This window comes from Mesocryomonas lacus, assembly GCF_055730135.2.
This window is the reverse complement of the sequence record NZ_JBUZWE020000007.1, coordinates 53946-167218: the sequence shown is the minus strand read 5'-3', so window position 1 is coordinate 167218 and position 113273 is coordinate 53946. Positions and strand designations below refer to the sequence as shown.

Below are 113273 nucleotides of genomic sequence, written 5' to 3'. Positions count from 1 at the left end.
CAAGGGCGCGCTGCCGGGCGGCAACAACCAGATCGACCGGATCGAGGCGAGCGGCAAGGTCTACATCAAGTCGACCGACCAGGTGGCGACGGCCGAGACCGCCAATTTCGACATGAAGACGCAGCTCGCTATCCTGACGGGCAACGTGGTGCTGTCGCAAGGCGAGAACGTCGCCCGGGGGCCCAAGCTCACCATCCACATGGACACCGGCATCGCCCAGTTCAGCGGCGGCGGCAAGAGCGGTGGCCGCATCAAGATGCTGATGGCGCCCGACCAGAAGCCCGCCGGCCAGTAGGCCGCGCTGCTGGCGGCCCGCAAGGGCCGCCGTTCCAGCGCCTTGCGAGGGGCCGCTTACCGCAACAGGACGCCCGCCGGTTGCGCATTGCCCGCGCCGCGCGGGCCGAACCCAATCCAGTGGGCCTAGCCATATGACCGATACCCCGATGCACCGCGACACCCGCGCCCCGGCCCCCGGCCCGCAGCGGATCATCGGCGCCGCGCCCGGCTCGCGCGATGCGCTGATGGGGGACGCCGCGCGCACCGATACGGCCGGCACGCTGGTGGCGAGCGGCATCACCAAGTCCTATCGCGGGCGCCGCGTCGTCGACAATGTCGACGTCTTCGTGCGCCGCGGCGAGGCCGTCGGCCTCCTCGGCCCGAACGGCGCCGGCAAGACGACGTGCTTCTACATGATCACCGGCCTGGTGCCGGTCGATGGCGGCCGGATCGAGCTCGACGGGCACGACATCACGCAGATCCCGATGTACCGCCGGGCGCGCCTCGGCATCGGCTACCTCCCGCAGGAGGCCTCGATCTTTCGCGGCCTGTCGGTCGAGGACAACATCCGCGCCGTGCTGGAAGTGGTCGAGAAGGACAAGTCGGCCCGCGAGGACCAGCTGACCGCCTTGCTTGAGGAGTTCCACATCGAGCACCTGCGCAAGTCCCCGGCGACGGCGCTTTCCGGCGGCGAGCGTCGGCGCTGCGAGATCGCCCGGGCACTCGCCTCACGGCCGACCTTCATGCTGCTCGACGAGCCCTTCGCGGGTGTCGATCCGATCGCCGTCTCCGACATCCAGGACCTTGTGCGCCACCTCACCCAGCGCGGCATCGGCGTCCTCATCACCGACCACAACGTCCGCGAGACGCTCGGCCTCATCGACCGCGCCTACATCATGCATGCCGGCGCCGTCCTGACGCATGGTGACCCGCAGGAAATCGTCGACAATGTCGACGTCCGGCGCTTCTATCTCGGCGACCAGTTTACCTTCTGACCCGGCAGTCTTGACCGAGCGGCAGTTTCGCTCGGCGAAAGCCGGGGGCGCATTGACAAGCAAGATGCGGACCAGCTTTGATGCCGGTCGGCCCGGACGGGGTTTTTGTCCGGCCATCCTGTCCGGGATGTGTTCGCAAGGCGTGTTCGATGCTCTCCGCTAAGCTCCAGATGCGTCAAAGCCAGAGCCTGGTGATGACCCCTCAACTGCTGCAGTCGATCCGGCTGCTGCAGTTCTCGCACCGCGAGCTGCAAACCTTCATCGACCAGGAAATGGAGAAGAACCCGCTGCTCGCGACCGACGCCGGCGCCGATTCCGGCAGCGCGGAGGGAAACGAGGGCGCTGCGGAGGCAGGCGTTCCTGCCGAGGCCAGCAGCGGCGAGACCGCTCTGTCCGGCGCGCGCGAGGACGGCGACGCCTATGACGACGGCTTCGACGCGGTCGAGCCCGCCGCCGGCACGCCGGCGGACGAGCGCAGCCCGCTGCAGCCGAGCGGCCATGACGGTGCCGGCGGCGGTGGCGGCTCGGGCGCCTCGTTCATCGAGGCGCTGGCCGAGGCGAGGCCCTCGCTCTACGCCCACGCCTTGCAGGAGATCCAGGAGGCGATCCGCGATCCGCTGGAGCGCAAGATCGCCGAGAGCCTGATCGAGCAGCTCGACGAGGTCGGCTATCTCCGCCTCGATGTCGGGCAGACCGCCGAAACGCTTGGCATCGAGCCGGCCCGGCTGGCCGACATTATCGCCCGGCTGCAGCGCGAGGCGGAGCCGGCCGGACTGTTCGCGCTGGACCTTTCCGATTGCCTCGCCATCCAGCTGCGCCGGCAGGACCGTCTCGACCCGGTGATGGAAAGCGTCCTCGCGCATCTCGACCTCCTCGGCCGCCGCGACTTTGCCGCGCTCCGCCGGATCACCGGCGAGGACGAGAGCGGCTTGATGGACATCCTGGCGGAGATCCGCCGGCTGGACCCCAAGCCCGGCCAGGGATTCGAGGCCTCGGCGGTGGACGTCGTCGTGCCCGACGTCGTGGTCGAGGCGGCGTCCGACGGCAGCTGGCGGATCGAGCTGAACCCGGACGCGCTGCCGAAGGTCCTCGTCCAGTCCGACTATGTCCAGCGCATCGCCACCGGGCGGCTCGACAAGGCGGAGCAGACCTTCATCTCGGACTGCCACGCCTCCGCCAACTGGCTGGTCCGCTCGCTCGACCAGCGCGCCCGCACCATCCTGAAGGTCGCGAGCGAGATCGTCCGCCGCCAGGACGGCTTCCTGATGGAAGGCATTACCGGGCTGAAGCCGCTGACGCTGATGAGCGTCGCCGAGGCCGTCGGCATGCATGAATCGACAATCAGCCGGGTCACCGCCAACAAGTACATGGCGACGCCCCGCGGCACGTTCGAACTGAAATTCTTCTTCACCGTGGCGATCGCCTCCTCCTCCGGCGGCGACGCGCATTCGGCCGAGAGCGTCAAGCACCGCATCAAGACCATGGTCGGCGCCGAGGGGCCGGGCTCGGTGCTCTCCGACGACGATATCGCCGAGAAACTGAAGCGCGAAGGCGTGGATCTGGCACGGCGCACGGTCGCAAAATATCGGGAAGGGCTGGGTATTCCGTCCTCGATACAACGCCGCCGAGAATTTAACGCCCGGCGGCTCGCGTCCTGACCGCCCGTCAAGCATCTGATCGCGTTCGTTCTTCTGAATGCAGAGGAGAAGACGGCCGGAACCGAGCCCGATCACGCGATGTGTCAGGGGATCGCAGAGCCGTGCTTCGCGTTGACAGAAGGTTCGATCGTTCTTAGAAGGCCGACCCTAAAACCGTCGGTCGGACCCATGGCGATCGAGAAGGCCGCGCCGGCCGGATTGGCGCGGGCCCTTCGCGAAAAGATCCGGCCAGAACCAGCTGGCCGGTGTATCAAGGGGACGGATCCACTTCGTGTCGAAGCGGGATCGATTGTCCGGAGGAGCTAGCAATATGAGTGTTCGGGTATCCGGCAAACATATGGACGTGGGCGAAGCGTTTCGCACACGGATCGAGGACAAGCTCGGCCAGCTGGTCGGGAAATATTACGACGGCAATTTCAGCGCCACGGTCGTGGTGTCGAAGGACGGGCCGCGGTTTTCCAGCGACTGCAGCCTTCACCTCGATACCGGCGTGATCTTCCAGGCCGCCGGCGAGGCGCATGATCCGGAGGTCGCCTTCGCCGATTCCGCCGAACGCATCGAGAAGCGCCTGCGCCGCTACAAGCGCCGCCTGAAGGACCATTATGCCGGCGGCAACGGCCAGCAGCGCGACGTCGCCTACACCGTCATGCAGGCGCCCTTGCCGGAGGAAGACGACATCGACGAGGTGCCGGAGGACTACGCACCGGCGATCGTCGCCGAGACCTCGCTGCAGGTCCGCTACATGTCGGTGGCGAGCGCGGTGATGGAACTCGACCGGCGGGACAGCCCGGTGGTGGTGTTCCGCAATGCCGGCAGCGGCGAGGTGAACATCGTCTACCGCCGCGCCGACGGCAATTTCGGCTGGGTCGACCCCTCGACCTACAAGACCGAGGCGTAAAGCCTCGGGCATGGCTCCGCGTTCATGGTGACGCGAGCCATGCCCGTCCGACGATGTGCTGCGGGGACCGCCTATCCGGTCTCACCGGCAGCCCGCCTCAGATACGGATTTCCAGCCTCATGACGTCGCATTCCCCTGCCAAGATCATCGCGATGGACCTCGGCGACCTCATTGTGCCGGAGGCGATCCTGCCGGCGCTGAAGGCCACTTCCAAGAAGCAGGTGCTGCAGGAACTGTCCGAGCGCGCCGCCGAGCAGACGGGCCTGTCCGAGCGCGAGATCTTCGAGACCGTGCTGCAGCGCGAGCGTCTGGGCTCGACAGGGGTCGGCAATGGCATCGCTATCCCGCACGGCAAACTGTCCAACCTGACGCGGCTGGTTGGCGTCTTCGGCCGGCTCAGCCGCCCGATCGAGTTCGATGCGCTCGACGACCAGCCGGTCGATCTCGTCTTCCTGTTGCTGGCGCCCGAAGGCGCCGGCGCCGATCATCTGAAGGCGCTGTCGAAGATCGCCCGGCTCCTGCGCAACCCGGAAACCGTCGCCCGGCTGCGCTCGTCCCGCGATTCCGAGACGATCTATTCGCTGATGACCGAGTCACGGTCCCCGCACGCCGCCTGACATCGATTTCTGGCCCATCCCGCGATCCTCCATCACGGTACAAAAAAGGGTGGCTTTCGCCACCCTCTCTACTCTCGAATATTGACTACAGCGGCAACCCACGTCGCCTAATTGCTGAGCTGCCTCATACGCCGCTTAGTGGATGCTGACGGTGGTCAGAGAGTTGTCCGAAGCGCTGGCGAGAATGCTGCCGCGGTCATCGGAAACCGCGAGCGGCGTACCGTCAGCACCGAACAAGGCCCAAAGGCTGATGCCAGGCGCGATCGACTGCGCGGACGGGAATTTGGCGCGGATGTCGTCCGACGACATGCGGCGGAGGTAAGCGACGTGGCCTTCGCCGATGGCGGCGAGATCGGTCTCGGAAATGGTCGACGGCATGGTGTTCGTCATATTATCGTCTCCTGAAAGGCAAACGTAGCGCGGTCATAATCGATCCACCGGACCGGTCTTCACGCGGTGACATTAATCTCGATGCGCTTTACGATGCGCTCCGGTTCGGGTCTTGCGAGATCGATCAGCAGCAGGCCGTTCTTCAGCGTTGCCCCGATAATCTTCATCCCGTCGGCGAACAGGAAGTTCTTCTGGAACTGTCTCGCGGCAATCCCCCGGTGGAGATAGTCGCGGTCCTTCTCGTCGCCCTGTCGGCCGCGAATGGTCAGCTGGTTCTCCTCCGTGGTCACCTCGAGATCCTCCGGACGGAAGCCGGCGACCGCCAGCGTGATCCGCAGGAAATGCGACCCGGTCGGGCCGTCCTCGCCCTCCTCGCCAATGCGCTCGATGTTGTAGGGAGGATAGCCTTCCCCGCCTTTCCCGATGCGCTCGAGGGTTCGCTCGACGGTATCGAAGCCCAGCAGAAAGGGACTGGAAAACGGTGTCATCCGGCTCATCAAGCCAAGTCCTTGTGAAAGCGACTTTGGATGGAGACCCAAGGGAAGCGGCGTCTCCGGCACTGTTCACCTCATATGGCGTCGGCTTTCTCCGAGTTCAATCAGGTCGCGGCCTCGAATCCCCGCCTCCTTATGCTCCGCCTCATCGGTAAAGAAACCGTCTCCCTTTACTGCAAGACCGACACCAGGCGCTGTACCGTCAGGATGCGGTGCCGTTTTCGCGGAAGTTCAGGACGACGCCGTTGATGCAGTGGCGCTTGCCGGTCGGGGCGGGGCCGTCGTCGAAGACATGGCCGAGATGGCCGCCGCAGGTGGCGCAATGCTCCTCGGTGCGGGGATAGACCAGCTTGTAGTCCGTGGTATTGCCGACATTGCCGGCGATCGCCGCATAGAAGCTCGGCCAGCCGGTGCCGGAGTCAAACTTGGTGTCGGAGGTGTAGACCGGCGTGTCGCAGCCGGCGCAGCTGTAGGTGCCTTGCTTCTCGTTGTGGTTCAGCTGGCTGGAGAAGGGCCGCTCGGTGCCTTCCTGGCGCAGCACGGTGTACTGGTCGGGCGTCAGCTTCTTGCGCCATTCCTCGTCGGTCAGCTTGAAGCGAAAATCACCCTCGGCGCTTTCTGCGGGCCGGCCGAAACCGAAAAGCGCGACGCCGCTGAGAAGGGTCACGGAAAGCGCTGCGCTGGTCTGAAGAAACTGCCGACGCTGCATGGCGCCCTCCAAATATAGAGTGATGGTTTCCCATTATGTAGCCGCTGGGCGCGCTGGCACCAGAGCCGAGTCCCGTGCCCGGACCGCAAGCACGCGGACGTGTTGAGCGCGTGCATTCGTTCACGGCGAACAGACGGGGGATTGGTGCGCGGTGGGCAAGGCGGATGGTTTTTGGGTCCGGAGCCTACGTCAGTCGTCGACGCGGCCACGGCCCTTCTTGACGTCGGCGCGCACGCGCTTGCCGGTCAGCCGCCGCTCGACCGAGCCCTTCGACGGCCGCGTCTTCTTGCGCGGCGGCGGCGGCGGGACGAGCGCTTCCTGGATCAAGGCGATCAGGCGGTCGCGCGCGTCCTGGCGGTTGCGCTCCTGGGTGCGGTGGCGCGAGGCCTCGATCAGGATCTCGCCGGCCTTCGTCGTGCGGCTGCCGGCCAGCTTCATCAGCCGCACCGCCACCTCGTCGGACAGCACCCGGGCGCCGCGCGCGTCGAAGCGCAACTGCACGGCGGTCGCGACCTTGTTGACGTTCTGCCCGCCGGGGCCGCTCGAGCGGATGAAGCTTTCCTCGAGAAAGGCGCCGGGGATCAGCAGCCGGGCATTGACGCGCAGCCCGTCCTCTTCCTCGCTCATCGCCGTTTCTCCCTAAGGCCCCGCTGCGGCCCGCTGCGGCCCCGCCCCATGTGCCCGCGGCGCCTGCGCCTGGCAAGCGCCAGGCCGGAAAACAAAAAGGCCCGCGACCGCCGCTCTCCCGAACGGTGATCGCGGGCCTGCCCTCCCAGAGCAGGGGGTGGCGCGCCTATTCGGCGGCGAGCGCCGAGATCGGCGAGGCCTCGAGCACGTCGCTGCCGACATGCGCCTCGAACTTCCCGAAATTGGCGCGGAACATCTCGACGAGCTTGGCGGCCTGCCGGTCGTAGGCGGCCTTGTCGGCCCAGGTCGAGCGCGGGTCGAGAATGCCGGCGTCGACGCCCTCGACGGCCACCGGCACCTGGAAGCCGAAGGAGGGGTCGGTACGGAACTCGGCATCCTTCAACGAGCCATCGAGCGCGGCGGCGAGCAGCGCCCGCGTGACCTTGATCGGCATGCGGTTGCCGGTGCCGTAGGCGCCGCCGGTCCAGCCGGTGTTGACCAGCCAGCAGTCGACGCCATGCTTGCCGATGAGGTCGCGCAGGAGGTTGCCGTATTCCGACGGGTGACGCGGCATGAAGGGCGCGCCGAAGCAGGTCGAGAACGTCGCTTCCGGCTCGGTGACGCCCTTCTCGGTACCGGCGACCTTCGCGGTATAGCCGGACAGGAAGTGGTACATCGCCTCGGCGGAGGTCAGCTTGGCGATCGGCGGCAGCACGCCGAAGGCATCCGCCGTCAGCATGATGATGTTCTTCGGATGGCCCGCCCGGCCGCTCTCGCTGGCGTTCGGAATGAAGTGCAAGGGATAGGCGGCGCGGGTGTTCTCGGTCAGCGACTTGTCGTCGAAATCGGGCACGCGGTCGGCGTCGAGCACGACGTTCTCCAGCACCGTGCCGAACTTGCGCGTCGTCGCAAAGATCTCCGGCTCCGCCTCGGCCGAGAGCTTGATCGTCTTGGCGTAGCAGCCGCCCTCGAAGTTGAAGACCCCATGCTCGCCCCAGCCATGCTCGTCATCGCCGATTAGCGTGCGCTTCGGATCGGCCGAGAGCGTCGTCTTGCCGGTGCCGGACAGGCCGAAGAACACCGCGACGTCGTCGCCCTCGCCGGAATTGGCCGAGCAGTGCATCGGCATCACGCCCTTGGCGGGGAGGAGATAGTTGAGGACGGTGAACACCGACTTCTTCATCTCGCCGCCATAGGAGGTGCCGCCGATCAGGATGATCTTGCGGGTCAGGTCGCAGGCGATGATCGTCTCGGTCCGCGCGCCGTGCCGCTCGGGGTCGGCGCGGAAGGACGGCAGGTCGATGATCGTCAGCTCGGGATCGAAGCTCTGCAGCGCCTCGCGCGTCGGGCGGATCAGGAGGTTGCGGATGAACAAGGCGTGCCAGGCATATTCCGTCACGACGCGGGTCGAGATCGCATAGTCGGGGTCGGCGCCGCCGACGAGATCCTGCACGAAGAGGTCGCGGCCCTTGGCATGCGCCTTGAAGTCGTCGTAGAGGCGCTCGAAGGCCTCGGGCTCCATCGGCTTGTTGTTATCCCACCAGATCACCGGATCGGTGTGTTCGTCGCGGACGACGAACTTGTCCTTGGCGGACCGGCCGGTGTGCTGGCCGGTGGTGACCACCAGCGCGCCATGGGCGGTGAACTCGCCTTCGCCGCGACGGATCGCGGTCTCGGTCAGCTCGACCTCCGTCAGATTCCACCGCACCGAGGCGAGGTCGGTCAGTCCCGTGGTGTCCAGCCCTTTGGCGCGGTTGCGCAGCCCGATCTCGTCCATGCCGTCACTCCTTCGTCTGCGCTCCCCGCCCCGGCAGGTCACGATCAAGTGCTCCAGTCAATACTGCGCTGCATCATGTTGAGCAAGCCGCCTTTCTCTGATTGTCCAATGAACTCAGAGTATTAATCGATTTAATGTTGGGCCGCCAAAATCTAATCGGTTCATTGACTGCCGTGCCGGCAATGTTCTCTTGCCTGACCGTGGAAGCTACGGAGTTGAGCGGTCGACGGCACCTTTTGCTCTTTCCGGCATTTGAGTGGGGAAGCGGCCCGGCAGGGAGGCTGCCCGCAAGGGCCAGCAGCCGGCCAGGACGCCGCCGGCATTTTTACAGAGTGAAAAAGGATCCGATATGACCACGAACACCACCGACGCTTTCTGGGACATGGTCGACGACTTCGATACCTGCATGGTCGTCACCCGCAATGGCGGCCAGCTCCGGGCGCGCCCGATGGCGCCGCGGGTCTCGCAAGAGCGCCGTGAGATCCTCTTCCTGACCGACCGCGAGTCGCACAAGGTCGAGGAGATCGAGGCCGACAACGGCGTGGCGCTGACCTTCTCGAAGCATGGCAAGTATGTCTCGGTCTCCGGCACCGCGCGCATCTCCTCCGACCGCGCACTGGTGGAGAAGATCTGGGACTCCGAGGCCGAGGCCTGGATGCCGCAGGGCAAGGAGGATCCGAGCGTCGTGGTACTGGTGATCGACCCCGACCAGGCCGAACTCTGGGACGTGAAGGCCAGCAAGGTCGAGCAGGCCTGGGAGTTCGCGAAAGCCTATCTCGGCTCGAAGGACCGGCCGGACACCACCGAGTACAAGAAGGTCGACCTCTAAACCCGGACCTGCGCGCCTGCGCACATATTCTGCGGCGGCTCCCCGGAGCCGCCGTTTGTCGTTTTAAGCCGTGCCACTTCCCGCCGGAAAGCCGCTTTCGACGGCTGAAAGCCCCAGAAACTGGCAATTTCAGCCGGCCGCCACATTTAAGAGCGAATGATGTCGCGTGAAGGCAAGTCGGCCGCCGCGGCAACAGCCCCTGGGCTAGCGCGGGGTGACCAAGGTTTGTTTCCGCTGCGGCCTGGCCGCGCGCTTTTGCCGTCGCGGACCATCGGCCCGCCGGCACACGACGACGAGGAGAGTTTTTCGATGCCGACAATCGCTCTGGTGGACGACGACAGGAACATCCTGACGTCCGTGTCGATCGCCCTGGAGAACGAGGGATACCGCGTCGAGACCTATACCGACGGCGCCTCAGCGCTGGAGGGGCTTACCTCGCGCCCGCCCAACCTTGCGATCTTCGATATCAAGATGCCGCGCATGGACGGCATGGAGCTGCTCCGCCGCCTGCGCATGAAGTCCGACTTGCCGGTGATCTTCCTGACCTCGAAGGACGAGGAGATCGACGAGCTCTTCGGGCTGAAAATGGGCGCCGACGACTACATCCGCAAACCCTTCTCCCAGCGCCTTCTGGTCGAGCGGGTGCGGGCGATCCTGCGCCGCGGCGTGGCGCGCGAGACCGCCAAGACCGGCCCGGTGCCGGAGGCCTCGCTGGAGCGCGGCCAGCTGGTCATGGACCAGGAGCGGCACACCTCGACCTGGATGGGCCAGCCGGTGACGCTGACCGTCACCGAGTTCCTCATCCTGCATTCGCTCGCCCAGCGCCCGGGCGTGGTCAAGAGCCGCGACGCGCTGATGGACGCGGCCTATGACGAGCAGGTCTATGTCGACGACCGCACCATCGACAGCCACATCAAGCGGCTGCGCAAGAAGTTCAAGGCGATCGACGACGACTTCGACATGATCGAAACGCTCTATGGTGTGGGCTACAGGTTCCGCGAGGTCTGATAGAGCTGGCGTCGGGAATCACCGTGACGGTGGCTCCTTGACGCATGACCGGGGCACGGCGGCGCGGTCGGCGCGAATCGACCCGGCATGGCCTCGACGGCCCCGAACGGATGAGCTGAACTCGAATGGTCGCAGACGCTGAGGGCGATGGCGGAAGCAACAATGCCGGGCGGGACAACGGGGCGACGCGGCGGCGGCGTTTCGGCGCGCTCGGCCGCACGCGGCTGCGCCGGTTGCCGATGGTGCGGCGGGGCCTGACGCGGGCCCGCTGGCTGCTCGGCCACTCCATCTTCTCCTCGCTGACCCGGCGCATCGTCTTCCTCAACCTTGTCGCGCTGATCGTCCAGGTCTCGGGCATCCTCTACCTCAACCAGTTCCGCGCCGGGCTGATCGATGCCCGCGTCGAGAGCCTTTTGACGCAAGGCGAGATCATCGCCAGCGCCATTGCTTCTTCGGCGACGGTCGAGACCAATTCGATCACCCTCGACCCCGAAAAGCTTCTGGAGCTGCAGGCCGGCTCCACCTTGCAGCCGGGGATGGATTCGGCCGACAGCCTCGACTTTCCGATCAACCCGGAGCGTGTCGCGCCGCTCCTGCGCCGGCTGATCTCGCCGACCCGGACCCGCGCCCGTCTCTACGACCGCGACGCCAACCTGATCCTCGATTCGCGCCACCTTTATTCCCGCGGCCAGATCCTGCGCTACGACCTGCCGCCCGTCGCCGACGAGGAGCCGAGCGTGCCCGAGCGAATGGTCAGCTGGCTGCAGGACCTTTTCCAGCGCAGCGACCTGCCGCTCTATTCCGAGACGCCCGGCGGTTCCGGCACGACCTATCCCGAGGTGATGAACGCCCTGACCGGTGGCCCCGCCACCGTCGTCAGGGTCACCGACAAGGGCGAGCTCATCGTCTCCGTCGCCGTGCCGATCCAGCGTTTTCGCGCGGTGCTCGGCGTGCTCCTCCTCTCGACGCAAGGCGGCGACATCGACAAGATCGTCCAGGCCGAGCGCATGGCGATCATCCGCGTCTTCGCCGTCGCCGCCCTTGTCACCGTGGTGCTGTCGATCCTCCTCGCCTCGACCATCGCGACGCCGCTCAGGCGCCTTGCTGCGGCGGCACTCCGCGTCAAGCGCGGCGTCCAGTCGCGCGAGGAGATCCCGGACTTCGGCGACCGCGCCGACGAGGTCGGCAATCTCGCCAGCGCGCTGCGCGACATGACCAATGCGCTCTACAAGCGGATGGACGCGATCGAGAGCTTTGCCGCCGACGTCAGCCACGAGCTGAAGAACCCGCTGACCTCGCTCAGATCGGCGGTCGAGACCTTGCCGCTCGCCCGCAACGAGGTGTCGAAGCAGCGCCTGCTCGCGGTCATCGAGCACGACGTTCGCCGCCTCGACCGGCTGATCACCGACATTTCCGACGCATCCCGCCTCGATGCCGAGCTGGCGCGCGAAGTGGTCGGCCGGGTCGAGCTGTCGAGCCTCATCGGCTCGGTGGTCGACGGCGCCCGCGCCCACACCAAGGAGGGCTGGGACACCCAGATCACCCTCAAGGTGGCGCCGCCGGTGCAGGGACGAGGCTACGCCGTCGCCGGCCACGACCTGCGGCTCGGCCAGGTCTTCACCAACCTCATCGACAATGCCCGCTCCTTCGTGCCGCCCGAGGGGGGCCGCATCCTCGTCTCGATCGAACGGCGCGGCCTGCAGGTCGTCGTCACCATCGAGGACAACGGGCCGGGCATCCAGGCCGAGAAGATCGAGCGGATCTTCGAGCGCTTCTACACCGACCGTCCCTCAAGCGAGGCTTTCGGCCAGAATTCCGGGCTCGGCCTGTCGATCTCGCTGCAGATCGTCGAGGCGCATGGCGGCTCACTCCAGGCGGAGAACATTCCCGACCCCCGCGCCGAAGGCCAGCTCCTCGGCGCCCGCTTCACCGTCCGGCTGCCGGCCGCATGAGCCCGCCGGTCAACCTCCACGCCACCGTCGTCGCCATCTCGGGCCAGGGCATCTTGATCCGCGGCGCATCGCGCAGCGGCAAGTCTTCGCTGGCGCTCTCGCTGCTGCGGCGGGCGGAACTCCTCGGGCGCGAGGCTGCTCTGGTCTCGGACGACCAGGTCTTCATCGAGACCGCCGGCGGCGGGGTGGAAGCGGTCGCGCCACCGTCGATCCGCGGGCTGATCGAGATTTCCGGCGTCGGCATCGTCGAGACCGCATCGATCGAGCGGGTCCGGCTCCACCTTGTCGTCGAGCTCGCGGCACCCGAGGCGATCGAGCGGATGCCGGAAACGAAGACCACCGAGATTGCCGGCATCGCCCTCTGGCGCATCACGCTATCGGCCCGGCAAGCCGCGCTCGGCGCCGACATCCTGCACAGCCTGCTCTGGTGCGCGGGTGGACAGCGCCAGAACAGCATTCCGGGTTAAGGATAGGGCGCTATTCTTCGAGATGCTTGGCTGACCTCCGGTGAATCTTGGGCAGCAAGGCCAGAACCGCCGTTTTTGAGACACAGTCCAGACTGGTTCATGGAGATGTGTGCCGTGCAGCATTGCGAGCCACCCCGTTCCTGGTGCATGGTCACTCGACGTTTTGGCCGGGTCCACGCCGTGTGGCCCGTCACGGAACCGATGCCGGATGGCATCGTCCGTGGATACCGTCGCAAGCAGTGCGGAGTGCGTCCCTTGTTCCCCTTCCCAACCGCGATGGCGCGATGCTGCCGAGTTTGACCTTGCGGGCCGGCACGGCCACAGGCTCCGGCGGTCGCCGCCGCTGTACCACGGAAGCGACCGGCCTGACCGGCGGAGTCGTACCGGCATGATCGGACTGGTACTCGTGACCCATGGGCAGCTCGCCCGGGAGTTCAAGCTGGCGGTCGAACACGTCGTCGGCCCGCAGGAGGCTTTCGAGACCATCTCGATCGGCCCCGAGGACGACATGGAGCAGCGGCGCAACGACATCGTCGAAGCCGTCGCCCGCGCCGACCGCGGCGCCGGCGTGATCATCGTCACCGACATGTTCGGCGGCACGCCCTCGAATCTTGCGATCTCGGTCATGGACGGCACGAATGTCGACGTCCTCGCCGGCATGAACCTGCCGATGCTGATCAAGCTCGCGAGCGTCCGGCAGGACCAGTCGATCACCGACGCCCTGCGCATCGCGCAGGAGGCAGGCCGGAAATACATCAACGTCGCCAGCCGCATTCTCAGCGGCAAATGAGGCCAGCCATGACGGGTGAGGACAATCGCGCGGTCGACAGCGAAGACGCAAACGCCCTTCTAAGCGAGCCGCTGCACCGCCAGCTCGCGATCGTCAACAAGCGCGGCCTGCACGCCAGGGCCTCGGCGCGCTTCGTGCAACTCGCCGAAACTTTCGACGCCGAACTCAAGGTCAGCCGCGACGGCCTCAGCGTCGGTGGCCAGTCGATCATGGGCCTGATGATGCTCGCCGCCGGCCTCGGCTCCACCATCGAAGTCGAGGCCAGCGGCCGCGAGGCGGAAGCCGCCCTCAACGCCATCGCCCGCCTCGTCGCCGACAAGTTCGGCGAAGAGGCGTAAGCCGCGAGAGCGAAGAGACGGATAGCTCGCAGATCGGCATCCTCACCAGCAGCGCAGGATGCGAAAACCTCCGGGACTGGTCACCGCAAGGCTCGGCGGTCGCCCGCCGGTGAACGGCGCAAACCTAAGGCGGTCGTCATCCTCGCGCATCGCGCGGGGACCCATGCCTCTCCGCATCCATAACCGCCACGGCTACAAACCAGCGCCCCTCCTGCGACGAACCTGTCTCCGCCGCCTCGGCATGGGTCCCCGCGCTGACGCGCGAGGATGACGAACGTTAGGCGCTTACGGCTTTCAGCTTGGAGACGGCTCGTGGGAGCTGAGCCTTCTGGGCCCCGGAACAAGCGCATTCTTCAACTAAGCGACTTGGCCCCGCGAAGGCGCGGCGGTCGCCCGCTCGTGAACGGCGCAAAGCTAAGGCGGTCGTCATCCTCGCGCATCGCGCGGGGACCCATGCCTCTCCGCATCCATAACCGCTACGGCTACAAACCGGCGCCCGCCTCTTTAGACGAAACCGGCTCCGCCGCCTCGGCATGGGTCCCCGCGCTGACGCGCGAGGATGACGAAACGTCAGCGCTTACGGCCTTCGGCTTGGCGACAGCGCGCGGCACTCAAGCCTTCTCAGCCTCGGAACCTGCGCCCCTTACTGCGCCGGCTTCGCCGTCCCGCCGGCGGCAAGGATCGCCTGCCACATCGCGTCGGCATCGCTGCGCGCGGCGGTGGGGGAGAAGGCCAGGCGCTTGTCTCGCAAGCCGGTGAGCAAGTCGTTGCGCAGCGTCGTGGCGAGCCGGTCGCCGCCGGCCGCCGCCACGCTGGCGAAGGCGTAGGCGCGCGTCAGGTTGCGCGGCACGCCGGCGCCCTCGTAATAGTCGAAGGCGAGGTTGCGCAGCCCGCTCCAGTCGCGTGCCGCGATCACCGACTTCTCCTCCGTCACCTGGTCGGCGCCGGCGCCGGCCTGCCATTGCGACAGCGCCGCCTGCTCGCCGGCGGCGACCTGTTCCGGCGTCAGCTGGGCGCGGACGGCGCCGAGGATCGCGTCCGGCACGGCCTCGCCTTGCGCCTTGGCCAAGAGCAGCAGCACGTAGGACGAGGCGGCGCTGTCGGGCGTCACCGCAGAATCCGGGTCGAGCACGATGCCGCGCACGACGATGGCCGAGGCTTCCGGCTTGCCGGCGGCGATGTCGGACAGCGCCAGCGCGACGCCGCGGCGGACGTCCTGCGGAAGGCCGACGCCCTCGACCAGCCGCCGCGCCAGCGGCATGTCGACAAGGCCGGCGGCGGTGCCGGCCGCCTGGCCCGATGCCGGATCGACCAGCGCCGTCCGCTCGCTCGCCTCGGCTGAAACCGACGGGTTGAGGGCGAGGATCATCGGCTCGTCGAGCTGCACGCCCGGCTTGATCCGTCCGAGGTCGAAAGGCGCTTCCGGCTGGAAGCGGATCTCGATGTGCTCGGGCTTGGCGAGATAGGTCTGCAGCGCGCCGGACCAGCCGACCGCCCGCTCCATCAGCGCCGGGCTGGCGCCGCCCGGCATGTCCTGGAACAGGCTGGAGATCATCGGCGTCAGCATGGTGGCGATCGCCCCTTGCAGCTGGCCGGCCGTGAGGTTCTGCGCCTCGGCGGCGATCCCGAAGCCGACGGCGGTGAGGCCCGCATCGTCGTAGCGCAGCGTCGCGCTGTGCAGCTTGCCGACGACCACCGGCGCATCGCTCGCCGGCACCGGCTCGGCGGGCATCTCGCCATCTGTCATCGGCGGGCCCTCGAGATCGGCAGCGACCTCGTCCAGCGGCACCAGGACGTGGAACCCCTCGACCTTGGCGGCAAGGCTCAAGGCACCGATGTTGCGGAACGTCGCCTCAACGTCGACATCGTAGGTGGCGGAGCCGACATCGGCATCGACGGACGCGACGATGTCGCCGCGGATGACCTCGGAATCCAGCTTTTCCAGCGTATCGCGCGCCTCGGCATCCATAGGGATCGCGCGGGTGTCGACCGAGATGCCCTCGTAAAGCTGGTTCTCGGCGTTGATCCGGATGCGGTCGACGGCGACGTCGACGCCCGCCCGCCCGATCTTCAGGCCCGACACGACGAAGTCGCGGGTGACGGGATCGTAGCCGCGCGACTGGTAGGTGATCACCGCGGCGCTGCGGCCGAAAGTGACGACCACGTCGAAGATCATCGGGGCATAGGGCAGCAGCCATTGCGAGAAGCTGAGATCCGGCGCGCCCGCAAGGCCGGCCAGCGGCGCCATCGCGCCGAGCGCCTCGGCACCCGCCCCTTGGGCACGCGCCGGCGCCTGCCCGACGACGAGCGCTGCAGCGCAGCAGCCGGAGAGCGCCAGATGGCGAAGGGCGCGATGGGTCGGACGGGACATTCGGGGATCTCCAGGCAGCGGTGACGGCGACGATAGCCGGTTTTTCCGGTGGCGTGAAAGGGATTGGTTCAGGATGCCATATAAAGAAATGCTTATATCCGCTTGTGTCGATCTGGGCCGGCTGGTACACCATGGCGGACGCCACGGCCCTCGACGGCCGCGCATTGGAGGCCCCGCGCCCCTCCCCGCATTCGCTGGACGCAGAGGGCCGAGGCCCTCCCTCATTCTCTTCAGGAAGGACTTTCCCATGGCATTCGCCCAGGACTACGTCATCAGGGATCCCGAGCTCGCCTCGTGGGGCCGCAAGGAAATCGAGATCGCCGAGACCGAGATGCCCGGCCTCATGTCCTGCCGCGAGGAGTTCGGTTCGGACAAGCCGCTGACGGGTGCCCGCATCACCGGCTCGCTGCACATGACCATCCAGACCGCCGTGCTGATCGAGACGCTGCAGGCGCTCGGCGCCGAGGTCCGCTGGGCCTCCTGCAACATCTTCTCCACCCAGGACCACGCCGCCGCCGCGATCGCCGCGACCGGCACCCCGGTCTTCGCCGTCAAGGGCGAGAGCCTCACCGAATACTGGGACTACACCGACAGGATCTTCCAGTGGACCGATGGCGGTCTCACCAACATGATCCTCGACGATGGCGGCGACGCGACGATGTACATCCTCACCGGCGCCCGCGCCGAGGCCGGCGAGGATGTCCTGTCCAGCCCCGGCAATGAGGAAGAAGAGATCTTCGTCGCGCAGATCAAGAAGCGTATGGCCGCCAGCCCCGGCTTCTTCACCAAGCAGCGCGACGCCATCAAGGGCGTCACCGAAGAGACCACGACCGGCGTCAACCGGCTGTACCAGCTGCAGAAGAAGGGCCTGCTGCCGTTCCCGGCGATCAACGTCAACGACAGCGTCACCAAGTCGAAGTTCGACAACAAGTACGGCTGCAAAGAGAGCCTGGTCGACGGCATCCGCCGCGCCACCGACGTGATGATGGCCGGCAAGGTCGCGATCGTCTGCGGCTATGGCGACGTCGGCAAGGGCTCGGCCGCTTCGCTCCAGGGCGCCGGCGCCCGCGTCAAGGTGACCGAGGTCGATCCGATCTGCGCGCTGCAGGCGGCGATGGACGGCTTCGAGGTCGTCCGCCTCGAGGATGCGGCGCCGACCGCCGACATCATCATCACCACCACCGGCAACAAGGACGTGGTGACGCTCGCCACCATGCGCCTGATGAAGGACATGGTGATCCTCGGCAATATCGGCCATTTCGACAACGAGATCGAAGTGCTCTCGCTGCGCAACATGAAGTGGACGAACATCAAGCCGCAGGTGGACATGATCCACTTCCCCGACGGCAAGCGCATCCTGCTCTTGTCGGAAGGTCGCCTCTTGAACCTCGGCAACGCCACCGGCCACCCGTCCTTCGTGATGTCGGCCTCGTTCACCAACCAGACGCTGGCGCAGATCGAGCTGTTCACCAAGGGTGAGAAGTACGGCAACGAGGTCTACGTGCTGCCGAAGCACCTCGACGAGAAGGTCGCCCGCCTCCACCTCGCCAAGCTCGGCGCCAATCTCACCGAGCTCAGCGAAGAGCAGGCCGCCTACATCGGCGTGACGCCGCAGGGCCCGTTCAAGGCCGAGCACTACCGCTACTAGGGTCCAGCAGAGACCATCAGGGTCTCTTCGGATTTCCCGATTCAGAAAGGCCGCCGGCGAGCAACCCTCCCGGCGGCCTTTCTTTTTGCGTGTCAGCGCCTTCGCATGCTTTGCCCAGATTCGCGTTGGGGTTAGGTTGCTCGAATCGCGCGGGACCGGAAGGGACGCCGTCCGCAGCGACGGGGCCACGGCCCCTCCCATTCCAATGCGACTGCGAAGGACGAGGGTATGCCTTCGATCATGCGATTGACCGGCTCGAGACATGCCGCGGACGCCGGACGACCGACGCCCCGAACGGCTAGGGCTGCGGCCCGTTGGGCGCGGCTGCCGCTTTCCCGCAGAGGCTGCGCGCTGGGTGCTGCCATCGGCCTCGCGCTGACCGCGACCGCCGCCCGGGCGCAGAGCATGGAGGAGAGCCTCGGCATCGCGGTGGCGCCGAACGACATGCTCTACCTCGCGCTGTTCGCGCTCTCGGTCGGGGCCGCCATGCTGATCGCCGTCTGGCTGATCCGGCAGCGCTCCCTCGTCATCGCCGAGAACGGCACGCTCCGCGCCGCGCTGGCCGAACGGAGCTTCGAGGCGGACAAGCGGGCGGCATTGCTCGCCGGCGACGACCAGCGCGTCGTCATCTATGCCGGCAACGGCCAGCCCGAAGTGCTCGGCACTCTGCCCGCCGCCACCGGCGCCCCCGCCGACAACCGCCGCTTCCTCGCCTTCACCGACTGGCTGCCGCGCGAGACCGCGGTGCGGCTCGACGCGGCGATCGAGCGGCTGAAGGGCAAGGCGGAAGCCTTCAAGATGACGCTTGCCGACAGCGAAGGCCAGCCGGTCGAGGCGGTGGGCCGTACCCATGGCGCGCTCGCGGTCGTCCGCTTCACGCCGCTGTTCGGGGTGCGCGAGGAGCTGACGCGGCTGCAGGTCGAGCATGCGCGGGTGATCGCCACGATCGAGACCATGCAGCGGCTCTGCGATGCGCTGGACATGCCGGTCTGGCTGCGCGACCGCGAGCGGCGGCTGGTCTGGGTGAACCGCGCCTATGCCGGCGCGGTCGATGCCACCGGCGTCGCCGACGCGGTGGACCGCCAGATCGAGTTCCTGACCGAGACCGACCGGGGCGCCATCGCCGCGGCGGTCGAGACCAAGGGCGTCTTTGCCGACCGCATCTCGACCGTCGTCGACGCCGACCGGCGCAATTTCAGCGTGGTGGACGCCGCGGGGCCGCTCGGCTCGGCGGGTGTCGCCACCGACATCTCCGAGACCGAGGCGGTCCGGATGGAATTGAAGCAGACGATCAAGAGCCATTCCGAGACGCTCGACCACCTGACGACGGCCGTCGCCCGCTTCGACGACAAGACCCAGCTGATCTACTACAACTCCGCCTTCCAGCGGCTGTTCGACCTTGCCGGCACCTATCTCGACACCGCGCCCGACCATGTCGCCATGATGGACCAGCTGCGCTCGCGCGGCACGCTGCCGGAAGACCGGCCGCTGCGCGACGTCAAGGCCGAGATCATGGCCGCCTACCGCGCGACCGAGCCGACCGAACTGCTCTGGCACCTCGCCGATGGCCGCACGCTGCGCATCTTCGCCAGCCCCCAGCCGCAAGGCGGCGCCACCTGGGTGTTCGAGGACCTCACCGAAAAGCTCGAGCTGGAGAGCCGGCTCAACGCGCTGGTCCGCCTGCAGGGCGAGACGCTCGACTTCCTCAACGAGGCGGTGGCGGTGTTCGGCCAGGACGGCAAGCTGCGTCTGTCGAACCCGGCTTTCGGCGAGCTCTGGGGCCTTTCCGACGAGTTCCTGTCCGCCAAGCCGCACATCAAGACGCTGTCGAAGACCACCTCGACGCCGATCCGCCGCGCCGAGGACGGCGAGGACGGCGTCGGCTGGCCGGAATTCTGCCAGGCGGTCACCGCCTTCGACGAGGGCGCGCGCACGGCGACGGCGGGCGAGTTCGTCTTCGCCGACGGCCGCGTCGCCAGCTACGGCATCGTGCCGCTGCCGAACGGCCAGACCATGCTGACCTTCGCCGACATCTCCGACGCCCGCCGGGCCGAGCTGATGCTGCGCGAGCGCAACGACGCGCTGGAGGTCGCCGACCGCATCAAGACCGACTTCGTCAAGCACGTGAACTACGAGCTGCGCTCGCCGCTGACCAACATCATCGGCTTCTCCGCGCTGTTGCGCTCGACCGAGACCGGCCCGCTGACGGCGCGCCAGAGCGAATATCTCGACTACATCTCGGTCTCGACGGCCTCGCTAATGACCATCGTCAACGACATCCTCGACCTCGCCTCGATCGACGCGGGGACGATGGACCTCGAGATGACCGACGTCGACATCGCCGAGACCGCGGAGAAGGCCGCCGAAGCGATCCGCGACCGGCTGAAGGAGAACGACATCAAGATCGCGGTGGACGTCGCCGGCGCCGGGGCGACGCTGCGCGCCGACGAGCACCGGGTCACCCAGATCCTCTTCAACCTCCTGTCCAACGCCGCCAACTTCGCGCCAGCCGGCTCGACCATCGGCCTCAAAGCCGTGCGCGAGCCCGGCGCCGTCGCGTTCCTGGTGCGCGACGAGGGCCCGGGCATCGCCCCCGACCAGATCGCCCGGATCTTCGAGCGCTTCGAGTCCGACCCCGTCGGCGGCCGCAGCTCCGGCGCGGGCCTCGGCCTGTCGATCGTCAAGAGCTTCCTCGAGCTGCACAAGGGCTCGATCGACATCGAATCCTCTGAGAACGGCGGCACCACCGTGATCTGCCGCTTCCCCGTCGCCGACCGGGCCATCGATCTGGCGGCCGAATGATGGATGCTGCGACCGACACCCTCGTGACCCTGTCACTGGCCGACGAGGCCGCCACGAAAAGGCTCGGCGAGGACCTGATCTTGGCGCTCCGCGCCGGCGACGTCGTGGCGCTGTCCGGCGATCTCGGCGCCGGCAAGTCGACGCTGGCGCGCGCGATGATCCGCGTGGCTGCCGACGATCCCGACTTCGAGGTGCCCTCGCCCACCTACACGCTGGTGCAGGTCTACGAGACGGACCCGCCGATCGCGCATATCGATCTCTACCGTCTCGGCGACGGCTCGGAGCTCGCCGAGCTCGGCTTCGACGAAGCGGCCGAGACCGGCATCGTCGTCTGCGAATGGCCCGAGCGCGCCGCCGAGGTTCTGGCGCGGGCGACGCTGGAGGTGCGGCTCGAGACCGACGGCGACGGGCGCACCGCGCAGCTTTCCGGCGCGCCCGCGACCATGGCGCGGGTCCGGCGCAGCTTAGCCTTGCGTGCCTTCCTCAATGCGCAGGTGCCGACAGCCGACAGCCGCCGCCGCTTCTTCGGCGACGCCTCGGCACGCCGCTACGAGACCGTGCAGCGCGCCGGCACGACCGCCATCCTGATGGACGCGCCGCGCGTGAGCCAAGGGCTGCCGGTGCGGAACGGCCTGACCTATGCGCGGATCGCCCACATCTCCGAGGACGTCACGCCCTTCGTCGCGATCGCCCGCGCCTTGAGGGCCAACGGCTTCACCGCGCCCGAGGTTTACGCTTGCGACCTCGACGCCGGCTTCGTGCTCCTGGAGCATCTCGGCGACGACACCCCGCTCGACGGCGAGGGCCGGCCGATCGCCGAGCGCTACGAGGCGACCGCGCTGACGCTGGCCGCGCTCCACGCCCGGACCTGGGATCCCGCCATGCCGGCGGCGGACGGCATCGTCCACCACGTCCCCGACTTCGACCGCAGCGCGATGGCCATCGAGACCGAGCTGCTGCTCGACTGGTACGTGAAGCGTAGCCGCGGCACGCCGCCGACCGAGGCCGAGCGGGCCGATTATGTCGCGGTCTGGCGCGACCTCTTCGACCTGCTGCGCGATGCCGAGCCGAGCCTTCTGTTGCGCGACGTCCACTCGCCCAACATCATCTGGCGCGGCGACAGGACCGGGACCGACCGGATCGGCCTCATCGACTTCCAGGATGCGATGATCGGCCCCGCCGCCTACGACCTCGCCTCGCTGGCACAGGATGCGCGCGTCGACATCCCCGCCGAACTCGAGATGCGGCTGACGGCGGCCTATGTCGCCGCGCGCAAGGCGCAAGGACCGTTCGACCAGGAAGGCTTCGAGCGCGCCTATGCCATCATGGCGGCGCAGCGGGCGTCGAAAATCCTCGGCATTTTCGTGCGTCTCGACGAACGCGACGGAAAACCGCAATATCTGCGTCACATACCGCGGCTTAAGACCTATCTAGACAGGACGCTCGGGCATCCCTCGCTCGCCGCGCTCCGCCATCTCTACCAGGAATGGGGCATCGTCGGCCGTCCGCCGGGGTCCCGCTGACCGACAAAGGCCAGACCATGACGCCACGCGAAAAATTCCGCCCGAAGACCGCCATGGTGCTCGCCGCCGGCCTCGGCAAACGCATGCGGCCGATCACCTCGACCATTCCGAAGCCGCTGGTCGAGATCCGCGGCCGGGCCCTCATCGACTACGGGCTCGATGCGCTCGCCCGCAACGGCGTCGAGAAGGTCGTCGTCAACGTCCACTACCTCGCCGACCTCATGCGCGCGCATCTGCGCCGCCGCAAGGACATGGAGATCGTCATCTCCGACGAGACCGACACGCTGCTGGAATCGGGCGGCGGCATCGTGCGCGCGCTGCCGCTGATCGGCGAGGACCCGTTCTTCGTGGTCAATTCCGACACGTTCTGGATCGATGGCTACCGCGACAATCTCGACCTGATGACCGACCTCTGGGACCCCGCCCGCATGGACGTGTCGCTCCTCATCGCCGACATGCGCCAGGCCACCGGCTACGACGGCAAGGGCGACTTCACCATGGACGTCGAGGGCCGCCTCGCCCGCGTCGGCGAGCGGGACATGTCGCCCTTCATCTATGCCGGCGCGGCGATCCTGAAGCCCTCGTCCTTTGCCGGCATGAAGGAGGAGAAGTTCTCGCTCAACCGCATCTTCGACCAGGCGATCGAGGCCGACCGCCTGTTCGGCACCCGCCTCGACGGCCTCTGGCTGACCGTCGGCACCCCCGGCGCCATCGCCGAGGCCGAGGCGACCTTCACCGCCAGTGCCAGCGCCAGCGCGGCTTAGGCGGCACGCTGTGCGAACGGGCGCGGCTTAGCAACATGCTGATCTCCCCCCTAGAGGGGGAGATGCCGGCAGGCAGAGGGGGGCGCCATAAGGTGTCACGCTTGGACTGTCGTGGCAGCTGGGCCGGTGGATGCCGCGGCAGCGTGCCCCCCTCTGCCCTGCCGGGCATCTCCCCCTCAAGTGGGGAGATCGGCTAGCCTCAAACCTCCCCGTCGCCCCCTGCTGCGAATCGCACGGCAAGGCTGTAGGCTCAGGCCATGTCAGCCAATCTCCTGTCGATCGCCCCGGGCCTGCCCTTCCTGAAGACGCTGGCGGAGGCGGTGCTGGATGGGCGCGTGCTCCGCGGCGCGGCGCCGCCGGACGATCCGCTGGCGCTGGCCGGCATCACCATCTACGTGCCGACGCGCCGCGCCGCGCGCACCCTCGCCACCGAATTCGTGCGCGCGCTCGGCGGCCGCGCGGCGATCCTGCCGGCGATCCGGCTGATCGGCGAGGAAGGCCCCGGCGCGCTGTTCGAGACCCCGGAAGCGGTGGGCCTTCTGCCCACCATCGGCGCCCTGGAGCGGCGCATGCTGGTCGCGCGCTTCGTCCGGCAGTGGAAGGCGAGCCTCAATGCCGACGCGCTGCGGGTGCTCGACGGCGAGGACGTCGTGCTGCCGGCCTCGGCCTCGGATGCGCTCTGGCTCGCCGCCGATCTCTGCAGCCTGCTCGACGAGGCCGAGAACGAAAGCACCAGCCTTGCCGGCCTTTCGGCGCTCGCGCCGGACCGGCTGGCGCACTGGTGGCAGCTGACGCTGACCTTCCTTAACATCCTCACCGAGCACTGGCCGGAAATCCTGCGCCAGCGCGGCGTCGTCGACGAGGCCGGCGCGCGCAACGACTGGCTGCGGCGCGAGGCCGAGCGGCTCGCCCGCGAGGGCTCCGCCGGCCCGGTGATCCTCGCCGGCTCGACCGCCGCCGCGCCCGCAACCATCGCGCTGATGCGCGCCATCGTCAACCTGTCGAACGGCGCCGTGGTCCTCCCCGGCCTCGACCGGCACCTGGAGGACCGCGGCTTCGACGCGATCCGGCTCGGCGCCGCGCCCGGCACGTCGGGCACCGCACCCGGCCATCCGCAATACGGCCTGAAACGCATCCTGACCGGGCTCCTCGTGCCGCGCGAGGCGGTCGACCACATCGCCCCCGCCGACGGCGACAAGCTGGCGCTGCGCGAGGCCTTCGTCTCCAACGCGCTGCGCCCTGCCGAGACCACGGACCTCTGGTCGGTGGCAGAGAACACAGACCTCTTCGGCGAGGAGACCGCCCGCCATCCCGCAGAAGCCCTCGACGACATCGCGCTGGTCGAGGCGGTCGACGAGCGCGAGGAGGCGCTGGCGATCGCCTGCGCCATGCGCGACGCGCTGTCGGCGGAGAACAGCACCGTCGCGCTGACGACGCCCGACCGGAGCCTTGCCCGCCGCGTCGTCGCCGAGCTGCGCCGCTTCGGCATCGAGGCCAATGATTCTGCCGGCCGCCCGCTCGGCGCGACGCCGCCGGGCACGCTGCTCTCGCTGGCCGTCGCGGTGGCGTTGCAGCCGGGCGATCCGATCGCCCTCGTCGGCCTCCTGAAGCACCCGCTGCTGCGGCTCGGGCAGAAGCCGGGTGCCGCCCGGCGTGCCGCCCGCGCGATCGAGCTGATCGCGCTCCGCGGCACCGTCGGCTTCGCCGATGCCGCCACCATGGCAAAACTGTTCACCGATGCCCGCACGGCGATCGAGACCGAAAACGCCCGCGTCGCGCGGCCCGTACGGTTGGTGCCGGACGAGGACCGGGACCTCGCCGAGGCCGTCGCGCTCCGGCTCGAGGCGGCGCTGAAACCGCTCACCGACCTGCGCGGCAAGGCGCCGGCCGAGATCGGCGTCTTCGCGCGGGCGCTGACCGAGGCGCTGGAGGCGCTCGCCGCCGATGCCGAGGGCGATGCCTCCGAGCTCTACCGCGAGGAGGCGGGCGCCAGCCTCGTCGCCTTCCTGTCGGGCCTCGTCGCGTGCCCCGCCACCGGCTTCGACTTCGCGCCCTCGGAACTGCCCGACGTGATGGCGGCGCTGATGGCGGGTGAATCGGTGCGGCCGCGCGGCGGCCTGTCGGCGCGCGCCTTCGTCTGGGGCACGCTGGAGGCGCGGCTGCAGCATGTCGACACCATGGTGCTCGGCGGCCTCAACGAGGGCACCTGGCCGTCGCGCGCGACATCCGACGCCTTTCTCTCGCGGCTGATGCGGGCGGAGATCGCGCTCGACCCGCCGGAGCGGCGGATCGGCCTTGCCGCGCACGACTTCACCATGGCGATGGGCGCGCGGCGCGTCGTGCTGACCCGCGCGCAGCGGGCCGGCGGCGCGCCCGCCATCGCCTCGCGCTGGGTGCAGCGCCTCCTGACGCTGGCGGGCCCGGACGGCGCAGCCCGGCTGCGCGCCGAGGGCACGGCCTATCTCCAGCACGCCCGCCGCCTCGACGGCGTCACCGAGGTGGAACGGGTGCAGCGCCCCGAGCCGAAGCCGCCGCTCGCCGCCCGGCCGCGCCGCTACTCGATCACCGAGGTCGAGACGCTGATCCGCGACCCCTATGCGATCCACGCCCGCAAGATCCTGCGGCTGGAGCCGATGCCCGAGCTGATGCGCGATCCCGGCGCGGCCGACCGCGGCAATCTCTACCACGCGATCCTCGCCGAGTTCGTCTTCCGGCAGATCGACCCCGCCGACGAGCATGCCGAGGCCGAGCTGATCGCGATCGCTGAGGAAAAATTCCTGGCGGAATCGTTGCCGCCCGAGACCGAGGCGATCTGGTGGCCGCGCATGCTGGCGCTGGCTGCGAACTATATCGTCTGGGAACGGGGCCGCGCGCCGCGCGTCGTGCGTCGGTTCGAGGAAGCGCGCGGGCGGGTGACCTTCGAGGACATCGACACCACGCTGTCGGGCTTTGCCGACCGGATTGACGTGATGGAGGACGGCTCGATCGAGATCATCGACTTCAAGACCGGCACCAGCCCCTCGGTGAAGCAAGCGCGCACGCTGCTCGCCCCGCAGCTGCCGCTGGAAGGCGCGATGGCGCGGCTCGGCGCCTTCGAGGCGACGCAAGGCCCGGTGACATCGGTCTCCGACCTTCTCTATGTCCGCCTGCGCGAGCGCGAGCTCTACCAGGAGAGTCTGCGCCACACCGACCGCGCCACGGGCACCGAGACCACCGGCGACAGCCTGTCGGACGAGGCGCTGCTGCGCTTTCGCGGGCTGGTCGCCGCCTATCAGGACCCCGACCGCGGCTTCGTCTCGCGGCCGCGGCCCTTCCTCGCCGGCGATTTCTCCGGCCCCTACGACCATCTCGCCCGCGCGCGCGAATGGTCGATTGGCGCCGATGGCGGCTCCGAGCTTGCAGAGGATGCCGAATGACCGCCTTCCAGGTCTCGCCGCGCACCGAGGAGGCGCAGCGCCACGCCTCCGATCCCGTCAGCTCGGTCTTCGTCGCCGCCAATGCCGGCTCCGGCAAGACGCATGTGCTGACCGAGCGGGTCGTCCGGCTGCTGCTGGCCAAGGCGCCGCCGTCGAAGATCCTGTGCCTGACCTACACCAAGGCGGCGGCCGCCGAGATGTCGAACCGCGTCTTCCAGCGCCTGTCCGGCTGGGCAACGGCGCCGCGCGATGCGCTCGCCCGCGAGCTGACGCGCCTCGTCGGCCGCCCGCCCTCGGACGCCGAAATCGCCGACGCGCGAAAACTCTTCGCCGAGGCGTTGGAGACGCCGGGCGGGCTGAAGATCCAGACCATCCACGCCTTCTGCGAGGCGATCCTGCACCAGTTTCCGCTGGAGGCGAACGTCCCCGGCCATTTCGAGGTGATGGACGGGCCGACCAGCGCGCTGCTGCTCGCAGAGGCGCGCCGGCTCCTGATCACCGGCGCCGGAGATCACACCGCAGAGGAGCGCCGACGGCTCGGCGAGGCTTTCGCGACCGCGCTGTCGGTCGGCGGCGAGTTCGGGCTGGACCAGCTGATCTCGGAGATCGTCTCGAAGCGCGACGGCATCCGCCGGCACATCACCGAGGCTGGCGGCGTCGATGCGGCGATCGACCGGCTCTATGCCGCCCTCGGCACCCGGCGCGACGAGAATGCCGACAGCCTCCTCGCCGCCGCCGGAGACGCGCCGGGCTTCGACCCGTCTTTTCGCGAGGAGCTGTTGGCGCTGGGAATGGCGAGCAGCAAGGCGACCGACCATAAGCTCGTCCAGAAGCTCACCGATCTCGAGGCCGCCGAGACGCCGGTGGCGCATCTCGCCGCGCTGAAGGCGCTCTGCCTGAAGAAGGACGGCGACCCGCTGAAGCCCTCGAGCGTCGCCACCAAGGCGGTAACGGACAAGATCCCGGATTTCGCCGAGCGCCTGGCCCTCCTTGTCGAGCACATCCTCGACCTCGACGACCGGCTGACCACGCTGCGGCTGGCCGAGGCGAGCGCCGCCGCGCTCACCATCGCCGACCGGCTGGAGGCGGACTATGCGAGCCTCAAGCGCCGGCGTGGCCGGCTCGACTTCGAGGACCTCATCGTGCGCACCGCCGACCTCCTGTCGCGCTCGGAAGCCTCGGACTGGGTGCATTTCAAGCTTGACCAGGGCATCGACCACGTGCTGATCGACGAGGCGCAGGACACCAGCCCGCGGCAATGGCAGGTGATGCGCTCGCTGGTCGAGGAGTTCTTCACCGGCCCCTCCGCCCGCAACGTGCTGCGCACGGTGTTCGCCGTCGGCGACGAGAAGCAGTCGATCTACTCGTTCCAGGGCGCGTCGCCGGAGATGTTCGCCGATGAGCGGCGGCGGCTCGGCGCGCGGGCGATGGCGGCGCAGCAGGCCTTCGCCGAGGTGCAGTTGCACCAGTCCTTCCGCTCGGCCGCAGCGGTTCTGGCCGCCGTCGACCGGGTCTTCGCCGACCCCGCCAACCGCGTCGGCCTCTCCTCCGGCGACGAGGCGCCGGTGCACGCCTCGGCGCGCGGCGAGGAGCCGGGCCTCGTCGAGGTCTGGCCGGTGGTGCAGGCCGAGCCGAGCCCGGAGCCGGACGACTGGCTGCGGGCCGTCGACGTGCAGCCGCAATCCTCGCCGTCGAACCGCCTCGCCCGCCGCATCGCCGCAACCATTGCCGACTGGCTGGGCGACCCCGTCACGGTGAAGGGCGTCACCCGGCCGATCGGGGCCGGCGACGTGCTGGTGCTGGTGCGCAAGCGTTCGGGCTTCGTCGAGGCGATGGGCAAGGCGCTGAGGGACGCCGGCATTCCCGTCGCCGGCGCCGACCGGCTGGTGATCACCGACCACATCGCCATCCAGGACCTGATGGCGCTCGGGCGCACCGTCGCCAATGCCGAGGACGAGCTGTCGCTCGCCGCCGTCCTGAAGAGCCCGCTTTTCGGCTTTTCCGACGACGAGCTGATGGGGCTGGCCCTGTCGCGCGACTCGGCCGAGCCGCTCTATCTCGGCCTTCGCCGTCTCGCCGGGCCGGACGACCTTGCCCGCGTGCCCGACGTCATCGCCGACACCGAGACCGAGGCTTTCCTCGCCAAGGCGCGCGCGGCCTTCACCCGGCTGGAGACGCTGCGCGACCGCGCCGGCTTCGAGAGCGTCTTCGCCTTCTACGCCCGCCTGCTCGGCCCCGAGGGCGGCCGCGCGGCGCTGACCGCCCGGCTGGGGCGCGATGCCGGCGAGGTGATCGACGCCTTCCTCGACCTCGCGCTCGCCGAGGAGGAGGCCGGCCAGCCCGGCCTCGACGCCTTCCTCGCCGATCTCGCGGCCTCGCCGCCAGAGATCAAGCGCGAGATGGAGCACGGCAAGAGCGAGGTGCGGATCATGACCACGCACGCCTCCAAGGGGCTTGAGGCGCCCGTGGTCTTCCTGGTCGATCCTGGCTCGGCGCCGTTCAGCCACGCGCACGGCGCCCGGCTGATCGCCTGGCCGGACATGCCCGGCCTCTTCCCCGGACAGGCGCCGGGTTTTCTCTGGCGCGCCGACAAGTCGCTCGAGAACGGCCACGTGCTGGCGCTGAAGGAAGAGGAGAAGCGGCTGGCCGGCGAGGAATACCGGCGCCTTCTCTATGTCGGCCTGACCCGCGCCGCCGACCGCCTGGTCGTCTGCGGCACCGCTGGCACCCGCGGCCCGCACGAGGAAAGCTGGCTGCAGCGCGTCGAGGCGGCGCTGCGGCCGGGGTCGGAGGAAGTCCGCGATGCCGGCGGCACGATCCTCGCCTGGCGCCATGGCGGGATCGCGCCGGGTGGCAAGCGCGCGGCTGATATCGCCGAGACCTTGGCGCCGCGGCCGATCGACCTCTCGCCGCTGCCGCCGGAGGCGCTGGCGCCGCGCCCGCTCTCGCCCTCCTCCGCCGGCGAGGCGCACCGGCTGGAGACCGACGACACCCCTGCCTTGGCGCCTGCTACCGGCTACGTCTCGCCGGTCCTGTCGGGCGGCGCGCTGCCGTCCTTCGCCATCCGTCGCGGCCTCGTCATCCACCGGCTGCTGCAGGTCCTGCCGGATCTGCCGGCCGGCGACCACGCCGCGGCCGCGCACCGCTACCTCGTCCAGGCCGCCCCGGACTTCTCCCCGCGCGAGCGCGATGCGATCGTCCAGTCGGTGCTCGCCGTCCTCATGGATCCCGCCTTCGCGCCGCTCTTCGCCGCGGGCAGCCGCGCCGAGGTCGCGGTCTCCGGCACGCTGGTGCTCGGCGTGCCCGGTGAGCTTAGCTCGCCCAGCTCGCCCGGCGAGCCTGATGAGCTCAGCTCGTCTGGCTCATCCGGTCAACGCCGCTATGCCGTCACCGGCACGATCGACCGGCTGGCGGTCGCGGACGGCGTCGTCCACATCATCGACTACAAGACCAACCGGCCACCGCCGGCCTCGCTCGCCGAGGTGCCGCCGGCCTATGTGCTGCAGCTCGCGCTCTACCGCAGCCTGCTCGCGCCGCTCTATCCCGGCGCCGAGATCCGCGCCGGCCTGCTGTTCACCGAGGCCCCCGTCCTTATCGACGTTCCCGCGGAAGCGATGGCGGCGGCAATGCAGCGCCGCGCCGCCGTTGCGGGAACGGGAACGGACCGTCAAGCATTGCCCGACGTCGCTTGATTTACCCGATCCGGCCCCATAGCTATCAGTTCTGACACCACCGTGAGGAGCCTTCCATGGCCACCAAGAAGATCGACAGCAGCAACTTCAAGTCCGACGTCCTGGAGGCCTCGCGCCCAGTGGTCGTCGACTTCTGGGCCGAGTGGTGCGGCCCCTGCAAGATGATCGGCCCGAGCCTCGAGGAAATCTCGGATGAGCTCGATTCGGTCGACATCGTGAAGCTGAACATCGACGAGAACCCGGACATTGCCGCCCAGTTCGGCGTGCGCTCGATCCCGACGCTGATGCTTTTTAAGAACGGCGAACCCGCCTCCGTCCAGGTCGGCGCCGCCGCCAAGTCGAAGCTCCTCGACTGGATCAAGACCGCCTCCGCGGCCTGATCCGCGCACACTGTTTCACGTGAATCAAACCCGGGTGATGAGCCCGGGTTTTTTGTTGCGCAGATGGTGCGTGCCCGTTTGCCACAGCACGCTGGTATGGTTTGCAGGCGCTGCCCTCGAAGGTCGTCATCCTCGGCCGCAGGCCGGGGACCCATGCCTTCCGCGGTGTTGCCGCAGGGCGGTTCAGGTTGGGAATGTCGAACGAATCGCGTTCTTAAAGCGCGTCGGCATGGGTCCCCGGGGCTCGCGCCCCGAGGATGACGAACCTGCGAGGTTTCCGCCCGTAACAGCACGCGTCAAGCCCGCGCGACCGTAGCTGATGCAGCGCCTCACGCTTGACGTCTGACGCAGCCACTCGCGCCTCTTACGTCGGCGCGAGCCCGCTCAGCGCCAGCACTTCCCCCACCAGATACAGCGAGCCGCAGATCAGAAACCGCGGCGCGGGGGCGCTGGACCAGCCGGTGCAGACGAGGCGGATCGCTTCCTCGACGCTGTTGCAGGGTTCGGCGTCGAGGCCGGCCTCGATGGCGGCGTCGGCCAGCGTGTCGGGGTCGATCGCGGCGTCGGAATGGGCGACGGGCACGGTGAAGACGTGCCGGGCCATGCCGGAGAAGGCCGCGAAGAAGCCGAGCGGGTCCTTGGTATTGATCATGCCGACAATCAGGAAGAGCGGCCGCTGCGTCTTGTCCTCCATGTCGGCGATGGCCTCGGCGATGACGAGGCCGGCGCCCGGATTATGCCCGCCGTCGAGCCAGATCTCGGTGCCCGGAAACGCCGCCTCGGCGAGCGGCCCGGTGGTGATGCGCTGCAGCCTGCCGGGCCATTCGGCCGACAGGATGCCCTTCTCGATCGCCTGTTCGCTCGGGTCGAAGCCGGCGCGGCGCACGGCGGCGATGGCGGTCGCCGCGTTCGACAGCTGGTGCCGGCCGGAGAGGCGCGGCATCGGCAGGTCGAGAAGGCCCCGCTCGTCCTGGTAGACCAGCCTTCCATGCTCTTCGAAGGCGAAGAAATCCTCGCCGTAGAGCCAGACCGGCGCACCGGCGCGCGCGGCGACCGACTTGATGACGTCGACCGCCACCGCCTCGCTCTGCTGGCCGATGATCACCGGGACGCCGCGCTTGATGATGCCGGCCTTCTCGGCGGCGATCAGCTCGACGCGGTCGCCGAGAAACGCCTGGTGGTCGAGCGAGATCGAGCTGATGACGGTGGCGACCGGGCTGTCGATGACGTTGGTCGCATCGAACCGTCCGCCGAGGCCGACCTCGAGCAGCACGGCATCCGCAGGATGCTCGGCAAAGAGCAGGAAGGTGACGGCGGTGAGGATCTCGAAGACGGTGATCGGCTGGTCGTCGTTCGCCTTCGCCACCCGCGCGATGGCGTCGGCGAGCACGGCGTCTTCGACCAGCCGCCCGCGGCCGCCGGCGACGCCGAGACGATAGCGCTCGTGCCAGTTCACGAGATGCGGCGAGGTGTGGGCGTGGACGGCGAGGTTTGACGCCTCGAGGATAGCGCGCGAGAAGGCGACGACCGAACCCTTGCCGTTGGTGCCGGCGACGTGGATCGTCTTCGGCATCCGCTGCTGCGGGTCGCCCAGCGCCGACAAGAGGCGGCGAATGCGCTCCAGCGCGAGGTCGAAGCCTTTCGGATGCTTCAGCATCAGGCGTTCGATCTCGGCATTGGCGAGGTTTTCGAAGGTCATGGTCGCCTGCTTGTTCCGGCGCGGAGGGTGAGCGGCGGCGACGGCCGCCGTCTGGCGGATGGGCCGTCGGCTGTTGCGTCTCCGCCTGATCCGGTCAGGCGGCCTCTCCGCCTGCACCGGTCAGGCGGCTTCGACGTTCATTTCGCTCGGCGCCGTGTCGACAGGCACATCCTGCGCGGCGGGGGCCTTGGTCAGCACCTTCAGGAGCGTCGCGATGGTCTTCTTCAGCTCGTGCCGGTGCACGACCATGTCGACCATGCCGTGGTCCATCAGATACTCCGCGCGCTGGAACCCTTCCGGCAGCTTCTCGCGGATGGTCTGCTCGATCACCCGCTGTCCGGCAAAGCCAATCAGTGCGCCGGGCTCGGCGATGTGGACGTCGCCGAGCATGGCATAGGAGGCGGTGACGCCGCCGGTGGTCGGGTTGGTGAGGACGACGATGTAGGGAAGCCCTGCCTCCTTCACCATCTCGACCGCGACCGTGGTGCGCGGCAGCTGCATCAGGGACAGGATGCCCTCCTGCATGCGCGCGCCGCCCGAGGCTGCGAACAGCACCAGCGGCCGGTGCTGGGCGACCGCGGTCTCGGCGGCGGTGACGATCGCCTCGCCGGCGGCAAGACCGAGCGAGCCGCCCATGAAGGCGAAATCCTGGACCGCAACGACGATCGGCAGCGTCTCGATCGCGCCGGTGGCGACGAGGATGGAATCCTCGAGGCCGGTCTTCGTGCGGCTGTCCTTCAGCCGGTCGGTATAGCGCCGCTCGTCGCGGAACTTCAGCGGGTCGACCGCGACCTTCTTCAAGTCGATCGCCTCGAAGGCGCCGCCGTCGAAGAAGGATTTCAGCCGCTCTTTCGCGGAAATGCGCATGTGGTGGCCGGAGGCGGGGATAACCCACTGGTTGGCCTCGAGGTCCTTGTGGAAGACCATCTCGCCGGTCTCGGGACACTTGATCCAGAGGTTTTCCGGCACTTCCGAGCGGGTCAGAAGGCTGGTGATCTTCGGGCGGACGTAGTTGGTGATCCAGTTCAAGGTCTTATCCCGTTCGGATGGGCAAGGTCGCGACCACCACGCAGAGGCTCTTGCTGCGGCGATCCGACAAGTCGTCGGCCTCACATGGCCTTAAATTCAGGCCTCGGCAAGGCTTGGGCTACGAACGCCCCCGGCAAGCGCCCGCACCAGCTGCAGCACCGCCTCCTTGGTCGCGGGCGTCGCGAGCCCGTTCTCCAGCGAATTCTCGAGCGCGGCGACTAGCGCAGAGCCGACCACCGCACCGTCCGCGCTGTGGCCGATCGCGTGCGCCTGCTCGGGCGTGCGGATGCCGAAGCCGACGCAGACCGGCAGGTCGGTATGGCGCTTGATCCGCGCCACGGCGGCGCCGACCTTGCCCGCATCGGGCGCGGCGGCACCGGTGATGCCGTTGATCGAGACGTAGTAGACGAAGCCCGACGTGTTCTTCAGCACCGCCGGCAGGCGCTTGTCGTCGGTGGTGGGGGTGGCGAGGCGCACGAAGGCGAGGCCCTTGGCGAGCGCCGGCAGGCAAAGCTCGTCGTCCATCTCCGGCGGCAGGTCGACGACGATGAGGCCGTCGACGCCGGCCTTGAGGGCAGCGTCGACGAAGGCCTCGACGCCGTAGATGTAGATCGGGTTGAAATAGCCCATCAGGATGACCGGCGTCGCCTGGTCGCCTTGCCTAAAGCGGGCGACGGTCGCCAGCGTCTTGCGCAGCGTCTCGCCGCCCTGCAGCGCGCGAAGCCCGGCCTTCTGGATCGCCGGCCCGTCGGCCATCGGATCGGAGAAGGGCATGCCGAGCTCGATCAGGTCGGCGCCGGCGGCCGGCAGCCCCTGCATGATCTCGAACGCCGTCTCGCCATCCGGGTCACCCGCCATCAGGAAGGTCACCAGCGCCGGACGGCCTTCGGCGGCGAGGGATTGGAACCGGTCGGCGATGCGTTGGGTCATGACGGGCTTTCGGTCGGGAGCGGCAGGCAGGTCTATTGGCATTTTCGCACGGGCTCCGTCAAAGCCTGGCGCGTTCCGCGCTCACCTTCAAGACACATCGGTCCAGCGCCCAACAGCGCCATCGCCCTCAGACGTGCTGGCCGCCGTTGATGTGGATTTCCGAGCCGGTGACGTAGCTCGCCTGGTTGGAGCAGAGGAAGTAGATGATGTCGGCGACCTCGGACGTCTGGCCGAGGCGGCGGAGCGGGATGTTCTCGATCATCTTCTCGGTGCCGGGCGAGAGGATGGCGGTGTCGATCTCGCCGGGGGCGATGGCGTTGACGCGGATGCCGGCCGGGCCGAAGTCGGCGGCCATCTCGCGGGTCAGCGAGGCCAGCGCCGCCTTCGACGTCGCATAGGCGGTGCCAGCGAAGGGATGGACGCGGCCGCCGGCGATCGACGTGACCGAGACGATCGAGCCTTGCGCCTTCGACAGCTCCTTGAACAGGCCGCGCGCCAGCATGATCGGCGCGAAGAAGTTCACCTGGAAGACGTCGCGCCACATGTGCATCGGCGTCTGGATGGAATCCAGCCGCGAGCCGCTGTCGCCCTTTGGCGAGATCGCGGCGTTGTTGACCAGCGCCGAGAGGCTGGAGCCGTTGGCCTCGAGACGGCGGCGGATTTCGGAAATGGCAAAGCCGATGTCCTCGGGATCGGACAGGTCGACCTGGATGTGGTCCTCGGCGCCGGCGGGCCAGGGGCAATCCTCGGCGAAGGGCTGGCGCGAGCAGGTGATCACCCGCCATCCCTCGCGCGAGAAGCGCTTCACCGTGGCATGGCCAATGCCGCGCGAGGCGCCGGTGAGGACGATGGTCTTGCGGGTGTCGGTGGCGTCGCTCATCAGATCCTCGTCCGCGGCCCCGGGGCCGCTGTCACCGCGCATGTCCGTTCACATCGTCCGGCGCGGACGCCGGCGACGATTGCTTTCGCCGGGCCTGTTCGTTCATCTAGCCTGTCCGTTCATCTAGGACGTCACGGCGGCAATGTCGCGGCCGGAATGGCGCGAAACAGTCGCAGGAAGACAGATCATGCAAATGCCCCGCCGGCTATGGCCTTTTTGCACTGCACTCGTCCTCGCGACTAGCCTCTCGCTGGTGCCGGTGCGGGCCGAGGAGGCGCCGGGCTGGGACAAGGTGCTGAACGACGCCCGGGGCGAGACAGTCTATTTCAACGCCTGGGGCGGGTCGGAGCCGATCAACACCTATCTCGCCTGGGCCGGCGAGCGGCTGAAAGCCGAGTTCGGCGTGACGCTGACGCAGGTGAAGCTCGACGATACCGCCAACGGCGTCGCCAAGATCGTCGCCGAAAAGGCGGCGGGCAAGGCGACGGGCGGCTCGGTCGACCTGATCTGGATCAACGGCGAGAACTTCGCTGCCCTGCAAGGCCAGGGCCTCCTCTCGGAAGGCTTTGCGACGGGCCTGCCGAACTGGCGCTATGTCGACACAGAGAACAAGCCGACCGTCACCACCGACTTCACCTTGCCGACGAAGGGTCAGGAATCGCCCTGGGGCATGGCCAAGCTCGTCTTCTTCGCCGACACCGCCCGCACCGGCCCGGTCGAGGCGATGCCGAAGTCCGCCGCCGAGCTCCTCGCCTGGGCAAAAGCCAATCCCGGACGCTTCGCCTACCCCGCCCCGCCGGACTTCATCGGGTCGACCTTCCTGAAGCAGGTGCTCTCGGAAACCGTGGCCGATCCCGCCGTGCTGCAGAAGCCCGTCGACGAGGCGCGCTTTGCCGAGGTGACGGCCCCGCTCTGGGCCTATCTCGACGCGCTGACGCCGGTCCTCTGGCGGCAAGGCAAGGCGTTTCCGGAAAACTACCCTGCGATGAAGCAGATGCTGGCCGATGGCGAACTCGGCGTGATCTTCGCCTTCAACCCGGCCGAGGCGTCTGGCGCGATCGCCACCGGCGAACTGCCGGACACAGTCCGCTCCTTCACCTTTGCCAAGGGCACGCTCGGCAACACGCATTTCGTCGCCATCCCCTTCAACTCGGACGCCAAGGCTGGCGCCAAGGTGGTGGCGAACTTCCTCCTCTCGCCAGAAGCGCAGGCCCGCAAGGAGGACCCTGCGATCTGGGGCGACCCGACGGTGCTGGCCATGGACAAGCTCCCGCCGGAAAACCGCGCCGCCTTCGCCGCCATCGACCGCGGCGTCGCGACGCTCCCCCCCGAAGCGCTCGGCCCGGTGCTCCCCGAGCCGCACCCAAGCTGGACGGTGCGGATCGCGGCGGAATGGCTGAAGCGGTACGGGGTGTAGCGCTCCGGCCAGGGGCATGACGGAAGGCGGGCTATTTCTGAGTTTCGAGCGATTGCTGTCGGACTTCTGGGACGACGTCGAAAGGGAGCGCGGTCATGGATGAAGTAAAGCTGTGGTTGGAAAGCCGGGAAGCGTTCCGTGAGAGAACGATGGCAATAGCCCGGAGGATCGATGCAGCGGTGGTCGTGAGCCCTGGTCCGAACTTTGCGCTCATTTCCCGATTGTCCATTTCCGGTGCCCGTCCCGCCGCGCTTCCGGAGCTCGATCCGGGAAAGTGGCTCCTTCCTTGGCGAACACATGGAACGCAGCCCCGATGTTCGTGCTGCTGACGCTCTTTTCACTTGGTGGCGTGCTTGCGCTCGTCGCGACTCTCGTCCGCAAGGGGAGTGCCCGTGCGTTCGCGGGTACTCCGTTTCTCCTGCTGATGACCTTGGGCGCCTGCTACGTCGCGGGCTTCCTCGCGATCTCGGCCGATCCGTTCTTCGACGACAACGGCTCGCCCGAGTTCATCGAACTGAGGTTCCGCTGGGTCTGGGCCGCGGTCTTTGGCGGCATGTTCTCGTTCGTCGCCGTTCCGCTGGCCCTTACGGGGAAAGCCGCGTGGCAGTGGTGGCGGCGGCGAGACGTAGGCTCCCGGTAGTCCCCTGGAGTGCATTTGAGGAAGCTTCTGGCGCAGGACATTTTAGTGGCTTTTGCTACCGAATGACGAAGATTTCCGCTGAGATGGATGTGGGCGAGACCGTCTGATCCGGGCAGCCGGCGCGATCGGAGCGGCCGCCGAACAGGGACATCCATCTGGATGCCACCGACTTGAGGAAACGACGCGTGATCTGTACTTAATGACGTACAGATCAGGAGGAGATGCATGCGGCCGGTCAGTCTCACGGAGCTTGGCGCCAACATGGCCGCGCATTTCGATCGGATCGAAGCCGACCGCACCGAGCTCGTGGTGACGCGGCAGAACCGCGAGCCGATGGTGATCATGGCTCTCTCGGAATGGGAGGGCATGCGTGAAACGCTGCACCTCCTCAGCTCCCCCGCCAATGCCGAGCGCCTGCGCCGCTCCATCGCCGCGCTGGATGCCGGGCAAGGCGAGGTCGCCGATCTCGCCCGGGAGTGAAGCTCGTCTTTTCCCCTGACGCCCGGGCCGACTATCAGGTGTGGGTGGCCAAAGGCGGTGCCGAGCTTGCCCGGGTCAACGAACTGATCGAGCAGAGCCTGCGCATGCCGTGCAAGGGCATCGGCAAGCCGGAGCCGCTGATGGGGGACCTCAAGGGCTGGTGGTCACGCCGGATCACCCAGGAGCACCGGCTGGTCTACCGGGTCAGTGGCACGGGCGACAGCCAGAGCCTGGAGATCGCCACATGCCGCTTTCACGACACCCGCTGACGTCCGCATCCTGGGCAGTGCTTCCCCGGAGGTCACCGTGGTGAGCGTCGGCCAGCCCGCAAGGCCCGACCGCTGGCGGCTTGGGGGTTCGGCCCCTCCGCTGCTGGCGGCCATTCTCGCGCTGCCCGTGCTGGTGGGCCTTGCTGGTGCCGTGCTGCCGGCCTTCGGCTATTTGCCGGCGCTCGGCGGCACCATGCTGTCGCTGCAGCCTTTCCGCGACCTCCTCGCCGTGCCTGGTCTCTGGACCTCCGCCGGCCTCAGCCTCGCCAGCGGCCTCCTCACCACCTTGATCTCGGTCGGCGCGGCGCTGCTCTTCGTCGCGGGGTTTGCCGGCACGCCGGCCTTCCGCCGGGCGCGGCAGGCGATGGGGCCGCTGATGGCGGTGCCGCATGCGGCGGCCGCCCTCGGCGTCGCGCTGCTGATCGCGCCGTCCGGCCTGCTCGTCCGCCTCGCCGCCGGCCCGCTTGGCCTCAATGCACCGCCGGACCTGCCGGTGCCCGGCGATCCGCTGGGCCTCGCCATGATGGCGGGCCTCGTCGTCAAGGAACTGCCCTTCCTGCTCCTCGTCATCTTTGCCGCCTTGCCGCAGGCCGATCCGGAACGCCGGCTGCGGCTGGCGCGCGCGCTCGGCTATGGCCGGATGGCGGGCTTCACGCTGGCGGTCTGGCCGGCGGTCTACCGCCAGATCCGCCTGCCGGTGCTGGCGGTCGCGGCCTACGCTTCCTCGGTGGTGGATGTGGCGGTGATCCTCGGGCCCTCGACGCCGGCGCCGCTCGCGGTGCGGCTGGTTGACTGGATCGGCGATCCCGACCTGTCGCTGCGCTTCATGGCCTCGGCCGGCACGCTGTTGCAATGCGCGGTGACGCTCGCGGTGCTCGGGCTCTGGCTCGGCCTTGAGCTGGCCGGCGCCCGCCTCTGCCGAAGAATGGCCGCCAGGGGGTGGCGGGGACAGGCTGATGGTGGGCTCAGACGCGTGTCGATCGCGCCGGTGCTGCTGGCGGGCGGGCTAACTCTGTTCGGCCTCGCGGCGCTGGCGCTCTGGTCCTTCGCCGGTCCCTGGGGCTTTCCATCTATCCTCCCGACGACGCTTACCGCGCGCGCCTGGACCTCGGCGCTCGCCGGCGCGGCCGGTCCGCTCGGCACCAGTGCGCTCGTCGCGGGAGCGTCGGCAGGCCTGGCGCTCGTCCTCGTCGTCGGTCTGCTCGAAGCGCGACGCCGGAACCGCGCCCGCCCCCGGGCGCCGGGCGACGCGACAGGCGAGACGCCGGGCGCGCTTCCGCGAAAGGCGCCGGCGCTCCTGACGCCGACGGTCGCCGGGTTGCTCTATCTGCCGCTGATCGTGCCGCAGGTCGCCTTCGTCTTCGGCCTGCAATGGCTGGTGCTCGTGGCCGGCCTCTCGCCCAGCCTGCCGCTCCTCGTCGGCGTCCACCTCGTCTTCGTCGTGCCCTATGTGGCGCTGGCGCTGGCGGCACCTTTCGAGGCGCTGGACCCGCGCTACGAGCGGATGGCGGCATCGCTCGGCCGCCCGCGCTGGAATGTCCTCGTCCGGATCCGGCTGCCGCTGCTGCTAGCGCCGCTCGCCACCGCCTTCGCCATCGGCTTCGCCGTCTCGGTCGGTCAATACCTGCCGACGCTGCTGATCGGCGCCGGACGGCTGCCGACCATCACCACCGAGGCCGTGGCGCTGGCGAGCGGCGGCAACCGGCGGCTGATCGGCGTCTACGCGCTGCTGCAGACGGCGCTGCCTTGCTTGGTGCTGGCCGCCGCAACGCTCCTGCCGGCCTTGCTTCACCGCCAGAGGCGCGGCATGAGGGCGTGATGCTCGTCCTCGACGCCCTCACGATCGCCCTAGAGGGCCGCCGCTTGCTGACGCTCGACCGCAGCATCGCGCCCGGCGAGATTTTTAGCGTCATGGGCCCGTCGGGCGCCGGTAAGTCGAGCCTCCTCGCCTTCGTCGGCGGCTTCCTCGACCCGGCCTTCACCGGGTCGGGCCGAGTGCTCCTCGGCGGCTGCGACATCACCGCCCTGGCCCCGGAAGCGCGCGGCATCGGCCTCCTCTTCCAGGATGCGCTGCTGTTTCCGCATTTCTCCGTCGGCGAGAACCTCGTCTTCGGCCTCAGCCCCGCGGTCAAGGGACGCGCCCGCCGGCGGGCGGAGGCCGAGGCCATGCTGGCGAGGATCGGCCTTGCCGGCGCCTTCGACCGCGATCCCGCGACGCTCTCCGGCGGCGAGGCGGCCCGGGTGGCGCTCGGCCGCACGCTGCTCGCCGCCCCGAAAGCCCTGCTCCTCGACGAGGCGTTCTCGCGGCTCGACACGGCGCTCCGGCAGAGCGTGCGCGGCCTCGTCTTCGCGATGATCCGCGAGACCGGCATTCCCGCCATCCTCGTCACCCACGACCGCGCCGACACCGAGGCCGCAGGAGGCGCCGTGTTCGACCTCGGCACCGGAGAGATCACCGGTGAATCTTCGGCCTCGCGCTCCAACACGCCGGTCACAGGGGCGGCACGATGAAGCCCGCGATGCCCCACCTGCCGGTCGCCGACGTCCTGCCGCAGCTCGGCCAGGCGCTTCAGGGCGGGCGCAACGCGGTGCTGGTCGCCCCGCCGGGCGCCGGCAAGACGACGCTGGTGCCGCTCGAGCTCCTCGGCGCCGGCTTTCTCGCGGGGCGCAAAATCGTGCTGATCGAGCCGCGGCGGCTGGCGGCGCGGGCGGCGGCGCGGCGCATGGCCGAGCTCCTTGGCGAGGAAGTCGGTGGCACCGTCGGCTGGCGGATGCGGATGGACACCAAAGTCTCCGCCCGCACCCGCATCGAGGTGGTGACCGAGGGCGTCTTCACCCGCATGATCCTTGGCTCGCCCGATCTCGATGGGGTCGGCCTCGTCGTCTTCGACGAGTTCCACGAGCGTTCGCTCGACGGCGACTTCGCGCTGGCGCTGGCGCTCGACGTGCAAGGCGCGCTGCGCGACGACCTGCGCCTCCTCGTGATGTCGGCGACGCTCGACGGCGCGCGCGTCGCAAGCCTTCTCGGCGCGGCGCCGGTGATCGAGAGCCTCGGGCGCGCCTTTCCCGTCACCGTCCGCCACCGCGACCGCCCGGCGGCGCAGCCGATCGAGGACGTTGTGGCCGAGGCGGTGCGGGCGGCGCTGGTGGAGGAGACCGGCAGCCTCCTCGTCTTCCTGCCGGGCCAGCGCGAGATCGAGCGCGTCGCCGAGCGCCTCGCGCCGCTGGCCTCGCCGACGCTCGCCGTCGCGCCGCTGTTCGGGGCGATGGAGGGCGCCGCGCAAGACATCGCCGTGCGGCCGGCGCCGGCGGGGTCGCGCAAGATCGTGCTGGCCACCTCGATCGCCGAGACCTCGCTCACCATCGACGGGATCGGCGTCGTCATCGATTCAGGCTTGCGCCGCCAGCCGCGGTTCGAGCCGGCGACCGGGCTGTCGCTGCTGGAGACGGTGCGGGTGTCGAAGGCTTCCGCCGACCAGCGCGCTGGCCGCGCCGGCCGCACCGGGCCGGGCACGGCGATCCGGCTGTGGCGCGAGGAGCAGGCGCTGGAGCCGTTCGACCGGCCGGAAATCCTGTCCTCGGACCTTTCCGGCCTCGTCCTCGACGCCGCCGCCTGGGGGGTCGCCGACCTGCGGACGCTTGCCTTCCTCGATCCGCCGCCGATCCCGGCGCTGACCGAGGCGAAGCTCCTGCTGCAGGACCTCGGGGCGCTGGATGGTGACGGCCGGCTGACCGCGGATGGTGCCGCGATGCGCATCCTGCCGCTGCCGCCGCGGCTGGCGCGCATGGTGGTCGGCGCCGGGCCGGCGCGTCGGCTGGCGGCGGAGATCGCCGTGCTCCTCACCGAGCGCGGCCTCGGCGGCACCGAGGTGGACATCACCGAGCGGCTGCGGCGTTTTCGCGCCGACCGCGGCCCGCGCGGCCGAACGGCGATGCAGCTGGTGCGCCGCATCCTCGACCAGTCCGGACCGGCGGGGGATGACGACAGCGCCGACGCCCTCGACGCGGGCGGCCTCCTGGCGCTGGCCTTTCCCGACAGGGTGGCGGTGGCGCGCGGGGCACGGGGCAGCTTCGTCCTCGCCAATGGGCGCGGCGGCATGGTCGACGGCGCGTCTGGCCTTGCGGCGGCGCCGCTGCTGGTGGTGGCCGAACTTCAGGGGCAAGCGAAGGCCGGGCGGATCTTCTCGGCCGCCGGCGTTTCACGTGAAACACTGGAGACGCTGTTCGCCGGGCGGATCACCGACGAGATCAGCGTCGTCTTCGATGCCCCGAGCGGCCAGGTTCGGGCGAAGCGCCTCAGGCGGCTCGGCCGCGCGACGCTGTCGGAGGCGCAGGTGCCGGTGCCGGACGGGGCGGCCGCCACGGCGGCGCTCACCGGCGGCATTCGCGAGCGTGGGCTTGCCTGCCTGCCTTTCGGGACCGAGGGTGAACGCCTGCTGCGGCGCCTGCGCTTTCTCGCCGCTGCCATCGGCCCGCCTTGGCCGGACATGGCCGAAGCCGGACTGCTGGCGACGCTGGAGAACTGGCTGATGCCCTTCCTGCCGGGGGTGACGAAGCTGTCGGCGATCCCACCCGGGGTGCTCGCCGAGGCGCTGAAGGCACGCGTGCCATACGATCTGCAGCGGCGGATCGACGCGCTGGCGCCCTCCCACTTCGACGCGCCGACCGGCTCGCATCTGCCGATCCGCTACGAGGAGGAAGGGCCGGTGCTGGCGGTGCGGGTGCAGGAGCTTTTCGGCCTGACGACGCACCCCGCGATCGCCGACGGGCGGTTGCCCCTGACGCTGGAACTCCTGTCGCCGGCGCACCGGCCGATCCAGATCACGCGCGACTTGCCCGGTTTCTGGGCTGGCTCCTGGCGCGACGTCCGGGCCGACCTGCGCGGCCGCTATCCCCGCCATTCCTGGCCGGAGAACCCGGCCGAGGCGCCGCCGACCGCCAGGGCGAAGCCACGCGGCACTTAAGAGCGTGGCCAGCGCCCGCAGGGCGGCTTGCCGCGCGCCGGGTCTGGTCGCCGGGCAGCGGCGGGAGTATGGCTGGGGCATGCTGGAAGATACCGCCCGATCGAGCTTCACCATCGGCCTGCCGCGCTACGTGACGGGCATGCACGAAAGCCAGCGCCTTCGGCTGGCGACGCTGACCAAGCTGCGCTGGCTGTCGGTCGCCGGTCAGACCGCCGCTTGCGCCTTCGTCGCCTGGGGGCTGTGGTATCCCTTCCCGGTCGAGCTGTGCTTCATCCTGATCGGGCTGTCGGCCGCGTTGAACATCGTGTTGACGCTGCGCTATCCGCTCAGCCGGCGGCTGTCGCCCTGGGCGGCGGTGGCGATCCTTACCTTCGACGTGCTGCAGCCGACCGGGCTCCTCTACATCACCGGCGGCATCCAGAACCCGTTCTCGGTCTTCCTCATCGTGCCGGTGGTGATGGCATCGGCGACGCAGCCGCCGCTGACGACGGTGGGCCTTGCCATCCTGTCGATCTTGGCGGCGACGGTGCTCGCCTTCTCGCACCTGCCGGTGCCTTGGCCGCACGGCGCCGAGCTGACGCTGCCGCCCTCCTATGTCGGCGGCCTCTGGTTCGCGATCGTCTCTACGCTGATTTTTTCCGGCCTCTACGTCTACCGCGTCGCGGCCGAGGCGCGCTCGCTGTCCGAGGCGCTCGCGGCGACCGAGCTGGTGCTGCAGCGCGAGCAGCATCTCTCGGCGCTCGACGGCCTGGCCGCCGCCGCCGCGCACGAGCTCGGCTCGCCGCTCGCGACGATCAGCCTCGTCGCCAAGGAGATGGGCCGGCTGACGCGTGCCGGCGATCCGCAGCGCGAGGACGTCGACCTCCTGATCGCGCAGTCCGACCGCTGCCGCGCCATCCTGCGGCAGCTGACGACGCTGTCGTCGGAAGAGCACATGGCGCGGCTGCCGCTGCTCTCGCTGGTCGAGGAAGTGTCGGAGCCGCACCGTGATTTCGGCGTCGCCATCCACGTCGCGGCAGGCGACCAGGGCGACAGCGAGCCGGTGATGCACCGCAATGCCGGCGTCGTCTACGGGCTCGGCAACATCGTCGAGAACGCCGTCGACTTCGCCGAGACCGAGGTGACCATCCACGTCGCCTGGTCGGAGAGAAACGTCCGGCTGCTGGTGCTCGACGACGGGCCGGGCTTCTCGTCGGAGACGCTGGCGCGGATCGGCGATCCCTACATGTCGCACCGCGAACGCAGCGATCGCAAGGCCGGCGGCGGGCTCGGCCTCGGCCTGTTCATCGCCAAGACGCTGCTGGAGCGCTCGGGTGCGAGCATCACTTTCGGCAACCGCCGGGATGCCCGCGGCGCCTCGGTCGAAATCGTCTGGCCGATCGCGACCTTCACCGAGAGACAGCGCAGGCCGCGGGACTGAGGGTCACGGTGACGTCACAAGCCTTGCCGCCACAGGCCTGCCGCGCCACTTGCCCTTGATCTGCCACAGTTCGATATCGCTGAAAATTCATCGCAGGCCGGGCGCCGATGGTCCGGTAGAGGGAGAACGGGAATGCCCATGGACGAAGAAATTGGCGGGCTCGCCCAGGTTCATTTTCCCGGTGGCGATCACTCGCTGCTGGTCGTCGACGACGACCGGCCGTTCCTGCAGCGGATGAGCCGCGCGCTCGAACAGCACGGCTTCAGCGTACGCACCGCCGACAGCGTAGCCCAGGGGATCGCCGAGATCACCGCGGCCGCGCCGGCCTTCGCCGTCGTCGACATGCGGCTGGGCGACGGCAACGGGCTCGACGTCATCGAGGCCCTGCAGAAGCTGCGTGCCGACGCCCGCGTCGTGGTGCTCACCGGTTACGGCAACATCGCGACGGCCGTGACGGCGGTGAAGCTTGGTGCGATCGACTATCTCGCCAAGCCCGCGGATGCCGACGAGGTCATCGCCGCACTGATGCGCCTGCCGGGCGACCGCGCCGAACCACCGGCGAACCCGATGTCTGCGGACCGCGTGCGCTGGGAGCATATTCAGCGGGTGTATGAACTCTGCGAGCGCAACGTCTCGGAGACGGCGCGGCGCCTGTCGATGCACCGGCGCACGCTTCAGCGGATACTTGCCAAGCGCGCGCCGCGCTGACCTCAGGCACTGGCCAGATCCAACTGGCCAGTGCTGGCGGAAAGGCTCAGGCCTTCATCTGGTCGCCGACGAACTTCCAGTTGACGAGCTTGTCGAGGACCGCCTGGACGTGGGCCGGGCGGCGGTTCTCGTAGTCGAGATAATAGGCGTGTTCCCAGACGTCGATGCCGGCCAGCGGCGTCTTGCCCTCGGCGATCGGGTTGCCGGCATCCTGCAGGCCGAGGATCTCGAGCTTGCCGCCATCGGAGACCAGCCAGACCCAGCCAGTGCCGAACACCTTGCCGGCCTGCGCGACCATCGCCTTCTTCAAGCCGTCGACGCTCTCGAAATCGCGGTTCACCGCCTCGAGGAAGGCGCCTTCCGGGGCAGCAGCGCCGCCTTCGAACTGGTTCCAATAGAAGATGTGGTTCCAGGCCTGGCCGGCATTGTCGAAGATCGCCTGGTCGCCCTTGGCCTTCGACTCGGTGATCATCTTCTCGAGCGTCATGTCGGCGTAGGGCGTGCCGGGGGCAAGTTCCGCCAGCTTGTCGAAATAGGACTTGTGGTGCTTGTTGTAATGAAGGGCGACGGTGCGGGCGGAAATCGTCGGCGCCAGCGCGTCTTCGGCATAGGGGAGCTTGGGCTGCTGCAGGGCAGCGTTCGCAGCGCCAGTCGCCGCGGCGGCCGGGCGAAGCGGTGTGACGAGGCTTGCGGCCGCGGCGGCGCCCGTGAGCGTCAAGAGGGTCCTGCGGTCGATCGGCATGGTGTTCTCCCTGGTTCAGGCTGCCCATTGCAACCTGTCGAGGGCGCTGCGCTCGGCGCATACACCCTTGCCGGAATGCGGTGGACCAGCCGGGGTTTCATTGCTCACGCAGGTGTCAGGCACGGTCGGGGCACAGACAGCGAAGCAGGCGGGCGCGATCGAATTGCTAAGTCAGCCTTTGAAAAATGACCCCGTCCGCCACGGAACATGACAGCTGGGCAACGTCATCAGAAGCATTCCAGACTGCACTAAGCCCCTGATCTGATAATTGTTTTACGCTCCAGCGCGGGGGACCACACGTGTAGAAAGCTGACCGTCAGTTCGACCTGCCATGGCTGGACAAAGGCGAGAAGAGGATGATTGATGGCCCAAAGACGGCAGCCGCCGTCGCCAACGGCAACCGGTTTGCCCAGCTGAGAGGTCGACGATGACGCTTTTTCAGAGGTCCTTCACCCGCACGGCCAGTGTCTTCGCTCTGGCGACGGTCCTTGGCCTTAGCGCAGCGCAGGCCAACCAGCTGAACCTCCACAATGGCGGCGACGTCACGTCGCTCGATCCGCAGAAGCTCTCGGGCGACTGGGAAGACCGCGTGTCCGGCGACATCTTCGAAGGCCTGATGACCGAGGACGCCAAGGCCGAGCCGATCCTCGGCCAGGCGGAAAGCTACACCCTCTCCGACGACAAGCTGACCTACACGTTCAAGCTTCGCGCCGACGACAAGTGGTCGGATGGCCAGCCGGTGAAGGCGTCGGACTTCGTGTTCTCGTTCAAGCGGCTGATGGACCCGAAGAACGCGGCCGAATACGCCTACCTGCAATACCCCATCAAGAATGCCGAAGGCATCAACACCGGCAAGATCACCGACATCGACCAGCTCGGCGTCAAGGCGATCGACGACAAGACGCTGGAGATCACCCTGGAGCGGCCGACGCCCTATTTCCTCGGCGCGCTGACCCATTACACCGCCTATCCGCTGCCGGAGCACCTGATCAAGGAAAAGGGCGACGCCTGGGTCCAGGTCGCCAACATCGTCACCAACGGCCCGTACAAGCCGGTCGAGTGGATCCCGGGCAGCCACGTGCTGACGGCGAAGAACCCGGAATGGCGCGGCGCCAAGGACCTGAAGATCGACGGCGTGAAGTTCTTCACGCTGGAGGACCAGGCCGCCGCGCTCCGCCGCTACCGCGCCGGCGAGTTCGACGTGATCACCGCCTTCCCGACCGACCAGTACCAGTGGCTGCAGGAGAGCATGCCGGGCCAGGCGCATGTCGCCCCCTTCGCCGGCCTCTACTACTACGTCGTCAACTCCTCGAAGCCGCCCTTTAACGATGTCCGCGTGCGCCAGGCGCTGTCGATGGCGATCAACCGCGAGGTGATCGGCCCGCAGATTCTGGGCACCGGCGAGCTGCCGGCCTATGGCTGGGTGCCGCCGGGCATGGCGAACTACGAGGGCGCCGACCAGCGCGTCGACTGGGCGGACCTCTCCTATGGCGAGAAGCTGGAGAAGGCGAAGGCGCTGCTGACCGAAGCCGGCTTCGGCGCCGACAAGCCGCTGACCTTGCAGCTGCGCTACAACACCGACGAGAACCACAAGCGCCTGGCGGTCGCCATCGCCTCGATGTGGAAGCCGCTCGGCGTCAATGTCGAGCTGACCAATACCGAGGTGAAGGTGCACTATGCAGACCTCCGCCAAGGCTCCTTCGACGTCGGCCGCGCCGGCTGGCTCGCCGACTACAACGATGCCGACAACTTCCTGAACCTCCTGAAGTCCGGCGTCGAGATGAACTACGGCAAGTGGTCGAACCCCGACTTCGACAAGCTGCTCGACGAGGCCAACGCCACCACCGACATGGCGGCGCGGGCGAAGCTCATGAAGCAGGCCGAGAAGATCGCCCTCGACCAGTCCGCCGCGATCCCGATCTACTTCTACGCCTCGCGCAGCGTCGTCTCTCCGAAGATCACCGGCTACGAGGACAACGCCTTCGACAAGCACCGCACGCGCTGGCTGACCAAGGCGGAGTAGGACAGACGGACCTGTCCGGCAGACCGATCTCCCCCCTTGAGGGGGAGATGCCCGTCAGGGCAGAGGGGGGTGCGCACCGCGCACTCTGCCTCCTGACCGGCTTGCCGCAGTTCGACCCGATCGCATCCCCGCGCTTTGCGAACCTCGGCGGCAGGCACCCCCCTCTGTCGCCTGGCGGCGACATCTCCCCCTCAAGGGGGAGATCGGGCGCCCGCCTATCCAAGGTTCGTCGTCACCGCGCTGTCCAACCGAGGAGCGCGCATGCTGCGTTTCGCCTTCCACCGTCTGCTGACCGCGATCCCCGTGGTGCTGATCGCGGTGACCGTTTGTTTCTTCGTGCTGCGCCTCGCGCCGGGCGGGCCGTTCGACATGGAGCGGGCGTTGCCGCCGCAGATTCTCGAGAACCTGCGCGCGCACTATCATCTCGACCAGCCGCTGATCGGCCAGTATCTAAGCTACCTCGCCGGCCTCCTGCGCGGCGACCTCGGGCCCTCCTTCACCACCGACGACTTCACCGTCTCCGAGCAGATCATGATCGGCCTGCCCTACACGCTGATCCTCGGCGGCGGGGCGATGGTGCTGGCCGTGGTCGTCGGGCTCGCCGCCGGCATCTACGGGGCGCTTTACCAGAACAAATCAGCCGACTTCCTGATCGCCGGGGTGATCATGGCGGGCCTCGTGGTGCCGAGCTTCCTCGTCGCGCCGATCCTGCAGCTGGTGTTCGGGCTCAAACTCGGCTGGCTGCCGGTCGGCGGCTGGGGCGACGGCTCGCCGCGCTTTCTGGTGCTGCCGATGGCGGTGCTGGCGCTGCCGCACGCCGCGCGCATCTCGCGGCTGATGCGCGGCTCGATGATCGAGGTGCTGAACGCCAACTTCATCCGCACCGCGCGGGCGAAGGGCATCGGCGTGCGCCGCATGGTGCTCGGCCACGCGCTGCGGCCGGCGCTGACGCCGGTGGTCTCCTATCTCGGCCCGGCGGCGGGCTATCTCCTCACCGGCTCGATCGTCGTCGAGGAAATCTTCGGCATTCCCGGCATCGGGCGGTACTTTATCCAGGCGGCGCTGAACCGCGACTACGGCATGGTGCTCGGCACGGTGGTCTTCTACATGATCCTGATCGTCGTCCTGAACCTCCTGGTCGACCTCGCCTATGCCTTCCTCGATCCGAAGGTCAGGACCCGATGAGCCTCTTCGTCGACAAGCGCGAGGCGCTGGCGCCGTTCGCCGAGAACCAGAGCGCGGCGCTCGCCGGCAAGCCGCGGTCGCTGACGCGCGATGCCATGCGCCGTCTTGCCGCCAACAAGGCGGCGATGGTGTCGCTGTTCGTTCTCGCCTTCATCATCCTCGCCGCCATCATTGGCCCCTGGCTGATCCCCTTCGACTACGAGACGCCGGACTGGGCTGCCTTCCGCGCCCCGCCCTCTTGGGAGAGCGGGCACTATTTCGGCACCGACCAGAACGGCCGCGACCTCCTTGCCCGGACGCTCTATGGCACCCGCGTCTCGCTGATGGTCGGGCTGATCGCAACGCTCGTCTCGGTCGTCGTCGGCGTTCTCTACGGCGCCGTCGCGGGTTTTCTCGGCGGGCGGATCGACGGCGCGATGATGCGCTTCGTCGACGTCATGTACGCGCTGCCGTACATCCTCTTCGTCATCCTCCTGATGGTGATGTTCGGCCGTAACGTCTACCTGCTGTTCGCCGCCATCGGCCTTCTGGAATGGCTGACCATGGCGCGCATCGTGCGCGGCCAGACGCTGTCCCTGAAGGAGCGCGAGTTTATCGAGGCGGCGCGCGCCTCGGGCGTCTCGACCTTCACCATCATCCGCCGCCACATCGTTCCCAATCTCGTCGGCCCGGTGGTGATCTTCGCGACGCTGACCGTCCCCGAGATCATCGCCACCGAGAGCTTCCTCTCCTATCTCGGCTTCGGCGTGCAGGAGCCGCTGACCTCGCTCGGCACGCTGATCTCAGAGGGCGCCGACACGATGGAGACGATGCCCTGGCTGCTCGGTTTCCCCGGCGCCACCCTCGTCGCTCTGCTGCTCGCCTTCGCCTTCGTCGGCGACGGCCTGCGCGACGCCTTCGACCCGAAGGACCGGTGAGGATGACGATGACGATGACGCTTTCGACTGCCGGAAACGCGCGCCAACCCATCAGCTTCGTCATCCCGGACTTGATCCGGGATCCACTCCAAATCGTTGAACGCAATCGAGGACGGGGGACCGGCGCATTGCAGCGATTTGGCAGGGGAAGCGCGAAGGAATGGATCCCGGGTCAAGTCCGGGATGACGAAGCGGGCGCGTTTGTGCCGCGTTCTGAACCGGCGAGGACGGCATGTCCGTCTGCCGCACGCGCTGCCTCTGATGCCGAGACGCTGATATGACCGCCCCCCTCCTCCACCTGAAAAACTACTCCGTCCGCTTCGCGACCCCCGAGGGCGAGGTGGCGGCCGTGTCCGATCTCGATCTCGCCGTCCTGCCGGGCGAGACGCTGGCGATCGTCGGCGAGTCCGGTTCGGGCAAGAGCCAGACCTTCAACGGCGTCTTCGGCCTCCTCGCCCGCAACGGCGCGAGCAGCGGCAGCGCGGTGATGGACGGCACCGACCTTCTCGCGCTGAAGCCGCGCCAGCTCGACAAGATCCGCGGCAAGGACATGGGCATGGTGTTCCAGGACCCGATGACCGCGCTGAACCCTTCGATGAAGATCAAGCGGCAGCTGTCGGAACTCCTCGAGGTGCACCAGGGGATGGGCCGGCGCGAGGCCGAGGCGGCGGGGCTCGCCATGCTGAAGCGCGTCGGCATTCCCGAGGCCGAGCGGCGCTTCCAGCAGTATCCGCACGAGCTCTCCGGCGGCATGCGCCAGCGCGTGGTGATCGCCATGGCGCTGCTCTGCCGGCCAAAGCTGATCGTCGCCGACGAGCCGACGACGGCGCTCGACGTCACCATCCAGGCGCAGATCCTCGACCTCTTCCGCGACCTCACCGCCGATTTCGGCACGGCGCTGGTGCTGATCACGCACGATCTCGGCGTCGTCGCGGGCATCGCGACGCGCGTCGCGGTGATGTATGCGGGCCGCGTGGTCGAGGAGGCCGGCGTCAACGATCTGTTCGAAGCGCCCGCCCATCCCTATACCGCCGCGCTCCTGCGCTCGATCCCGCGCGTCGACCGCGACATCGCCGGCGTCGACCCGATCCCCGGCCGGCCGCCGAGCCTGCAGCACCTGCCGACGGGCTGCGCCTTCCATCCCCGCTGCCGGCACGCCACCCAGCGCTGCGCCGACGAGCGGCCTCCGCTGGCTGAGGTCGGCCCCGGCCGGCGCGCCGCCTGCTGGCACCCCTTCGCCGACGCCGCCGTGAACGCCGTCCCCGCCGGAGGCCTCCATGCCTGACCTGTCACACGTGAAACAACCGATCCTCAGCGTCGAAAGCCTGTCGACCAGCTTCGCCATCCGCAGCCGCACGCTGTTCGGCCGCGGCGCCACGCTGAAGGCGGTGAACGACGTCTCGTTCAGCCTCGGCCAGGGCGAGACGCTCGGCATCGTCGGGGAATCGGGCTGCGGCAAGTCCACCCTCGGCCGCTCAATCCTGCGCCTGATCCAGCCGACCGCCGGCCGCGTCGTCTGGCAAGGCCGCGACCTCACCGCGCTCTCCGAGGCCGAGATGCGCAAGGCGCGGCGCGACCTCACCATCATCTTCCAGGACCCGATCGCCTCGCTCGACCCGCGCATGACGGTCGGCGACATCATCGCCGAGCCGCTGGAGGTCGCAGAGCCCGGCTTGCGCAAGGCCGATCGGCGCGAGCGGGTGCTGCAGGCGATGGACGAGGTCGGCCTCGCGCCGGAGATGATCGGGCGCTACCCGCACGAGTTCTCCGGCGGCCAGGCGCAGCGCATCGGCATTGCCCGGGCGATCATCACCCGGCCGAAGCTGATCGTCTGCGACGAGCCGGTCTCGGCGCTCGACGTCTCGATCCAGGCGCAGATCATCAACCTCCTGACCGGCCTCCGCGACCGGCACGGGCTGAGCCTCATCTTCATCAGCCACGACCTCTCGGTCGTCCGGCTGATCTCGGACCGGATCATGGTGCTCTACCTCGGCCGCATCGTCGAGATCGGGGCGCGAAGCGATGTGTTCGAGAGCCCGGCGCACCCCTATGCCCGCGCGCTTCTCTCCGCCGCACCGATCCCCGACCCGGCGATCGCCCGGCAGCGCGGCCGCACCCTCCTCCTCGGCGACCCGCCCTCGCCGATCAACCCGCCCTCCGGCTGCGCCTTCCGCACCCGCTGCCCGATCGCCGAGCCGGTCTGCGCCGAGGTCCTGCCGCCGCTGGTCGAGGTGTCGCCGGGGCATTCTGGCGCCTGCCATTTTGCGGGAGACGAGGCGGCGCGGCGGATGGCGGCGAAGGCGGGAGGAGCATTGGTACCAGCTCAGCAATGACCCTGCCGGCTCCGCTTGAGATGGACAGCGCCCGGGGTTATGTCTTGGTTTCGTCAGGAGCCAGAGACCATGTCAAAGACAACCCCGGTCGTTCTCGATGATCACTTCTCCGCCTTTGTCGCCGCCTCGATAAACCAGGGCCGCTACGCGTCGGTCAGCGAGGTCGTGCAGGCCGGGCTGGAACTCCTGGAGCGGGAGAACAAGCGGCAGGCCCTGCGGGAGGCGCTGATCGAAGCGGAGGAGAGCGGACCGGCGATGCCGTTCGACAGCCAGGCTTTCCTCGCCGATATGCATGCCAAATACGGGCTCTGAGCTTCTTCTAAACCCGAAGGCGAGTGCCGACCTTGACGGCATCTTCCTCTACTCGGCCGAGCGGTGGTCTACCGACCAAGCCGATCGCTATATCCTCGAAATCGACAGTGCCATGCAGCGACTGGCCCGCTCTCCCGAACTTGGCCGGAGGGTCGACGAGATCAGCCTCGGCTACTACCGCTACCCCGTGAGGTCGCATCTCATCTTCTACCGCCGTGTTGATGCCGGCATTGAGATTATGCGCGTTCTTCACCAGCGTATGGACGTCGACACTTACCTTTGATGACCACGATGGCGGGGCCTTACGCCGCCATCATCGTCGCTTCCGGTGCCTTCGCCCCCGTCATCAGCGCCACCGCGTCGGACATCGACGCGCTCTTAGGGTCGATGACGCAGAGGCGGCGGCCGAGGCGGTGGATGTGGATGCGGTCGGCGATCTCGAAGACATGCGGCATGTTGTGCGAGATGAGGACGATCGGCAGGCCGCGCGAGCGCACCTCGAGGATGAGGTCGAGGACGCGGCGGGACTCTTTCACGCCGAGGGCCGCGGTCGGTTCGTCGAGGATCAGCACCTTGGAGCCGAAGGCTGCGGCTCTCGCCACGGCGACGCCCTGGCGCTGGCCGCCCGACAGCGTCTCCACCGGCTGGTCGATGTTCTGGATGGTCATCAGCCCAAGCTCGGAGAGCTTTTCGCGGGCGATGCGGCGCATGGTCGGCTTGTCCAGCATGCGCAGGAACTCGCCGAGGAAACCCTTGCGGCGGATTTCGCGGCCCAAGAACATGTTGTCGGCAATCGAGAGCGCGGGCGAGAGCGCCAGCTGCTGGTAGACGGTCTCGATGCCGGCGTCGCGCGCGCCTTGCGGGTTGGTGAAGGTGATCGGCGCGCCGTCGAGCAGGATCTCACCGCCGTCGGGAATGACGGCGCCGGAGACGGCCTTGATCAGCGTCGACTTGCCGGCGCCGTTGTCGCCGATGACGGCGAGGATCTCGCCGGCCCGGAGATCGAAGTCGGCATGGTCGATGGCGACGACGCGGCCATATTTCTTGACGAGGCCGCGGGCGGAGAGAACGAGCTGCGGGGTCATGCGGAAGCCTTTCTGATCCACTGGTCGGCGGCGACGGAGAGGATGATCAGCGCGCCGACGGTGAGCTGCGTCCATTGCGGGTCGGTGCCCCAGATCCGGAGGCCCATGGCGAAGACGCCGACGATGAGGGCGCCGATCAGCGTGCCGAACACCGAGCCGCGGCCACCGAAGAGCGAGGTGCCGCCGATCACCACCGCGGTGATCGACTGGATGTTCGCCTCCTGGCCGGAGGTCGGGCTGACCGAGCCGATGCGCCCGATCAGTGCCCAACCGGCGAGGCCGCAGATGAAGCCAGCGACGACGTAGACCGAGATCAGCGTCTTCGTCGTCGAGATGCCGGACAGGCGGGCGGCGTCCGGATCGTCGCCGAGGGCGTAGACGTGGCGTCCCCAGGCGGTGTTGTTGAGGATGTAGAAGAACAGGACGACCAGCAGCACCATGAACACGGCGCCATAGCTGAAGGTGGCGCCGAAGATCTTGAAGGTCTGGCCGAGGAACTGCAGCAGCGGCGCGGCGCTGGCGATGTCCTGGGCGCGGATGGTCTCGTTGGCGGAATAGATGAAGTTCGTCGCCAGGAACACCGACCAGGTGCCGAGGGTGACGATGAAGGGCGGCAGCTTCAGCCGAGCGATGAGGAAGCCGTTGATGAAGCCGCAGAAGGTGCCGACGGCGAGGCCGCAGGCGATGGCAAGCGGCGCCGGCAAGCCGTAGCGGGTGGCGAACTGGCCCATCACCACCGAGGACAGCACCATGATCGCGCCGACCGAGAGGTCGATGCCGGCGGTGACGATCACGAGGGTCTGCGCGACGCCGATGATGCCGACAAGCGTCACCTGCTGCAGGATGAAGTTCAGCGTCTGCGGGCTAAAGAACCGGCTGCCGAGCAGCACGCCGAACACCGCCACGCTGACCAGCAGCACCAAGACAGGCACCATGGTGGGGTTGGCGTGCAGGAAGTGCTGGAAGCGGGCAAGGCCGCCGCCATTGTTCGTCTCGAACTCGGCAACCCGCGTATCGCTCTTTGCCGCGGCCGCCTCGAAGTCGCTGGGGCTGCGCTGCGGGGTCGCCGGGCGGGGGGTGTCGCTCATCGCCTCACCTTTCGAAGTCTGTCCGGGAATATCGGGAAAAGAGAGCCGCCGGCCCGATGGGCGCGGCCCCCGCATCGGCGGGAAGGCGCGAACACCCCCTCCCGCCCGCAGTCTCGCGGAACGTGCGGATCGACGCCGGCAAGCCAAGTCATGCCGGCCGGGCCGATGACGTCAGCCAAGCAGGCAAGTACCGGGCCAGCAGAGCTGACCGGGCGATCAATCAGCCCCAGCAGGCCTTCAGCGCGTCGGCCGAGGTCATCGACTTCTGGCCGTCGACCGGCTTGTCGGTGACGAGGTCGGCGCCGGTATCGGTGAAGTTCAGGCCTTCTGTGACTTTCGGCTTCTCGCCGGTGTCGGCGAACTTCTTGATCGCCTCGACGCCGAAAGCGGCCATCTTCAGCGGATACTGCATCGAGGTCGCGCCGATGATGCCGTCCTTGACGTTGTTGACGCCCGGGCAGCCGCCGTCGATCGAGACGAGCAGCACATTGCTCTCGGCACCGACCGCCTTCAGCGCCTCGTAGGCACCAGCCGCCGCCGGCTCGTTGATGGTGTAGACGACGTTGATCGTCGGATCCTTCTGGAGAAGGTTCTCCATCGCGGTCCGGCCGCCTTCCTCGTTGCCATTGGTGATGTCGTGGCCGACGATGCGCTTGTCATCCTCGTCGCCGATGACATTGGCATCCTTGGTGTCGATGCCGAAACCCTTCATGAAGCCCTGGTCGCGCAGCACGTCGACGGAGGGCTGGGAGGGGATCAGGTCGAGGAAGGCGATGCGGGCATCGGCGGCCTTGTCGCCGAGCGTCGACTTGGCCCACTGGCCGATCAGCTCGCCGGCGGTGAAGTTGTTGGTGGCAAAGGTCGCGTCGGCGGAGTCGATCGGCTCGAGCGAGGTGTCGAGCGCGATCACCATGATGCCGGCATCGCGCGCCTGCTTGACCGAGGGGACGATGCCCTTGGTGTCGGACGCGGTGATAAGGATGCCCTTGGCGCCGCCGGCGATGCAGCTCTCGATGGCCGCGACCTGGCTCTCGGTGTCGCCGTCGATCTTGCCGGCATAGGTCTGCAGCGTGACGCCGAGTTCCTTGGCTTTCGCGAGCGCGCCTTCCTTCATCTTGACGAAGAACGGGTTGGTGTCGGTCTTGGTGATCAGGCAGACCAGCGGGCTGGTCTGGGCGCTGGCCGGGGTGGCGAGCACGCCGAGTGCGGCGAAGGCGGCAATGGCGGTGGTGGCGAGAAGCGAGCGAAGCGTCACGGATATCCTCCCAGATATGATCCGATGCCGCCGCGCTCCCGCACGGCGACGGTTGACCGCGTCACGGCGCGCCGCCGCGACAGGTTGGCGGCAAGGAAAGCGGCAAAGTGACGCCCTGTCAACTTAAATAAATCAAGTGGATTTAAATATTGACACCCCGAAGGCGCTGGACCAACTTCCGGATGAAGCTGGTCAAGGTCTTGCGTCCTTGCCCGGGTGCCGCTGAACTGTCTGCCGACAGGCCCCCACAACGATGGTCAGCAAGGATGACCTGAAGCAGACGGGCTGGCAAGTCGGGATGGCATGTCACGACAGCACCGGGCAGCGCGATTCATCGGGCTTGTGCGCACTTCAAGAGACGTCCGGCGGCGGAGGTGGGGCGGCCGGGAAAGAACCCGGCTGCGCCGTAGGGGGGGGAGAGATGAGCGACGTGACCGAGCCATTCGCGGAGGAAGGGGCGGGAGAGCGCATGCGCGGCTCCAACCAGTCCGGGCTGCGGGCCCACAACGAGCGGGCCGTGCTGTCGCTGATCCGGCGTAACGGCGTGCTGGCCAAGGCCGACATCGCCCGGCGCACCGGCCTGTCCCCGCAGACGGCCTCGGTGATCATGCGCGAGCTCGAGCGCCAGAAGCTGGTGCTGCGCGACGCGCCGCGACGCGGCCGGGTCGGCCAGCCCTCGATCCCGATGCGGCTCAATCCCGATGGCGCCTTCTCGCTCGGCCTGAAGCTCGGCCGGCGCTCGGTCGAACTGGTGCTGATGGATTTCGTCGGGGTGATCCGCGAACGGCGGCGGGCGAGCTATCCCCTGCCGGTGCTCGGCGCGATCAAGCAGTTCGTCGTTGCGGCGGTGGCGGAGCTGCGCCAGACGCTGGATGCCGACGGCCGCGCCCGCATCGCCGGCGTCGGCGTCGCCATGCCCTCGGCGATCTGGGAATGGGGCGAGGAGATCGGCGCGCCGGCCGGCGAGATGGACGAGTGGCGCGGGCTCGACATCACCGCCGAGCTGGCGAGCCTCACCGGCTATTCCGTCGACCTGGCCAATGACGCGACGGCCGCCTGCGCCGCCGAGCATGTCTTCGGCACGACGCGCAGCACCGATTACGTCTATTTCTACGTCGGCACCTTCGTCGGCGGCGGCATCGTCATCGACGGCAATCTGGTGGTCGGCCGCAACGGCAATGCCGGCGCGCTGGGCTCGATGCCCGTGCCGCGGCCGGCCGGGCCGGATGGCGCCCCCGCCGGCCACCGCCAGCTGATCCACTCCGCCTCGATCCATCTTCTGGAGCAGGAGATGCGCGCCGCCGGCATGAACCCGCGCGATCTCTGGAACGATGACGGCCAATGGCCCGAGCTCGGTCCGCTGCTCGACCGCTGGCTGGAGACGGCGGCTTTCGGCCTCGCCCACGCCATCGTCTCGGCAATGTCGGTCTACGATTTCGAATGCGCAGTGATCGACGGCTCGATCCCGCTCGAGGTGCGCGACCGCCTGGTTGCGGCGACGCAGGCAAAGCTTGCCGAGATCCGCCGCGAGGGCCTGTCGCCGATCCGCGTCCAGCCTGGCACGATCGGCGCCAGCGCCCGCGAGATCGGCGCGGCGAGCCTGCCGTTCTTCGCAAAGTTCCTGCTCGACCACCGCGTGCTCTTCACCGAGCGGGGCTGACCCCGCGGCTTACGGCACCAGCCGGATCCGCACGCCCGCCGGCGGCGCGAACGGGCCCTTGCCGAGATAGTCGGCGAGGACGCTGTCGAGCGTCGGGCCGAAGTCGTAAGTGTCGCGGCCCGCCGAGGCGAAGACGGCATAGCCGTCGCCGCCATTGCGCATGAAGTTGTTGGTGACCACCCGGTAGTCCGCCGCCGGGTCGATCGGCGTCGCGCGGCCGTCCTTGACCACCCGCACCGCCTTGATCCGGCTCTCGCCCGCCGTGCCGGCAAGCGACCAGTCGAATTCGAGGCCCGCGACCTGCGGGAAGCGGCCGCCACCGGTCTCGACCTGCGAGACGCCGTTCTCCAGCGCCGCGACGATGTCGGCGCCCTTCAAGGTGAAGGTCGCCAGGGTGTTCTGGAACGGCAGCACGGTCAGCACCTCGCCCATGGTGATCTCGCCGCCGTCGATCGAGGCGCGCAGGCCCCCGCCATTGGTGATGGCGATCTCGATGCCTTGGTCCTTCACCTTGGCGAGCATCGCGTCGGTGACGAGGTCGCCCATGGTGCATTCCTGCGTCCGGCAATAGGCGGCGCTGCCCTCTATCGGCGCCGCCGTCTTTCCGACCACGGTGTTGCGGACGGCGTCGAGCGGTTTGGCGAGCTCGGCGATCCGGGCCTTGATCGCCGGGTCCTCCGGGATCGCCTGGTCGAGAAGGATCGGCTCGCCGACCGCCTCGGTGACGACGCCCTTGTCGTCGAAGACGAGGTCGACCTTGCCGAGATAGCGGCCATAGGCGCCGGTCTGGACGATCGGCACTTTCGTGCCGCCGGGGGCGGCGACGAAGGTCGGCGACGGGCCGCCGGCGGTCGGCACGCTGTTCGACAGCAATGTGTGCGAGTGGCCGCCGACGATGAGGTCGATGCCGTCGACCTCCGCGGCGATCCGCTGGTCGACGGCGTAGCCGGAATGGCTGAGGAGGATGATCTTGGTCACCCCCTCGGCGGTGAGGGCCGCGACCTCGCGCCGGGCGGTGTCGACCGGGTCCTGGAAGGCGATAGTCGTGCCGGCGCTGGTCAGTTCCTGGTTGTTTTGGGGCGTCAGGCCGATCACGCCGATCTTCTCGCCGGCGACGGTGAGGACCGCGTGCGGCTTGATGCGGGCGGCAAGGCCGGGTTCCTTCGAGAGATCGGCATTGGCCATCAGCAAGGGAAAGCCGATGGCTTCGGCGAAGCGCTGCAGCACCGGCACGCCATTGTCGAACTCGTGGTTGCCGACCGCCATGGCGTCGTAGCCGAGGCGGCCCATCAGCTCGGCGACCTCCTGCCCGAGATAGTGGGTGTAGAACAGCGAGCCCTGGAACTGGTCGCCGGCATCGAGGAGCAGCGAGGCGGGCAGGCGTTCGCGGCCGATCGCCGTGGCGAGCCGCGCGGTGCCGCCGAAGCAGGCGCCGGCGGCCTGGTCCTTCGCGCCGCAGGTGGAATCCTGCTTGTTGATCGGCTCCAGCCGCGAGTGGATGTCGTTGGTGTGGAGGACGCGCAGCCGGAACTCGGCGCTGGCGGGGCCGGCGAGGCAGACTGCGGCCAGCAGGGCCGCAAGACCGGCGGGCAGGCGGGCGGAACGGCGGGCGAAGGGCTTCGTCATGGCGGTCTCCGGGAAGGACGCGATGCGGGCCAGCCTATACGCCCCGCGTGACGGTTCAACGCCCGCGCCGCCGCTCTCCCCGAAACTTGCCGCCCTCCACCGGTTGATTGATCAGTCAATCAACAATACGCTTGCTCCGAAAAGACAGGCGACGGGACGGCCGCGATGACGAGACGCAGCATGGAGGACGAGCGGCGCGGCGCGCTGATCCGCGCGGCGATCGACGCGATCGACGGCGAGGGCTCGCTCGGCGTGACCATGGCCGAGATCGCCCGGCGCGCCGCGGTTTCCCCGGCGCTGGCGCATCATTATTTCGGCGGCAAGGACGACCTCCTGATCGCCGCCATGCGCCATCTTCTCGGTGGCTACCGCGCCGGCGTGACGCAGCGCCTGCGGACCGCCGAGACGCCGCGGGCCCGCATCTCGGCGATCGTCGAGGGCTGCTTCGATCCCGACCAGTTCTCCGTCGAGGCGATCTCCGCCTGGCTGGTCTTCTACCTCCACGCCCGGCGCAACGCCGAGGCGGCGCGGCTGCTCGCGGTCTACTTCCGGCGGCTGGAGTCGAACCTCGTCGATGCGCTGGCGCCGCTGACCGGACGCGACCGCGCCCGGCCGATCGCCCAGGCGGCGGGCTCGATGATCGACGGCGTCTGGCTGCGCCATGCGCTGGTCTCGCCCCGCCGCGGCGCGCCGCTGCACGGGCCCGACCGGCTGGCGGCGATCGCCGTGATCGAGCGCTTCATCGATGCCGAGACCGCCCGCTCCGCGTCCCGGGCGGCCGGCGCATGAGCCGCCGCGCGACAACAGCCTTGTCCTTCCGTTCCACCGCGCCGGCGCGCGCCCTTCCCGCTGGAGTTCTGCATGCGTGAGATCGACGAAGCCGACTACGTCGTCATCGGCTCCGGCTCGGCCGGGGCGGCGATGGCCTATCGCCTGTCCGAGGGCGGCCAGTACGACGTTCTGGTGATCGAGGCCGGCGGCACCGATGCCGGGCCCTTCATCCAGATGCCGGGCGCCCTCTCCTATCCCATGAACATGAAGCGCTACGACTGGGGCTACCGGGCCGAGCCGGAGCCGGCGCTCGGCAACCGGAGCCTCGCCACGCCCCGCGGCAAGGTGATCGGCGGCTCGTCGTCGATCAACGGCATGGTCTATGTCCGCGGCCACGCCCGCGACTTCGACCACTGGGCGGAGGTGGGCGCCGCCGGCTGGGCCTATGGCGACGTGCTTCCCTACTTCCAGCGGATGGAGGCGATGGAGGGCGGCGACGCCCGCTGGCGCGGCCTCGACGGCCCGCTGCACATGAAGCGCGGCGCGATGCAGAACCCGCTCTATCCCGCCTTCATCGAGGCCGGGCGGCAGGCGGGCTTCCCGGTGACCGACGACTACAATGGCGAGCAGCAGGAAGGCTTTGGCCCGATGCAGCACACCATCTGGCGCGGCCGGCGCTGGTCGACGGCCAACGCCTATCTCCGCCCCGCCATGCGCCGCGGCAATTGCCGGCTGCTGGCGGGCGAGGCGGTGCGGCTGGTCTTCGAGGGCGACAAGGCGGTAGGCGTCGCGGTGCGCCGCCCACGAAGCCTGCCCGGCATCGTGCGGGCGCGGCGCGAGGTGGTGGTCGCCGCCGGCGCGATCAACTCGCCGCTGCTGCTGCTGCGCTCCGGCATCGGCGATGCGGCCGAGCTTGCCGCCGTCGGCGTCGAGCCGAAACTCCATCGGCCGGGCGTCGGGCGGAACCTGCAGGACCATCTCGAGGTCTATGTGCAGCAGGAATGCACCCAGCCGATCACCCTCAACGGCTATCTCAACCTCTTCGCCAAGGGCCGCGTCGGCTTGGAATGGATGCTGCTGCACACCGGCCACGGCGCCACCAACCATTTCGAATCCTGCGCCTTCGTGCGCTCGGCCGCCGGCGTCGACTATCCCGACATCCAGTACCACTTCCTCCCCGCCGCCGTGCGCTACGACGGCACCTCGGCGTCCAAGGGCCACGGCTTCCAGGCGCATGTCGGGCCGATGCGCTCGAAGTCGCGCGGCGCGATCCGGCTCACCGGCAGCGGCGCGTCGGACAAGCCGTCGATCCGCTTCAACTATATGAGCCATGCCGACGACTGGCGCGACTTCCGCACCGCTGTCCGGCTGACGCGCGAGATTTTCGGCCAGGCGGCGTTCGCGCCCTTCCGCGGCGCCGAGATCCAGCCGGGCGCGTCGCTCCGGAGCGACGACGAGCTCGACGGCTTCATCCGCGACCACGCCGAGAGCGCCTACCACCCTTGCGGCGCCTGCCGCATGGGCGACGCCGACGACATCGACGCCGTGGTCGACCCGGAATGCCGGGTGATCGGCATCGAGAACCTGCGCGTTGCCGATTCGTCGATCTTTCCGCGCGTCACCAACGGCAACCTCAACGGCCCCTCGATCATGGTCGGCGAGAAGGCCGCCGACCATATCCTTGGCCGGACCATGCTGCCGGCCTCGCCGCTGAAACCCTGGATCAATCCGAACTGGCAGGAGAGCCAGCGGTAGGCTAGTCCTCGCCGGCATTGCGGGGTGGCGAAGAGATCCGATGGCAGCTGAACTTCCTGAGGCGCTGACGGCGGCGATCACGGCGCTGATGGAAGGCCGCTCGCGAAAAGATCTGTCGGAGCGCTCCGGGAAGATCTCGAAGCGTTACCGCGAGGGCGGCTCGTCGACCGGCGTCGTCGAGGGCGAGGCGGACGCCATGGCCTATGCCGTGGCGCGCATGCCGGCGACGTTCGCCGCCGCGAGCGAGGTGTTCGAGCGCCTCCTGGAACGCTGCCCCGATTTTGCGCCAGCGCGCGTGCTCGACGTCGGTGCGGGACCCGGCACGGCGAGCTGGGCGATGGCCGATTTCTGGCCGGCGGTCGCGGAGATCGTCCAGGTCGACCGCAACACCGCCTTCCTCGACCTTGCCCGGACGCTGGCCGAGGACGCCGAGAGCACCGCTCTCCAGACCCCGCGCCAGATCACCGCCGATCTCGTCACCTGGGCGGGCCCGGCCGAGCCCTTCGACCTCGTCGTCCTCGGCTACGCGCTGACCGAGCTGCCGCCCGCCCGCCTGCCCGTGCTGATGCAGAAGCTCTGGGAAAGCTGCACCGGCGCGGTGGTGATCGTCGAGCCCGGCACGCCCGCCGGCTATGCCCGCATTCTCGGCGTCCGCGACGGGCTGATGGCCGCCGGTGCGCGGATCGTCGCACCCTGTCCGCACGAGGCGCCTTGCCCGCTGACACCGCCGGACTGGTGCCATTTCGCCGTGCGCCTGCAGCGCAGCCGCGACCACATGAGCGCCAAGGCGGCGACGCTGTCCTACGAGGACGAGAAGTTCAGCTATCTCGTCGCCGTCCGGCCGGCGCTGTATGAGGCGCCCGAGGAGGCCCGAATCCTCGACCGGCCGGAGACCAGCAAGATCGGCGTCGCGGTCAAACTCTGCGGCACCGATGGCGGCGTGCACCTCGCCACCGTGCCGAAGCGCGACCGCGACGCCTTCGCCCGCGCCCGCAAACGCAAATGGGGTGATCTCCTCTAGATCCGAGAAGATCCGGTCTTGTTTTCTGCGTCTTTTCCAGCGCCCACCGCTCCCGCTTTGCACCCGCGTTCCCACAGTCCCGCGGCCTGGCCCGAGGCGGGCCCAAAGCCCTCTTGGGCTTTCGCATGATTGACAGGACGGGGTGTAAGGTCGATTTGCGGGGCAACACGGGAAAGGAAGCCGCTACATGTCCGATACGATCGACGTCCATGGCCTGACAGTCGCCGACGAGCTGAAGACCTTCATCGACACGGAGGCGCTGCCAGGCACCGGGATCGAGCCCGACCAGTTCTGGAAGGGTTTTGCCGGAATCCTCGACGATCTCGCGCCGAAGAACCGCGAACTCCTCGCTGTGCGCGACCGCCTGCAGGGCGAGATCGACGCCTGGCACCAGGCCCGCCGCGGCCAGCCGCTCGACGCGCCCGGTTACCGCGCCTTCCTGCAGGAGATCGGCTACCTCAAGCCCGAGGGCCCCGACTTCCAGATCGACACGGCCAACGTCGACCCCGAGATCGCCGAGATCCCCGGCCCGCAGCTCGTCGTTCCCCTGATGAACGCGCGCTACACGCTGAATGCCGCCAATGCGCGCTGGGCCTCGCTCTACGATGCCCTCTACGGCACCGACGCGATGGGCGACGCCCCGCCGTCCGGCCCCTATGACCGGGCCCGCGGCGCCCGCGTCGTGTCCTGGGCCAAGGGTTTCCTCGATGGCGTCGCGCCGCTCGACCGCATCAGCCATATCGACGTCACCGCCTATGCCGTCGAGGGCGGCTCGCTGGTCGCAGATTTCGGCGGCCCGAAGAAGGCGATGCTGAAGACCCCCGACGCCTTCGCCGGCTATGTCGGCGATCCCGCAGCGCCGACCGCGGTGCTGTTCAAGCAGAACGGCCTGCACATCGAGGTGCAGATCGACGCCGCCAACCGCATTGGCTCGCGCGACCGCGCCCATGTCGCCGATATGCTGATGGAGTCGGCGGTCTCGACGATCTGCGATTGCGAGGATTCGATCGCCGCCGTCGATGCCGAGGACAAGACCGCCGTCTACCGCAACTGGCTCGGCCTGATGAAGGGCGACCTCGAGGATTCCTTCGAGAAGGCCGGCAAGACGGTGACCCGCCGCCTCAACCCCGACCGCAGCTATACAGCGCCCGACGGCTCGCCGCTGACGCTGCCGGGTCGCTCGCTGCTGCTGATCCGCAATGTCGGCCACCTCATGACCAATCCGGCGATCCACCTGAAGGACGGGTCCGAGGTGCCGGAGGGCATCATGGACGCCATGGTGACCGGGATGATCGCCTTGCACGACCTGAAGAAGACCCAAGGCATCCGCAACTCGCGCGCCGGCTCGGTTTACATCGTCAAGCCGAAGATGCACGGGCCGGACGAGGTCGCCTTCTCCGCCGAGATTTTCGGCCGCGTCGAGGCGGTGCTGGGGCTGCCCGAGAACACCATCAAGATGGGCATCATGGACGAGGAGCGCCGCACGACGGTGAACCTCAAGGAGTGCATCCGCGCCGCCAAGCACCGGGTCTTCTTCATCAATACCGGCTTCCTCGACCGCACCGGCGACGAGATCCACACCTCGATGGAAGCCGGCCCGATGGTGCGCAAGACGGTGATGAAGGACCGCACCTGGATCGGCGCCTACGAGGACTGGAACGTCGATGTCGGCCTCCTCTGCGGCCTCAAGGGCCGGGCGCAGATCGGCAAGGGCATGTGGGCGATGCCGGCGAAGATGCACGACATGCTGGCGGTCAAGATCGGCCATCCGCAGGCCGGCGCCAACTGCGCCTGGGTGCCGAGCCCGACGGCGGCGACGCTGCACGCCACGCACTACCACCGCGTCGACGTGCTGGCCTGGCAGGACAACATCGCCGCCAAGGGCCGCCGCGCGATCCTCGCCGACATCCTGACCATCCCGCTCGCCGGCCGCGCCAACTGGCCGAACGAGCAGATCGTCGCCGAGGTCGAGAACAATGCGCAAGGCATTCTCGGCTACGTCGTGCGCTGGGTCGACCAGGGCGTCGGCTGCTCGACGGTGCCTGACATCAACGACGTCGGCCTGATGGAGGACCGCGCCACCTGCCGCATCTCCTCCCAGCACATCGCCAACTGGCTGCGCCACGGCGTCGTTTCCAAGGACGAGGTGATGGCGGCGATGCAGAAGATGGCGGCCAAGGTCGACGCGCAGAACGCCGGCGACGCGAAGTACGAGCCGATGGCGCCGGACTTCGACGCCTCGATCGCCTTCCAGGCCGCCTGCGACCTCGTCTTCCAGGGCGCCGTTCAGCCGAACGGCTATACCGAGCCGGTGCTGCACCGGCGCCGGCTGGAGAAGAAGGCGCGGGGCTGACAAAAAAGACCGGAGGGTGGGAGCAGGCCTTGCAGGCTCCCACCCTCTGAGCCGAGACTTCCTGGTCAGTGGGTGGGTGAGGAGCGGCAGGTGACGATCGTCCACAATGAGCAGACAAAACTCACGGCGGCAGCGTTCGACCGCGCTTCGACCGCCTGCGTCACGGTGGGCGTGCTCGCCCCGGTCGCGGCAACCTTCTACAGCGTTGGCACGAGTCCCGTCGGCCTCGGAACGCTCGTCATCGGCACGGCGATTTGGCTTGGTGCGGCGATTGCCCTACATTGGAGCGCAAGACGCCTGCTGCGGGGATTGCGCCCATGACCGGTACCGAGCTTTTCGCCTTCGTCATCCTGCCGATTTCCCTTGCCTCCGCAGCATGGGCCTACGTGCTGCTGAACGAGCGGACCCAGCGGAACAAGACGCCGCGCTGACCGGCTCCGTCGGCCGACGGGAAACCGGACTGCGCTGCGATCCGTTGCCGGGCATGCTTCCTGGGGTGTTCAACCCGCCCCGTGGCGGCCGATGATCGGCAGCCCTGAGGGAGTTCCGCGCCATGGCATGGACCGATCCGATCGATGCCTATTGCGAGCGGCTCGGCCCGGGATTTTGGGCGGAGCCAGTCAATGCCGTCTCCAACCTCGCCTTCATCCTGGTGGCGGCGGCCGCCTTCGTCGCCTGGCGGCGGCGCGATGCGCTGGCGAAGCGTCGACGGCGCGACGTCGCGAGCCTTGCGCTGATCAGCCTCGTCGGGATCATCGGCGTCGGCTCGTTCCTGTTCCACACCTTCGCCAACCGCTGGTCGAGCCTTGCCGACGTTCTGCCGATCACGCTGTTCATCGCGGCCTATCTCGGCCTCGCGCTGCACCGCTTCCTCGGCTTCGCCCGCTGGGCGGCAGCGCTCTGCGTCGCCGGCTTCTTCGGCGCAACGTTTTTGACGCGCGACGCTCTGGGGCACATTTTCGGAAGTTCTGCCGGCTACATCCCGCCGGCGGTGGCGCTCTATGCCATCGGCCTCGCGCTCGCCTTCCCCAGGCGATCGCCGGCGCGGCGGCTGCTGGCGGCGGCCGGCGTATTCACCGGCTCGATCGCGCTGCGCATGGCGGACATGCCGGTCTGCGCCAGCTATCCGCTGGGCACGCATTTCCTCTGGCACATCCTCAACGCCACGACGCTCGGCCTGCTGCTCTCGGCCGCGATCCGCCACGGCGCGCGTCCCCGCCGCCACCGCATCACCGCCTGAGCAAAGCCTGCCGCCCGGCTTCCCGGTCGTGGCCGGACAAAAAAAGACCGGATGCTTCCCCCGAAGCACCCGGTCATGACGGTCCCCCGCCTTTCAAACTGTCGCCGGCGGAAGTCTCCGCCGGGGTATCTTGTCGGCGCGAACGCCGGTTGCCTGCCTCAGCTGGCCTTCGCCTTCGCCTTGGTGCGGGCGGGCTTGGCCGGGGTCTGGTCGACCAGACGTTCCTTGCCCTGCAGGACGACGACGCGGGCGCCGAGCGGGATGCGCTCGTAGAGGTCGATGATGTCCTGGTTCATCAGGCGGATGCAGCCGGACGAGGCCGCGGTGCCGATGGAGCGCCACTCCGGCGAGCCGTGCAGGCGGTACAGCGTGTCCTTGTTGCCCTGGTAGAGGTAGAGCGCGCGGGCGCCGAGCGGGTTCATGACGCCGGGATCCATGCCCTTGCCGTCCTTGAACTTCTCGAGGTCGCTGCGGCGCTCGATCATCTCCTTCGGCGGGAACCAGCGCGGCCAATGCTGCTTGTCGCCGATCTTGGCTTCGCCGGCCCAAGAGAAGCCGGCCTTGCCGACGCCGATGCCGTAGCGCATGGCGGTGCCGCCGCGCTCGATGACGTAGAGGAAGCGGTTGCCGGTATCGACGACGACCGTGCCTTCCTCATAGCCGCCGGCATCGTAGACGACGCGCTGGCGCAGGAACTTCGGGTCGATCTTGTCCGACGGAATGGACGGCAGCGAGAAGCCGTCGTCGACCGTTGCGGCATAGGCGGTCGCGGGGGCGACGCCGAAGCTGCGGTCCTCGTTCGGGGTCGGCGAGGCATAGGCGGTGATCCGCGCCACGGCCGCCGAGGTGTTGTCCGCCATCTTCTGAGGCGTCGTCGTCGTCGCGCAGCCCGAAAGGACCGCCAACGATGCGAAAACAGCACCGAGGGATACGAGGTTCAGTCTGTTGGTCATGGGAGCCGGGTCCGCAGCGTCGGAGTAAGTGTTCGTTCGTGGCGCCACACTCGTTCGACGGGGCAAGCTATCCAGCGAAGACGCTCTCTGGATATGCCCTGCGGCAAGCCGTGACAACGCGAACAATAGACAGCGTTATGGTTAATAAAGTCTTTGTTGCCGCGCAGTCACAGTTGACGGCGGCCAGCCCCGCGACATCTTTCGGAGACTGGGATGATGCGTCGGACGCAGCGAGGACTTCTCATGAATATAGGGGAAGCAGCACGGCTTTCGGGCCTGCCGCCGAAGACCATCCGCTACTATGAGGAAGTCGGGCTGGTGCGGCCCGCGCGGGCGCAGAACGGCTACCGCGACTACCGCGAGCGCGACGTCCACATGCTGCGCTTCCTGCAGCGCTCCCGCTCCCTCGGCTTCACCATCGAGGAAGCGCGCAAGCTCCTCGCCCTCTACGCCGACGACCAGCGCCACAGCGAGGACGTCCGCCGGATGGCGAGCGGGCGGATGGCCGAGATCGATCGCAAGATCGAGGAACTGCAGTCGCTGAAGCGGGCGCTGTCGATCCTCGCCGAGCAGTGCCCGGGAGATGCCGGGCCGGACTGCCCGATCCTCGAGGAAATCGCCGGCGAGCGCCCCGGGCAGATTCTAAGGCCGTCGCACGGCGAGGCCTGAGCGCCGGCGGACGCTGCGCTCACCCTTGGCTCCGGCGCGGAAGCGATGCCGAACTGGGCCAGCGTTTATGGTTTGTTCGGTTTTTCACTTGCGACGCAGGCGCGCGCCGGCCTAGTTTGCGGACATGCCGATCGTCTCGCCCAACCGCACCGAACCGCTCGTCGACGGGCGCCAGTCCGAGCGCGCCATGCTGGTGCGCCGCGGTGTCCAGCGGCTGATGGTGGAGCGGCGGGTCTCGCTGCTCCCCGAAATGCCGCTCGCCTCCGGCCGTCGTGCCGACCTCGCCGGCATTACCGAGAAAGGCGAGGTGTGGATCGTCGAGATCAAGACCTCGATCGAGGACTTTCGCGTCGACCGCAAATGGCCGGAATACCGCCTTCACTGCGACCGCCTGTATTTCGCCACCCATCCCGGCGTGCCGACGGCGATCTTCCCGGAGGACTGCGGGCTGATCCTGACCGACGGGTACAGTGCCGAACTGCTGCGGGAGGCCCCGGAGCATCGCCTCGCCCCCGCTGCCCGCAAGGCGATGACGCTGCGCTTTGCAAGGCTCTCGGCCGACCGGCTGCAGCAGGCGGAATGGCGCGCCAACCCCTATATGACCGTCCTGCCGGACGAGGCCTGAGCTTCCATGAAAAAAGCCGCGCCCTTATCGGACGCGGCTTTGGCTCTGGTCGTCCGGACCGCGCGCTTTGGCCTCAAGCCCTTGCGCTGCGGCAGATGCGCTTAGCGCAGGCCGAAGAACGAGAGGACGGCGATGACCACGACCACGAGGCCGACGAGATAGATGATACCGTTCATGGCAGTTCTCCTTGAAAAGCCGAGAGCGGTGCGGTGCACGCCCGGCCTGATGGGGATGGAAAGGCCTGAAACCGCTAACGGTTCCGTGATACCCGCGATGGTTTCATCGCATTTCCTGGCGCGCGGCAGTTTTTTCGTCCGGTGGAGAGCCCGTCTTGCGCGTCTCACGAGCCCTTCATATATACCCTCCAGCCCCGACGGGATCGGTCATTGACCGGTAGAGACCGTCGATAACGTCAGCATATCGGGGGCTGCCCCTCTGGAACGCCTCATCGAGGGTCCGGGCAGTTCGCTCAACAAGGAGAAGAACATGGCGAAGGTGATCGGTATCGACCTTGGCACCACCAATTCCTGTGTGTCCGTCATGGACGGCAAGACTGCGAAGGTAATCGAGAACGCTGAAGGCGCGCGCACCACGCCTTCGATCGTCGCGTTCGCAGATGGCGGCGAGCGTCTGGTCGGACAGCCGGCCAAGCGCCAGGCCGTGACCAATCCCGAGGACACGCTGTTCGCCGTGAAGCGCCTGATCGGCCGTCGCTACGACGACCCGACCGTCGCCAAGGACAAGGACCTCGTCCCCTACAAGATCGTGCGCGCCGACAATGGCGATGCCTGGGTCGAGGCCGAGGGCGACAAGTACTCGCCGTCGCAGATCTCCGCGATGATCCTGCAGAAGATGAAGGAGACGGCGGAAGCCTATCTCGGCGAGAAGGTCGAGAAGGCCGTCATCACCGTTCCCGCCTACTTCAACGACGCCCAGCGCCAGGCGACCAAGGATGCCGGCCGCATCGCCGGCCTCGACGTGCTGCGCATCATCAACGAGCCGACTGCGGCAGCGCTTGCCTACGGCCTCGACAAGAACGACGGCAAGACCATCGCGGTCTACGATCTCGGCGGCGGCACCTTCGACGTCTCGGTGCTGGAGATCGGCGACGGCGTGTTCGAGGTGAAGTCGACCAATGGCGACACCTTCCTCGGCGGCGAAGACTTCGACATGCGCCTCGTCGACTACCTCGCCTCCGAGTTCAAAAAGGACCAGGGCATCGACCTGAAGACCGACAAGCTCGCGCTTCAGCGTCTGAAGGAAGCGGCCGAGAAGGCGAAGATCGAGCTGTCCTCGTCGAGCCAGACCGAGATCAACCTGCCCTTCATCACCGCCGATGCCTCGGGTCCGAAGCATCTCGCGATCAAGCTGACGCGCTCGAAGTTCGAGGCGCTGGTCGATGATCTCGTGCAGCGCACCGTCGGCCCGTGCAAGTCGGCGCTGAAGGATGCCGGCCTCACCGCCGCCGACATCGACGAGGTCGTGCTCGTCGGCGGCATGAGCCGGATGCCGAAGGTCCAGGAGATCGTCAAGCAGCTGTTCGGCAAGGAGCCGCACAAGGGCGTCAATCCGGACGAAGTCGTCGCCATGGGCGCGGCGATCCAGGCCGGCGTGCTGCAGGGCGACGTCAAGGACGTTCTGCTGCTCGACGTCACCCCGCTGTCGCTCGGCATCGAGACGCTCGGCGGCGTGTTCACCCGCCTGATCGACCGCAACACGACGATCCCGACCAAGAAGAGCCAGGTGTTCTCGACCGCCGAGGACAGCCAGAACGCCGTCACCATCCAGGTCTTCCAGGGTGAGCGCGAGATGGCACAGGACAATAAGAGCCTCGGCCGCTTCAACCTCGAGGGCATCCCGCCGGCACCGCGCGGCATGCCGCAGATCGAAGTTACCTTCGACATCGACGCCAACGGCATCGTCAACGTCTCGGCCAAGGACAAGGGCACCAACAAGGAGCAGCGGATCACCATCCAGGCTTCCGGTGGCCTGTCGGATGCCGACATCGAGGCGATGGTGAAGGAAGCCGAAGCCAATGCCGAGGGCGACAAGAAGCGTCGTGCCGGCGTCGAGGCGAAGAACCAGGGCGAGTCGCTGATGCACTCGGCCGAGAAGTCGCTGAAGGACTATGGCGACAAGGTCACCGAGGCCGACCGTTCGGCCATCGAGGTCGCGATCGCTGCGCTGCGCACCGAGCTCGACGCGCCTGAGCCGGATGCCGATGCGATCAAGGCCAAGAGCGAAATCCTCGCCGAAGCCTCGATGAAGCTCGGCCAGGCGATGTACGAGGCCTCGCAGAACGACCAGGCCGATGCCGCGGCGCAGCCGACCGGCAACGAAGCGCACGACGACGTCGTCGATGCCGACTTCGAAGAGGTGAACGACGACGAGCGCAAGAAGTCGGCCTAACCGGTCGTCTTCGACAGTTCGAGAAGCCCCGGCAGGCAACTGCCGGGGCTTTTGCTTGGTGGACAACCCTTCCGGCGGTCGTGAACCGCGGGGATGTTGATCTTGGCAAGATTGCGCTGACGCTGTGGCCGCAGGACGCTTTCCGAGAGGCAGCCGGCTATGGTAACGCGCCGGAAACGTCCCCACATGCTCGGCATTGGTGGGCCTTCCGCAAGAACAGCCGAACCTCTCCCATGATCTCGCGACAACCGATGGACCAGTCTCGATGAAAGTCGATTATTACGAGATGCTCGGCGTCACCAAAGGGTGCGACGAGAAGACCCTCAAGAGCGCGTTTCGCAAGCTCGCCATGCAGTTCCACCCGGACAAGAATCCGGGCGACGCGGCGGCGGAGGCGAAGTTCAAGGAGCTCGGCGAGGCCTACGAGGTCCTGAAGGATCCGCAGAAGCGCTCGGCCTACGACCGCTATGGGCATGCCGCGTTCCAGAACGGCGGCCAGGGCGGCGGCGGCTTCCGCGGCGACTTCGGCTCGTCGATGGCCGACGTCTTCGACGACATTTTCGGCGAGATGATGGGCCAGCGGCGGGGCCGTGCGGCCGGCGGCGGCGGCGGCGGCCGGGAGCGCGGCTCGGACCTCCGCTACAACATGGAGATCTCGCTTGAGGAGGCGTTTGCTGGAAAGACCGCCGAGATCGGCGTGCCGACGACCATCCAGTGCGACGAGTGCACCGGCACCGGCGCCCGGCCGGGCTCGGCGCCAAAGCTGTGCCCGACCTGCGGCGGCGTCGGCCGCGTGCGCGCCGCGCAAGGCTTTTTCTCCATCGAGCGGACCTGCCCGACCTGCCAGGGACGCGGACAGATGATCTCCGACCCTTGCGGCAAGTGCGGCGGCGATGGACGCCTCGCCGAAGAGCGCCAGCTGTCGGTCAACATCCCCGCCGGCATCGAGGACGGCACCCGCATCCGGCTTGCCGGCGAGGGTGAGGCGGGCCTGCGCGGCGGGCCGGCCGGTGATCTCTACATCTTCCTGACGGTGCGCCCGCACGAGTTCTTCCAGCGCGACGGCGCCGACCTCTACTGCAGCGTGCCGGTGTCGATGACGACGGCGGCGCTCGGCGGCAGTTTCGAGGTGACGACGCTCGACGGGGCGATGACCCGCGTCAAGGTTCCCGAGGGCACGCAGAGCGGCAAGCAGTTCCGCGTCAAGGCCAAGGGCATGACGGTGCTGCGCTCGCCGCAGACCGGCGACCTGTTCATCCAGGTGCAGATCGAGACGCCGCAGAACTTGAATCGCCGCCAGCGCGAGCTGCTGGAGGAGTTCAACGCCATCTCGTCGTCCGACAATTCGCCGGAGTCGACGGGCTTCTTTGCGCGAATGAAGGACTTCTTCGAAGGGCTCAGCGAGAAGTAGCTGGCGGCCGACCGCAAGCCTGCCATCGCGCGGCCGCCCTGCGGTCAACGGGTCGGCCGCCCTGTGGTCACGTCCGAGCATCCTGCGGTCCCTCGACCGCAGCGCGGCAAAAGCGCATCCTGCCGCGAAAGGAACAAGAGTGGGCGCCATGACCGCGGCCGACGATGGTTCCCACAGGCCTTGCCGCCTCCACGCCGCCAAGGGCGGGCGGATGCGGCGAAGAGATCGGCAGGACGCATGACAGTCTCGACGCCGCTGAAAGCCAGCGACCCGCGCAACCGCTCGGAGGACGATGCCCGCTTCTTCAAGGGCTGGCTCCGGCGCCCGCTGCAGATGGGCGCGGTGTCCCCCTCGTCGAAGGCGCTCGGGCGAACCATGGCGGCGGCGGTCCCGGTCGAGGCGGTCCTCAACGGCGGCATGACGGTGCTGGAGCTTGGCCCCGGCACCGGCGTCGTCACGCAGTGCCTGCTCGATGCCGGCGTTCCGGAGGAAAGCCTTGTCCTCGTCGAGTATTCACCGGAGTTCTGCGTGCTCCTGCGTGCTCGCTTTCCGAAAGCCCGGATCGTCCAGGGCGATGCCTACTGCGAAAGCGCGGATGTCGTCGCGGCGCTGGACGGGCGTCCGTTCGGCGCCGTCGTCTCCAGCCTGCCGCTGTTCACCAAGCCGGATGCGGTGCGCGAGGACGTCATCTCAGGGGCGCTCGCACGCCTGCCGGCCGGCCATCCCTTCATCCAGTTTTCCTATGCGCTGACGCTGCCGGTGAAGCCGGCAAGGGTCGGGGCAGCTGTGGAGATCAGCGCCTGGGTGAAGCGAAACCTGCCGCCGGCGCGGGTTCTCGTCTATCGTCGGCCCTGACGCCGGCCGGCATCGGCGGCAGGAGAACAGCATGAAAGACAATCGCATGGCCGCCGAGGATCGCAGCGGGGATTTGGGTCGCTTCTTCGCCACCTGGGCCCGCAACCCCCTGAAGATCGGCGCCGTCGCTCCCTCCTCACCGTACTACGGCGCGATGATGGTCGAGAAGGCGACGACGGCGCTGGAGGGCCCGATCCTCGAGATCGGCCCGGGGCTCGGCGTCGTCACGCGCGCGCTGATCGAAAAGGGCATCGCGCCGGAGCGGATCACCGCCATCGAATACGACCCGGACTTCGCCCGGACGCTGCGGCAGCGTTTCCCCCGTGTCGACGTGATCCAAGGTGACGGCTTCCGGCTCGATGAGACGCTCGGCGCCCGCAAGGCGGAGAAATTCGCGGCCATCCTGTTCGCCGTGCCCGTCGCCCATATGGGCCAAGCGGAGAAGCAGAAGCTGTTCTGCGACTACATCTCGCGCCTCTGCCCCGGCGGCAACCTGACCCAACTCTCCTACCTCATGACCGCACCGGTCAAGCCGGTTGCCGGAGTATTCGGCGTCTCGCATTCGCCGATCGTCTGGCGCAACATCCCGCCGGCGCGGGTATGGATCTATACGCCCGAAGCCGCGCGCGGCGACACTGCGGGGAATGCCCGATGAGCCCGCGCATCCTCGTCCTGCCGGGCTCGGTGCGAACCGGCTCCTACAACAAGAAGCTGGCGCTCGAGGCCGCGCGCCTCCTGGCGCTGAGCCATGCGACCGTCTCCTTCGTCGACCTCGCCGACTACCCGCTGCCGCTCTACGATGGCGACCTCGAGGAGGCGTCCGGCGTGCCGCAGAAGGCGGTGCAGCTCGCCGAGAGGATCGCCGCGCAGGACGGCATGCTGCTGGTCAGCCCGGAATACAACGCCTCCGTCCCGCCGCTCCTGAAAAACGCGCTCGACTGGGTCAGCCGCGTGCGCAAGGTGGAGGGGCGTCCGCTGCAGCCGTACAAACAGCTGGTCGTCGGCCTTGCCGCTGCCTCGCCCGGCCGTCTCGGCGGCCTGCGCGGGCTCATCGCCCTCCGCCCGATCTTCCTGTCCCTCGGCGCCGAGGTGATGACGCCGCAGCTCACCCTCAACGACGCCGCCACCGCCTTCGACGAGCGGGGCCATCTCGCGGACGAGCGCCAGCGCCTCGCCCTCGACGCGCTGATCGAGCAGCTGATCGACCAGGCCCAGGCGCTCGGCCGGCACCAACCTTAGACGGGCCTGCAGGTTAGTTCAGGGAAGAGGCGTCGTGACCATCGGCGCTGCGCCTGTCAACTTCTGGACCTGGCCCTGAAAGGCCAGAAGGGACGCGATCACGGCCAGCGACAGCAGCAGCGCCGAAACGATGAACCCCTTGCCGGGCAGGTGCGTCACCTTCTCCTCAAGCCGGACCAGCCGCTCGCGCACGTCGCGCATGTCGGCCCGGAATTCGCGCACATCGAGTTTCAGCTCGCCGACATCCCGCTCGATATGCGCAAGACTCGCCTCCAGTCGGGCAATACGCGGCTCCATGCCATCCCCTCCTGATCCCGCTGCCTGACTACGCGCGATGGACGCGCGTAGGTTCGGTGGCGCGTCCATCGCGGGAAAGAGGTCGCGGATGGTTTCGGTCGGGCTCATGCGGCCGCGCCGTCCGCCAGCAGATCCTTCACGAAACGCCGCAGGGTCTCCGCCGAGAGTTCGGAGGCGCTGACCATCTTCTCGAGGTCCTGCCAATCCGTGCTGCCGGCGGCCGTATCGGAGATCGCCTTGATCGCCCTCTCCTGAAACGAGATGTTCGACTGCAGGTGGGCGACGAGCAAGGCCAGGGCTGTCGGCCGGATCGTCACCTCCGGCTTTTCCAGCAAGGCGACGAAGGCTTGCTGGACCGAGAGATTTCCGACGCCGCTTTCGGCCGAGGACATTTGCCTAGATCTCCATCCCCAGATGCTTGGCCACCGTGTGCACGTCTTTGTCGCCGCGGCCGCAGAGATTCATGATGATGATCTTGTCCTTGCCCATCTTCGGCGCGCGCTTGATCACCTCGGCCAGCGCATGGCTCGGCTCCAGCGCCGGGATGATGCCCTCGGTGCGGGTCAGCATCTGGAAGGCGGCGAGCGCCTCGGTGTCCATGATCGGCACGTAGTCGACGCGGCCGGTGTCCTTCAGCCAGGAATGCTCGGGGCCGATGCCGGGATAGTCGAGGCCGGCCGAGATGGAATGGCCTTCCTTGATCTGCCCGTCGCTGTCCTGCAACAGATAGGTGCGGTTGCCGTGCAGGACGCCGGGCGTGCCGGCGGTCAGCGAGGCGCAATGCTCCTCGCCGTCGAGCCCGCGCCCGCCCGCCTCGACGCCGACGATCTCGACTTCTTTGTCGTCGAGGAAGGGGTGGAACAGGCCGATGGCGTTGGAGCCGCCGCCGACGGCCGCGACCAGCATGTCCGGCAGCCGGCCCTCGGCCTCGAGGATCTGCTCCTTGGCCTCGCGGCCAATCACCGACTGGAACTCGCGCACGAGCTCGGGATAGGGATGCGGGCCGGCGGCGGTGCCGATGATGTAGTAGGTACTGTCGACATTGGTCACCCAGTCGCGCAGCGCCTCGTTCATGGCGTCCTTCAGCGTGCCGTGGCCGGAGGTGACCGGCACGACCTCGGCGCCGAGAAGCTTCATGCGGAAGACGTTCGGCGACTGCCGCTCGACATCGGTCGCGCCCATGTAGACGACGCAGGGAAAGCCGAAACGCGCGGCGACCGTGGCGGAGGCCACGCCGTGCTGGCCGGCGCCGGTCTCGGCGATGATCCGCGTCTTGCCCATCTTTCGCGCCAGCAGGATCTGGCCGAGGCAGTTGTTGATCTTGTGGCTGCCGGTGTGGTTCAGCTCGTCGCGCTTGAAGTAGATCTTGGCGCCGCCGAGCTCTTCCGTCAGCCGCTCGGCAAAGTAGAGCGGCGAGGGCCGGCCGGTATAGTGCTTGTTGAGATAGGCCAGCTCCTCCTGGAACGCCTTGTCCTGCCGGGCGCCCTTCCAGGCATCCTCCAGCTCGAGGATCAGCGGCATCAGGGTTTCCGCCACGAAGCGGCCGCCGAAGATGCCGAAGCGGCCGTCCTCGTCGGGACCGGCGCGGAAGGAGTTGGGAGCGGGCGTCTGGTTCACGATATCATCCGTTCCGGCTCGGCGAGAGCCGCGTGAGGGGAAGGCGTCCCCGGGGAAATTCCGCTGGCGGCGCCGCCGAGCGCATCGAAGAACGCGCCGATGAGGCCGATGTCCTTGACCCCCGGGGCGCTCTCGACGCCGGAGGAGACGTCGATGCCGGACGGCTGCGCCTGCTGCAGCGCCGCCTGGATATTGCCGGCGTTGAGGCCTCCGGAAAGCATGTATGCGACATCAGCGTCAAGCGCGGCCAGAAGCCGCCAATCGAAGGAAACGCCATTGCCGCCGGGAAGATCCGACCCTTTCGGCTTCTGCGCGTCGAGCAGCAGGAGATCGGCAATGCCGCGGTAGGCGGCGACGCCCTCGATGTCCTCGGCCGAGCCGACGGAAATCGCCTTGACCACCGGAAGGCCGAAAGCCGCCTTCACCGCGGCGACGCGGGCCGGCGTCTCGTGCCCGTGCAGCTGCAGCATGTCCGGCCGGACCCGGCGGACGATCTCGCCGAGCAGCGCGTCATCCGCATCGACGGTGACGACGACGAGCGCAGCCCCCTGCACCGCCGGCCGCAGTGCCGCCATCGCGTCGATGCCGAGATGCCGGGGGCTCTTCGGAAAGTGGATGAAGCCGACATGCGTGGCGCCGCGCGCCAGCACAGCGGCAATCGCCGCCTCGCTCGTCAGTCCGCAGATCTTGATGTCGAGCGTCATGCGTCGTCCTGCCGTGAAGTCAGGCGGATTATCGCCCCGTTCGGCCGGCCGTGTAAAGCAAGACGCCCGCCCGGCGGCTGCCGGACGGGCGTCTTGCCGGCTTTCCGGCGGGTCGTTGCGGTGCGGTGCGGCGCCTTACCGCAGCTGGGTCATCCGCCCGATCGCATTGGTGCGGAAATAGAACTGCTGCGCCAGCGCCCCGAGCACATGCAGGCCGATCAGCACCAGGAGCGGCGTCCAGAGCAGCGTGTGCAGCTGCGCGAGGCCATCGATGCCCGACAGCCAGGCGGCAAGGCCAAGGGCCGGCATCAGGAGGAGCACCGCATACATCGCGGCATGCGTCACCTTAGAAAGGAGCAGCGCCCAGCCAGGCTCGGCGGCCGAGTGCGGCGGGCGGCCATTGCGCAGCCGATCCGCCAGCCGCAGCGCTGCCGCCACCAGCACGACCGATCCGGTGATGATGTGGACCCAGCCGTAGAAATGCGTCTCGGGCGTCAGGGGGCCGCCTTCGGTGGTGGCGTCCCAGAGGCCCTCCATCGACTCGCTGACCAGATATTGCACGACGAGGAGAACGACGATCAGCCAGTGGAGGACGACATTTAGCTTCGTCCAATGGGCGCGGGCAGGAACAGACATGCGGATAGCCTCCAGGTGGATGACCCGCGCGATCCTGTCGGGCGGCACGCCGGCTTAGCGCGACCCGCCTCGCCCTGACCTCTCTGTGACTATACGGCTTGGTAATGCGGCCGCCCCGGGGGCCCGCGGCAAGGCGCGGCGGATCGCCTCAGTCGAAGCGGATCGCATGCAGCGTGGCGCCCTCGCGTTTGAGCCAGGCGCGGCCCTGGTCCATGTCGGGGCAGAGAAGCCGGCACAGCGCCCAGAAGGCCGGGCCATGGTTCATCTCGCGAAAATGCGCCACCTCGTGGGCGGCGAGATAGTCCAGCACCGCCGGCGGCGCCATGACGATGCGCCAGGAAAAGGCGAGCTTGCGGTCGCTGGTGCAGGAGCCCCAGCGGCTGACGGTATCCTTCAGCGTCAACGCCCGCGGCTGCAGCCCGACGCTGGCGGCGTGCCGCTCGACGGCCGCCTGCAGGTCGCGCCGTGCCTCGCGCTTCAGCGCATCCTGGACACGCCGGGCGAAATGCTCGGGCTCCCCGCCGACGAGCAGCTGGTCCCCCTCGAAGCGGGCGCTGCGCCGACCCGGCTGGTGCAGCACGGTCAGCGTGCCCCCACGGAACGGGAGGACGGCGCCCGCCCCGACCGGCAAGGGTGCGGCCGCGCCGGCCATGCGGCTTTCGGCCCAGCCGCGGTGGCGTTCGATGAAGTCGAGGATGGCGCGGTTGGTCGCCCGCGGCGGCGCGGTGACGGAGAGCGAGGCGGCGCCGGGGGCCAGGCGCATGATCAGCCGCTTGGCCCGCGGATGGCGCCGGACCAGCAGCGGCACGCTGCCGGAGGCGAGCTCCACCCGTTGCGGCAGGGCCTCGGCGGTCTGGCGCGCCGGCCGTGTCAGAAATTTCGGGAGCTGCATCGGCCTGGCTCGAATCGGTATCGCATCGCGGCGACTGGACCATGCCGGCCATGAAAAAGCGACGGCAGCCAGGGCCACCGTCGCTTCGTCGTCTGTTCGGCATTGCCCGTTCGGATCGAACCCAGCTCCTTCGCAAGGTCAGGGTCTTACCGCTTCTCGCCTCCGGGGTACGCTGCAGCAGGGGCTGCAGCAGCGTACCCGCTTTTCGTGGAGGCTGGTCCTTAGAGGTCGATTGTCGTTGCCGGGGCGCCGGTGCGGCGGCTGGCCATGAAGCGGTCGAACTCTTCCGAGTCCTTGGCGCGGCGCAGCTCGCGCGCATAGGCCTCGAACTCCTCGCTCGCCTGCATCAGCTTCTGGCGCTCGGCGTCGAGCCGGGCGAGTTCCTTCTCGCGCCAGTCGTCGAAAGCGACGTTGCCGGTGCGCGGGGTGGCGAAGGGGTTGGTGGCGCCCGAGCGCTTCAACCCGCCGAAGAAGCGGTCGGTGGAACGGCCGACATCGTGGCGAAAGCTCTCCAGGCGGTCGCCCCAGAGTATATAACCGATCATGGCAAGGCCGAGTGGCCAGTAGACCATAAAGCCGACAACCATCAAAGCAATCGTCGCTGGTGTCCAGGCCGGACGGATCAAAGCACGCGAAGTCATGGAGCTGTTCCTCTCGAAGAAACCTGCGACGCATCCAGCATCGCGATAGTTTCGAGATGGCCCCGATCGTTTTGACGTTCAAGAACGACAGAAATAAATTCGGCAGGCCTTGTACGACACAGCGCCGCCTTCTTCGATGCTGTCGGGAAGGGCCGGCGGCGGCAAGCGGCGGGGCAAGCCCCCGCCGGTGCCATACGGAAGCCGGTTGGCGGTCAGGCCGTCCGCTCCTCGACGATGACGGTATCGATGACGACAGCGGGCTCGTAGAGCCATTTCGCCAGCGCGCCGGCGACGACAGCACCGAGGATCGGCGCCAGCCAGAACAGCCAGAGCTGGCCGACATACTCGCCGCCGGCGAACAGCGCCGGTCCGGTGCTGCGCGCCGGGTTGACGGAGGTGTTGGTCACCGGGATCGAGATGAGGTGGATGAGGACCAGGGCAAACCCGATGGGGATGCCGGCAAAGCCGGTGGCGGCGCCCTTCGACGTCGTCCCGATGATGATGAAGAGGAAGAAGAAGGTGGCGAGGAACTCGGTCAGGAAGCCGGCCGCCAGCGAGAACTTGCCGGGGCTGAGTTCGCCATAGCCGTTCGACGCGAAGCCGCCCGCCACCCAGTCGGCCTTGCCCGAGGCGATGAGATAGAGAACGCCCGCGCCGGCGATGGCGCCCGCGACCTGGGCGAGGATGTAGGGAAGGACGTGCTTGTCGGCGCAGCGTCCGGCGGACCAGAGGCCGAGCGTCACCGCCGGATTGAAATGGCCGCCGGAGATGTGGCCGACGGCATAGGCCATGGTGAGGACGGTGAGGCCGAAAGCAAAGGCGACGCCGAGAAAACCGATGCCGAGCTCGGGGAAAGCCGCCGACAGCACCGCCGCCCCGCAGCCGCCGAAGGTCAGCCAGAACGTGCCGAAGAACTCCGCACTCGCCCGTTTTAAAGTATCCCTTTCCATTGCTATGCCTCCCTGAGCAATAACCAACGCTATTGTCAGGTGACGCCTTCCCGCTTCTTGCGTCAAGACTGTCCTTGCAGGAACGGCACTGCGGTATTGATCGCTATCGGGACCGACAGGACCATCTGTTACTTGCCGATAGAGCCCGACAACGGCCAGAAGCTGGCCCTGTGTGGAGCGCGCTGGCAGCCCAGCCGGCTTGGTAACGCGGCACGACGCATCCGGCGCGGCAGGGAAAGCTTTTTTGGAGGTTGACGGGGCAGCATGCTGCCAAGCGGTGGAAAGCGATGAACCGCGGCTTTTCCGTCAAGCCTTGGTTGGCGTCTCCGGCGGGGCGGCGGGCTTTGTCGCGCGCGGCGCCGGAGCGCCCTTCCCGGCCACGGCCCCAGGCCGCTTCCCGCGTGCGATCGCCGGGGCATCGGGTCTCGTGGGCTCAGACTTGTCCGCCGCGGGCTCGACGGCCAGAGGCTTGCCAGCCATCGGCGGCTTGCCCGGGCTTGGCGCCTTCGCGGCAGGCTTCGGCGGGACCGTGCCGACGGGGGCTGCTGGAGACGGCGAGGGTGCCGCGGCGGCAGTCCGGACCGGTGGGACCGACGCTGCTTCCGGCGCCGCCGCCGGCTCGGTGACGGCCGCAGGCGCTGCGGCGCCCGCCGCCTTGCGGGGCAGCTTGGCGGAGGCATGGGTGGTGCCGTGCGTCAGCGCGAAGTCGATGATGCGCGGCGCGATCTCGGCGCGGTAGCGCGAGCCGTTGAACACGCCGTAATGGCCGACCTTCGGCTGGAGATAGTGCACCCGCTTCTCCGGCGGGATCGACGAGCAGAGATCCTGCGCGGCACGGGTCTGGCCGACGCCCGAAATGTCGTCGTTCTCGCCCTCGACGGTGAGGAGCGCCGTGCGGCGGATTTTCGTCAGGTCGATGCGCTCCCCGTGATGGCGCATCTCGCCCCTCGGCAGCGCGTGGGTGATAAACACGCTTTCGACGGTCTGCAGGTAGAACTCGGCGGTGAGGTCCATCACCGCCATGTACTCGTCGTAGAACTCGCGGTGCTTCTCGGCGCTGTCGCCGTCGTTCTGGACGAGGTGGCCGAAGAATTCGCGGTGCGCCGTCACGTGCCGGTCGAGGTTCATCGACATGAAGCCCGAAAGCTGCAGGAAGCCCGGATAAACGTCGCGCATGAAGCCGGCATGCGGGAACGGCACCTTCATGACGACATTGTCGCGGAACCAGCCGATGCCCTTGTCCATCGCCAGCGTGTTGACCGCGGTCGGGTTGATGCGGGTGTCGATCGGCCCGCCCATCAGCGTCATCGTGGCGGGGACGCAAGGGTCGTCATTGGCCTCCATCGCGGCCACCGCCATCAGCACCGGCACCGCCGGCTGGCAGACCGCCATGACATGGGTGTCGGGCCCGAGGAACTGCAGCATCTCGATGACGTAGTCGACGTAGTCGTCGAGATCGAACTTGCCGGCCGCGACCGGCACGGTGCGCGCATCCTCCCAGTCGGCGATGTAGACGTCGGCATAAGGCAGCAGTGCCTCGACCGTGCCGCGCAGCAGCGTCGCGTAGTGGCCGGACATCGGCGCGACGATGAGGAAGCGCGGGTCGGCCTTGTGGCGGGCGGGCAGCGCGCGCTCGAAGTGCAGCAGCCGGCCGAAAGGCTTTTGCCAGACCGGCTTGTCGACGACGGGAATGCGCAGGCCGTTGACCACGGTCTCGTAGAGGCCGAATTCCGGCTTGCCATAGACCCGCGTCGAGCGCTCGAACACCTCGGCCATCGCGGCGAAGGACCGGCCGGCCTCGGTCTGGGACATCGGGTTCATCGGGTTCTGGTAGAACATCCGCGCGGCTTCGGCGAAGGCGCGCATCGGCGCCACGGCAGCATGGTTCCACTCGTAGAACTGATACAGCATCGAAGCCTCCCGTTATTTTTTCAGCACGCTACCATCTTCTATTGCAGTGCACAAAGTACGCCCGGAGCGTCGACCGTTCAAACGGCGGGGGACGACGTCACAGCCATTTGACCATGACAAGCCTTTCGTCCGGCGAGACGCCCGGCGGGCATTCGGCCTGCCAGCGTTCCTCCAGAATAGCGGGCAAGTCTTGCCGCGAGATTGCGGTGAAGCCGGAAGCCTCAAAGAAGGGGGCGGTCGCCTGCGCGGTGGTGAGGCCGAGGGCACGGTGGAAGAACCAACCGGCGCGCGTGACGACGGCGCCAAGAAGCGCCCGCCCGACGCCTTGCCCCGCTTGTTCCGGCGCGACGTAGAGCCCGGCAAGCCAGTAGAGCTCGCCGAGATCGCCCGCGGCCGCAAAGCCGGTGGGCACGCCGGCCTTGGTCTCGGCGACGAAGATCTCGTGCTGCAGGAGCCAGGCGACGAAATCGCCGATCGGCTGGACGGGCGCTTCCACGGCGGCGGCAACGCCCGCCGCTTGCGCACGGATCGCCTGCAGCGCCGGTGCCTCGCCCGGCTCCATCATGCGGATGCGGAAACCCTTCGGCGCCATCTTGCGGAACCAGTCACGCTCGCGTTTGGCCATGCGCCTCCCCTTGCCGCCGCGCGCCGGCGCCCTCGCCTCCGGGCGCCCGGCGCCCTCTTCTCAGGGCGCCCGGCGCTTCTGCGGCTGGATCAGGCGACGCCCTCGACGATCAGCAGCTCGGACTCGGCGCATTCCTGCCGGATCTTCACGGCCACCTGGTAGGCCGGGCTGTCGTAGCAGGCCTTCGCCTTTTCGGCGCTCTCGAACTCCCAGACGACGTTGCGGGCCCGCGCCTGGCCCTCCAGAGGGGTCACCGCCCCGCCGCGGACCACGGCCTTCGCACCGAACTCGGCGAAGGCGGGGGCGGCGGCGGCGAGGTAGTCCTTGTAGCGCTCGGGGTCGCGGACATCGACGCGGGCGATCCAGTAGGCTTTCGGCATGCTCATTCCTTCATCGGCTCGGAAAAGGTGTGATAGGGGGTTTCGCGTCAGGCGGCAGCCATTTCCGCGAGGATGGCAAGGGCGGCGGCGCGCGGATCGGCCGCCGCGATGATCGGCCGGGCGACGACGAGGTGCGAGGCGCCGTCGCGGATGGCGTCGGCGGGCGTCGCGATGCGCTTCTGGTCGCCGGACGCGGCTCCCGCTGGGCGGATGCCGGGGGTGACCAGCGCCATGTCCGGCCCGATGATCTCTCGCAAGGCTTGCGCCTCCTGCGCCGAGGCGACGAGCCCGCTTATCCCGGCATCGCGGGCCTGCGCCGCCCGGTGGGCGACGAGATCCTTGACCGTCCCGGCATAGCCGGAGGCGGCAAGGTCTGCCTCGTCGAGCGAGGTGAGGACGGTGACCGCGAGCACCAGGAGCCCGGAGCCCTCGGCCGCCTTCGCCGCCGCCGTCATGGCATGGGGATAGGCGTGGATCGTCGTCATCGCCGCGCCCATCCGCACGATGCTCTCGATGCCCTTTTCGACGGTGTTGGCGATGTCGAGGAGCTTGCAGTCGAGGAAAACCCGCTTGCCGGCTTGGCTAAGCTCCTCCACCAGCGGCAGGCCGCCGGCAAAGGCCAGCTGGTAGCCGATCTTGTAGAAGGACACGCTGTCGCCCAGCCGCTCGACGATCGCCTCGGCCTCGGCCCGCGTGGAGACGTCGAGCCCGACGATCAGGCGCTCGCGCAGGTCGGAAGGGTTCGACATCGACGTCTCCGCATGACGCCGGAAAAATCCGGCCTCTTCGGAAGCCGGGACTAGCGCATCCCTCTCGCCCGATCAATCGCGGCAGCCCAGCTGCTTCGGCAGCGAAGGAGAAGCGCGGCGGCGACGTGATGATCTCCCCACCCGAGGGGGAGATGTCGCCGAAGGCGACAGAGGGGGGCACGCTGCCGCAGCGTCTGGCAACACTGAGCGATCGGTCGGACGGATCGGCGTCACTCGAGGCGAGCGCAGCGGCGCACCACCCCCCTCTGCCCTGCCGGGCATCTCCCCCTCAGGTGGGGAGATCGGCTAGTCGCCCACCCTGCCTCAGTGCGCTTCGTCCCAGTTCAAGGCGGCGCGGGCGTCGACCACCAGCGGCACCGACAGGGCGACGCGCGGCACCGCGGCGTTCTCCATCACCGCCTTGACCACCGGGATGGTGGCCTCGATCTCGTCGTCGGGCACCTCGAACACCAGTTCGTCATGCACCTGCAGGAGCATCCGGGCCGAGAGCTTGGCCTCGGCGAGCGCGTCTTCCATGCGGATCATCGCGCGGCGGATGATGTCGGCGGCGGTGCCCTGGATCGGGGCGTTGATCGAGGCGCGCTCGTTGAAGGCGCGCACCGACGGGTTGGCGTGGCGGATGTCGGGATAGTGCGCCCGCCGGCCGAACAGCGTCTCGACATAGCCATGGCGCTTGGCGAAATCCTTGGTGGAATCCATGTAGTCGCGGATGCCGGGAAAGCGCTCGAAATAGCGGCGGATGTAGAGGCTCGCCTCCTCCCGCGGGATCGACAGCTGGTTGGCGAGGCCAAAGGCCGAGATGCCGTAGATGATGCCGAAATTGATCGCCTTCGCCCGGCGCCGGACGTCCGACGGCATGCCCTCGACCGGCACGCCGAACATTTCCGACGCGGTCATCGCGTGGATGTCGATGCCTTCCTGGAAGGCCAGCGTCAGCTGCGGGATCTCGGCCATGTGGGCGAGGATCCGCAGCTCGATCTGGCTGTAGTCGGCCGACAGCAGCTTGTGTCCCTCGGCGGCGACGAAGGCGGTGCGGATCGCACGGCCTTCTTCGGTGCGCACCGGGATGTTCTGGATGTTGGGCTCGGCCGAGGAAAGGCGGCCGGTCGTCGTCGAGGCCATCGAGAACGAGGTGTGGATCCGGTCCTCGCGGTCCATGTAAGCCGGCAAAGCGTCGGTGTAGGTGCCCTTCAGCTTGGTCAGCTGGCGCCAGTCGACGATGTGCCGCGGCAGGACGTGGCCCTCGGCGGCAAGGTCTTCCAGAACCTTGGCGTCGGTCGACCATTGCCCGGTCTTGGTCTTCTTGCCGCCGGGGAGGCCCAGCTTGCCGAACAGAATATCGCCGAGCTGCTTTGGCGAGCCCGGATTGAAAGCTTCGCCCGCCATCTCGGCGATCTCGGATTCCAGCGCCGCCGCCTTCTGGGCGAAGCGCCCGGAGAGGCGAGACAGGATCTGCCGGTCGGTGCGGATGCCGCGCTGCTCCATGCGCGCGAGCACGGCGACCAGCGGCCGCTCCAGCCGCTCGTAGACCGAGATCAGCCCTTCCGCGACGAGGCGCGGTTTCAGCACGCGCCAGAGGCGCAGCGTCACGTCGGCATCCTCGGCCGCGTATTCGGTGACGCGGGCGATGTCGATGCTGGCGAGCGGCTTCAGCGACTTTCCGGAGCCGCAGAGCTCCTTGTAGCTGATCGGCTTGTGGCCGAGGAAGCGCTCCGACAGCTCGTCCATGCCGTGCCCCTCGAGCGAGGACGAGGCGTCGAGCGCGTAGGAGATCAGCATGGTGTCGTCGAAGCCGGCGATCGCGATGCCGTAGCGCAGCATCACGAGGTAGTCGTACTTGAAGTTCTGCCCGATCTTCAGGATCGAGGCATCTTCCAGCACGGCCTTCAAAATTTCCAGCGCCGCGCCGAGCGACACCTGCGCGCCGACGCCCGAGCGGCTCTCGTCGCTGGCGAGGAGGTCGCCGGCCTCGGCCGAAACGTGCGCCAGCGGCAGATAGGCCGCCTCGCCCGGCCGCACCGCGAAGGAGACGCCGACGAGCTCGGCCGTCATCGCGTTGAGCGAAGTGCTCTCGACATCGAAGGCGAGGATCCCGGTCTCGCGGGCCTTTTCCATCCAGGCGTTGAGCGTCTCGGCGTCGCGGATGGTCACGTAGGCGCTGCGGTCGAAGCTCTCCGCCGCCGCGGCGTCGCGCCGCGCGGCGACGAGATGCGCCGGCGCCATCGGCAGCAGGCCCGCCCCTTCCGCCGGAACGAAGCCCGCGGTGCGGCCCGCGCCGCCTTGCGGGTCGAGGTCAGGCCCACGCGCCGGGCCGTTGACGGCGATCGACGCGGACGGAATGGCGCTGGCGTCCTCGCCGAGCACGGCGGCGACGCGCCGCGTCAGCGTGTTGAACTCCATCGCCTTCAGATAGGCGATCAGCTTCTCGCCATCGGGCTCGTGGATGAAAAGGTCGTCCAGCGGCACGTCGAGATCCATGTTCTGGTCGAGCGTCACCAGCTTCTTCGACAGCCGCGCCTGGTCGGCAAATTCGATCAGGTTGTCGCGGCGCTTGGCCTGCTTGATCTCGCCGGCGCGCGACAGCAGCGTCTCGAGGTCGCCGAAGGTGTCGAGGAGGTCGGCGGCGGTCTTCGGGCCGATGCCCGGCACGCCCGGCACGTTGTCGGAGCTGTCGCCGACCAGCGCCTGCAGGTCGATCATCTTCTCGGGGTAGACGCCGAACTTCTCCTTCACCTCCTCCGGGCCGAGGCGCTTGTCCTTCATCTGGTCGTAGAGGATGACGGAGGGACCGACGAGCTGCATCAGATCCTTGTCGGAGGAGACGATGGTGACGTCGCCGCCGGCCTCGACGGCAAGCCGCGTATAGGTCGCGATGAGGTCGTCGGCCTCGAACCCTTGCTTCTCGATGCAAGGCAGGTCGAAGGCGCGCACCGCCTCGCGGATCAGCCCGAACTGCGGCACCAGATCCTCCGGCGGGGCCGAACGGTTCGCCTTGTACTGGTCGTAGAGCTCGTTGCGGAAGGTCGTCGAGGAATGGTCGAAGATGACGGCGAAATGCGTCGGCACGACGCCGACCGAGGTGTCGCGCGATTCCTCCACCAGCTTCCACAGCATGTTGCAGAACCCGGCGACGGCCCCGACCGGCGTGCCGTCGGATTTGCGCGTCAGCGGCGGCAGCGCGTGGTAGGCGCGGAAGATGTAGGCCGACCCATCGACCAGGAAGAGATGATCGCCTTTTTTCATGCGCGTTGCCTATCGCGGCGGGCGAAAAGAGTCCATCCGAGCCGCCCCGTCGCCGCCGCGCTTTGCCTCCCGTTGCGGCAGCGGGCGGACGGCGGCGAGCCGCCAACCGCCAAGCCCACGGCATCGCTCGGTTTTGTTGCGAATTCTTGGGAGAGACTTGGCGATCCTTTCCGAATGTTTAGGTTTTTTCACACGCAAGTGACGGATTTAGCCGCTACACTTCTTGATCACGACACCGCCAAGGCGCACATCTTCAGCAACGGCGCGCCAAGCGCCGTCTTCGGCCAGAGCGTCGTCCCCCGCTTTCGAGCCGAATAGAGCCGGCAGGTCCGATCCCCCCTCGTGGACCGCCGGCTGTTGCAACGAAGCCGTCGCGGCAGTCCCCCTCGTGCCGCGGCGGCTTTGTGCTGTGAGGGGGCTTTTTTTTCTTTTTCCCTTTTCCTTGTTCTTCGTCATCCCGGACTTGATCGGGATCCATTCCTCAGCGCCGAAGACGTCAGAATCACTACAGAATTGCTAAATTTTTAGCCGCCGGCCCCAGTCCTGAAATGGCTCGGGCATGGATCCCGGATCAAGTCCGGGATGACGAGCGGACAGGGTGCGGCAAGCGAACAGCTGGAAGGCGGAAACGTCCCGTCATCACAAGATAACGCCCGTTATCCTCGCGCCCTTATCCTCTCCCACCGCCCGCCCCTCTCCCCTGGCCCGCGCGAACCTTGTCCTCCCGCCGAAACTTTGATCTAGACCCGGCAAGGCGGCAAGCCGCCATTCCTTCGCAAGGAGCCGACATGCCCAGCCTCGACAGCATCCTCGCCTGCCTCGACCTCAACCTCGACCGCTCGGTCGAGCGCCTCCGCGATCTCCTGCGCATTCCCTCGATCTCGACCGACCCGGCTTTTGCCGGCGACTGCCGCCGTGCGGCGGAATGGCTGGCCGGCGACCTGTCCGCCATCGGCTTCCAGGCGGAGGTGCGTGATACCGCCGGCCATCCGATGGTGGTCGCCCACCACGACGGCCCCGCGGGCACGCCGCACGTCCTGTTCTACGGCCATTACGATGTGCAGCCGGTCGATCCGGTGGCGCTTTGGGACACCGACCCCTTCGACCCGCAGCTCGTGACCATGCCGGACGGCGCCAGGCGCATCACCGGCCGCGGCTCGTCGGACGACAAGGGCCAGCTGATGACCTTCATCGAGGCCTGCCGCGCCTTCAAGGCCGAGACCGGCGCGCTGCCCTGCCGGGTGACGATCTTCCTCGAGGGCGAGGAGGAGTCCGGCTCGCCCTCGCTGCTGCCGTTCATGGATGCCAACAAGGCCGAGCTCACCGCCGACATCGCGCTGATCTGCGACACCAACATGTGGGACAAGGACACGCCGGCGATCTCGACGGGCCTGCGCGGCCTCGTGGGCGAGGAGGTGGTGATCCGCGCCGCCGACAAGGACCTGCATTCCGGCTATTTCGGCGGGGCCGCCGCCAACCCGATCCGCATCCTTGCCGAGATCATCGCCGACCTGCACGACGACGAGGGCCGGGTGACGCTCCCCGGCTTCTACGACGGCGTCCAGGAACTGCCGGACAGCGTCAAGGCGGTCTGGGATGCGCTCGGCTTCGATGAGGCCGCCTTCCTCGGCTCGGTCGACCTGTCGGTGCCCGCCGGCGAGAAGGGCCGCTCGGTGCTCGAGCAGACCTGGTCGCGGCCGACCGCCGAGGTCAATGGCATCACCGGCGGCTATGCCGGCAAGGGCTTCAAGACCGTGATCGCCTCGGAAGCCTCGGCCAAGATCTCGTTCCGCCTCGTCTTCGAACAGGACCCGGCGGCGATCCGCGACGCCTTCCGCGCCTTCGTCACCGAGCGCCTGCCCGCCGACTGCTCGGTCACCTTCCACGAGCACGGCGCCTCGCCGGCGATCCAGCTGCCCTTCGATTCGGCCGTGCTGACCACGGCGCGCCAGGCGCTGTCCAACGAATGGCCGAAGCCGGCGGTGATGATCGGCATGGGCGGCTCGATCCCGGTCGTCGGCGAGTTCAAGCGGCGCCTCGGCATGGATTCGCTGCTGATCGGCTTCGCGCTCGGGGACGACCGCATCCATTCGCCGAACGAGAAGTACGAGCTGACCTCATTCCACAAGGGCCAGCGCTCTTGGGCGCGGGTGCTCGCGGCACTCGGCGCAACCAAGGCTTGAAGCCGCCTCCCGGCGCCTTCCGCAGCGGAACTCAAATGTGACGAAAACGCGGCAATGTGTTGCGAATCGTGGCCTTCCTGCAACGTTGTCTGGCCAAACACCGGCCCCGGGACGGTCCCGGCGCCGGTGTGTTGCTTTGGTGATTGCCGGCCCGGCGGTTTCAGACGAGAGCTTCATCCATGCACCGGCTCAACCACCGAGCCGCCTCCCGGAGTTCGCAGATGTCCCGTACCCTTCTCGCCGCCTCGCTTCTCGCCCTCGTTGCCGCGGCCCCTGCCCTTGCCGCCGACATGACGACCTACGATGCGCCGGCCGAAGCCCCGCTGGTCACCACCAGCACCGACCTCATCATCGAGCTCGGCGTCGGCGGCCGGATCCAGCCGGAATATGAAGGCTCGAAGGACTACGAGGTCTCGCCCTTCCCGATCATCAACCTCGGCTACCTCAACATCCCCGGCGTTCTGGAGATCGGCAGCACCTCGCCGCAGGGCGGCGGTCTGTCGATCGCGCCGTCCTTCGACTACATCGGCGAGCGCGAGGCGCGCGACTATGACGAGCTGCGCGGCCTGCGCGACGTCGACGCCACCTACGCCGCCGGCATCAAGCTCGGCTACGAGTGGCAGTATGCCGAGATCTACGGTGCCGTGCGCTACGCCTTCGGCGGCGCGGAAGGCTTCATGGGCGAAGTCGGCGCGAACCTCATCGCCCGGCCGACGCCGGAACTCGAGCTGAAGGCCGGCCCGGTCGTCTCCTTCGCCTCGGAAGACTACATGGACACCTATTTCGGCGTCTCGAACACCGAGTCCTTCAACTCGGGCGGCCGTCTCGGCGCCTACGATCCCGATGGCGGCTTCAAGTCGGCCGGCATCGCCGCCGCGGCCCGCTACGAGTTCCGCCCCGACTGGTTCCTCAACGCCGACGCGTCCTGGACCAGCATGATCGGCGACGCCAAGGATTCGCCGGTTGTCCGCGTTGGCGACAGCGACCAGTACACTTTCGGTCTCGGCATTTCGAAGCGCTTCACGCTCGACGTCTTCTGAGAAAACCCTAGGTTTTCGAGCTGAGAAAACTTGAAGATCTCGGCCTCCGAGAACCGCGTTTTCAAACGATCCCGACATGACGCCATGGCCGGTCCGCAAGGACCGGCCATTTTGCGTTTCGCCCTTGTGCCTTGCCCGCTCACATGGCTGCGAGGAGGGAACACTCCCAGCATCCAGCGATTGGGGACACTCCAGCCCAGCGCCTGCCCTTTGCCCGGCGCCTGCCCTCTGCAAGGAGTCCCGCATGCCTTTCATCAAGACCGCCGACCAGACCGAGCTCTACTACACCGACTGGGGGACCGGCACGCCGATCGTCCTAATCCACGGCTGGCCAGTGACCTCGGCAATGTGGGAGTATCAGGCAGCACCGCTCGTCGAGGCCGGCTTCCGGGTCGTCGCCTATGACCGTCGCGGTTTCGGCAAGTCATCGCAGCCCTATGACGGCTACGACTACGACACGCTGTCGGACGATCTTGCCGCGGTGCTCGACCAGCTCGGCCTCGACAATGCCGTGCTCGTCGGCTTCTCGATGGGCGGCGGCGAGGTTGCCCGCTACATGTCGCGGCATGGTGGCAAGCGCGTCGCCAAGACGGTGCTGGTCTCGGCCGTGACGCCCTACCTCCTGAAGACCTCCGACAATCCGGAGGGCGTCGATGCCAGCGTCTTCGAGCAAATCCTCGACGGCCTGCGCGCCGACCGGCCGCATTTCCTTGCGGGCTTTGCCAAAAGCTTCCTCAACGCGGGCATGCTGAACTTCCAGATTTCGGCCGAGATCCTCGACCAGTTCGTGTCGCTCGCCCTCATGGCCTCGCCGAAGGCGACACTCGACTGCGTCAACGCCTTTGCGCGGACCGACTTCCGGGCCGACATGGCGCATTTCAAGGTGCCGACGCTCGTCATTCACGGGGATGCCGACCAGACCGTCCCCTTCGCCGCCTCGGCAGAGCGCGTTCCGGCACTTGTCCCCTCGGCCGAACTCAAGGTCTATGAAGGCGCGCCGCATGGCCTCTACTTCACCGAGAAGGATCGCCTGACCGCCGACCTCATCGCCTTCGCCGGCCGCTGAAACGACCTTCGACATCTCCATAAGAAGGGGCTGGCACAGGCGTGCCGGCCCCTTTTGCCTGTCGGCAGCGGCCGTCATCGCAGCGGGGTGCCCAAAAGCTGCAAACGGTCCCGTAAAGCCTTTGGCGACGGGCGCCAAATGCGCTAAAGCCGGACGATCCGACGCTGCGGCCTTGCTTAAGGCCCCGTTAAATAGCCGCATTTAGTGTCCAATCGACCCCGATCGCGGCAACGCCCCGCGGCCATCCCAGCGGTTTGGTATCCCGCCGGTCGGTCGCCGTGGCGACCCCCGACAGCAGCGCGTTCCCGCGGAGCGGCAAGGCAAAGGTATTCATGGCCCCACGGCGCAAAGGCGAACGCATCGAACCGAGCTTCGGCGCGGACCGGAAGGAAGATGATTTCCGGCTGTCGGCCGACGATCGTGCCGTCCGCAGCGACAGCGAGCCGTCCCGCAAGGCCCCCCGCCGACAGGCGAAGGCCGAGCCGGCCCTCGAGGATGACGGCCATGCGCGGCGCCGGCGTTTCTTCGGCGGCGGCGGCGGCAATAATGGGGACGGCGGCGGAAGCGGGGATGGTCGGGGCGGCCGGACGCCGCGGCGTCGGCGCAGCTTTTTCGGCCATGTGTTCCGGCTCGCCTTCTTCACCGGGCTCTGGGGCGCGCTCGCGGTTCTCGCTGTTATCGCCTATTTCGCCATCAAGCTGCCGCAGGAGGCCTGGGCGATCCCGGACCGGCCGCCAAACGTCAAGATCGTCTCGGTCTCCGGCGATCTCCTCGCCAACCGCGGCCTGACCGGCGGCGAGGCTGTCTCGCTTGACGAGATGAGCAGCTTTATCCCGCAGGCGGTGATGGCGATCGAGGACCGGCGCTTCTATTCGCACTGGGGCGTCGACCCCGTCGGCATCGTCAGGGCCTTTGCCGAGAACATGGCGGCAGGCGCGACCGTGCAAGGTGGCTCAACGCTGACCCAGCAGCTGGCCAAGAACATCTTCCTCAATCCCGAGCAGACCCTGCAGCGCAAGGTGCAGGAGGCGATCCTTTCGATCTGGCTGGAACAGAAGTTCACCAAGGACCAGATCATCGAGATGTACCTCAACCGGGTCTATTTTGGCTCGGGCGCCACCGGCGTCGAGGCGGCGGCCCGGCGCTACTTCAACAAGTCGGCCAAGGACGTCGACCTCGGCGAGGCGGCGCTGCTGGCCGGGCTCCTCAAGGCGCCCTCGCGCCTCTCGCCGGTCAAGGATCCCGCCGCCGCCAAGGCGCGCGCGGCCGTCGTGCTGCAGGCCATGCTCGACGAGAAGATGATCGACAGGGCGCAGCTCGACGCGGCGCTCGAGGAAAAGTCGACGGGCTCGAAGAGCTACTGGAACGGCGCGGAGAACTACGCCGCCGACATCGTGATGCGCGACCTGAAGACGCTGGTCGGCGACGTGAAAGGCGACGTCGTCGTCGAGACGACCATCGACCTCGGGCTCGAGAAGGACGCCGAGAAGGCGATCCGCGAAACGCTCGACGGGGCGAAGGCGAATGCCAGCCAGGGTGCGCTCGTCGCCGTCGACGGCACCGGCGCGATCCGCGCGCTGGTCGGCGGGCGCGACTATGCCGACAGCCAGTTCAACCGCGCGGTCGACGCCAAGCGCCAGCCGGGCTCGGCCTTCAAGCCCTTCGTGTACCAGACTGCGCTGGAATACGGCTGGCGGCCGGAATCCATGGTCGACGACGCCCCGACCAAGATCGGCAACTGGACGCCGTCCAACTACGACCGGAAATTCCGCGGACCAGTGACGGTCGCCTATGCGCTGGCGCATTCGCTGAACACCATCGCCGCGCAGCTGACGAATAATGTCGGGGCCAAGGCGGTGATCGAGACCGCCGCCCGCATGGGCGTGAAGACGCCGCTCGTCGACAATGCCTCGATCGCGCTCGGCACGTCCGAGGTCTCGCTGGTCGAGTTGACCGGCGCCTACGCGCCCTTCGCCAATGGCGGCTACGAGGCGACGCCGCATCTCGTCAACCGCGTCACCGATTCGGCAGGCAAGGTGCTCTACGAGCGTGAGGCCTCGGTGCCGCCGATCATCGTCACCAACGACATCGTGGCGATGATGAACGCCATGCTCGAAGGCGTCGTGACCTCCGGCACCGGCCGCAAGGCCGCGATCCCCGGCTGGCAGGCGGCCGGCAAGAGCGGCACGACGCAGGACTTCAAGGACGCCTGGTTCATGGGCTACACCGCCAACCTCACCACCGGCGTCTGGATCGGCAACGACAATGGCGCGCTGATGAAAAAGGTCACCGGCGGCGGGCTGCCGGCCGAGGCTTGGCATGCCTTCATGGTCGCCGCCCACCAGGGCCTGCCGGCCATGCCGCTGCCGGGCGACTACCAGATCGGCGGCGAGCATGAGGCGCCGCTCACCGCCTCGACCAATCCGGACGAGCCGACGGGCGGATTCTACGACAGCGAGCTGCCGCCGGCCGGCACCGACCCGAATGCCGGCATGCCGCCGCCGCGCGGAGAGCCGGAGGCCGAGGCGCCATCGGCCGAGTTGCCGCCGATGACGACGCAGCCGACCGAGATCGCGCCGCGCACCGTCGCCCGCGAGCCGGTGCCGCGCCGCCGCGAGGCGCTGCCGGACGACGACATCTACGGCGTCGACCCGCTGCCGCCGGAACAGGACATCTACGGCAGCGGCGAGCTGCCGCCGGAGGACGGCTATTACGACGGCGGCGGCGCCATGCGGGCGCCCGACGAGATCGCCCCCGCCCGGGGTCCCTCGCGCATCGTCCGCCGCGACCGGCCGGAGCCCGGCGCCATCCTCGAGGGCCCGGTCGACAATGGCGGCGGCGGCCGCGCCTCCGACCGCTCGCTGTTCCGCGACCTGTTCGGCGGATAGCCGCTGGACGGTTACCGGCCAGACTGCCGTGGACGGCTTGGGCTTGGGATTGTCGCCACTAGGCCGCCGCACGTAAGCGACGCTCCCACAGGGCTTCTTAAGGCTATGCAGCTTGGTCGTCAGGCCCACGCCTCCGGGTAGCGGCGGAACCTTCCCAAGCCGGGCAGGTTGCAGTCTCTAACGGGCCGACAGTTTTAGCGAGCCCTGGGAGAGACGACATGAGCCATACACCCCCACCCCGCCAGAGCAGCCTCAGCGCCGTCTGGTTCATTCTCGGCGGCCTCGTGGTGCTGGCGGTCCTCTACTTCGCCTTCTTCGCCGGCCGTCCGGCACAGACGCCAACCACGGGCGCAAGCACCACGGTCGAGACCCCGGCGGCAACCCCTGTCGCCCCCGCGCCGGAAGCCGCGACCCCGCCGGCCACGGCAACGCCTGAGCCTGCAACCCCGGCTCCGGCAGCCCCTGCGACCCAGGCTCCCGCCAACTAAAGCAGCCAGTCGAGGGGGTGATTTCACCCCCTCGCTGAAGGCAGATCCCGCTGCAGCGGGATCTGCCTTCTATAGCTCGGGCGAAAACACGGTGCTTCGAAATACCCTATTCACCAGGAGGCCGCCGGGCGATCCGGCGGCCTTCTGCGTTTTGTGTTTCACGTGAATCATTCTGGCGACCTCAGGCCGGCACCGCGATCTCCACCAGCACCACGGAAGCGTCGTCCGGCTTGGTCTTCGAGCCGAAGCCGATCCGCTTCACCATCTTCAGCATCTGCGTGTTCTCGCGCAGCACCTCGCCGTGCACCCTGACGATCCCGCGTTTCCCGGCATAGGCGAGGATCTCGGACATCAGCAGCGAGCCGAGGCCGACGCCCTTCAGGTCGGAGCGGACCATCACCGCGAACTCGCCGGCCTCGCCATCGGGATCGGCGATCAGCCGGACGACGCCGCTGATCTCGTCCGATCCTTCTGCCAGCGCCACGAAGGCCATTTCGCGGTCGTAGTCGACTTGGGTCAGCCGGGCGGCGAAGGCATGGCTGAAATCGCTGCGCGGGGCGAAGAAGCGCAGCCGGACGTCGTCCTGCGAAGACGCCTGCAGCATCCGCACGATCGCCGCCTCGTCCTCCGGCCGGATCGGCCGGACGGCATAGGCCATGCCCCGTTTCGTGCGGGCGAGATGGGCAAGCTCGCGCGGATAGGGACGGATCGCCGGCGGCGGCCGCCGTGTGCCCGCTGGCCTGAGGACGATCCGGGCGTCGAGCGCCAGCACGCCCCTGGCGCCGGCGATCAGCGGGTTGATCTCGAGCGACATCACATCGGCAAGGTCCGAGGCGAGGTGCGACAGCTGCACCAGCGCCAGCGCCACCGCCGCGCGGTCGACCGGGGTCCCGCCCCGGTGGCCTTCGAACAGCTTCGAGACGCGGGTCCGGGCGATCATCTCGCCGGCGAGGACGTCGTTCAGCGGCGGCAGGCCGACCACCCGGTCGCCAATGACGTCGGCCGCCGTGCCGCCCTCGCCGAACAGGATCACCGGCCCGAACACCTTGTCCTCCGAAACGCCGAGGCTGAGCTCGCGGGTCTCACCGCGGCGGATCATCGGCTGGACGAGGAAGCCGTCGACCACGGCCCCCGGCGCCTTCGCCCGCACCGCGGCCAGCATGTCGGCCGCCGCCTCGCGCAGCACCGCGGCCGAGCCGATGGACAGATGAACCCCGCCGACGTCGGACTTCAGGTGAATGTCGTCGGACCGGATCTTCAGCACCACCGGAAAGCCGATCGCCTCGGCAGCCGCACTGGCCGCGTCCGCGTCGGCGGCGACGGCGGTCTCGACCGTCGGAATCCCGTAGGCCGAGAGCAGCGCCAGCGCCGCCGGGCCGTGCAGCACACTGCGGCCGGCCGCGCGCGCCTCGGCGATCAGCGCCTCCGCCCGCGGACGGTCGAACCGCAGCGCGTCGGCCGTACCGCCCGGCGTCTGCATCAGGAGGTCCTGGTTACGACGGTAGTCGTCGAGCTGTACGAAGGCCTGTACGGCCCGCTCGGGGGTGGTGTAGGTCGCGACCTTGGCGCCGTCGAAGATGCGCCGCGCAGCGCCGGCCGACTCGCCGCCGAGCCAGCAGGTGAGCACGGGCTTGCGCCGCTTGCCCGCGACCTCGGCCACCGCCTTCGCGGCCGCGAGGCTGTCGGCGAGCGCCGTCGGGCAGTTGAGCACGAGCACCGCGTCGGCCGCGCCGGAATCCAGCAGCATCGCCGCGGCTGCGGCATAGCGGGTGCCGTCCGCATCGCCCCGGATGTCGACGGGATGGGCGATCTCGGCGCCTTTCGGCAGCAAAGCTGCGAGCGCCTCGAGCGTTGACGCCGGCAGTTCGGCGAGGCGCCCCCCGGTGCGGGCGACGGCATCGGCCGCCATCACGCCGATGCCACCGCCATTGGTCAGCACCGCCAGCCGGTCGCCGCGCACGCGCAGGCCCGAGGAGAGCGTCGCCACCGCCTGGAACAGCTCGCCGAGCGTATCGACCCGCAGCATGCCGGCGCGCCGGAAGGCGGCGTCGTAGACGGCATCGGATCCCGCGACGACGCCGCTGTGCGCCATCGCCGCCAGCGCGCCCTCGGCCGTGCGCCCCGCCTTCACCACCACCACCGGCTTGGTGCGCGAGGCGATCCGCGCCGCCGAGATGAACTTGCGCGCCTCGGTGATCGCCTCGACGTAGAGGAGGATGATCCGCGTGTGCGGGTCGGATTCGAGAACATCGAGCATGTCGCCGAAGTCGACGTCGCTCATCGCGCCGAGCGAGACGATATGGGAGAAGCCGATGCCGCGCTCCGCCGCCCAGTCGAGCACCGAGGTCGCGATCAGGCCGGACTGGGTGAGGAAGGCGATGTTGCCCGGCGCCGGCGCGCGGTGGGCGTAGCTCGCATTGATGCCGCTCTGCGTCGAGATCACGCCGAGCCCGTTCGGCCCGACGATGCGCAGGAGATGCGGCTTTGCCGCATCGAGCATCGCCTGGCGAAGGGCGATCCCCTCGGCCCCGCCATCCTCGCCGAAACCGGCGGTCACGACGATCGCCGCGCGGCATCCGCGCCGGCCGAGATCGTCGATGACGCCCGGCAGCGTGTCCGGCGGCGTGGCGATGACGGCAAGGTCCGGCGTCACCGGCAGGTCGGCGACGCCGGGATAAGTCAGCACCGAGCGAATCACCCGGCGCTGCGGATCGACCGGCAGGATCGGGCCGTCGAAGCCGCTTTCCATCAGATTACGGGCGAGCACCGCGCCGATCGAGCGCTCGACGGTGCTGGCCCCCAGCAGCGCGATGGCGCGGGGACGAAACAGGGCATCGAGGTTTCGAACCGACATCGGGATCCTTCCGGGCCGGAGGGCCCCTCTTGCGGGATGTCGCCCCCGCCCCCTGCAATTCAAGGCCCGAAGCGCTGGAAGCAAAAGGCGGCGCCGTCCCAGCCCAAATTAAAGTCCCAGCATCGTCAGATGCTTAGGTTTGGTGCCGGGCGGACCGTAAGCTCGGCACAGGGTCGAGAACTTAACGCCTTGTTAACGATGACGGGCTTAGATCGTACCGCAACCAAGCCTTAACCAAGATGACCGAAGCGTTAACCATGATCAAACCGGTCCGCCTCCGCGGCAGATCCTTCCTCGCCCTCGTCCTTTCGCCGGAGCTTCCGCTGAAAGACTGGCTGGCGAGCCTCGACGACCTCGCGAAGCGTTCGACCGGCTTCTTCCTGGGCAGGCCGATCGTGCTGGACATCGGCGGCCTCGGCATCGACCGCGAGGCGCTGACCGGCCTCATCGCGGCGCTCGGCGAGCGCAACGTCCGGATCATGGGCATCGAAGGCGCCATCCCCTCGCAACTGTCGCCCGGCATGCCGCCGGAAATGCGCGGCGGCCGCGCCGCCGAGGACATCGAGGCCGTCGACGACGCGTCGGTTCCCTCGGCGACCACGGCACCGTCCGCCGCAACCGCGCCACAACCATCGCCCATCCTGCCCGCACAGGCGTCGCTTCTCGTCGACGTGCCCGTGCGCTCCGGCCAGTCGATCATCTTTCCCGAGGGCGACGTGACCATTCTCGGCTCCGTCGCCTCGGGCGCGGAAGTCATCGCCGGCGGCTCTATCCACGTCTACGGCGCGCTGCGCGGCCGGGCGCTGGCGGGCTCGGCAGGCCAAGCCGGCGCGCGCATCTTCTGCCGCAAGCTGCAGGCCGAACTCATCGCGATCGACGGCCTCTACAAGACCGCCGAAGACATCGAACCTGGCCTTGTCGGCCAATCCATTCAGGCCTGGCTGGACGGCGACGAGCTGAAGACCGCCGTCCTCGCCTGAATTTGACGAATTGAAATAGAAGGAGGCCTGAGATGGCACGAGTGATGGTGGTGACATCGGGCAAGGGCGGTGTCGGCAAGACGACGTCGACGGCAGCCCTTGGCGCAGCCCTGGCCCAGGGCGGACAGAGCGTGTGCGTGGTCGACTTCGACGTCGGCCTGCGCAACCTGGACCTCGTGATGGGCGCCGAGCGGCGCGTGGTCTACGACCTCATCAACGTCGTCCAGGGCGATGCCAAGCTTGCCCAGGCGCTGATCCGCGACAAGCGGATCGACACGCTGCATCTCCTTCCGGCCTCGCAGACCCGCGACAAGGACAACCTCACCGTCGAGGGCGTCGACCGCGTGATGGCCGAGCTGCGCGAAAAGTTCGACTGGGTGATCTGCGACAGTCCGGCCGGTATCGAGCGCGGCGCGACGCTGGCCATGCGCCATGCCGACGTCGCCGTCGTCGTGACCAATCCGGAAGTCTCCTCGGTGCGCGACTCCGACCGCATCATCGGCATCCTCGATGCCAAGACCCTGAAGGCCGAGCGCGGCGAGCGGATGGAGAAGCATCTCCTCCTCACCCGCTACGACGTCGCCCGCGCCGAGCGCGGCGACATGCTGAAGGTTGAGGACGTCCTGGAGATCCTGTCGATCCCGCTGCTCGGCATCATTCCGGAAAGCCCGGAAGTGTTGCGCGCCTCGAACACCGGCACGCCGGTAACGATCAGCGATGCCACCAGCGCCCCGGCGCGGGCCTACATGGACGCCGCGCGCCGCCTCAACGGCGCCGACATTGCGATGACCGTTCCAGGCGACCGGAAGGGTTTTCTTGGACGCCTGTTCGGACGGAGGGCGGCATGAGCCTGTTCAGCTTCCTCAACAAGCGCACCACCGCCCCGGCGGCCCGCGAGCGCCTGCAAATTCTCCTCGCGCATGAGCGTTCGACGATCGGCCAGTCCGATCTGGTGGCGCTGCTGCGCGAGGAGATTCTCGCCGTCATCGCCAAGCATGTCGAAATCGATCGCGACAAGGTGAAGGTGAAGATGGACAGCGGCAATGCCGTCTCGACGCTCGAGGTGGACATCGAACTGCCGATCAGCCCGGTCCGGCTTGCCGCCGCGCATTGAAACGTCCGTCAAACCCCATCAACGGAAAGGAAATGCCATGACACGTGCCGATCTCCTGAAGCGCCTGCAGAACGTGCAGAACGCCCCGCAGCTCAAGGGCCGCGACGTCCGCTCGATCAGTGCCATTCTCAGCATGGACGCGCTGCTGAAGCATGTGGAAGTCTGCGAGGCGACCGCCCGCCAGCCGAACTGACAGGCTCGATGCGCCGGGCGGATCGCCCGGCGCATTCCCGCAAGAACACCGCCAGAACCTTGGTGCGACCAGCGCGAACCCGCGGCGCCTACGGAAAATATCCTTCCTCGACAAAGGCAAAATCCGGCAGCGGCTGCCCCTGAAGACGCCTGACGCTGAACAGTGCGTCGCACCTGCCGGGATTTTGCGCTGCGATACGATCCCTTAGGGTCGGTTTACCTCCAACCTAAGGAACGTAAGCGACCATGACTCTCGTGAAATCCCTGATCATCGCCTCGACCGCGCTCGTCGGCGTCTCCGCCGCCTCGGCCCAGACCATCGGCGTTCCCGCCGGCAGCTATGTCAGCGACCCCACCCACACCAACCTGCTCTGGTCGGTCAGCCATTTCGGCGTGTCCAACTACATCGGTCGCTTCGACGGCATCCAGGCGACGCTCGAGATCGACCCGGCCGACCCGACCAAGTCGAAGCTCACCGCGACCATCGACCCGGCCTCGGTCGACGTGAACTACCCGAAGGACGACAAGGACTTCGCCGCCGAAATCGAGAGCGACATGTTCCTCGACGCCGGCAAGTTCAAGGACATCAAGTTCGTCTCGACCGAGATCAAGACCACCGGCGCCGACACCGGCACGGTGACCGGTGACCTCACCTTCCACGGCGTGACCAAGCCGGTGACGCTCGACGTCAAGATGAACGCCGCGCTGAACCCGCACCCGATGACGAAGAAGCCGGTCGTTGGCTTCTCCGCCACCGGCACCATCAAGCGCTCCGACTTCGGCGTGGCCACGCTGGTCGGTCCGATCGGCGACGACGTCAAGCTGACGATCGAGACCGAGTTCGGCGCGCAGTAAGCCGCTTCCCGAAGGAAGGGCCCGGTCCAAGGATCGGGCCCTTTCTCTGTCAGCGCAGGAGAAGACGATGCCGGGAACGACGTTCAACCGCGATGCGCTCGACCCCGCCGGGCGTGAGACCGTCCGGGGCTACAATGCCGGGGCGATGCTGCTGCACTGGGCGATCGCGCTGGCGATGCTGTTCCAGCTCGCCATCGGGTTTGCGATGAGCCGGCTCGACATCTTTCCCGATACGCTGCGCTTCACGCTGTTCCAGTGGCACAAGACCGTCGGCCTCCTGGTGCTGACGCTGACCTTCGCGCGCATCGCCTGGCGGCTGTTCAACCCACCGCCGCCGCATGGGGCCATGCGCCCCACCGAGGCCGCCCTCGCGGGCCTCGTGCATTTCCTGTTCTACGTCCTGATGCTGGCGGTACCGCTGTCGGGCTGGGTGCTGGTCTCGGCCTCGCCGACCGGCATCCCGACGCTGCTCTTCCTCTCCGACCTCCTGCCCTGGCCGAACCTGCCGGTGGCGGCGAGTGCGGCCACCGAGGAGACCGCCGAGACCGTCCATATCTGGCTCGCCTATTCCGTCGCCGGCCTGACCGTCCTCCACGTCGCCGGCGCGCTGAAGCATTCCCTCGTCGACCGCGCGCCGTCCTTCTCCCGCATGCTGCCGGTGGGCCGGCTGCCGCGCCAGTCGGCCGCGCTCCTCGCCATTCCCATTGCCATTGCCGCGAGCGCCATCTTCCTCGGCGGCGGCCTCGCCGTCGGGGGCGGGAGTGCCGCGACCGGGGCGACGAACGCTGCCGTGGTCGCCGCGCCGGCGGCACCCAGCATCGGCTGGGCCATCGACAAGTCCACCTCGACGCTTGGCTACACCGCGACGTTCTCCGGCAAGACGGTCGGTGGCACGATCGGCAACTGGGATGCTTCCGTGGTCTTCGACCCCGAGAACCTTGTAGACGCCTCGGCGAAGATCGTCGTCGACAGCGCCTCGGTGACCATCGACGACGCTTTCGTGCGCTCCAACCTTGCCGGCCCCGACGGCCTCGACGCCGCGGCGCAACCGCAGGCGAGCGTCGCGCTCGGTGCCTTCGAGAAGACCGCGAGCGGCTTTCTCGGCAAGGGCACGATGATGATCAAGGGCACCAGCCAGCCGATCGAGGTGCCTTTCAGCTTCACCGAGAACCCGGACGGCACCGCGCACGTCACCGGCACCGCAGGCTTCGACCGCATGGCCTACCGCCTCGGCGCCGAGAACGACGCGACCGGCCAGTGGCTCGCACTGACGGTCACCATCGCCTTCGCCCTCAAGGCCCGCCGGCAGTAAGGGCGGCGGGGCGGACACTTACTGGCCGGGCTACTCGGCACTAAGGAAGCTGCCGATTTGGGCCGCCGGGATCACTTCGCTGCGACGAGCAACCGCATCGGCGGCCAAAGGGCCCGTCAGGGTTGATCTTGACAGGGCCGGCATGGTCCAACGTCGATCATGATCCTGCCTGACCCCAGATGCTGCCGCCCGCTTTCCCCGGGGGAGCCTTCCGCCCCAGACGCAAGCGGGGCGGAATGCTCGTCCGAGGCGCGCGCCGGGCGGCCGGGAGCACTCGTGCCGGCCCTTCTCGCCGCAACCTTCGTCCTCGGCCTCGCCGCCCTTCCCGCCCCCGCGGCCGCAGCAGACGGGCCGCTGGCTGTCTGCACCGAGGCCAGCCGGAGCGACCGTAAGGCGACCTGCATCGAGGAGGGCGACATGGGCATAGAGAAGGGCCTCGCCTGGGTGCTGCTCGACGTCGACACGCCCTCGATCGCCAATCCCGGCTGTGCCGCGGAGAAGGCGGACGGCGAGGCGGCGCGGGCCCGGCTGATTGCCTTAATGGCACCTGGCTACAGCCTCATCGACAGCGGCCGGCGCGACCGCAGCCGGCGGGCGCGCGTCACCATCCAGCTTGCCGACGGGCGCGATGCCGGCAGCGTGCTGATCGCCGAGGACCTGGCGCAACCCTGGCGGAGCAAGGGCAATGTCTGGTGCGGCTGGTAGGCGGCTGGCCGGTTCTGCGGGCCGTTTGCGCGCCCGTGCGCACCTCTCCCACGACCGAATGAACCAAACCGTACGCTGCGCATTTTCCTCCCCAGCGACACGGATGTCCGCGGGAGAAAATCGATGGGTAGCACGGGCGACAAGATTTCGGGCCTCGCCAACGAGGCAGTCGGCAACCTCAAGCAGGCGGCCGGCAAGGTTACCGGCAACGAGCGTCTGCAGGCGGACGGCAAGGCGCAGGAAGTGAAGGGCGAAGCCCAGCAGGCCGTGGGCGACGCCAAGTCCTCGGTGAAGAGCGGCGCCGACAGCCTCAGCGAGGCTGCGCACCGCAAGCTCTAGTCTTTCAAGACTGAAGCGGAAGGGCGGGAACCATGACGGTTCCCGCCCTTTTTCTCGTCCAGCTCCGCGTACCCCGATATCTCCTGCGTCTCTCGGATCGACCGCCTTTCCAGCGGGATTCGGCACGGCCCGGGACTGACGCCAAGGACCGGCATGCCCCGCTCGACCGTTTCCATCCTCGTCCTCACGGCGGCCTTCGTCCTGCTTCTCTGGCTAACGCCGGACGTACTGCTCGTCGTCTTCGCCGGCATCCTGATGGCGGTTTTCCTGCGCGGCGGCGGCAACTGGATCGCCGATAAGACCGGCATGGCACGGGGCACCGGGCTCGCCGTCTTCTGCGTCGGCCTGACCGTCCTCGCGCTGGTGTTCCTCGGGCTCGCGGGCGCCGCCCTCGCCGACCAGGTGCAGCAACTGTTCGACCGGCTTCCGGAGGCGCTGCGAACGGCGCGCAGCTACATCGACGACCATGCCTGGATCAACGATACGCTGCAGAAGCTCGATCCGAGCAGCATCGCGCCGTCGAGCACCGGCGCCAAGTCGGCGCTGTCCTCGACTTTCGGGGCTTTCGGCAATGCCGTCATCATCGCCTTCATCGGCCTCTACGGCGCCGCCAGCCCCGGCACCTACATGACCGGTTTCACGCTGCTCCTCGCCCCTTCCGCCCGACCGAAAGGAAAGTCGATGCTGGTGGAAGCCGGCATCGCGCTGCGCGGCTGGCTGAAGGCGCAGTTCGTCTCGATGGCCGTCGTCGGCGTGCTGACCGGGATCGGGCTCTGGCTGCTCGGCGTGCCCCTCGCGCCGATCCTTGCGGTCCTCGCCGCGCTGATGACCTTCATCCCGAACATCGGGCCGGTCCTCGCGGCCGTGCCGGCCGTGCTGCTCGGGCTCTCGGATGGGGTGACGACGGCGCTCTGGATCGTCGGGCTCTACATCCTCGTCCAGACCATCGAGAGCTATCTCATCACCCCGCGCGTCCAGGAGAGCGCGGTCTCGCTGCCCCCCGCGCTGACCATCTCGGTCCAGCTGCTGTTCGGCACGCTCTTCGGCATCCTTGGCCTCGCGCTTGCGACGCCACTCGCCGCCGTGGCGCTGCGCGTCGGGCGCAAGTTCTACGTCGAGGACTATTTCGACGCCGAGCCGAAAGTCCCCGCGGATGTCACCGCAACCGCCTGAAGCCGCCCGCTTTTCGTAAACACGGGAGTCAAGTGTTCGCGAGACTGGTGGCGGAACCGCCTTCGCTGTGCCACCTCGAAGGGAGTTCGATGCGTCCCGCTTCCCGAGGAGACCTGCACGATGTCCCGATCCCCGTTTGCAACCCGCCACTTCGATCGCCACGCCGGAATGATGGCGCTGGCGCTCGGCCTGGCCCTGCCGGTCCTTCCAGCCGCCGCGCAGACCGCCGAATGCACGGCCACCGAAACGATGCGCGGCGGCAAGAACAACTATGTCGCCAATGCCCCGCTCGTCGACGATCTCGGCAAAGGGTTCACCGTCTCCGGCACCGTCCGCAAAGCCGGCAGCTGCGAGGGCCTCGGCAATGTCCGGGTGCAAATCTGGGCATCGACCGAGCGGGGCGGCGAGGGCGAGGCCAGCAACCGCGGCAGCGTGATGACCGAGGCGGACGGGTCTTTCCGGCTGGAAACCTCGCCGATCGTGCCGAATTTCGGCCAGGCGCACATCCACATGGCCTATGACGACCCGCAATACGGCCAGGTCTTCTTGCGGCCGCTTCTCGACAGCAGCAGCGACACCGGCATCGCCGTCGACGTCATCCTGGCGCCGGCCGATGCTCCCGCCGGCAGCTGAGGGCCGCCCCCTCCCGCTAGAGCACACGCCCTCGCCCGCCCGGCGCCCGTGGCGCCGGCGTCTCGGCTGGTTCGCCGTCCTCGCCATCGCCGTGGTGCCGGTGGCGATCGCCGCCGCGAGCCCGCTTCAGGCGAGCCGCGACGCGCTATGGGTCATCGGCGGCATGGCTGGCGTCGTGGCGCTGGCGCTGCTGTTTCTCCAGCCGGTGCTGATCGGCGGTTTCTTGCCCCTGCTGCGGCCCGCGCGGCAACGCCGCTGGCACCGCATCACCGGCTCAGTCGTCGCCTTCCTCGTCTTCCTGCATGTGCTCGGGCTCTATCTCACCAGCCCGGAGGACATCACGGATGCGCTGCTGCTGGTCTCCCCCACCCCGTTCGCCGTCTACGGCGTGATGGGCCTCGTCGGTATCGTCCTGACGGTCTGCCTCGCGGCCGCCCGGCGGCATCTCGGCCCGGCCTTCTGGCGGGGAGCGCATCTCTTTCTGGCCGCCGTCATCGTCGTCGGCAGCGTCGTCCATGCCGTTCAGATCGACGGCGTCATGGGGAACCTGTCGAAACTGATGCTCTGCGGCTTCGTCTCGGCCGCAACGCTCGCCGTCATCCTGAAGGCGATCCTCGGATCACGGCGACCTCGCGCGCTGCCCGCCCGCCCGAACGCCCTTGCTAAGACGGCGCCGGACGGGCGGGGCTAAGGGACAGGCCCCGCCTTTCGGCAGCGGGCCGAGCGGTCAGTCCTTTTCCTTATAGCCGAGCGCCGGAAAATTGCCTTGCGGCTGGTGGTAGCGGTAGGGCAGGAATTTGCCGGACATGGTAATGCGGACGCGGTCCCCGGCATCGTTCGGCTCGCGCTCCATCTGGAGGTCGAAGTCGATCGCCGACATGATGCCGTCGCCGAACTCCTCGTGGATGTATTCCTTCATCGTCGGACCGAAGACCATCATCGCCTCGTGGAAGCGGTAGAGGGTCGGGTCGGTCGGCGGCACCAGGTTCTGCTCGCCGCGATAGGGAACCTCGCCGAGCATCTTCTCCTCGTTTTCGGTGAGGCCGAAGAGCGCCGCCGCCTTGGCGGCCTGGGGCTTCGGCAGCCGCATCTGCCCCAGCAGCGCCGTCATGATGAAGAGCTGGGAATAGCCGCCGATCTCCTCGGCAATCGTCTTCCAGCTCAGGTTCTTCTCGCGCTTGACGTCGAAGATCTTCTCGACGAGCTCGATCCGTTTCATGGCACTCTTCCTCTGCGTATTGCGGGGTATGGCACGCCGTCGCCGGCGTGCTGATGGGATCGGGAGGCGGCCTGCAGGACGCCTATTTCTTTACGACGTCCTCCAGCCAGAAGCGGCCGAGCGGGTTCTGGTAAAAACCCTCGATGTTGGTGCGGGTCACGTTGATGTAGGGGGAGTAGTAGAGGTCGACCCAGTTGACGTCCTCCTTCGCCGTCTCCTGCAGCTTCACGTACATCGCCTCCCGCTTGGCCGCGTCCGCCTCGGTGCGGGCCTCGGCGACCATCGCCTTCACCGCGTCATTCTTGTAGCGGGTCATGTAGTTGAGGTTGGTGTCGTGGCCGAGGACGAAGGTGGTCTTCTGGTCGGGGTCGAGCACGTCGTTCGTCCAGTAGCCGACCGCGACGTCGAAATCGCCGGCGGTGAACATGTCCCACTGCGTCGACGGATCGACCTTATTGATCACCACGGTGACGCCCGCCTTCTGCAGTTGCTGCTGCAGGAGCACGGCGATCTGCTCGTCGACCTCGTCGCCGGCCTTGACGTTGTAGTCGAGCGAGAGGTCCGAGGCGCCGGCAGCGGCCAGCATCTCCTTCGCCTTCTCCGGGTCGTAGGGGCGCTGGATGTTGGCGGCGTTGTAGTAGAGCGCGCCCTTCGGGATGTAGGAATTGGCGACCTCGCCGATGCCGAAGGTGACGGCGTCGACGATCGCCTTCTTGTCGATCGCCATGTCCAGCGCCTGGCGCACCGCCTTGTCGGCGAGCTTGCCGTGCTCGTGGTTGATGAGGAGCGCGTCCTCGCGGGTCGAGGGATCGAGCGTCACTTTGAGGTTTGCGTCCTCCTTCAGCGTCGAGACGCGCGAGAACGGCACGAAGATCGCGGCATCCAGCTCGCCGGCCTGGACGTTAAGCATGCGGGTGTTGTCGTCGGGCACCGAGATCCACTCGACGCCGTCGAGGCTTACCTTGTCGGCCTCCCAGTAGTTCCGGTTCTTCTCGAGAATCACACGGTCGCCGCGGATCCATTCCTTCACCGAAAAGGCGCCAGAACCGATCGGGGCGGCGGCGAAGGCTTCCGGATCGGCCTCGACCACGGCTTTCGGCAGGACCGAAACGTTCGGCAGCGCCAGCGAGGCGAGGAAGGGCACCGAGGGCTCCTTCAGCTTCACCGTCAGCGTCTTCGGATCCGTCGCGACGGCGGTGTCGACGATGGCGTAGGAGGACGACCAGAGCGAGCCCTCATTGTCGCGGATGCGCAGCAGCGAGAAGGCGGCGTCCTCGGCGGTGACCGGCGAGCCGTCGGAGAATTTCGCGTCGCGGAGCTTGAACGTGTAGGTCAGGCCGTCGTCCGAGACGGTCCAGCTTTCGGCCAGGCCCGGCTCCAGCTTGGTACCGGTCTTGTCGACGCGCACCAGCACGTCGAAGACGTTGGAATAGACCCAGTTGTCGACGTTCTGCGCCGAGAGGATGGGGTCGAAGGTGGTGGAATCCTCGCGGCGGCCGATGGTGAGGACGCCGGCGGCCTCGGCGATCGAGGTGCCGAGGGTCAGGCCGGCCAGCATGGTGGCGGCAAGAAGACGGGTCAGGCGCTGTCGGGTCATACTGTCTCTCCGGGAGGGGCGGGTGGATGGGGCGGTGAAAGCGTGCCGGGCGGCAGGATGCAGGCCCAGCCATGGTCGTCGGCGCGGTTCAGCGCCGGGGGCGGCCCGCTGCGGCAGACGTCTTCGGCAAAGGCGCAACGGGGATGGAAGGCGCAGCCGGCGGGGAGCGCCAGCGGGCTCGGCGGCTCGCCGGATATCGGCGCTGCCGGCAATTGCCGGTCGGGGTCGATCTCCGGGATCGCGGCGATGAGGGCGGCGGTATAGGGGTGGCGCGGCGCCGAGAACACGGCCTCAGTCGGCCCCTCCTCGACGATGCGGCCGAGATACATCACCGCCACCCGGTCCGAGAGCCGGCGGACGATGGCGAGATCATGCGCGATGAAGATCAGCGTCAGGCCGATCTCTTCCTTCAGGTCGAGGAAGAGGTTGATGATCTGGCCCTGGATCGAGACGTCGAGGGCCGCGACACACTCGTCGGCGATGACGAGTTTTGGCTCCACCGCCAGCGCCCGGGCGATGCCGACGCGCTGGCACTGGCCGCCCGACAGCGCCCCCGGCCGGCGGTCGGCGAGCGCCGGATCGAGCCCGACGAGCGTCAGGAGTTCGGCGACGCGGGCCCCCTCCCCGCCGCGCCGGACCTTGCCGTGGACGCGCAGCACCTCGGAGAGCGTCGCGCCGACCGTCATCTTCGGGTTCAAGGCGTTGGCGGGGTCCTGGAACACCATTGCCGTCTCCCGCCGCAGTCGGTGCAGCGCCTCGCGCCGGCCGTCGGAGACGCGGAGGTCATCGAAGACGACATGGCCAGATGCGACCGGCTCGAGGCCGAGGATGGCGCGGCCGAGCGTCGACTTGCCGGAGCCGCTCTCGCCGACGACGCCGAGCGTCTCGCCCGCCGTGACGCTCAGCGACACGCCGTTGACCGCGGCGAGCGTGCGTTTGGTGAGCCCGAGCGGGCCGCCGCCACCGAGCGCAAAGCGCACGACGAGATCGTCGACCTCGAGGATCGGGCGGGCGCTCATGCGGTCACCTGCGGGAACGGGGCCGGCATCCCGGTGGCGGGCGGCGCCTCGGCCACGGGATGGAAGCAGGCCGCCACCTCGCCGGGGTCGAAGCTTTGAAGCGGCGGCTGCTCGCGCCGGCAATCGTCCGCGGCGTGGGCGCAGCGCGGGTGGAAGCGGCAGCCCGGCGGCATGGCGAAGGGCGAGGGCGGCTGGCCCTCGATCGTCCGCAGCCGGCGGAGGCTCGCATCGCCGCCGGGCTGGCAGGCGATGAGGCCGGCGGTGTAGCGGTGCCGCGGCTGGCGCAGGATCTGCCGCACCGGCCCCTTCTCGCAGAGCCTTCCGGCATAGAGCACGGCGATGGAATCGCAGAGCTGCGCGACGACGCCGAGATCATGCGTGATGAAGATCAGCGACATGCCGCGCCGGTCGCGCAGCTCCTTCAGAAGCCGCAGCACCTGCGCCTGGACGGTGACGTCGAGCGCGGTGGTCGGCTCGTCGGCGATGAGGATTTTCGGATCGGAGGCCAGCGCCACGGCGATCATCGCGCGCTGGCGCATGCCGCCGGAGAACTCGTGCACGAAGGCTTCCGCGCGGGCCGCGGGATCGGGAATGCCGACCTGGCGCAGGATCTCGATCGCCTCGCGCTTGGCCTCGCGCCGGCTGGCACCCTTGGCGATGACGACCGTCTCGGCGATCTGCGCGCCGATCCGCATCACCGGATCGAGATGGCTCGACGGGTTCTGGAAGATCATGCCGATCTCCCGCCCGCGAATGCCAGCGAACTCGGCCTCGGTAAGCTTCGAGACGTCGCGGCCGCCGAGGTGGATGGCGTCGGCGGAGACGGAAAGGTTCGGCGAGGTCAGGAGCCGCATCAAGGCGCGGCAGGCCATGGTCTTGCCGGAGCCGCTCTCGCCGACGAGGCCGAGGATCTCGCCTTGCCCGAGCGTGAAGGACAGGCCGTCGACGATTGCCCGTCGCGTCCCGCCGTCCCGGCTCTCGACCGTCAGGCCCTCGACGGAAAGCACCGCGGCGCTCATGGCCGGGCTCCGAGCTTCTCGCCGAGCCCGTCGGCGACGAGGCTGAAGGCGAAGGCGAGCGCCACGATGGCAAGGCCGGGAAAGGCCGAGATCCAGGAGGCCTTGGTGATGAAGCCCTGACCTTCGGCGACCATGATGCCCCATTCGGCCAGCGGCGGCTGTACGCCGAGGCCGAGATAGGAGATCGAGGCGCCGGCCAGGAGCACCAGCACGCAGTCGGACATGGCAAAGACGATCGAGCCGGTCAGCGCGTTCGGCAGAAGGTGGCGGAACATGATGCGGGCGTGGCCATACCCAAGGCTTCGCGCGGCAAGCGCGAAGTCGCTCGACTTCAGGATCAGGATCTCAGCCCGCACCAGCCGGGCATAGGAGACCCAGCCGACCAGCGCCATCGCGATGTAGAAGCTCTGGAGGCCGGGACCCAGCACCGTGATGATCGCCAGCATCAGGACGAGGAAGGGGAAGGCGAGGATGATGTCGACGAGCCGCATGAAGAGGGTGTCGACGAGCCCGCCGAAATAGCCGGCGACGGTGCCGACCGTCGTGCCGATGAGGAAGGGGAAGGCGACGCCGAGAAAGGCGAGCTGCAGGTCGATGCGCGTCGCGAAGATCACCCGCGAGAGGATGTCGCGGCCGTAATTGTCGGTGCCGAACCAGTGCGCCAGCGAGGGCGGCGTCAGCCGCGCGGTCGCATCCTGGTAGATCGGGTCGTAGGGCGCGATCGCCGGCGCCAGCAGCGCGACGAGGACGAAGGCGGCGAGCAGCAGCCCGCCGGCCCAGAGCGGGACGGGCGCACCGGCAAGGCGCCGCCGCGGCGCGCGAGGCTCGGACATCGGCAAGGCCGCGGGAACCGCGCCCGGTAGGGGAGCGACGCTCACAGCTTCACCCGCGGATCGATGGCGACCGTCAAAATGTCGGCGAGGAAATTGACGAGCACGGTCGCGCAGGCGAACACCATGGCGACGCCTTGCACCACCATGTAGTCGCGCGAGAAGATCGCCCGCACCAGCAATTGCCCGGTGCCGGGAATGGCGAAGACCGTTTCCACCACCACCGTGCCGCCGATCAGCCAGCCGATGTTGACGGCGAGGAGGTTGAGCGTCGGGATCACCGCGTTCGGCAGCACGTGGCGGCGGAAGATCATTTTCTCAGGTAGCCCGCGCGCCCGGGCGGCGAGGGCGACGTCCGAACCGATGCCGGCGATGAGGCTGGCGCGCAGGCTCCGCGTCAGCACGGCCGAGAGCGACAGCGCGATGGTCAGCCAGGGCAGGATCATGTGGTGCAGCTTGTCGCCGAAGGTCCGGCCGTAGCCCGAAACCGGGAACAGGCCGAGGGTGACGCTGAAGACGATGATCAGCATGATCGCCAGCCAGAAATTCGGCAGGCCGAGACCGGTGGTCGAGACCACCCGCACCGCCTGGTCGGCCCAGCCGCCGCGATTCTTGGCGGCGAGCGTCGCCATCGGCACGGCGATGAGGACAGACAGCAGCACCGCGCCGGCGACGAGCACCAGCGTCGGCTCCAGCCGGTCGGCGATGAGGCCGAGGACGTCGATCTTGTAGAGGATCGACTTGCCCATCTCGCCATGGGCGAGGTTCTTCAGGAAGTAGAAATACTGCAGCCAGAGCGGCTCATCGAGGCCGAACTGCGCGCGGATGCGCTCCAGCGCCGCCGGCGTCGCCTTGGTGCCGAGGATCAGCCGCGCGGGATCGCCGGGGATCGAGCGCACCAGCACGAAGGTGATGACGCTGATGCCGAAAAGCACTGGGATCAGCTGGAAGGGCCGCGTCAGGACGAAACGGAAGCGGTGCATGTCAGGCCTTCGCGGACGGCGTCGCGGCCGGCACGCCGAGGCCCGGCCTCGGATCCGGCAGCACGGTCAGAGCGATCACGCCCGCCCTCCCCGCCGCGCCAGGAAGTCGATCAGCACGGGAAAGAAGGCCTGCGGCTCCTCGAAGAACGGCATGTGGCTGGCATTCGCGAACACCGTCATCTCGGCGTCCGGCAGCGCGTCCCTCATCCGCGACGCGCAAGCCGGCGTCAGCTCGTCATGCGCCCCGACGGTGATCAGCACGGGCACGGTGATGCGGTGCAAGTCCGGTATGCGGTTCCAGTCCTTGAGGTTGCCGGTATAGGTGAACTCGTTCGGGCCCTGGATGGTCTCGTAGGGCCCCATGTTCCAGTCGTCGAGAGACCGTTTCACCGGCGCCGGCCATTCGGCGAGACGGCAGACGTGGCGGTAGTTCAGCAGCGTCACCGCCGCCTGGTATTCCGGATGCGACAGTGTGCCCGCGGCCTCGTGCCGCTGCATCATCGCCACCGTCTCAGAACCCAGCGCCGCGCGCAGCCGGTTCAGCTCGCCGACGAGATGCGGGATGTCAGCAGCGGTGTTCTCCAGCACCAGCGTCTTCAGCGCCTGCGGATAGGTCAGCGCGTATTCGATCGCGAGCCAGCCGCCCCAGGACTGGCCGACGAGGTGCACCTGGCCGAGGCCGAGCGCCTGGCGGACCGCCTCCACCTCCTCGACATAGCGGGTGATGGTCCAGAGCGCCGGATCGGTCGGCCGATCGGACTTGCCGGTGCCGAGCTGGTCGAAGGCGACGACGCGGTAGCCCTCGTCGACGAGACAGGAATGCGAATCGCGGAGATAGTCGCAGGGCAGGCCCGGGCCGCCATTGAGGAGAAGCACGACATCGTCGCCCTCGCCAAAACTGTAGGTGACGATCTCATGCCCGGCCACCGCGATGGTGCGGGTCTCGTCGGGGGTCATTTCGCGCCACATGCCACACGTCCTCTGCCTGGTCGCTTGCGGCAAGGCGCAAGGGTCGGCGGAGCGCTGGGTGCCCCGCGGACGCGGCACCCTGCCATATTGTGCATGAAATGTAAGCGTGCTGAAAATAAAATCAGTTGAGGCTGATGCGGGCTTGACGCAGCTCTGCCGGGTCAACCGCGGCCGGCCTTTCGGGCCGACCCTCCCCCTCACGTGCGATGGTTGGCCGCACCCTTATCCCCTCGAGGGACGATCGCGCGGCCGACGCCGTTACGAGGCGCGCTGCTGGTGCAGTTGCACGACGTTCGGTGCCAGGCGGCCGGATCCCGCACCGCCGCGTGCACCGCCGCCGACACGGGTGCGGAACCGCTCGACCATTCCGGCGAGATCGTCGGTCTCGTCGGACAGCGTCTGCGCGGCGGCCGTCGCCTCCTCCACCATCGCGGCGTTCTGCTGCGTCACCTGGTCCATCTGGTCGGCGGCGATCGACACCTCGCGCAGGCTCAACGCCTGCTCCTTGGCGCTGGCGGCGATCTCGGCGACGACGAGCGACATCGCCGCGACCTCCTGGACGATCTCGCCGAGCGACTGGCCGGAGAGCGTCACCAGCTCGACGCCTTGCCCGACCTGCTTGCTGGACGTCGAGATCAGCGCCTTGATCTCCTTGGCAGCCTCGGCCGAACGCTGGGCGAGCCCGCGCACCTCCTGCGCCACGACCGCAAAACCCCTGCCCGCCTCGCCCGCCCGCGCCGCCTCGACGCCGGCGTTGAGGGCCAG

General features: G+C 68.2%; 102 protein-coding genes and 1 pseudogene (2 of these 103 cut by a window edge). 64 read left to right on the top strand and 39 right to left on the bottom strand.

Annotated features, from left to right (window positions below; genetic code table 11):
- The 5 genes from ACZLZY_RS13110 to ptsN form a co-directional block, all read left to right on the top strand.
- A protein-coding gene (locus tag ACZLZY_RS13110; protein WP_472934361.1) for an LptA/OstA family protein crosses the window boundary here: on the top strand, positions 1-295 show its 3' portion. Its footprint begins 314 nt before the window's first position; the window shows 295 of its 609 coding nt (coding positions 315-609); its start codon lies off the left edge, out of view; it ends in the stop codon at positions 293-295.
- Positions 296-521: 226 nt separating this feature from the next.
- Positions 522-1271, top strand: a complete 750-nt coding sequence (gene lptB / locus ACZLZY_RS13105) for an LPS export ABC transporter ATP-binding protein (protein ID WP_472934462.1) — start codon at positions 522-524, stop codon at positions 1269-1271.
- Between the two features lie 149 nt (positions 1272-1420).
- Entirely contained in the window at positions 1421-2929 is a 1509-nt protein-coding gene (gene rpoN, locus ACZLZY_RS13100) for an RNA polymerase factor sigma-54 (RefSeq protein ID WP_472934360.1), read from the top strand.
- A 310-nt stretch (positions 2930-3239) separates the two neighbouring features.
- Positions 3240-3827 (top strand): ribosome hibernation-promoting factor, HPF/YfiA family, encoded by a 588-nt coding sequence (gene hpf / locus ACZLZY_RS13095; RefSeq protein WP_472934359.1) that lies wholly within the window; start codon positions 3240-3242, stop codon positions 3825-3827.
- Between the two features lie 152 nt (positions 3828-3979).
- Positions 3980-4444: a PTS IIA-like nitrogen regulatory protein PtsN gene (gene ptsN, locus ACZLZY_RS13090; RefSeq protein WP_472934461.1), complete on the top strand. Its 465-nt coding sequence runs from the start codon at positions 3980-3982 to the stop codon at positions 4442-4444.
- Positions 4445-4579: 135 nt separating this feature from the next.
- Here the strand turns inward: ptsN and ACZLZY_RS13085 are convergent, their stop codons facing one another.
- The 5 genes from ACZLZY_RS13085 to ACZLZY_RS13065 all read right to left on the bottom strand — a co-directional run bounded on the left by ACZLZY_RS13085 (position 4580) and on the right by ACZLZY_RS13065 (position 8441).
- Positions 4580-4834 (bottom strand): BQ00720 family protein, encoded by a 255-nt coding sequence (locus ACZLZY_RS13085; RefSeq protein WP_472934358.1) that lies wholly within the window; start codon positions 4832-4834, stop codon positions 4580-4582.
- Positions 4835-4893: 59 nt separating this feature from the next.
- Positions 4894-5331: an Hsp20 family protein gene (locus tag ACZLZY_RS13080; protein WP_472934357.1), complete on the bottom strand. Its 438-nt coding sequence runs from the start codon at positions 5329-5331 to the stop codon at positions 4894-4896.
- 199 nt (positions 5332-5530) lie between these two features.
- Positions 5531-6037 (bottom strand): peptide-methionine (R)-S-oxide reductase MsrB, encoded by a 507-nt coding sequence (gene msrB / locus ACZLZY_RS13075; protein WP_472934356.1) that lies wholly within the window; start codon positions 6035-6037, stop codon positions 5531-5533.
- Positions 6038-6226: 189 nt separating this feature from the next.
- Positions 6227-6664 (bottom strand): alternative ribosome rescue aminoacyl-tRNA hydrolase ArfB, encoded by a 438-nt coding sequence (gene arfB, locus ACZLZY_RS13070; protein WP_472934355.1) that lies wholly within the window; start codon positions 6662-6664, stop codon positions 6227-6229.
- Between the two features lie 166 nt (positions 6665-6830).
- Positions 6831-8441: a phosphoenolpyruvate carboxykinase gene (locus ACZLZY_RS13065; RefSeq protein ID WP_472934354.1), complete on the bottom strand. Its 1611-nt coding sequence runs from the start codon at positions 8439-8441 to the stop codon at positions 6831-6833.
- Positions 8442-8790: 349 nt separating this feature from the next.
- Here ACZLZY_RS13065 and ACZLZY_RS13060 point away from each other — a divergent pair, with 349 nt between their 5' ends.
- From ACZLZY_RS13060 to ACZLZY_RS13035, 6 genes are all read left to right on the top strand, one after another.
- On the top strand, positions 8791-9270 hold the full coding sequence (locus ACZLZY_RS13060) for a pyridoxamine 5'-phosphate oxidase family protein (RefSeq protein WP_472934353.1): 480 nt from the start codon (positions 8791-8793) through the stop codon (positions 9268-9270).
- Between the two features lie 309 nt (positions 9271-9579).
- The gene (locus ACZLZY_RS13055; RefSeq protein ID WP_472934352.1) at positions 9580-10278 is read left to right on the top strand and encodes a response regulator; all 699 of its coding nucleotides are present in this window, start codon (positions 9580-9582) and stop codon (positions 10276-10278) included.
- 239 nt (positions 10279-10517) lie between these two features.
- On the top strand, positions 10518-12230 hold the full coding sequence (locus ACZLZY_RS13050) for a sensor histidine kinase (RefSeq protein WP_472934460.1): 1713 nt from the start codon (positions 10518-10520) through the stop codon (positions 12228-12230).
- Positions 12227-12697, top strand: a complete 471-nt coding sequence (locus tag ACZLZY_RS13045; protein ID WP_472934351.1) for an HPr kinase/phosphorylase — start codon at positions 12227-12229, stop codon at positions 12695-12697. Before ACZLZY_RS13050 ends, ACZLZY_RS13045 begins: the two co-directional genes overlap by 4 nt.
- Before the next feature lie 388 nt (positions 12698-13085).
- Positions 13086-13487, top strand: a complete 402-nt coding sequence (locus ACZLZY_RS13040; protein ID WP_472934350.1) for a PTS sugar transporter subunit IIA — start codon at positions 13086-13088, stop codon at positions 13485-13487.
- Positions 13488-13495: 8 nt separating this feature from the next.
- On the top strand, positions 13496-13825 hold the full coding sequence (locus ACZLZY_RS13035; protein WP_472934349.1) for an HPr family phosphocarrier protein: 330 nt from the start codon (positions 13496-13498) through the stop codon (positions 13823-13825).
- A 643-nt stretch (positions 13826-14468) separates the two neighbouring features.
- Here ACZLZY_RS13035 and ACZLZY_RS13030 read toward each other — a convergent pair.
- Positions 14469-16196: an aq_1923 C-terminal domain gene (locus tag ACZLZY_RS13030; protein WP_472934348.1), complete on the bottom strand. Its 1728-nt coding sequence runs from the start codon at positions 16194-16196 to the stop codon at positions 14469-14471.
- A gap of 247 nt (positions 16197-16443) precedes the next feature.
- Here ACZLZY_RS13030 and ahcY point away from each other — a divergent pair, with 247 nt between their 5' ends.
- The 7 genes from ahcY to trxA all read left to right on the top strand — a co-directional run bounded on the left by ahcY (position 16444) and on the right by trxA (position 30421).
- A complete protein-coding gene (gene ahcY, locus ACZLZY_RS13025) occupies positions 16444-17844 on the top strand; it encodes an adenosylhomocysteinase (protein WP_472934347.1) in 1401 nt (466 codons plus the stop codon).
- A 228-nt stretch (positions 17845-18072) separates the two neighbouring features.
- Positions 18073-20646: a PAS domain-containing sensor histidine kinase gene (locus tag ACZLZY_RS13020; RefSeq protein ID WP_472934346.1), complete on the top strand. Its 2574-nt coding sequence runs from the start codon at positions 18073-18075 to the stop codon at positions 20644-20646.
- Positions 20643-22169: a tRNA (adenosine(37)-N6)-threonylcarbamoyltransferase complex ATPase subunit type 1 TsaE gene (gene tsaE / locus ACZLZY_RS13015; RefSeq protein WP_472934345.1), complete on the top strand. Its 1527-nt coding sequence runs from the start codon at positions 20643-20645 to the stop codon at positions 22167-22169. Before ACZLZY_RS13020 ends, tsaE begins: the two co-directional genes overlap by 4 nt.
- 17 nt (positions 22170-22186) lie before the next feature.
- Positions 22187-22933: a nucleotidyltransferase family protein gene (locus ACZLZY_RS13010; protein ID WP_472934344.1), complete on the top strand. Its 747-nt coding sequence runs from the start codon at positions 22187-22189 to the stop codon at positions 22931-22933.
- Between the two features lie 257 nt (positions 22934-23190).
- The gene (gene addB / locus ACZLZY_RS13005; protein WP_472934343.1) at positions 23191-26349 is read left to right on the top strand and encodes a double-strand break repair protein AddB; all 3159 of its coding nucleotides are present in this window, start codon (positions 23191-23193) and stop codon (positions 26347-26349) included.
- Entirely contained in the window at positions 26346-30041 is a 3696-nt protein-coding gene (addA, locus tag ACZLZY_RS13000) for a double-strand break repair helicase AddA (RefSeq protein WP_472934342.1), read from the top strand. The genes addB and addA overlap by 4 nt, the downstream gene beginning before the upstream one ends.
- Positions 30042-30097: 56 nt before the next feature.
- Positions 30098-30421: a thioredoxin gene (gene trxA / locus ACZLZY_RS12995; protein ID WP_472934341.1), complete on the top strand. Its 324-nt coding sequence runs from the start codon at positions 30098-30100 to the stop codon at positions 30419-30421.
- 364 nt (positions 30422-30785) lie between these two features.
- Here the strand turns inward: trxA and ACZLZY_RS12990 are convergent, their stop codons facing one another.
- From ACZLZY_RS12990 to ACZLZY_RS12975, 4 genes are all read right to left on the bottom strand, one after another.
- Positions 30786-32120 (bottom strand): bifunctional folylpolyglutamate synthase/dihydrofolate synthase, encoded by a 1335-nt coding sequence (locus tag ACZLZY_RS12990; RefSeq protein WP_472934340.1) that lies wholly within the window; start codon positions 32118-32120, stop codon positions 30786-30788.
- Between the two features lie 120 nt (positions 32121-32240).
- Positions 32241-33149: an acetyl-CoA carboxylase, carboxyltransferase subunit beta gene (accD, locus tag ACZLZY_RS12985; protein WP_472934339.1), complete on the bottom strand. Its 909-nt coding sequence runs from the start codon at positions 33147-33149 to the stop codon at positions 32241-32243.
- 96 nt (positions 33150-33245) lie between these two features.
- Positions 33246-34079 carry a tryptophan synthase subunit alpha gene (gene trpA / locus ACZLZY_RS12980; RefSeq protein WP_472934338.1) on the bottom strand — a complete coding sequence of 278 codons (834 nt, stop codon included), beginning with the start codon at positions 34077-34079 and terminating at the stop codon, positions 33246-33248.
- A gap of 127 nt (positions 34080-34206) precedes the next feature.
- Positions 34207-34959, bottom strand: coding sequence for an SDR family NAD(P)-dependent oxidoreductase (locus ACZLZY_RS12975; RefSeq protein WP_472934337.1), 753 nt, complete (start codon positions 34957-34959; stop codon positions 34207-34209).
- A 193-nt stretch (positions 34960-35152) separates the two neighbouring features.
- Here ACZLZY_RS12975 and ACZLZY_RS12970 point away from each other — a divergent pair, with 193 nt between their 5' ends.
- From ACZLZY_RS12970 to ACZLZY_RS12930, 9 genes are all read left to right on the top strand, one after another.
- A complete protein-coding gene (locus ACZLZY_RS12970; RefSeq protein ID WP_472934459.1) occupies positions 35153-36376 on the top strand; it encodes an ABC transporter substrate-binding protein in 1224 nt (407 codons plus the stop codon).
- Between the two features lie 313 nt (positions 36377-36689).
- Entirely contained in the window at positions 36690-37016 is a 327-nt protein-coding gene (locus ACZLZY_RS12965) for a hypothetical protein (protein ID WP_472934336.1), read from the top strand.
- 225 nt (positions 37017-37241) lie between these two features.
- A complete protein-coding gene (locus tag ACZLZY_RS12960) occupies positions 37242-37496 on the top strand; it encodes a type II toxin-antitoxin system Phd/YefM family antitoxin (protein WP_472934335.1) in 255 nt (84 codons plus the stop codon).
- A complete protein-coding gene (locus ACZLZY_RS12955) occupies positions 37493-37765 on the top strand; it encodes a Txe/YoeB family addiction module toxin (RefSeq protein ID WP_472934334.1) in 273 nt (90 codons plus the stop codon). Before ACZLZY_RS12960 ends, ACZLZY_RS12955 begins: the two co-directional genes overlap by 4 nt.
- A gap of 40 nt (positions 37766-37805) precedes the next feature.
- Positions 37806-39584, top strand: coding sequence for an ABC transporter permease (locus ACZLZY_RS12950; RefSeq protein WP_472934333.1), 1779 nt, complete (start codon positions 37806-37808; stop codon positions 39582-39584).
- Complete coding sequence (locus ACZLZY_RS12945; RefSeq protein WP_472934332.1) at positions 39584-40276, top strand: ABC transporter ATP-binding protein; 693 nt, start codon at positions 39584-39586, stop codon at positions 40274-40276. Before ACZLZY_RS12950 ends, ACZLZY_RS12945 begins: the two co-directional genes overlap by 1 nt.
- 8 nt (positions 40277-40284) lie before the next feature.
- Positions 40285-42729: an ATP-dependent helicase HrpB gene (gene hrpB, locus ACZLZY_RS12940; protein ID WP_472934331.1), complete on the top strand. Its 2445-nt coding sequence runs from the start codon at positions 40285-40287 to the stop codon at positions 42727-42729.
- A 139-nt stretch (positions 42730-42868) separates the two neighbouring features.
- Positions 42869-44149: an ActS/PrrB/RegB family redox-sensitive histidine kinase gene (locus tag ACZLZY_RS12935; RefSeq protein WP_472934458.1), complete on the top strand. Its 1281-nt coding sequence runs from the start codon at positions 42869-42871 to the stop codon at positions 44147-44149.
- A 138-nt stretch (positions 44150-44287) separates the two neighbouring features.
- Positions 44288-44857: an ActR/PrrA/RegA family redox response regulator transcription factor gene (locus ACZLZY_RS12930; protein WP_472934330.1), complete on the top strand. Its 570-nt coding sequence runs from the start codon at positions 44288-44290 to the stop codon at positions 44855-44857.
- Between the two features lie 46 nt (positions 44858-44903).
- Here the strand turns inward: ACZLZY_RS12930 and ACZLZY_RS12925 are convergent, their stop codons facing one another.
- A complete protein-coding gene (locus tag ACZLZY_RS12925) occupies positions 44904-45599 on the bottom strand; it encodes a superoxide dismutase (protein WP_472934329.1) in 696 nt (231 codons plus the stop codon).
- Positions 45600-46026: 427 nt separating this feature from the next.
- Between ACZLZY_RS12925 and ACZLZY_RS12920 the strand changes: the two genes are divergently transcribed.
- The 7 genes from ACZLZY_RS12920 (at position 46027) to ACZLZY_RS12890 (ending at position 52652) form a co-directional block, all read left to right on the top strand.
- A complete protein-coding gene (locus tag ACZLZY_RS12920; RefSeq protein ID WP_472934328.1) occupies positions 46027-47622 on the top strand; it encodes a peptide ABC transporter substrate-binding protein in 1596 nt (531 codons plus the stop codon).
- 261 nt (positions 47623-47883) lie between these two features.
- Entirely contained in the window at positions 47884-48807 is a 924-nt protein-coding gene (locus ACZLZY_RS12915) for an ABC transporter permease subunit (protein ID WP_472934327.1), read from the top strand.
- Positions 48804-49724 (top strand): ABC transporter permease, encoded by a 921-nt coding sequence (locus ACZLZY_RS12910; protein ID WP_472934326.1) that lies wholly within the window; start codon positions 48804-48806, stop codon positions 49722-49724. The genes ACZLZY_RS12915 and ACZLZY_RS12910 overlap by 4 nt, the downstream gene beginning before the upstream one ends.
- 277 nt (positions 49725-50001) lie before the next feature.
- Positions 50002-51009 carry an ABC transporter ATP-binding protein gene (locus tag ACZLZY_RS12905; RefSeq protein ID WP_472934325.1) on the top strand — a complete coding sequence of 336 codons (1008 nt, stop codon included), beginning with the start codon at positions 50002-50004 and terminating at the stop codon, positions 51007-51009.
- Positions 51002-52057 carry an ABC transporter ATP-binding protein gene (locus tag ACZLZY_RS12900; RefSeq protein ID WP_472934324.1) on the top strand — a complete coding sequence of 352 codons (1056 nt, stop codon included), beginning with the start codon at positions 51002-51004 and terminating at the stop codon, positions 52055-52057. The genes ACZLZY_RS12905 and ACZLZY_RS12900 overlap by 8 nt, the downstream gene beginning before the upstream one ends.
- A 69-nt stretch (positions 52058-52126) precedes the next feature.
- Positions 52127-52369, top strand: a complete 243-nt coding sequence (locus ACZLZY_RS12895) for a type II toxin-antitoxin system ParD family antitoxin (protein WP_472934323.1) — start codon at positions 52127-52129, stop codon at positions 52367-52369.
- Complete coding sequence (locus ACZLZY_RS12890; RefSeq protein ID WP_472934322.1) at positions 52350-52652, top strand: type II toxin-antitoxin system RelE/ParE family toxin; 303 nt, start codon at positions 52350-52352, stop codon at positions 52650-52652. The genes ACZLZY_RS12895 and ACZLZY_RS12890 overlap by 20 nt, the downstream gene beginning before the upstream one ends.
- Positions 52653-52671: 19 nt before the next feature.
- Here the strand turns inward: ACZLZY_RS12890 and ACZLZY_RS12885 are convergent, their stop codons facing one another.
- The 3 genes from ACZLZY_RS12885 to ACZLZY_RS12875 all read right to left on the bottom strand — a co-directional run bounded on the left by ACZLZY_RS12885 (position 52672) and on the right by ACZLZY_RS12875 (position 55797).
- A complete protein-coding gene (locus tag ACZLZY_RS12885) occupies positions 52672-53454 on the bottom strand; it encodes an ATP-binding cassette domain-containing protein (protein WP_472934321.1) in 783 nt (260 codons plus the stop codon).
- Complete coding sequence (locus tag ACZLZY_RS12880) at positions 53451-54542, bottom strand: ABC transporter permease (protein ID WP_472934320.1); 1092 nt, start codon at positions 54540-54542, stop codon at positions 53451-53453. The genes ACZLZY_RS12885 and ACZLZY_RS12880 overlap by 4 nt, the downstream gene beginning before the upstream one ends.
- A gap of 220 nt (positions 54543-54762) precedes the next feature.
- Complete coding sequence (locus tag ACZLZY_RS12875) at positions 54763-55797, bottom strand: sugar ABC transporter substrate-binding protein (RefSeq protein ID WP_472934319.1); 1035 nt, start codon at positions 55795-55797, stop codon at positions 54763-54765.
- Positions 55798-56218: 421 nt separating this feature from the next.
- Here ACZLZY_RS12875 and ACZLZY_RS12870 point away from each other — a divergent pair, with 421 nt between their 5' ends.
- Positions 56219-57457 (top strand): ROK family transcriptional regulator, encoded by a 1239-nt coding sequence (locus ACZLZY_RS12870; RefSeq protein ID WP_472934318.1) that lies wholly within the window; start codon positions 56219-56221, stop codon positions 57455-57457.
- Between the two features lie 9 nt (positions 57458-57466).
- Here ACZLZY_RS12870 and ACZLZY_RS12865 read toward each other — a convergent pair whose 3' ends face one another.
- Positions 57467-59083 (bottom strand): bifunctional metallophosphatase/5'-nucleotidase, encoded by a 1617-nt coding sequence (locus ACZLZY_RS12865; RefSeq protein WP_472934317.1) that lies wholly within the window; start codon positions 59081-59083, stop codon positions 57467-57469.
- 165 nt (positions 59084-59248) lie between these two features.
- Here ACZLZY_RS12865 and betI point away from each other — a divergent pair, with 165 nt between their 5' ends.
- The 6 genes from betI (at position 59249) to ACZLZY_RS12835 (ending at position 66223) form a co-directional block, all read left to right on the top strand.
- On the top strand, positions 59249-59872 hold the full coding sequence (betI, locus tag ACZLZY_RS12860) for a transcriptional regulator BetI (protein ID WP_472934316.1): 624 nt from the start codon (positions 59249-59251) through the stop codon (positions 59870-59872).
- Positions 59873-59944: 72 nt separating this feature from the next.
- Positions 59945-61609 carry a choline dehydrogenase gene (gene betA, locus ACZLZY_RS12855; protein ID WP_472934315.1) on the top strand — a complete coding sequence of 555 codons (1665 nt, stop codon included), beginning with the start codon at positions 59945-59947 and terminating at the stop codon, positions 61607-61609.
- Positions 61610-61649: 40 nt separating this feature from the next.
- Entirely contained in the window at positions 61650-62630 is a 981-nt protein-coding gene (locus tag ACZLZY_RS12850; protein ID WP_472934314.1) for a small ribosomal subunit Rsm22 family protein, read from the top strand.
- Between the two features lie 187 nt (positions 62631-62817).
- Positions 62818-64983, top strand: coding sequence for a malate synthase G (locus tag ACZLZY_RS12845; protein ID WP_472934313.1), 2166 nt, complete (start codon positions 62818-62820; stop codon positions 64981-64983).
- 90 nt (positions 64984-65073) lie between these two features.
- Positions 65074-65304, top strand: a complete 231-nt coding sequence (locus tag ACZLZY_RS12840) for a hypothetical protein (protein WP_472934312.1) — start codon at positions 65074-65076, stop codon at positions 65302-65304.
- A gap of 232 nt (positions 65305-65536) precedes the next feature.
- Positions 65537-66223, top strand: a complete 687-nt coding sequence (locus tag ACZLZY_RS12835) for a ceramidase domain-containing protein (RefSeq protein WP_472934311.1) — start codon at positions 65537-65539, stop codon at positions 66221-66223.
- Between the two features lie 158 nt (positions 66224-66381).
- Here ACZLZY_RS12835 and ACZLZY_RS12830 read toward each other — a convergent pair whose 3' ends face one another.
- Positions 66382-67176, bottom strand: a complete 795-nt coding sequence (locus ACZLZY_RS12830; RefSeq protein ID WP_472934310.1) for a L,D-transpeptidase — start codon at positions 67174-67176, stop codon at positions 66382-66384.
- A 243-nt stretch (positions 67177-67419) separates the two neighbouring features.
- Between ACZLZY_RS12830 and cueR the strand changes: the two genes are divergently transcribed.
- From cueR to ACZLZY_RS12795, 7 genes are all read left to right on the top strand, one after another.
- On the top strand, positions 67420-67845 hold the full coding sequence (gene cueR / locus ACZLZY_RS12825; protein WP_472934309.1) for a Cu(I)-responsive transcriptional regulator: 426 nt from the start codon (positions 67420-67422) through the stop codon (positions 67843-67845).
- A gap of 124 nt (positions 67846-67969) precedes the next feature.
- Positions 67970-68470: an MmcB family DNA repair protein gene (locus tag ACZLZY_RS12820; protein ID WP_472934308.1), complete on the top strand. Its 501-nt coding sequence runs from the start codon at positions 67970-67972 to the stop codon at positions 68468-68470.
- A gap of 447 nt (positions 68471-68917) precedes the next feature.
- Complete coding sequence (gene dnaK, locus ACZLZY_RS12815; RefSeq protein WP_472934457.1) at positions 68918-70879, top strand: molecular chaperone DnaK; 1962 nt, start codon at positions 68918-68920, stop codon at positions 70877-70879.
- A gap of 265 nt (positions 70880-71144) precedes the next feature.
- On the top strand, positions 71145-72290 hold the full coding sequence (gene dnaJ, locus ACZLZY_RS12810) for a molecular chaperone DnaJ (protein ID WP_472934307.1): 1146 nt from the start codon (positions 71145-71147) through the stop codon (positions 72288-72290).
- Between the two features lie 237 nt (positions 72291-72527).
- Positions 72528-73145: a class I SAM-dependent methyltransferase gene (locus ACZLZY_RS12805; RefSeq protein WP_472934306.1), complete on the top strand. Its 618-nt coding sequence runs from the start codon at positions 72528-72530 to the stop codon at positions 73143-73145.
- Between the two features lie 31 nt (positions 73146-73176).
- Positions 73177-73800, top strand: coding sequence for a class I SAM-dependent methyltransferase (locus ACZLZY_RS12800; RefSeq protein ID WP_472934305.1), 624 nt, complete (start codon positions 73177-73179; stop codon positions 73798-73800).
- Positions 73797-74384: an NADPH-dependent FMN reductase gene (locus ACZLZY_RS12795; RefSeq protein ID WP_472934304.1), complete on the top strand. Its 588-nt coding sequence runs from the start codon at positions 73797-73799 to the stop codon at positions 74382-74384. The genes ACZLZY_RS12800 and ACZLZY_RS12795 overlap by 4 nt, the downstream gene beginning before the upstream one ends.
- A gap of 18 nt (positions 74385-74402) precedes the next feature.
- On the opposite strand, the gene ACZLZY_RS12790 is transcribed toward ACZLZY_RS12795, so the two are convergent.
- The 14 genes from ACZLZY_RS12790 to ACZLZY_RS12725 all read right to left on the bottom strand — a co-directional run bounded on the left by ACZLZY_RS12790 (position 74403) and on the right by ACZLZY_RS12725 (position 87506).
- Positions 74403-74789: a hypothetical protein gene (locus ACZLZY_RS12790; protein ID WP_472934303.1), complete on the bottom strand. Its 387-nt coding sequence runs from the start codon at positions 74787-74789 to the stop codon at positions 74403-74405.
- A complete protein-coding gene (locus ACZLZY_RS12785) occupies positions 74786-75073 on the bottom strand; it encodes a hypothetical protein (protein WP_472934302.1) in 288 nt (95 codons plus the stop codon). Before ACZLZY_RS12785 ends, ACZLZY_RS12790 begins: the two co-directional genes overlap by 4 nt.
- Before the next feature lie 4 nt (positions 75074-75077).
- On the bottom strand, positions 75078-76298 hold the full coding sequence (gene trpB, locus ACZLZY_RS12780) for a tryptophan synthase subunit beta (protein WP_472934301.1): 1221 nt from the start codon (positions 76296-76298) through the stop codon (positions 75078-75080).
- Complete coding sequence (locus ACZLZY_RS12775; protein WP_472934300.1) at positions 76295-77002, bottom strand: phosphoribosylanthranilate isomerase; 708 nt, start codon at positions 77000-77002, stop codon at positions 76295-76297. Before ACZLZY_RS12775 ends, trpB begins: the two co-directional genes overlap by 4 nt.
- A gap of 135 nt (positions 77003-77137) precedes the next feature.
- Positions 77138-77638 carry a cytochrome b gene (locus ACZLZY_RS12770; protein WP_472934299.1) on the bottom strand — a complete coding sequence of 167 codons (501 nt, stop codon included), beginning with the start codon at positions 77636-77638 and terminating at the stop codon, positions 77138-77140.
- A 148-nt stretch (positions 77639-77786) separates the two neighbouring features.
- Positions 77787-78530 (bottom strand): M48 family metallopeptidase, encoded by a 744-nt coding sequence (locus ACZLZY_RS12765; RefSeq protein ID WP_472934298.1) that lies wholly within the window; start codon positions 78528-78530, stop codon positions 77787-77789.
- A 221-nt stretch (positions 78531-78751) separates the two neighbouring features.
- Complete coding sequence (locus ACZLZY_RS12760; RefSeq protein ID WP_472934297.1) at positions 78752-79171, bottom strand: DUF2852 domain-containing protein; 420 nt, start codon at positions 79169-79171, stop codon at positions 78752-78754.
- A 212-nt stretch (positions 79172-79383) separates the two neighbouring features.
- Positions 79384-80121: an aquaporin Z gene (aqpZ, locus tag ACZLZY_RS12755; RefSeq protein ID WP_472934296.1), complete on the bottom strand. Its 738-nt coding sequence runs from the start codon at positions 80119-80121 to the stop codon at positions 79384-79386.
- Between the two features lie 306 nt (positions 80122-80427).
- Complete coding sequence (locus ACZLZY_RS12750; RefSeq protein WP_472934295.1) at positions 80428-82032, bottom strand: polyhydroxyalkanoate depolymerase; 1605 nt, start codon at positions 82030-82032, stop codon at positions 80428-80430.
- A 97-nt stretch (positions 82033-82129) separates the two neighbouring features.
- Positions 82130-82657: a GNAT family N-acetyltransferase gene (locus ACZLZY_RS12745; RefSeq protein WP_472934294.1), complete on the bottom strand. Its 528-nt coding sequence runs from the start codon at positions 82655-82657 to the stop codon at positions 82130-82132.
- 89 nt (positions 82658-82746) lie between these two features.
- A complete protein-coding gene (locus ACZLZY_RS12740) occupies positions 82747-83037 on the bottom strand; it encodes a DUF1330 domain-containing protein (protein ID WP_472934293.1) in 291 nt (96 codons plus the stop codon).
- Positions 83038-83084: 47 nt separating this feature from the next.
- Positions 83085-83786: an orotidine-5'-phosphate decarboxylase gene (gene pyrF / locus ACZLZY_RS12735; protein ID WP_472934292.1), complete on the bottom strand. Its 702-nt coding sequence runs from the start codon at positions 83784-83786 to the stop codon at positions 83085-83087.
- 324 nt (positions 83787-84110) lie between these two features.
- Positions 84111-87050: a DNA polymerase I gene (polA, locus tag ACZLZY_RS12730; protein ID WP_472934291.1), complete on the bottom strand. Its 2940-nt coding sequence runs from the start codon at positions 87048-87050 to the stop codon at positions 84111-84113.
- A 207-nt stretch (positions 87051-87257) separates the two neighbouring features.
- Entirely contained in the window at positions 87258-87506 is a 249-nt protein-coding gene (locus ACZLZY_RS12725; protein WP_472934290.1) for a hypothetical protein, read from the bottom strand.
- A 332-nt stretch (positions 87507-87838) separates the two neighbouring features.
- Between ACZLZY_RS12725 and ACZLZY_RS12720 the strand changes: the two genes are divergently transcribed.
- The 5 genes from ACZLZY_RS12720 to ACZLZY_RS12700 all read left to right on the top strand — a co-directional run bounded on the left by ACZLZY_RS12720 (position 87839) and on the right by ACZLZY_RS12700 (position 94715).
- Positions 87839-89233 carry a dipeptidase gene (locus ACZLZY_RS12720; RefSeq protein WP_472934289.1) on the top strand — a complete coding sequence of 465 codons (1395 nt, stop codon included), beginning with the start codon at positions 87839-87841 and terminating at the stop codon, positions 89231-89233.
- Positions 89234-89454: 221 nt separating this feature from the next.
- Positions 89455-90273, top strand: coding sequence for a MipA/OmpV family protein (locus ACZLZY_RS12715; RefSeq protein ID WP_472934288.1), 819 nt, complete (start codon positions 89455-89457; stop codon positions 90271-90273).
- A 244-nt stretch (positions 90274-90517) separates the two neighbouring features.
- Positions 90518-91339, top strand: a complete 822-nt coding sequence (locus ACZLZY_RS12710; protein ID WP_472934287.1) for an alpha/beta fold hydrolase — start codon at positions 90518-90520, stop codon at positions 91337-91339.
- 332 nt (positions 91340-91671) lie between these two features.
- Positions 91672-94227, top strand: coding sequence for a transglycosylase domain-containing protein (locus ACZLZY_RS12705; RefSeq protein WP_472934286.1), 2556 nt, complete (start codon positions 91672-91674; stop codon positions 94225-94227).
- Positions 94228-94445: 218 nt separating this feature from the next.
- Positions 94446-94715 carry a hypothetical protein gene (locus ACZLZY_RS12700; RefSeq protein ID WP_472934285.1) on the top strand — a complete coding sequence of 90 codons (270 nt, stop codon included), beginning with the start codon at positions 94446-94448 and terminating at the stop codon, positions 94713-94715.
- A gap of 181 nt (positions 94716-94896) precedes the next feature.
- Here ACZLZY_RS12700 and ACZLZY_RS12695 read toward each other — a convergent pair whose 3' ends face one another.
- On the bottom strand, positions 94897-97569 hold the full coding sequence (locus ACZLZY_RS12695; protein ID WP_472934284.1) for a bifunctional acetate--CoA ligase family protein/GNAT family N-acetyltransferase: 2673 nt from the start codon (positions 97567-97569) through the stop codon (positions 94897-94899).
- Positions 97570-97808: 239 nt separating this feature from the next.
- Here ACZLZY_RS12695 and minC point away from each other — a divergent pair, with 239 nt between their 5' ends.
- From minC to ACZLZY_RS12640, 11 genes are all read left to right on the top strand, one after another.
- Positions 97809-98549 (top strand): septum site-determining protein MinC, encoded by a 741-nt coding sequence (gene minC / locus ACZLZY_RS12690; RefSeq protein WP_472934283.1) that lies wholly within the window; start codon positions 97809-97811, stop codon positions 98547-98549.
- Between the two features lie 32 nt (positions 98550-98581).
- Positions 98582-99397 (top strand): septum site-determining protein MinD, encoded by an 816-nt coding sequence (gene minD, locus ACZLZY_RS12685; RefSeq protein WP_472934282.1) that lies wholly within the window; start codon positions 98582-98584, stop codon positions 99395-99397.
- Complete coding sequence (minE, locus tag ACZLZY_RS12680) at positions 99394-99663, top strand: cell division topological specificity factor MinE (RefSeq protein ID WP_472934281.1); 270 nt, start codon at positions 99394-99396, stop codon at positions 99661-99663. Before minD ends, minE begins: the two co-directional genes overlap by 4 nt.
- A 37-nt stretch (positions 99664-99700) precedes the next feature.
- Complete coding sequence (locus ACZLZY_RS12675; RefSeq protein ID WP_472934280.1) at positions 99701-99856, top strand: hypothetical protein; 156 nt, start codon at positions 99701-99703, stop codon at positions 99854-99856.
- 245 nt (positions 99857-100101) lie between these two features.
- A complete protein-coding gene (locus ACZLZY_RS12670) occupies positions 100102-100710 on the top strand; it encodes a YceI family protein (RefSeq protein ID WP_472934279.1) in 609 nt (202 codons plus the stop codon).
- A 67-nt stretch (positions 100711-100777) separates the two neighbouring features.
- The gene (locus ACZLZY_RS12665) at positions 100778-102022 is read left to right on the top strand and encodes a bifunctional cytochrome b/YceI family protein (protein WP_472934278.1); all 1245 of its coding nucleotides are present in this window, start codon (positions 100778-100780) and stop codon (positions 102020-102022) included.
- A gap of 276 nt (positions 102023-102298) precedes the next feature.
- The gene (locus ACZLZY_RS12660; protein ID WP_472934277.1) at positions 102299-102727 is read left to right on the top strand and encodes a hypothetical protein; all 429 of its coding nucleotides are present in this window, start codon (positions 102299-102301) and stop codon (positions 102725-102727) included.
- A 123-nt stretch (positions 102728-102850) separates the two neighbouring features.
- On the top strand, positions 102851-103066 hold the full coding sequence (locus tag ACZLZY_RS12655; protein WP_472934276.1) for a CsbD family protein: 216 nt from the start codon (positions 102851-102853) through the stop codon (positions 103064-103066).
- Between the two features lie 153 nt (positions 103067-103219).
- Positions 103220-104239: an AI-2E family transporter gene (locus ACZLZY_RS12650; RefSeq protein ID WP_472934275.1), complete on the top strand. Its 1020-nt coding sequence runs from the start codon at positions 103220-103222 to the stop codon at positions 104237-104239.
- A 120-nt stretch (positions 104240-104359) separates the two neighbouring features.
- Complete coding sequence (locus ACZLZY_RS12645; protein ID WP_472934274.1) at positions 104360-104872, top strand: peptidase associated/transthyretin-like domain-containing protein; 513 nt, start codon at positions 104360-104362, stop codon at positions 104870-104872.
- Positions 104853-105563, top strand: a complete 711-nt coding sequence (locus ACZLZY_RS12640; protein WP_472934273.1) for a ferric reductase-like transmembrane domain-containing protein — start codon at positions 104853-104855, stop codon at positions 105561-105563. The genes ACZLZY_RS12645 and ACZLZY_RS12640 overlap by 20 nt, the downstream gene beginning before the upstream one ends.
- Before the next feature lie 36 nt (positions 105564-105599).
- On the opposite strand, the gene cynS is transcribed toward ACZLZY_RS12640, so the two are convergent.
- From cynS to ACZLZY_RS12600, 8 genes and pseudogenes are all read right to left on the bottom strand, one after another.
- Positions 105600-106091: a cyanase gene (gene cynS, locus ACZLZY_RS12635; protein ID WP_472934272.1), complete on the bottom strand. Its 492-nt coding sequence runs from the start codon at positions 106089-106091 to the stop codon at positions 105600-105602.
- Between the two features lie 82 nt (positions 106092-106173).
- Positions 106174-107649, bottom strand: coding sequence for an ABC transporter substrate-binding protein (locus tag ACZLZY_RS12630; RefSeq protein ID WP_472934456.1), 1476 nt, complete (start codon positions 107647-107649; stop codon positions 106174-106176).
- Between the two features lie 35 nt (positions 107650-107684).
- A pseudogene (locus ACZLZY_RS12625) lies at positions 107685-108701 on the bottom strand (ABC transporter ATP-binding protein); the annotation flags it as partial.
- 2 nt (positions 108702-108703) lie between these two features.
- The gene (locus ACZLZY_RS12620; RefSeq protein WP_472934271.1) at positions 108704-109726 is read right to left on the bottom strand and encodes an ABC transporter ATP-binding protein; all 1023 of its coding nucleotides are present in this window, start codon (positions 109724-109726) and stop codon (positions 108704-108706) included.
- Positions 109723-110559: an ABC transporter permease gene (locus ACZLZY_RS12615; RefSeq protein ID WP_472934270.1), complete on the bottom strand. Its 837-nt coding sequence runs from the start codon at positions 110557-110559 to the stop codon at positions 109723-109725. Before ACZLZY_RS12615 ends, ACZLZY_RS12620 begins: the two co-directional genes overlap by 4 nt.
- A gap of 41 nt (positions 110560-110600) precedes the next feature.
- Positions 110601-111539, bottom strand: a complete 939-nt coding sequence (locus ACZLZY_RS12610) for an ABC transporter permease (RefSeq protein WP_472934269.1) — start codon at positions 111537-111539, stop codon at positions 110601-110603.
- A gap of 75 nt (positions 111540-111614) precedes the next feature.
- A complete protein-coding gene (locus tag ACZLZY_RS12605; RefSeq protein WP_472934268.1) occupies positions 111615-112508 on the bottom strand; it encodes a proline iminopeptidase-family hydrolase in 894 nt (297 codons plus the stop codon).
- Positions 112509-112766: 258 nt separating this feature from the next.
- Positions 112767-113273, bottom strand: partial view of a methyl-accepting chemotaxis protein gene (locus tag ACZLZY_RS12600; protein WP_472934267.1) — the end only. The gene runs 1650 nt beyond the window's last position; 507 of the gene's 2157 nt are visible here — the last part of the coding sequence; its start codon lies beyond the right edge, outside the window; it ends in the stop codon at positions 112767-112769.

Bases quoted from the DNA above. Each gene is read 5' to 3' on its own strand.
- ACZLZY_RS12970 (WP_472934459.1), top strand. From the start codon at position 35,153: ATGCCCCGCCGGCTATGGCCTTTTTGCACTGCACTCGTCCTCGCGACT.
- ptsN (WP_472934461.1), top strand. From the start codon at position 3,980: ATGGACCTCGGCGACCTCATTGTGCCGGAGGCGATCCTGCCGGCGCTG.
- msrB (WP_472934356.1), bottom strand. From the start codon at position 6,037: ATGCAGCGTCGGCAGTTTCTTCAGACCAGCGCAGCGCTTTCCGTGACC.
- ACZLZY_RS13020 (WP_472934346.1), top strand. From the start codon at position 18,073: ATGCCTTCGATCATGCGATTGACCGGCTCGAGACATGCCGCGGACGCC.
- dnaJ (WP_472934307.1), top strand. From the start codon at position 71,145: ATGAAAGTCGATTATTACGAGATGCTCGGCGTCACCAAAGGGTGCGAC.
- betI (WP_472934316.1), top strand. From the start codon at position 59,249: ATGACGAGACGCAGCATGGAGGACGAGCGGCGCGGCGCGCTGATCCGC.
- ACZLZY_RS12830 (WP_472934310.1), bottom strand. From the start codon at position 67,176: ATGACCAACAGACTGAACCTCGTATCCCTCGGTGCTGTTTTCGCATCG.
- ACZLZY_RS13080 (WP_472934357.1), bottom strand. From the start codon at position 5,331: ATGAGCCGGATGACACCGTTTTCCAGTCCCTTTCTGCTGGGCTTCGAT.
- ACZLZY_RS12935 (WP_472934458.1), top strand. From the start codon at position 42,869: ATGCACGAAAGCCAGCGCCTTCGGCTGGCGACGCTGACCAAGCTGCGC.
- ACZLZY_RS12910 (WP_472934326.1), top strand. From the start codon at position 48,804: ATGAGCCTCTTCGTCGACAAGCGCGAGGCGCTGGCGCCGTTCGCCGAG.
- ACZLZY_RS12620 (WP_472934271.1), bottom strand. From the start codon at position 109,726: ATGAGCGCCGCGGTGCTTTCCGTCGAGGGCCTGACGGTCGAGAGCCGG.
- ACZLZY_RS12885 (WP_472934321.1), bottom strand. From the start codon at position 53,454: ATGACCCCGCAGCTCGTTCTCTCCGCCCGCGGCCTCGTCAAGAAATAT.
- ACZLZY_RS12775 (WP_472934300.1), bottom strand. From the start codon at position 77,002: ATGACGCTCGACATCAAGATCTGCGGACTGACGAGCGAGGCGGCGATT.
- ACZLZY_RS12930 (WP_472934330.1), top strand. From the start codon at position 44,288: ATGGACGAAGAAATTGGCGGGCTCGCCCAGGTTCATTTTCCCGGTGGC.
- ACZLZY_RS13045 (WP_472934351.1), top strand. From the start codon at position 12,227: ATGAGCCCGCCGGTCAACCTCCACGCCACCGTCGTCGCCATCTCGGGC.
- betA (WP_472934315.1), top strand. From the start codon at position 59,945: ATGCGTGAGATCGACGAAGCCGACTACGTCGTCATCGGCTCCGGCTCG.
- ACZLZY_RS12965 (WP_472934336.1), top strand. From the start codon at position 36,690: ATGTTCGTGCTGCTGACGCTCTTTTCACTTGGTGGCGTGCTTGCGCTC.
- tsaE (WP_472934345.1), top strand. From the start codon at position 20,643: ATGATGGATGCTGCGACCGACACCCTCGTGACCCTGTCACTGGCCGAC.
- ACZLZY_RS12800 (WP_472934305.1), top strand. From the start codon at position 73,177: ATGAAAGACAATCGCATGGCCGCCGAGGATCGCAGCGGGGATTTGGGT.
- minE (WP_472934281.1), top strand. From the start codon at position 99,394: ATGAGCCTGTTCAGCTTCCTCAACAAGCGCACCACCGCCCCGGCGGCC.
- ACZLZY_RS12770 (WP_472934299.1), bottom strand. From the start codon at position 77,638: ATGTCTGTTCCTGCCCGCGCCCATTGGACGAAGCTAAATGTCGTCCTC.
- ACZLZY_RS12725 (WP_472934290.1), bottom strand. From the start codon at position 87,506: ATGACGAAGAACAAGGAAAAGGGAAAAAGAAAAAAAAGCCCCCTCACA.
- addA (WP_472934342.1), top strand. From the start codon at position 26,346: ATGACCGCCTTCCAGGTCTCGCCGCGCACCGAGGAGGCGCAGCGCCAC.
- ACZLZY_RS12990 (WP_472934340.1), bottom strand. From the start codon at position 32,120: ATGACCTTCGAAAACCTCGCCAATGCCGAGATCGAACGCCTGATGCTG.
- ACZLZY_RS13055 (WP_472934352.1), top strand. From the start codon at position 9,580: ATGCCGACAATCGCTCTGGTGGACGACGACAGGAACATCCTGACGTCC.
- ACZLZY_RS12920 (WP_472934328.1), top strand. From the start codon at position 46,027: ATGACGCTTTTTCAGAGGTCCTTCACCCGCACGGCCAGTGTCTTCGCT.
- ACZLZY_RS12890 (WP_472934322.1), top strand. From the start codon at position 52,350: ATGCCAAATACGGGCTCTGAGCTTCTTCTAAACCCGAAGGCGAGTGCC.
- ACZLZY_RS12790 (WP_472934303.1), bottom strand. From the start codon at position 74,789: ATGAGCCCGACCGAAACCATCCGCGACCTCTTTCCCGCGATGGACGCG.
- aqpZ (WP_472934296.1), bottom strand. From the start codon at position 80,121: ATGGAAAGGGATACTTTAAAACGGGCGAGTGCGGAGTTCTTCGGCACG.
- ACZLZY_RS12700 (WP_472934285.1), top strand. From the start codon at position 94,446: ATGAGCCATACACCCCCACCCCGCCAGAGCAGCCTCAGCGCCGTCTGG.
- ACZLZY_RS12865 (WP_472934317.1), bottom strand. From the start codon at position 59,083: ATGACGAAGCCCTTCGCCCGCCGTTCCGCCCGCCTGCCCGCCGGTCTT.
- ACZLZY_RS12715 (WP_472934288.1), top strand. From the start codon at position 89,455: ATGTCCCGTACCCTTCTCGCCGCCTCGCTTCTCGCCCTCGTTGCCGCG.
- addB (WP_472934343.1), top strand. From the start codon at position 23,191: ATGTCAGCCAATCTCCTGTCGATCGCCCCGGGCCTGCCCTTCCTGAAG.
- ACZLZY_RS12960 (WP_472934335.1), top strand. From the start codon at position 37,242: ATGCGGCCGGTCAGTCTCACGGAGCTTGGCGCCAACATGGCCGCGCAT.
- arfB (WP_472934355.1), bottom strand. From the start codon at position 6,664: ATGAGCGAGGAAGAGGACGGGCTGCGCGTCAATGCCCGGCTGCTGATC.
- ACZLZY_RS12705 (WP_472934286.1), top strand. From the start codon at position 91,672: ATGGCCCCACGGCGCAAAGGCGAACGCATCGAACCGAGCTTCGGCGCG.
- cynS (WP_472934272.1), bottom strand. From the start codon at position 106,091: ATGAAACGGATCGAGCTCGTCGAGAAGATCTTCGACGTCAAGCGCGAG.
- rpoN (WP_472934360.1), top strand. From the start codon at position 1,421: ATGCTCTCCGCTAAGCTCCAGATGCGTCAAAGCCAGAGCCTGGTGATG.
- ACZLZY_RS13065 (WP_472934354.1), bottom strand. From the start codon at position 8,441: ATGGACGAGATCGGGCTGCGCAACCGCGCCAAAGGGCTGGACACCACG.
- ACZLZY_RS12900 (WP_472934324.1), top strand. From the start codon at position 51,002: ATGCCTGACCTGTCACACGTGAAACAACCGATCCTCAGCGTCGAAAGC.
- ACZLZY_RS12675 (WP_472934280.1), top strand. From the start codon at position 99,701: ATGACACGTGCCGATCTCCTGAAGCGCCTGCAGAACGTGCAGAACGCC.
- ACZLZY_RS13050 (WP_472934460.1), top strand. From the start codon at position 10,518: ATGGTGCGGCGGGGCCTGACGCGGGCCCGCTGGCTGCTCGGCCACTCC.
- ACZLZY_RS12655 (WP_472934276.1), top strand. From the start codon at position 102,851: ATGGGTAGCACGGGCGACAAGATTTCGGGCCTCGCCAACGAGGCAGTC.
- ACZLZY_RS12915 (WP_472934327.1), top strand. From the start codon at position 47,884: ATGCTGCGTTTCGCCTTCCACCGTCTGCTGACCGCGATCCCCGTGGTG.
- ACZLZY_RS12740 (WP_472934293.1), bottom strand. From the start codon at position 83,037: ATGCCGAAAGCCTACTGGATCGCCCGCGTCGATGTCCGCGACCCCGAG.
- ACZLZY_RS12765 (WP_472934298.1), bottom strand. From the start codon at position 78,530: ATGCAGCTCCCGAAATTTCTGACACGGCCGGCGCGCCAGACCGCCGAG.
- ACZLZY_RS12945 (WP_472934332.1), top strand. From the start codon at position 39,584: ATGCTCGTCCTCGACGCCCTCACGATCGCCCTAGAGGGCCGCCGCTTG.
- ACZLZY_RS12640 (WP_472934273.1), top strand. From the start codon at position 104,853: ATGCTCCCGCCGGCAGCTGAGGGCCGCCCCCTCCCGCTAGAGCACACG.
- lptB (WP_472934462.1), top strand. From the start codon at position 522: ATGGGGGACGCCGCGCGCACCGATACGGCCGGCACGCTGGTGGCGAGC.
- ACZLZY_RS12895 (WP_472934323.1), top strand. From the start codon at position 52,127: ATGTCAAAGACAACCCCGGTCGTTCTCGATGATCACTTCTCCGCCTTT.
- ACZLZY_RS12820 (WP_472934308.1), top strand. From the start codon at position 67,970: ATGCCGATCGTCTCGCCCAACCGCACCGAACCGCTCGTCGACGGGCGC.
- ACZLZY_RS13060 (WP_472934353.1), top strand. From the start codon at position 8,791: ATGACCACGAACACCACCGACGCTTTCTGGGACATGGTCGACGACTTC.
- ACZLZY_RS12845 (WP_472934313.1), top strand. From the start codon at position 62,818: ATGTCCGATACGATCGACGTCCATGGCCTGACAGTCGCCGACGAGCTG.
- ACZLZY_RS12720 (WP_472934289.1), top strand. From the start codon at position 87,839: ATGCCCAGCCTCGACAGCATCCTCGCCTGCCTCGACCTCAACCTCGAC.
- ACZLZY_RS12630 (WP_472934456.1), bottom strand. From the start codon at position 107,649: ATGCTGGCCGGCCTGACCCTCGGCACCTCGATCGCCGAGGCCGCCGGC.
- ACZLZY_RS12870 (WP_472934318.1), top strand. From the start codon at position 56,219: ATGAGCGACGTGACCGAGCCATTCGCGGAGGAAGGGGCGGGAGAGCGC.
- ACZLZY_RS12610 (WP_472934269.1), bottom strand. From the start codon at position 111,539: ATGCACCGCTTCCGTTTCGTCCTGACGCGGCCCTTCCAGCTGATCCCA.
- ahcY (WP_472934347.1), top strand. From the start codon at position 16,444: ATGGCATTCGCCCAGGACTACGTCATCAGGGATCCCGAGCTCGCCTCG.
- ACZLZY_RS13010 (WP_472934344.1), top strand. From the start codon at position 22,187: ATGACGCCACGCGAAAAATTCCGCCCGAAGACCGCCATGGTGCTCGCC.
- hpf (WP_472934359.1), top strand. From the start codon at position 3,240: ATGAGTGTTCGGGTATCCGGCAAACATATGGACGTGGGCGAAGCGTTT.
- ACZLZY_RS13040 (WP_472934350.1), top strand. From the start codon at position 13,086: ATGATCGGACTGGTACTCGTGACCCATGGGCAGCTCGCCCGGGAGTTC.
- ACZLZY_RS13035 (WP_472934349.1), top strand. From the start codon at position 13,496: ATGACGGGTGAGGACAATCGCGCGGTCGACAGCGAAGACGCAAACGCC.
- ACZLZY_RS12905 (WP_472934325.1), top strand. From the start codon at position 50,002: ATGACCGCCCCCCTCCTCCACCTGAAAAACTACTCCGTCCGCTTCGCG.
- ACZLZY_RS12670 (WP_472934279.1), top strand. From the start codon at position 100,102: ATGACTCTCGTGAAATCCCTGATCATCGCCTCGACCGCGCTCGTCGGC.
- ACZLZY_RS12925 (WP_472934329.1), bottom strand. From the start codon at position 45,599: ATGCCGATCGACCGCAGGACCCTCTTGACGCTCACGGGCGCCGCCGCG.
- ACZLZY_RS12615 (WP_472934270.1), bottom strand. From the start codon at position 110,559: ATGTCCGAGCCTCGCGCGCCGCGGCGGCGCCTTGCCGGTGCGCCCGTC.
- minC (WP_472934283.1), top strand. From the start codon at position 97,809: ATGACCGAAGCGTTAACCATGATCAAACCGGTCCGCCTCCGCGGCAGA.
- ACZLZY_RS12645 (WP_472934274.1), top strand. From the start codon at position 104,360: ATGTCCCGATCCCCGTTTGCAACCCGCCACTTCGATCGCCACGCCGGA.
- hrpB (WP_472934331.1), top strand. From the start codon at position 40,285: ATGCCCCACCTGCCGGTCGCCGACGTCCTGCCGCAGCTCGGCCAGGCG.
- ACZLZY_RS12785 (WP_472934302.1), bottom strand. From the start codon at position 75,073: ATGTCCTCGGCCGAAAGCGGCGTCGGAAATCTCTCGGTCCAGCAAGCC.
- ACZLZY_RS12760 (WP_472934297.1), bottom strand. From the start codon at position 79,171: ATGACTTCGCGTGCTTTGATCCGTCCGGCCTGGACACCAGCGACGATT.
- ACZLZY_RS12805 (WP_472934306.1), top strand. From the start codon at position 72,528: ATGACAGTCTCGACGCCGCTGAAAGCCAGCGACCCGCGCAACCGCTCG.
- trpA (WP_472934338.1), bottom strand. From the start codon at position 34,079: ATGACCCAACGCATCGCCGACCGGTTCCAATCCCTCGCCGCCGAAGGC.
- ACZLZY_RS13085 (WP_472934358.1), bottom strand. From the start codon at position 4,834: ATGACGAACACCATGCCGTCGACCATTTCCGAGACCGATCTCGCCGCC.
- ACZLZY_RS12795 (WP_472934304.1), top strand. From the start codon at position 73,797: ATGAGCCCGCGCATCCTCGTCCTGCCGGGCTCGGTGCGAACCGGCTCC.
- ACZLZY_RS12710 (WP_472934287.1), top strand. From the start codon at position 90,518: ATGCCTTTCATCAAGACCGCCGACCAGACCGAGCTCTACTACACCGAC.
- ACZLZY_RS12665 (WP_472934278.1), top strand. From the start codon at position 100,778: ATGCCGGGAACGACGTTCAACCGCGATGCGCTCGACCCCGCCGGGCGT.
- ACZLZY_RS12750 (WP_472934295.1), bottom strand. From the start codon at position 82,032: ATGCTGTATCAGTTCTACGAGTGGAACCATGCTGCCGTGGCGCCGATG.
- ACZLZY_RS12605 (WP_472934268.1), bottom strand. From the start codon at position 112,508: ATGTGGCGCGAAATGACCCCCGACGAGACCCGCACCATCGCGGTGGCC.
- ACZLZY_RS12835 (WP_472934311.1), top strand. From the start codon at position 65,537: ATGGCATGGACCGATCCGATCGATGCCTATTGCGAGCGGCTCGGCCCG.
- ACZLZY_RS12745 (WP_472934294.1), bottom strand. From the start codon at position 82,657: ATGGCCAAACGCGAGCGTGACTGGTTCCGCAAGATGGCGCCGAAGGGT.
- pyrF (WP_472934292.1), bottom strand. From the start codon at position 83,786: ATGTCGAACCCTTCCGACCTGCGCGAGCGCCTGATCGTCGGGCTCGAC.
- ACZLZY_RS12850 (WP_472934314.1), top strand. From the start codon at position 61,650: ATGGCAGCTGAACTTCCTGAGGCGCTGACGGCGGCGATCACGGCGCTG.
- ACZLZY_RS13030 (WP_472934348.1), bottom strand. From the start codon at position 16,196: ATGTCCCGTCCGACCCATCGCGCCCTTCGCCATCTGGCGCTCTCCGGC.
- trxA (WP_472934341.1), top strand. From the start codon at position 30,098: ATGGCCACCAAGAAGATCGACAGCAGCAACTTCAAGTCCGACGTCCTG.
- minD (WP_472934282.1), top strand. From the start codon at position 98,582: ATGGCACGAGTGATGGTGGTGACATCGGGCAAGGGCGGTGTCGGCAAG.
- polA (WP_472934291.1), bottom strand. From the start codon at position 87,050: ATGAAAAAAGGCGATCATCTCTTCCTGGTCGATGGGTCGGCCTACATC.
- ACZLZY_RS12975 (WP_472934337.1), bottom strand. From the start codon at position 34,959: ATGAGCGACGCCACCGACACCCGCAAGACCATCGTCCTCACCGGCGCC.
- ACZLZY_RS12650 (WP_472934275.1), top strand. From the start codon at position 103,220: ATGCCCCGCTCGACCGTTTCCATCCTCGTCCTCACGGCGGCCTTCGTC.
- ACZLZY_RS12695 (WP_472934284.1), bottom strand. From the start codon at position 97,569: ATGTCGGTTCGAAACCTCGATGCCCTGTTTCGTCCCCGCGCCATCGCG.
- cueR (WP_472934309.1), top strand. From the start codon at position 67,420: ATGAATATAGGGGAAGCAGCACGGCTTTCGGGCCTGCCGCCGAAGACC.
- ACZLZY_RS12880 (WP_472934320.1), bottom strand. From the start codon at position 54,542: ATGAGCGACACCCCCCGCCCGGCGACCCCGCAGCGCAGCCCCAGCGAC.